At 47.1% G+C, this 115,343-nt stretch carries 97 protein-coding genes, 6 tRNA genes, 1 pseudogene and 1 CRISPR repeat array (2 of these 105 cut by a window edge); of the genes and pseudogenes, 38 read left to right on the forward strand and 66 right to left on the reverse strand.

The window, feature by feature from the left end:
- Positions 1-845: the 3' portion of a signal recognition particle protein gene (ffh, locus tag KRX19_00220; protein MBV7433444.1), read on the forward strand. Its footprint begins 532 nt before the window's first position; the window shows 845 of its 1,377 coding nt (coding positions 533-1,377); its start codon lies beyond the left edge, outside the window; the stop codon is at positions 843-845.
- Positions 846-995: 150 nt separating this feature from the next.
- Positions 996-1,687: a CRISPR direct-repeat array (repeat unit 32 nt; unit sequence GTTTCAATTCGCGCCCGTGTGTAACGGGCGAC).
- A gap of 185 nt (positions 1,688-1,872) precedes the next feature.
- On the opposite strand, the gene cas2 is transcribed toward ffh, so the two are convergent.
- The 9 genes from cas2 to KRX19_00265 all read right to left on the reverse strand — a co-directional run bounded on the left by cas2 (position 1,873) and on the right by KRX19_00265 (position 10,995).
- Positions 1,873-2,166: a CRISPR-associated endonuclease Cas2 gene (gene cas2, locus KRX19_00225; GenBank protein ID MBV7433445.1), complete on the reverse strand. Its 294-nt coding sequence runs from the start codon at positions 2,164-2,166 to the stop codon at positions 1,873-1,875.
- A 9-nt stretch (positions 2,167-2,175) separates the two neighbouring features.
- Positions 2,176-3,195 carry a type I-C CRISPR-associated endonuclease Cas1c gene (gene cas1c, locus KRX19_00230; protein MBV7433446.1) on the reverse strand — a complete coding sequence of 340 codons (1,020 nt, stop codon included), beginning with the start codon at positions 3,193-3,195 and terminating at the stop codon, positions 2,176-2,178.
- A 5-nt stretch (positions 3,196-3,200) separates the two neighbouring features.
- Positions 3,201-3,812 carry a CRISPR-associated protein Cas4 gene (gene cas4, locus KRX19_00235; protein ID MBV7433447.1) on the reverse strand — a complete coding sequence of 204 codons (612 nt, stop codon included), beginning with the start codon at positions 3,810-3,812 and terminating at the stop codon, positions 3,201-3,203.
- 6 nt (positions 3,813-3,818) lie between these two features.
- Positions 3,819-4,694 (reverse strand): type I-C CRISPR-associated protein Cas7/Csd2, encoded by an 876-nt coding sequence (gene cas7c, locus KRX19_00240; protein MBV7433448.1) that lies wholly within the window; start codon positions 4,692-4,694, stop codon positions 3,819-3,821.
- Entirely contained in the window at positions 4,688-6,565 is a 1,878-nt protein-coding gene (cas8c, locus tag KRX19_00245) for a type I-C CRISPR-associated protein Cas8c/Csd1 (protein ID MBV7433449.1), read from the reverse strand. Before cas8c ends, cas7c begins: the two co-directional genes overlap by 7 nt.
- The gene (gene cas5c, locus KRX19_00250; GenBank protein ID MBV7433450.1) at positions 6,562-7,242 is read right to left on the reverse strand and encodes a type I-C CRISPR-associated protein Cas5c; all 681 of its coding nucleotides are present in this window, start codon (positions 7,240-7,242) and stop codon (positions 6,562-6,564) included. The genes cas8c and cas5c overlap by 4 nt, the downstream gene beginning before the upstream one ends.
- Positions 7,243-7,580: 338 nt before the next feature.
- Positions 7,581-9,836, reverse strand: a complete 2,256-nt coding sequence (cas3, locus tag KRX19_00255) for a CRISPR-associated helicase Cas3' (GenBank protein MBV7433451.1) — start codon at positions 9,834-9,836, stop codon at positions 7,581-7,583.
- Positions 9,836-10,312 carry a hypothetical protein gene (locus KRX19_00260; GenBank protein ID MBV7433452.1) on the reverse strand — a complete coding sequence of 159 codons (477 nt, stop codon included), beginning with the start codon at positions 10,310-10,312 and terminating at the stop codon, positions 9,836-9,838. Before KRX19_00260 ends, cas3 begins: the two co-directional genes overlap by 1 nt.
- Positions 10,309-10,995, reverse strand: a complete 687-nt coding sequence (locus KRX19_00265; GenBank protein ID MBV7433453.1) for a hypothetical protein — start codon at positions 10,993-10,995, stop codon at positions 10,309-10,311. Before KRX19_00265 ends, KRX19_00260 begins: the two co-directional genes overlap by 4 nt.
- Positions 10,996-11,072: 77 nt before the next feature.
- On the opposite strand from KRX19_00265, the gene KRX19_00270 reads away from it, so the two are divergent.
- Positions 11,073-11,537: an S-ribosylhomocysteine lyase gene (locus tag KRX19_00270; protein ID MBV7433454.1), complete on the forward strand. Its 465-nt coding sequence runs from the start codon at positions 11,073-11,075 to the stop codon at positions 11,535-11,537.
- A gap of 114 nt (positions 11,538-11,651) precedes the next feature.
- On the opposite strand, the gene KRX19_00275 is transcribed toward KRX19_00270, so the two are convergent.
- The 6 genes from KRX19_00275 to KRX19_00300 form a co-directional block, all read right to left on the reverse strand.
- Positions 11,652-11,921 carry a 2Fe-2S iron-sulfur cluster binding domain-containing protein gene (locus KRX19_00275; protein ID MBV7433455.1) on the reverse strand — a complete coding sequence of 90 codons (270 nt, stop codon included), beginning with the start codon at positions 11,919-11,921 and terminating at the stop codon, positions 11,652-11,654.
- Position 11,922: 1 nt separating this feature from the next.
- Positions 11,923-13,074 (reverse strand): ribonucleotide-diphosphate reductase subunit beta, encoded by a 1,152-nt coding sequence (nrdB, locus tag KRX19_00280; protein ID MBV7433456.1) that lies wholly within the window; start codon positions 13,072-13,074, stop codon positions 11,923-11,925.
- 11 nt (positions 13,075-13,085) lie between these two features.
- Complete coding sequence (gene nrdA, locus KRX19_00285) at positions 13,086-15,362, reverse strand: ribonucleoside-diphosphate reductase subunit alpha (protein MBV7433457.1); 2,277 nt, start codon at positions 15,360-15,362, stop codon at positions 13,086-13,088.
- Positions 15,363-15,583: 221 nt separating this feature from the next.
- On the reverse strand, positions 15,584-16,045 hold the full coding sequence (locus tag KRX19_00290) for a peptidylprolyl isomerase (protein MBV7433458.1): 462 nt from the start codon (positions 16,043-16,045) through the stop codon (positions 15,584-15,586).
- A gap of 147 nt (positions 16,046-16,192) precedes the next feature.
- Positions 16,193-16,279, reverse strand: a tRNA-Leu gene (locus KRX19_00295).
- A 7-nt stretch (positions 16,280-16,286) separates the two neighbouring features.
- A tRNA-Thr gene (locus KRX19_00300) sits at positions 16,287-16,362 on the reverse strand.
- Between the two features lie 141 nt (positions 16,363-16,503).
- On the opposite strand from KRX19_00300, the gene ttcA reads away from it, so the two are divergent.
- A complete protein-coding gene (ttcA, locus tag KRX19_00305; GenBank protein ID MBV7433459.1) occupies positions 16,504-17,367 on the forward strand; it encodes a tRNA 2-thiocytidine(32) synthetase TtcA in 864 nt (287 codons plus the stop codon).
- 131 nt (positions 17,368-17,498) lie between these two features.
- Positions 17,499-17,575 (forward strand) — tRNA-Arg (locus tag KRX19_00310).
- A gap of 234 nt (positions 17,576-17,809) precedes the next feature.
- On the opposite strand, the gene lipB is transcribed toward KRX19_00310, so the two are convergent.
- The 9 genes from lipB to KRX19_00355 form a co-directional block, all read right to left on the reverse strand.
- Entirely contained in the window at positions 17,810-18,427 is a 618-nt protein-coding gene (gene lipB / locus KRX19_00315) for a lipoyl(octanoyl) transferase LipB (GenBank protein ID MBV7433460.1), read from the reverse strand.
- A 2-nt stretch (positions 18,428-18,429) separates the two neighbouring features.
- The gene (locus tag KRX19_00320; protein ID MBV7433461.1) at positions 18,430-18,726 is read right to left on the reverse strand and encodes a DUF493 domain-containing protein; all 297 of its coding nucleotides are present in this window, start codon (positions 18,724-18,726) and stop codon (positions 18,430-18,432) included.
- A 127-nt stretch (positions 18,727-18,853) separates the two neighbouring features.
- Positions 18,854-19,471 carry a septal ring lytic transglycosylase RlpA family protein gene (locus tag KRX19_00325; protein ID MBV7433462.1) on the reverse strand — a complete coding sequence of 206 codons (618 nt, stop codon included), beginning with the start codon at positions 19,469-19,471 and terminating at the stop codon, positions 18,854-18,856.
- 73 nt (positions 19,472-19,544) lie between these two features.
- Complete coding sequence (mltB, locus tag KRX19_00330; GenBank protein ID MBV7433463.1) at positions 19,545-20,534, reverse strand: lytic murein transglycosylase B; 990 nt, start codon at positions 20,532-20,534, stop codon at positions 19,545-19,547.
- Positions 20,535-20,557: 23 nt separating this feature from the next.
- Complete coding sequence (gene rodA / locus KRX19_00335) at positions 20,558-21,679, reverse strand: rod shape-determining protein RodA (GenBank protein ID MBV7433464.1); 1,122 nt, start codon at positions 21,677-21,679, stop codon at positions 20,558-20,560.
- Positions 21,666-23,558 (reverse strand): penicillin-binding protein 2, encoded by a 1,893-nt coding sequence (gene mrdA, locus KRX19_00340; protein MBV7433465.1) that lies wholly within the window; start codon positions 23,556-23,558, stop codon positions 21,666-21,668. The genes rodA and mrdA overlap by 14 nt, the downstream gene beginning before the upstream one ends.
- A complete protein-coding gene (locus KRX19_00345) occupies positions 23,545-24,033 on the reverse strand; it encodes a hypothetical protein (protein ID MBV7433466.1) in 489 nt (162 codons plus the stop codon). Before KRX19_00345 ends, mrdA begins: the two co-directional genes overlap by 14 nt.
- Complete coding sequence (gene mreC, locus KRX19_00350; protein ID MBV7433467.1) at positions 24,026-24,943, reverse strand: rod shape-determining protein MreC; 918 nt, start codon at positions 24,941-24,943, stop codon at positions 24,026-24,028. Before mreC ends, KRX19_00345 begins: the two co-directional genes overlap by 8 nt.
- 22 nt (positions 24,944-24,965) lie before the next feature.
- Complete coding sequence (locus KRX19_00355; protein MBV7433468.1) at positions 24,966-26,015, reverse strand: rod shape-determining protein; 1,050 nt, start codon at positions 26,013-26,015, stop codon at positions 24,966-24,968.
- Positions 26,016-26,173: 158 nt separating this feature from the next.
- Between KRX19_00355 and gatC the strand changes: the two genes are divergently transcribed.
- The 8 genes from gatC to KRX19_00395 all read left to right on the forward strand — a co-directional run bounded on the left by gatC (position 26,174) and on the right by KRX19_00395 (position 38,983).
- Positions 26,174-26,464, forward strand: coding sequence for an Asp-tRNA(Asn)/Glu-tRNA(Gln) amidotransferase subunit GatC (gene gatC / locus KRX19_00360; protein ID MBV7433469.1), 291 nt, complete (start codon positions 26,174-26,176; stop codon positions 26,462-26,464).
- Positions 26,465-26,473: 9 nt separating this feature from the next.
- Positions 26,474-27,934: an Asp-tRNA(Asn)/Glu-tRNA(Gln) amidotransferase subunit GatA gene (gatA, locus tag KRX19_00365; GenBank protein ID MBV7433470.1), complete on the forward strand. Its 1,461-nt coding sequence runs from the start codon at positions 26,474-26,476 to the stop codon at positions 27,932-27,934.
- Positions 27,935-28,195: 261 nt separating this feature from the next.
- Positions 28,196-29,689: a SulP family inorganic anion transporter gene (locus KRX19_00370; protein ID MBV7433471.1), complete on the forward strand. Its 1,494-nt coding sequence runs from the start codon at positions 28,196-28,198 to the stop codon at positions 29,687-29,689.
- Positions 29,690-29,947: 258 nt separating this feature from the next.
- Entirely contained in the window at positions 29,948-30,796 is an 849-nt protein-coding gene (locus KRX19_00375) for a universal stress protein (protein ID MBV7433472.1), read from the forward strand.
- A 169-nt stretch (positions 30,797-30,965) separates the two neighbouring features.
- On the forward strand, positions 30,966-31,481 hold the full coding sequence (gene gloA, locus KRX19_00380; GenBank protein MBV7433473.1) for a lactoylglutathione lyase: 516 nt from the start codon (positions 30,966-30,968) through the stop codon (positions 31,479-31,481).
- 103 nt (positions 31,482-31,584) lie between these two features.
- A complete protein-coding gene (locus KRX19_00385; GenBank protein MBV7433474.1) occupies positions 31,585-34,935 on the forward strand; it encodes an exodeoxyribonuclease V subunit gamma in 3,351 nt (1,116 codons plus the stop codon).
- Positions 34,932-38,627: a UvrD-helicase domain-containing protein gene (locus tag KRX19_00390; GenBank protein MBV7433475.1), complete on the forward strand. Its 3,696-nt coding sequence runs from the start codon at positions 34,932-34,934 to the stop codon at positions 38,625-38,627. Before KRX19_00385 ends, KRX19_00390 begins: the two co-directional genes overlap by 4 nt.
- Positions 38,624-38,983 carry a hypothetical protein gene (locus KRX19_00395; GenBank protein MBV7433476.1) on the forward strand — a complete coding sequence of 120 codons (360 nt, stop codon included), beginning with the start codon at positions 38,624-38,626 and terminating at the stop codon, positions 38,981-38,983. The genes KRX19_00390 and KRX19_00395 overlap by 4 nt, the downstream gene beginning before the upstream one ends.
- A 7-nt stretch (positions 38,984-38,990) precedes the next feature.
- Here the strand turns inward: KRX19_00395 and yccS are convergent, their stop codons facing one another.
- The 9 genes from yccS to ruvX form a co-directional block, all read right to left on the reverse strand.
- Positions 38,991-41,126, reverse strand: a complete 2,136-nt coding sequence (gene yccS, locus KRX19_00400) for a TIGR01666 family membrane protein (protein ID MBV7433477.1) — start codon at positions 41,124-41,126, stop codon at positions 38,991-38,993.
- A 208-nt stretch (positions 41,127-41,334) separates the two neighbouring features.
- Positions 41,335-42,291 carry an acetyl-CoA carboxylase carboxyltransferase subunit alpha gene (locus KRX19_00405; protein MBV7433478.1) on the reverse strand — a complete coding sequence of 319 codons (957 nt, stop codon included), beginning with the start codon at positions 42,289-42,291 and terminating at the stop codon, positions 41,335-41,337.
- A 3-nt stretch (positions 42,292-42,294) separates the two neighbouring features.
- Complete coding sequence (locus KRX19_00410) at positions 42,295-42,744, reverse strand: chemotaxis protein CheW (GenBank protein ID MBV7433479.1); 450 nt, start codon at positions 42,742-42,744, stop codon at positions 42,295-42,297.
- Complete coding sequence (locus KRX19_00415; protein MBV7433480.1) at positions 42,737-50,794, reverse strand: response regulator; 8,058 nt, start codon at positions 50,792-50,794, stop codon at positions 42,737-42,739. Before KRX19_00415 ends, KRX19_00410 begins: the two co-directional genes overlap by 8 nt.
- A gap of 55 nt (positions 50,795-50,849) precedes the next feature.
- The gene (locus tag KRX19_00420; GenBank protein ID MBV7433481.1) at positions 50,850-52,100 is read right to left on the reverse strand and encodes a methyl-accepting chemotaxis protein; all 1,251 of its coding nucleotides are present in this window, start codon (positions 52,098-52,100) and stop codon (positions 50,850-50,852) included.
- A gap of 74 nt (positions 52,101-52,174) precedes the next feature.
- A complete protein-coding gene (locus KRX19_00425) occupies positions 52,175-52,720 on the reverse strand; it encodes a chemotaxis protein CheW (protein ID MBV7433482.1) in 546 nt (181 codons plus the stop codon).
- Positions 52,717-53,079 (reverse strand): response regulator, encoded by a 363-nt coding sequence (locus tag KRX19_00430; protein ID MBV7433483.1) that lies wholly within the window; start codon positions 53,077-53,079, stop codon positions 52,717-52,719. The genes KRX19_00425 and KRX19_00430 overlap by 4 nt, the downstream gene beginning before the upstream one ends.
- A 9-nt stretch (positions 53,080-53,088) precedes the next feature.
- Positions 53,089-53,475, reverse strand: a complete 387-nt coding sequence (locus KRX19_00435) for a response regulator (GenBank protein MBV7433484.1) — start codon at positions 53,473-53,475, stop codon at positions 53,089-53,091.
- A 188-nt stretch (positions 53,476-53,663) separates the two neighbouring features.
- Positions 53,664-54,056: a Holliday junction resolvase RuvX gene (gene ruvX / locus KRX19_00440; protein ID MBV7433485.1), complete on the reverse strand. Its 393-nt coding sequence runs from the start codon at positions 54,054-54,056 to the stop codon at positions 53,664-53,666.
- A gap of 117 nt (positions 54,057-54,173) precedes the next feature.
- On the opposite strand from ruvX, the gene trxB reads away from it, so the two are divergent.
- Together trxB and lpdA are read left to right on the forward strand one after the other, a co-directional pair.
- Entirely contained in the window at positions 54,174-55,118 is a 945-nt protein-coding gene (gene trxB / locus KRX19_00445; protein ID MBV7433486.1) for a thioredoxin-disulfide reductase, read from the forward strand.
- A gap of 65 nt (positions 55,119-55,183) precedes the next feature.
- Positions 55,184-56,941, forward strand: coding sequence for a dihydrolipoyl dehydrogenase (gene lpdA, locus KRX19_00450; GenBank protein MBV7433487.1), 1,758 nt, complete (start codon positions 55,184-55,186; stop codon positions 56,939-56,941).
- Between the two features lie 338 nt (positions 56,942-57,279).
- Here the strand turns inward: lpdA and KRX19_00455 are convergent.
- From KRX19_00455 to ubiA, 13 genes are all read right to left on the reverse strand, one after another.
- Positions 57,280-57,372: transfer RNA gene (locus KRX19_00455), tRNA-Ser, on the reverse strand.
- A 77-nt stretch (positions 57,373-57,449) separates the two neighbouring features.
- Positions 57,450-57,638 (reverse strand): carbon storage regulator CsrA, encoded by a 189-nt coding sequence (gene csrA / locus KRX19_00460; protein MBV7433488.1) that lies wholly within the window; start codon positions 57,636-57,638, stop codon positions 57,450-57,452.
- Positions 57,639-58,140: 502 nt separating this feature from the next.
- Complete coding sequence (locus KRX19_00465; protein ID MBV7433489.1) at positions 58,141-59,385, reverse strand: aspartate kinase; 1,245 nt, start codon at positions 59,383-59,385, stop codon at positions 58,141-58,143.
- Positions 59,386-59,401: 16 nt separating this feature from the next.
- Positions 59,402-62,029, reverse strand: a complete 2,628-nt coding sequence (alaS, locus tag KRX19_00470; protein ID MBV7433490.1) for an alanine--tRNA ligase — start codon at positions 62,027-62,029, stop codon at positions 59,402-59,404.
- On the reverse strand, positions 62,022-62,465 hold the full coding sequence (locus KRX19_00475) for a recombination regulator RecX (protein ID MBV7433491.1): 444 nt from the start codon (positions 62,463-62,465) through the stop codon (positions 62,022-62,024). The genes alaS and KRX19_00475 overlap by 8 nt, the downstream gene beginning before the upstream one ends.
- Positions 62,458-63,510, reverse strand: a complete 1,053-nt coding sequence (recA, locus tag KRX19_00480; GenBank protein ID MBV7433492.1) for a recombinase RecA — start codon at positions 63,508-63,510, stop codon at positions 62,458-62,460. Before recA ends, KRX19_00475 begins: the two co-directional genes overlap by 8 nt.
- Positions 63,511-63,597: 87 nt before the next feature.
- Entirely contained in the window at positions 63,598-67,317 is a 3,720-nt protein-coding gene (gene putA, locus KRX19_00485; GenBank protein MBV7433493.1) for a bifunctional proline dehydrogenase/L-glutamate gamma-semialdehyde dehydrogenase PutA, read from the reverse strand.
- A 208-nt stretch (positions 67,318-67,525) separates the two neighbouring features.
- Positions 67,526-67,942, reverse strand: coding sequence for a DUF1801 domain-containing protein (locus KRX19_00490; protein MBV7433494.1), 417 nt, complete (start codon positions 67,940-67,942; stop codon positions 67,526-67,528).
- A gap of 192 nt (positions 67,943-68,134) precedes the next feature.
- Positions 68,135-68,917 (reverse strand): ABC transporter permease, encoded by a 783-nt coding sequence (locus tag KRX19_00495; protein MBV7433495.1) that lies wholly within the window; start codon positions 68,915-68,917, stop codon positions 68,135-68,137.
- Positions 68,918-68,985: 68 nt separating this feature from the next.
- A complete protein-coding gene (locus KRX19_00500; protein MBV7433496.1) occupies positions 68,986-69,747 on the reverse strand; it encodes an ABC transporter ATP-binding protein in 762 nt (253 codons plus the stop codon).
- Between the two features lie 6 nt (positions 69,748-69,753).
- Entirely contained in the window at positions 69,754-70,734 is a 981-nt protein-coding gene (locus KRX19_00505; protein MBV7433497.1) for an ABC transporter substrate-binding protein, read from the reverse strand.
- Positions 70,735-70,745: 11 nt separating this feature from the next.
- Positions 70,746-71,339, reverse strand: coding sequence for a YceI family protein (locus tag KRX19_00510; GenBank protein ID MBV7433498.1), 594 nt, complete (start codon positions 71,337-71,339; stop codon positions 70,746-70,748).
- Between the two features lie 28 nt (positions 71,340-71,367).
- A complete protein-coding gene (ubiA, locus tag KRX19_00515; GenBank protein MBV7433499.1) occupies positions 71,368-72,222 on the reverse strand; it encodes a 4-hydroxybenzoate octaprenyltransferase in 855 nt (284 codons plus the stop codon).
- A gap of 71 nt (positions 72,223-72,293) precedes the next feature.
- Between ubiA and ettA the strand changes: the two genes are divergently transcribed.
- Both ettA and rapZ read left to right on the forward strand, forming a co-directional pair.
- Positions 72,294-73,958 carry an energy-dependent translational throttle protein EttA gene (gene ettA, locus KRX19_00520; protein ID MBV7433500.1) on the forward strand — a complete coding sequence of 555 codons (1,665 nt, stop codon included), beginning with the start codon at positions 72,294-72,296 and terminating at the stop codon, positions 73,956-73,958.
- Between the two features lie 58 nt (positions 73,959-74,016).
- Entirely contained in the window at positions 74,017-74,871 is an 855-nt protein-coding gene (gene rapZ, locus KRX19_00525; GenBank protein MBV7433501.1) for an RNase adapter RapZ, read from the forward strand.
- Here rapZ and galE read toward each other — a convergent pair.
- From galE to KRX19_00560, 7 genes are all read right to left on the reverse strand, one after another.
- A complete protein-coding gene (gene galE / locus KRX19_00530; protein MBV7433502.1) occupies positions 74,868-75,881 on the reverse strand; it encodes a UDP-glucose 4-epimerase GalE in 1,014 nt (337 codons plus the stop codon). The two genes, rapZ and galE, sit on opposite strands and share 4 nt — an antisense overlap.
- 12 nt (positions 75,882-75,893) lie before the next feature.
- Entirely contained in the window at positions 75,894-77,126 is a 1,233-nt protein-coding gene (locus tag KRX19_00535) for a sugar transferase (GenBank protein MBV7433503.1), read from the reverse strand.
- Between the two features lies 1 nt (position 77,127).
- Positions 77,128-78,282 carry a glycosyltransferase family 4 protein gene (locus KRX19_00540; GenBank protein ID MBV7433504.1) on the reverse strand — a complete coding sequence of 385 codons (1,155 nt, stop codon included), beginning with the start codon at positions 78,280-78,282 and terminating at the stop codon, positions 77,128-77,130.
- On the reverse strand, positions 78,279-79,142 hold the full coding sequence (locus KRX19_00545; GenBank protein ID MBV7433505.1) for a glycosyltransferase family 2 protein: 864 nt from the start codon (positions 79,140-79,142) through the stop codon (positions 78,279-78,281). Before KRX19_00545 ends, KRX19_00540 begins: the two co-directional genes overlap by 4 nt.
- Positions 79,143-79,162: 20 nt before the next feature.
- The gene (locus KRX19_00550; GenBank protein ID MBV7433506.1) at positions 79,163-80,194 is read right to left on the reverse strand and encodes an EpsG family protein; all 1,032 of its coding nucleotides are present in this window, start codon (positions 80,192-80,194) and stop codon (positions 79,163-79,165) included.
- The gene (locus tag KRX19_00555) at positions 80,191-81,393 is read right to left on the reverse strand and encodes an oligosaccharide flippase family protein (protein MBV7433507.1); all 1,203 of its coding nucleotides are present in this window, start codon (positions 81,391-81,393) and stop codon (positions 80,191-80,193) included. Before KRX19_00555 ends, KRX19_00550 begins: the two co-directional genes overlap by 4 nt.
- A gap of 126 nt (positions 81,394-81,519) precedes the next feature.
- Positions 81,520-82,713 (reverse strand): hypothetical protein, encoded by a 1,194-nt coding sequence (locus KRX19_00560; GenBank protein MBV7433508.1) that lies wholly within the window; start codon positions 82,711-82,713, stop codon positions 81,520-81,522.
- 130 nt (positions 82,714-82,843) lie between these two features.
- Here KRX19_00560 and KRX19_00565 point away from each other — a divergent pair.
- From KRX19_00565 to hslU, 12 genes are all read left to right on the forward strand, one after another.
- Positions 82,844-82,928 (forward strand) — tRNA-Leu (locus KRX19_00565).
- Between the two features lie 69 nt (positions 82,929-82,997).
- A complete protein-coding gene (gene tig / locus KRX19_00570; GenBank protein ID MBV7433509.1) occupies positions 82,998-84,317 on the forward strand; it encodes a trigger factor in 1,320 nt (439 codons plus the stop codon).
- A 202-nt stretch (positions 84,318-84,519) separates the two neighbouring features.
- Positions 84,520-85,134: an ATP-dependent Clp endopeptidase proteolytic subunit ClpP gene (clpP, locus tag KRX19_00575; GenBank protein MBV7433510.1), complete on the forward strand. Its 615-nt coding sequence runs from the start codon at positions 84,520-84,522 to the stop codon at positions 85,132-85,134.
- A gap of 92 nt (positions 85,135-85,226) precedes the next feature.
- On the forward strand, positions 85,227-86,501 hold the full coding sequence (clpX, locus tag KRX19_00580) for an ATP-dependent Clp protease ATP-binding subunit ClpX (protein ID MBV7433511.1): 1,275 nt from the start codon (positions 85,227-85,229) through the stop codon (positions 86,499-86,501).
- Positions 86,498-88,894 (forward strand): endopeptidase La, encoded by a 2,397-nt coding sequence (gene lon / locus KRX19_00585; protein MBV7433512.1) that lies wholly within the window; start codon positions 86,498-86,500, stop codon positions 88,892-88,894. Before clpX ends, lon begins: the two co-directional genes overlap by 4 nt.
- Positions 88,895-89,115: 221 nt before the next feature.
- Positions 89,116-89,388, forward strand: coding sequence for an HU family DNA-binding protein (locus KRX19_00590; GenBank protein MBV7433513.1), 273 nt, complete (start codon positions 89,116-89,118; stop codon positions 89,386-89,388).
- A 220-nt stretch (positions 89,389-89,608) separates the two neighbouring features.
- Positions 89,609-89,695: transfer RNA gene (locus KRX19_00595), tRNA-Leu, on the forward strand.
- Between the two features lie 90 nt (positions 89,696-89,785).
- A complete protein-coding gene (locus tag KRX19_00600) occupies positions 89,786-90,406 on the forward strand; it encodes a hypothetical protein (GenBank protein MBV7433514.1) in 621 nt (206 codons plus the stop codon).
- Positions 90,407-90,495: 89 nt separating this feature from the next.
- Positions 90,496-91,287, forward strand: a complete 792-nt coding sequence (locus KRX19_00605; GenBank protein ID MBV7433515.1) for an enoyl-ACP reductase — start codon at positions 90,496-90,498, stop codon at positions 91,285-91,287.
- 12 nt (positions 91,288-91,299) lie between these two features.
- The gene (locus KRX19_00610) at positions 91,300-91,623 is read left to right on the forward strand and encodes a YegP family protein (protein ID MBV7433516.1); all 324 of its coding nucleotides are present in this window, start codon (positions 91,300-91,302) and stop codon (positions 91,621-91,623) included.
- A 105-nt stretch (positions 91,624-91,728) separates the two neighbouring features.
- Positions 91,729-92,274, forward strand: coding sequence for an ATP-dependent protease subunit HslV (hslV, locus tag KRX19_00615; protein ID MBV7433517.1), 546 nt, complete (start codon positions 91,729-91,731; stop codon positions 92,272-92,274).
- A gap of 75 nt (positions 92,275-92,349) precedes the next feature.
- Positions 92,350-93,720, forward strand: a complete 1,371-nt coding sequence (hslU, locus tag KRX19_00620) for an ATP-dependent protease ATPase subunit HslU (GenBank protein ID MBV7433518.1) — start codon at positions 92,350-92,352, stop codon at positions 93,718-93,720.
- A gap of 57 nt (positions 93,721-93,777) precedes the next feature.
- On the opposite strand, the gene gshB is transcribed toward hslU, so the two are convergent.
- Both gshB and KRX19_00630 read right to left on the reverse strand, forming a co-directional pair.
- Positions 93,778-94,716, reverse strand: a complete 939-nt coding sequence (gene gshB / locus KRX19_00625) for a glutathione synthase (protein ID MBV7433519.1) — start codon at positions 94,714-94,716, stop codon at positions 93,778-93,780.
- Between the two features lie 10 nt (positions 94,717-94,726).
- On the reverse strand, positions 94,727-95,161 hold the full coding sequence (locus KRX19_00630; GenBank protein MBV7433520.1) for an ABZJ_00895 family protein: 435 nt from the start codon (positions 95,159-95,161) through the stop codon (positions 94,727-94,729).
- Positions 95,162-95,213: 52 nt separating this feature from the next.
- On the opposite strand from KRX19_00630, the gene gshA reads away from it, so the two are divergent.
- Both gshA and KRX19_00640 read left to right on the forward strand, forming a co-directional pair.
- Positions 95,214-96,773 (forward strand): glutamate--cysteine ligase, encoded by a 1,560-nt coding sequence (gene gshA, locus KRX19_00635; GenBank protein MBV7433521.1) that lies wholly within the window; start codon positions 95,214-95,216, stop codon positions 96,771-96,773.
- A 117-nt stretch (positions 96,774-96,890) separates the two neighbouring features.
- Positions 96,891-97,601 (forward strand): M48 family metallopeptidase, encoded by a 711-nt coding sequence (locus tag KRX19_00640; GenBank protein ID MBV7433522.1) that lies wholly within the window; start codon positions 96,891-96,893, stop codon positions 97,599-97,601.
- 7 nt (positions 97,602-97,608) lie between these two features.
- Here KRX19_00640 and KRX19_00645 read toward each other — a convergent pair whose 3' ends face one another.
- The 4 genes from KRX19_00645 to KRX19_00660 all read right to left on the reverse strand — a co-directional run bounded on the left by KRX19_00645 (position 97,609) and on the right by KRX19_00660 (position 100,359).
- Entirely contained in the window at positions 97,609-98,340 is a 732-nt protein-coding gene (locus tag KRX19_00645; protein MBV7433523.1) for a hypothetical protein, read from the reverse strand.
- A 23-nt stretch (positions 98,341-98,363) separates the two neighbouring features.
- A complete protein-coding gene (locus tag KRX19_00650; GenBank protein ID MBV7433524.1) occupies positions 98,364-98,801 on the reverse strand; it encodes a prepilin-type N-terminal cleavage/methylation domain-containing protein in 438 nt (145 codons plus the stop codon).
- Positions 98,802-98,882: 81 nt separating this feature from the next.
- Positions 98,883-99,290 (reverse strand): pilin, encoded by a 408-nt coding sequence (locus KRX19_00655; protein ID MBV7433525.1) that lies wholly within the window; start codon positions 99,288-99,290, stop codon positions 98,883-98,885.
- 106 nt (positions 99,291-99,396) lie between these two features.
- Complete coding sequence (locus KRX19_00660; protein ID MBV7433526.1) at positions 99,397-100,359, reverse strand: IS110 family transposase; 963 nt, start codon at positions 100,357-100,359, stop codon at positions 99,397-99,399.
- A gap of 265 nt (positions 100,360-100,624) precedes the next feature.
- Between KRX19_00660 and KRX19_00665 the strand changes: the two genes are divergently transcribed.
- From KRX19_00665 to KRX19_00675, 3 genes are all read left to right on the forward strand, one after another.
- Positions 100,625-101,191 (forward strand): pilin, encoded by a 567-nt coding sequence (locus tag KRX19_00665; GenBank protein MBV7433527.1) that lies wholly within the window; start codon positions 100,625-100,627, stop codon positions 101,189-101,191.
- Between the two features lie 177 nt (positions 101,192-101,368).
- The gene (locus KRX19_00670; GenBank protein MBV7433528.1) at positions 101,369-102,178 is read left to right on the forward strand and encodes a hypothetical protein; all 810 of its coding nucleotides are present in this window, start codon (positions 101,369-101,371) and stop codon (positions 102,176-102,178) included.
- Between the two features lie 78 nt (positions 102,179-102,256).
- Positions 102,257-102,760: a DUF4442 domain-containing protein gene (locus tag KRX19_00675; protein MBV7433529.1), complete on the forward strand. Its 504-nt coding sequence runs from the start codon at positions 102,257-102,259 to the stop codon at positions 102,758-102,760.
- On the opposite strand, the gene KRX19_00680 is transcribed toward KRX19_00675, so the two are convergent.
- Positions 102,741-104,447, reverse strand: a complete 1,707-nt coding sequence (locus KRX19_00680) for a ComEC/Rec2 family competence protein (GenBank protein ID MBV7433530.1) — start codon at positions 104,445-104,447, stop codon at positions 102,741-102,743. The two genes, KRX19_00675 and KRX19_00680, sit on opposite strands and share 20 nt — an antisense overlap.
- Before the next feature lie 153 nt (positions 104,448-104,600).
- Complete coding sequence (locus tag KRX19_00685; GenBank protein ID MBV7433531.1) at positions 104,601-105,734, reverse strand: glycerate kinase; 1,134 nt, start codon at positions 105,732-105,734, stop codon at positions 104,601-104,603.
- A gap of 206 nt (positions 105,735-105,940) precedes the next feature.
- Between KRX19_00685 and rbsD the strand changes: the two genes are divergently transcribed.
- The 5 genes from rbsD to rbsK all read left to right on the forward strand — a co-directional run bounded on the left by rbsD (position 105,941) and on the right by rbsK (position 110,706).
- Positions 105,941-106,360 carry a D-ribose pyranase gene (gene rbsD, locus KRX19_00690; protein MBV7433532.1) on the forward strand — a complete coding sequence of 140 codons (420 nt, stop codon included), beginning with the start codon at positions 105,941-105,943 and terminating at the stop codon, positions 106,358-106,360.
- Positions 106,360-107,865, forward strand: a complete 1,506-nt coding sequence (rbsA, locus tag KRX19_00695; protein ID MBV7433533.1) for a ribose ABC transporter ATP-binding protein RbsA — start codon at positions 106,360-106,362, stop codon at positions 107,863-107,865. The genes rbsD and rbsA overlap by 1 nt, the downstream gene beginning before the upstream one ends.
- Positions 107,858-108,817: a ribose ABC transporter permease gene (gene rbsC / locus KRX19_00700; GenBank protein MBV7433534.1), complete on the forward strand. Its 960-nt coding sequence runs from the start codon at positions 107,858-107,860 to the stop codon at positions 108,815-108,817. The genes rbsA and rbsC overlap by 8 nt, the downstream gene beginning before the upstream one ends.
- A 24-nt stretch (positions 108,818-108,841) precedes the next feature.
- Complete coding sequence (rbsB, locus tag KRX19_00705; protein ID MBV7433535.1) at positions 108,842-109,720, forward strand: ribose ABC transporter substrate-binding protein RbsB; 879 nt, start codon at positions 108,842-108,844, stop codon at positions 109,718-109,720.
- A 62-nt stretch (positions 109,721-109,782) separates the two neighbouring features.
- A complete protein-coding gene (gene rbsK / locus KRX19_00710) occupies positions 109,783-110,706 on the forward strand; it encodes a ribokinase (protein MBV7433536.1) in 924 nt (307 codons plus the stop codon).
- Here rbsK and KRX19_00715 read toward each other — a convergent pair.
- From KRX19_00715 to KRX19_00735, 5 genes and pseudogenes are all read right to left on the reverse strand, one after another.
- Positions 110,703-111,725, reverse strand: coding sequence for an ABC transporter ATP-binding protein (locus KRX19_00715; GenBank protein MBV7433537.1), 1,023 nt, complete (start codon positions 111,723-111,725; stop codon positions 110,703-110,705). The two genes, rbsK and KRX19_00715, sit on opposite strands and share 4 nt — an antisense overlap.
- The gene (locus KRX19_00720) at positions 111,722-113,254 is read right to left on the reverse strand and encodes an iron ABC transporter permease (GenBank protein ID MBV7433538.1); all 1,533 of its coding nucleotides are present in this window, start codon (positions 113,252-113,254) and stop codon (positions 111,722-111,724) included. The genes KRX19_00715 and KRX19_00720 overlap by 4 nt, the downstream gene beginning before the upstream one ends.
- Before the next feature lie 97 nt (positions 113,255-113,351).
- A complete protein-coding gene (locus tag KRX19_00725; protein MBV7433539.1) occupies positions 113,352-114,359 on the reverse strand; it encodes a Fe(3+) ABC transporter substrate-binding protein in 1,008 nt (335 codons plus the stop codon).
- Between the two features lie 507 nt (positions 114,360-114,866).
- A pseudogene (locus KRX19_00730) lies at positions 114,867-114,980 on the reverse strand (prepilin-type N-terminal cleavage/methylation domain-containing protein).
- Positions 114,967-115,343, reverse strand: the 3' end of a protein-coding gene (locus KRX19_00735) for a hypothetical protein (GenBank protein MBV7433540.1). The gene runs 3,886 nt beyond the window's last position; 377 of the gene's 4,263 nt are visible here — the last part of the coding sequence; its start codon lies beyond the right edge, outside the window; its stop codon occupies positions 114,967-114,969. The pseudogene KRX19_00730 and the gene KRX19_00735 overlap by 14 nt, the downstream one beginning before the upstream one ends.

The following is a 115,343-nucleotide window of genomic DNA, read 5'->3' on the forward strand; positions in this document are numbered from 1 at the left end:
CAAAAAAGCAATTCTTTGACGTCCTGATCGTCGATACCGCCGGTCGCCTGCACATCGACGAAAACCTGATGGATGAAATCAAAACCATCCACAGCGCCGTCAACCCAATTGAAACCCTGTTTGTCGTCGACAGCATGACCGGCCAAGATGCCGCCAACACCGCCAAAGCCTTTAACGAAGCTCTGCCTTTAACCGGTATCGTGCTCACCAAAATTGATGGTGACGCGCGTGGCGGTGCGGCGCTCTCTATTCGCCAAATCACCGGTAAACCTGTCAAATTCCTCGGTGTCGGCGAAAAAACCGACGCACTGGAGCCCTTCCACCCCGAGCGTATCGCCTCGCGCATCCTCGGCATGGGTGACGTACTCGGTCTGATCGAAGACATCGAACAACAAGTCGATGCAAAAAAAGCCGAAAAGCTCGCCAAAAAATTCAAGCGCGGGAAAGGATTTGACCTCGAAGACTTCCGCGAACAACTCGCGCAAATGCGTGGCGTTGACCTCGATAAAATGCTCGAAAAAATCCCCGGCATGAAAAACATCCCGCAAGAACTCAAAAATCAGCATTTATCACCAAAGAAAATCGCACGCCAAGAAGCCATCATTCTCTCAATGACCCCAGCTGAACGCCGCAACCCCGACATCATCAAAGGCTCGCGCAAAAAGCGTATTGCGGCTGGCTGCGGATTGGATGTCCCAGAAGTCAACCGCCTGCTCAAGCAATTCAAGGAAATGCAAAAGCAAATGAAGAAACTCAAAGGCGGCAAAATGAAGCAACTCATGCGCGGCATGGGCGGCGGCATGCCACCAATGGGCGGCATGGGCGGCGGATTCCCGTTCAAATAATTTTCTGAATACAACTAACTAAATACAATTATTGAATAAACAAAACCGGTCAAGCAAAGCTTGATCGGTTTTATTTATATCAGATAATCTATTCACACCCATGTGTGGCGGGCGACGAGACGTCAGATCGATTGCTTTGATCACAGTCTGGTTTCAATTCGCGCCCGCGTGAACGGGCGACCCACGATTGAGCAGGCGCAACAGAGTCGAGCCTTTGTTTCAATTCGCGCCCGCGTGAACGGGCGACGTTGACGACGGACTGATTCTATTTCCAAATTAAGTTTCAATTCGCGCCCGCGTGAACGGGCGACTAAATTATAGGCGTAATTTTACAGTTTTACGCCAAGTTTCAATTCGCGCCCGTGTGTAACGGGCGACTCACCGCCAGTACGCCACGTTTGATGCCATTTCAGTTTCAATTCGCGCCCGTGTGTAACGGGCGACCTCTCGACGCGGCGAGTTACTAGCTAAAGCAAAAGTTTCAATTCGCGCCCGTGTGTAACGGGCGACTCGAGTATTATTTGTCTGGGGGCTGGTTATTTCCTGTTTCAATTCGCGCCCGTGTGTAACGGGCGACGAGCCAGGTGTGCTGTTGCGTTACCAGTTTCGTCGTTTCAATTCGCGCCCGTGTGTAACGGGCGACTGTTTTGCTCATGTCTGGTGATATATTTTCATCAACGTTTCAATTCGCGCCCGTGTGTAACGGGCGACCCACGACAATGATGCAGACAACCCACGTGAGTGGGTTTCAATTCGCGCCCGTGTGTAACGGGCGACATTTAACTTCCTCGACTTTCCAGTCGTCAGTACGTTTCAATTCGCGCCCGTGTGTAACGGGCGACTGCCATCGCTAAATGGCTTGCTGTATCAGGTCGTAAAGCGGTTTATTCGCTAACCGACGCTGATACGAAGCAAATATTATGTCCAGTTGTTAAAGATCATGCAAATTATTGAAAAATTTTGCGTTAGTGTTTCGCCAATCTACCGGTAAAACAATGAGAACCTACGGTTAGCGATTGCCCGCTAGCTATATAATCAATGGATCACGAAATAAATCAAATCCGGCTTTGGCACCGTGGTGTTCGACTTTCTTTTGCCATTTACTGCCCAGTTGATAGAAGCGTAAGCTATCGGTTTCGGGATTGTATTCGTCGAGTAAAGCTGCTTTAAGTTTTACCCATTGTGCCGGTGTGATCTCACATTCAAATACAGAATATTGCACCCGCTGACCGTAATCCTGACAGCATTTGGCAATACGGCGCAAGCGCTTGGCGCCCTCCGGGTCTTCAAATGAAACGTCATACGTAATCAGTACCATCATAAACGTTACCTATCGCATCAAAAACGGGGGATAACAGGCAAGATCACCACGAAGATGCCGCGCCAATAGTTGTGCCTGTATGTGGGGCAACAGGCCAATCTCAACTTCTTCTTCGAGATATGGGTGTTGTATTTTTTCTTGCTTGCGCATTTGCAACGCCTGAAACAAGGCTTTACGACTGTCGTCTTTAAGTTCAACCGCGCCACTGGCAGCGTAGATAAAGTCTTTGTCTGCAAATTGACCACGATTGAGCATACTGATCACCATACGGTCAATCCACCACGCGCGGAACTCTTCCAAAATATCCTGAGCGAGGCTGTCTCTGCCCGGACGGTCTGCATGTAGGAATCCGACTTGTGGATCCAATCCGACACCTTGCAACGCCCCACTGATTTCTTTGCCAACTATGCTATACAGCAATGACAACATGGCGTTAATCGGGTCACGCGGCGGGCGGCGATTACGCCCATTAAAATCAAATTGTTGGCGGGTTTTGTCGGTTAGCAGATAACGGAAGACGGCAAAGTATTGTGCAGCTGCATCACCTTCAATACCGCGAACCTGATCAATATGATCGGCACTTTGTAACTTTTTCAGTGATGCATTGAGCTGACGGATGGCGATAGTGACGTCTTCATGTGCACCATGATTACGCTGTCGCCGTTGTAAAACACGCCGCGCCGACTGAATTTTTGCGGCAATGATATTGCGCGCGATGTCCAGCGGTGCTTCTGCTGATATGCGATATTGCGCACGCCGCAAAAGCACATTACCACTTTGCCGCCCTTGTAACCTGCCGAGGAACTTGCCATATTCACTATAAAAAGCCAGATTAACCTGATTCTCTCCACAAAACCCGAGTAAATATGGCGAGACCAATACGTTGCCGAAGCAAAAGATGTTGGCGATCGCATGTACTGGCAACTGGATAAGCTTTTTGCGCTCGCATTCTACGACCAGCGTCTCACGCTCTTTGTGCAAATAGCAGCCTTGCCTAGTGATATAGAGCGTATTCTGTAATTTACGCATAACGGCTACTCGATATTAAACAGCGCAGCCACATAGGCTTGGCTGTGATCATTGGCGATTTCTTGTGGCTGGCAGGCGTCAATCAACGAGCAGGCTTTGCAATGTTTGCCATAAACCGGTGCGGGTGTGTGCCCCGATTCAAGCATGGTACGAACATCAGCAATAATCGCACGGGTTGTATCGCGCAAGCGCTGACTCAGCAACACGGATTCACGCCGCCGCGTTTGCCCATACCAAATCACACCTTCATCAATCTTCACGCCACACATTTCTTCAAGGCATAATGCCTGTGCGCAGAGTTGCACGCTGTCTGAGTCGTCTGCTTTCTTGCGTCCACGTTTGTATTCGACCGGTTTTAGCGCATCGCTTACCGTATTCACTTCAAGCAAATCGAGTTTACCAATCAAACCCAATGCTTGCGAGGATACCGCCACACCACGCTCATAGCGGATACCTTTGCGCGTTTCGGGTACGCCACTGTCGACCCTTTCATGCAGTATTCTGCCTTGTGCGGTTAAAAAGTTTTCTGCCCACAACTGCTCGTTGTGAATCAACGCACATTGTCGCGGGCAAAAAGCGTAGTGCCGCAAGGCTGATAATGCAATCGCATCCATCATGGATACTTACAGCTTTTCAATCACCTCAACACCTTGTGCCTGCAAATCAGCCTGACCTTCAATGCTAATCCGATAATCGTCAAATCCGCTTGCCGGTGTGTTGGCTTCACCGTTGACCCGCTCGACCTGTACCGCATCAAACAGCTTGTGCGCGGGTAAGTTCCCCAGTGCATCCTTGTGCTTGAAGACGATGAGCTTGCGCGCACTCATTTCACCACGCGCCGCAGAGTGATCGTGCTCGAACATCAGCTGTAATGCCTGCCACAACTTGTCCAGATCCGCTTCGGAAAAGCCGGTCTTTTCTGCCAGCTTGGCCGATACAAAGCCATGCGCGCGGTATAGACCATAAGGCACAATATGCTTGCGTCCCATGGTGCGCTCTTTTTCAAGGTCTTTTTCGTTGGTCACCGCCATACGTGTTATCGATATTTCCAGCGGAATAATTGGATCGATAGACTGGGCAAAGGCAAGCTGCACAGGTCCGCGCACTTGACCGCTATTTACTTCTGTCGTCATCACCGCACCAAAGGTACGTACGTCAAAAAAGTTCTGGCACATCCATGCAGTAACTTCGCGCGCCTTTTGTTCGTCTTTGGGCAATTTTTTCGCAACCGGCTCGATATCCAATGCCTCATAAGCGCGCTTATTCTGCAAATTGAGTACGCTTTTTTCCTTGACGTAGATTTCATAACCGGGCGTATTTTCTTCGCTCATTTCAATGAAATTGCGAATTTTGCGCTTGAGGCAAACGTCCGTAACCAGTCCCTTGCTGGACTCAGGATCAAGGCGTGGCATATTGCCCGCATCAGGATCGCCATTGGGATTGCCGTTCTTTACATCAAAGAAAAAGACAAATTCATAACGGTTTGCAATACTCATGATCCACTCTCCTCATCTAAATTATCCAAGTCCAATTCATCAATATTTTCAACCAGATTATCTGGTGCTTTCTTACTTCTACCAAAACGCTCAAGATAATAGCCAATCGCAAAACGCCCTTGCTCAGACAAATCCATTGTTTTAGGGAAGAAAAATTCAGCATCGCCCTCATTACCACAATTTACGATATCCCCAAATTCAGTTTCTAACCATCCTGCCATATTCTTAGGGTTCTCTATCCACTTTGCTTTTTTCCCTTTACATAAGTCAGCTATATGATGATGATAATTCTTTATTAATAATGGGAAAACAGACTCTGGTCGCGCAGAAGCGCTCCCATAAAAACGCGTTTTTATACCAGCATTAATATCCCCCAATGCCGAGTTTTGCGCCATTTCTAACACGGCAAACAGCCGCCCCAGCCGATAGGCAATATCCTTTGTTTCTCGATCCAAAGCCATAGAAATATTCTCCCCTTTATTGCGTACTAAAATCGCTTTAATCATTGCTACCCGCAACGGACTGACCTCTCCATCCGCGCGCAAGCGACTGACAATCTTGCTCAGTAACGACAGCGGATACGGCTTGCCACTGATCACGGCACGCATCAGTTCACCGGCCAAATGTGGCGATATATCCTTGCTGTCCGATTTTTTCAGCTGCCCATTGGCATCACGCCGCTTGGGCACCGTTTCAATCAACAAGCGCCATACCGAAGGCAGCGTTCGCCACGGTACAGGATCAAGCATTAAATCGTTATAGTGGGCGGCAAAATGGCGGGTAAGCTGAATCAAATCGGTTGCTAACCAGAAACGAATTGAAATCCGCGCTGCATTGGGCGCCAAGCCCAGCACATAGCATTGGGTATCGGGATCAAGATCAGGGCGCAGTTTGCTCAATGGTTGCCCTTCTGCCAAGCGTTGCAAAAATACCGATAGCTGCTGATTTTCAGCGTCATCATCCGGCGGGCTCATCACTTCGGCAAATAAATCTTCCGCGGCTTCGGCCTGCACAGCATCATCTGCAACCGCCCAAAACACCGTACTGGCATCACCAATACTGACGCACTGGCCATGATCGCGATTGAGCAAATAATTCAGTGCGGTTGTGTAGGCAAAAGCCGTTGAAGCTGAAACCGGTGCGTTTTCACCCTGTGATTTACCGTAAGACTCAAACGCATCCTGATTAAATGACACAATCGAGCCACCGGACGACTGCCCGCCCCATACGCCTTTAATCGCCGGATGAACCCTTGCTACCGCAGCAGATTGCCCATCCAAACACGGTACGGCTTCACCTTCACCACGATCGAGATATGCCGCCCAAATGGCTTGTGCTGCCGGGCGCTGATGCAAGTAGTCCATATCACCATCAAGTCGAAACACAACATTGGCATCGACCACCTCAAGCGGGCAAACCGATTCGGCAAATCGCCCCGGTTGCCAACGCTGCAAAAATGCCTTGAACGCCTGCAAACCTGCATCATCATTGTCTTCTAGCAATTCAAGGTGCCAGTCGCGGAAGGCTTCAAAGGTTTCACGGTAGGCAGTCACCCACGGCGTTTCCTTGGCTGCCTTTTTATCCTTGTTACCTTCAATACCCAGCGTATAGGCGGTTTTATCCCACAAAAAATTGGGCTTGATGCCAGAGGCACGTTTTTCCAAATGTTTCGGCACAGCCAGCTCTTTGGCTTTGGGCTTTTTATCTGCCGTCAGGTTGGGGATAACATCAACCACTTCACCATCTTGAGACAAAACCAGAACATAACCAATTTTTTCCTGACTGTAGCCAAATGGCGGTACTTTAGGCAAACCGGCACTCGTGGTTTGGCTTGCCAAGCGCTGATAATATTGCGCCAATGCCTGCACAATCATGACATCACCCCTTCCGCGTGTAGTGGCGGTACGTCAATCACACCATCTTTCATTTCAGCACGGAAAAAATGCGGCGTTTGCTCTTGCCCAAAGGTAATATCGTGCAGCATCCAACCCAAATCCTTATCCGCTGCACTACCCAGCTCATGTTTCGGGAATTGTGCCGACTGCTGTGGGTCAAGCCATGCGAAATGCGCCGGAAACTCACGCACACCAAGGCATGGTTGCTGGAAGCATTGCCCCTTTTGCGCGCGCCGGTTAAACATACTGATGTGTTTGGCGGCTGAATTGTCCGCACTTTCGGCACCGACCAAGCGAAAATGTGCTTCAATGATATAAGCCACATCGCGCAGCACCGTCGCCGCACGCTGCTGGCGGTCTTCTTCGATGAATGTGGACAAACCGGCCGTACTCTTGCGCTTCATCGCACCGCTAACCGTACTGGCTGACAGTTTGCTACCCAATTCATTGCGCCGTACCGACTCAAAGCGAATCGGCTTTAACACGTGAATACGGTCAATCACCCATTCAATTTGCGGCTTCCAATAGATCGCTGAAACGATGCCCCGTGCTGCAGACGGCGTCATCACATCATAACTCACACGCTCCACTTTCATCTCTGGTCGGGTAAAGCAGGCATAATCACCCCAAACATGCAACGCGATACCATAGGCCATGTTTTACTCCATATACTCACTTGAGCATCATCAAAATATACATTTCACGTGCCTCTTGCGAGGCACGACAATCATGAGTCAAAAATACTCTATTACAGTTTCAATCCACTTGAAGATACTGTCCTTCAAGACGAAAATCTGAAATAACAAAATTGATAGCAGCAGTTTGCCACTTCCCTCGATAGACAAGAGATAACTTTCATCGTCTCGCTTCTCCATACTAACGCGCCACTTCAAGCCACCAAGCCTCGTCTAACCTTCATGATCAGCCTATTTTATCAAGATTCTGTAGCAGAATCTATGATAATCTTCTGTAAAAGAGTATAAGGATATATTCTTTAAAGCACCAAATCAAACGAAGATATAAAATCAGGATTTTTCCAGCTTAAGCCAGCCCGATCATCGTAAAGCGCCAAGCCAATCAATACTGGAAACTGCTGTGCAAAGCGCTGTGGCTGGACAAATTCTACCCGCCCCGTTTCACACAAGGTCTGCAATGCTTGTTCGGGAATTTGTACCAGATACGGCTGCAAACGGCGCATTAATCCACCAATATGCTCGGCGTAATGCAGACGCTCGATTATTTTTTCTGCTTCGCCGTCAAACGGCACAATCAGCGGCAACATATAGCTATCAATCATCCGGAATTGCTTGGTAATATCCTGAAAAGGGAAATCCAGACTTTTTGCCGAACCGGTATGCAGTTCAACCAAGCGATGTTTGTCCAATTCATTACCCATTTGCGCATAGATGCGCTGGAAGTAGTAGGTCATCGCTGCTGTTGATAACGCATCATCGTGGTGACGCAAGGTTTCGCGCATGATCGCTGCCAAGAATTTGATGCTCGGCGGCGTCGGCCAGCCCACAGGGGCAAATACCCACACTTCACTGTCTTCTGCCGATCTCTTTCCTTCACGGTTACATCGCCCCGCCGCCTGTGCCACAGAATCCAGCCCCGCTTCAGCACGCATCACAAACGGGAAATCTACATCAACACCACACTCAATCAAAGACGTACTGACCAAGCGACATGGTAAACCGTCACACAAACGTTGCCTTACTTCGGCCAGCACTTGCTGGCGATGCGCCGCACACATCAGCGTAGTCAGGTGATAAACCCCATCCAGATCAGCCGCTGCTTCATACAACGCACGCGCATGGCGGCGATTATTGACGATCAGCAGCATTTGCTCGTGTTGTGCAAGGATATCGTGCAATGCGGTATCGTCTTTTTCGCCAACGTGATGCACCGTCACGCGCTTGAGCTCAGTAAAAAGCTTTTCCGGTTCAGGCGCAATTTCCCGTACCTGCTCAAAGCCATTATAAAAATCATTCTCTTGCTGAATAGCGGGCTGGGTCGCGGTACATAACACAACGCTACAGCGGTAATTCAACGCCAATTCATCAATAGCCGCCATAATTGGGCGCAATAAGGTCAGTGGGATCATTTGCGCTTCGTCGAGAATAATCACGCTACCGGCGATATTGTGTAATTTTCGACACTGTGAAGAACGGTCAGCAAATAACGATTCAAAAAATTGCACCGCCGTCGTGACAACCACTGGTATTGACCAGTTTTCCGATGCACGACGTAATTTATCGCGCGTTTCCTCATCTTTGATACTGCGGTCGTCAAACGCACTGTGGTGTTCCAATACGGCTTCTGTACCCAAAGCACCAAAAGCACGGCGAAAAACAGCCGCATTTTGCTCGATAATGCTGGTGTAAGGAATCACATAAATAATGCGCCGCATCTCTTGCTGCAAGGCATGGCGTAAAGCAAAAGCCATCGAGGTCAATGTCTTGCCGCCACCCGTGGGCACAGTCAAGGTGAATAATCCTGCCGCTAACCCCGATTGCGCTACGGCATGGTCGAGTATGTGGTTACGCAACGTATTAATCGAACCATATGTGGTGCTTTGTGTACGTAAACCATCCATATAACTTTGGAAGGCGTCATTCAGTGCGCCAAGTGATGGCGGCTCATTTAATTGAACCGTATTGCCCTCAAGTTTTTCGTAATAATGCTGCGTATCAAGATAGTCTGCATCAACCAAGCACGAATAAATCATACGGGTCAGCATGGCCATACTGAATCCGGCTATTTTTTTTCCTGGCTTAAGGGATGGTGCGGTAAGCGTAGCAGGCAAGGCAATTTCTTCTTGCCACAAATCGTCAAGCACTTCCAGATCAGATCCAAATTGCAAATCCAGACGTTGCTCTAACGTACGCCGCTTATCGCCCTTTTGTACCGCATTCGCCAATCCAGCATGATGACCGGCAATCACAAAAGCCAGTATTTTTGCCAAAGCCACTTCAAGCCGATTTGCTGCCCACTTTTCAACCGCTATTTTTGCACCCGCAGTAGCGTGATCGACACTGCTACCACCGCGCAAACGTTGCTGATAGCGTGCGCTGTATTTACCCAAATCGTGCAATTTACCGGCAACTTCAGCCAGCTCTTGGGCTCCGAACACACGGGCAAACTCACCCGCTACAAGCCCCACTGCAAGCAGGTGATCGTCTAGCCGTTGCCAATCTGACTCGTCACCTTCCGTGCCAGAATGGGCAAAATAGGTTTGCTTGCTATCCATCAACAGTTTTCCGGTATATCAAATGATTTGCCAAAGCCGAGGATGAGTTGTCCGCCTTCGGGGATTAAGCGGATAAGATGAAAGTCGCCGAGGCCGCGCAGCAGTTCGACGGTTTTGCCGTGACGGGTTTGCAGCGCGTCGAGTAAGGCTTGGTAATCAGTATGATTACGGGAAATGGTTTCGGCACGAACGGGTTGGGTCATGCGGCGGCGCGAATAGATGTTGCCGGTTGCGGATTCATCTTTAAGCAGCATAATTTGTCCGCGTCCGTCAGCCAGCAATGCTTTGGTACGCGCGGCAAGTGTCGAGATAAAGATGTAATAGCAACCATCTTGAAAGACAAACGGCGCATGGCTGAGCTGGTTGTCGCCACAGCTCAAAATCAGACCAAGGCAGCTGTCGCGCAGTTCGGCGACGTAATTGGCTTCTTGCTCGGTAAAGGGTTGACGCAGTTTTTGCGCTTCTGAATTACTCATGGCTTAACCTCTTTGACTTCTATTTTGCCTTCTTTGACTACTTCAAGTAGTTTTTGAGCGTCAAGATCATCAGGGTAATTTTTAATGTAGGCTTCAAGCATTCTTTGCCCTTTTGTGGTGTCCTGATTACCGAGATAAGCTATGGCAAGCGCTTTGGCCGCGCCTGTATTATCGCTTTCATACGCTGCTTTGAGTTGGGTAATGGCACGCTCGGTCTGCCCACTGTTGGCAAGGAATATACCGTATTCCTGTTGGATATCGGCCAGTTCTTTACCTTTAAATTGACCGAGTAACCATTGATAAATACGATCTGCCCCGGCAGCAGCATTTGGTATATCGAGGTTGTGTGCAATCACACCAAGGCGTGCTTGCTCACGAACAAAATAAGGATATTCCGGGCTGTCTTCGGGAATGATGGTTTTAATCAGGTAACCGAGCTGGCCATTAAATGCTTTGACATTTTCGACCATTTTGGCGTGATCCGCATCATTATCGAGTTTGGTTGGATACTCGCCAGCATAACGCGCCAAATGGTTGACCATCTCGTGAATTTTATCCAGATGCACATCCGCACCCTGCTCTTTTTCTTCAATAGCATTCATAAATTCGACCGGCTGATACGGTATCGTCCAGCCGTTTTGCGCAAGCAGTAATGCTGCCAATAACAGGCTTGTGCAACGCATGTTTTCTCCTTAAATATTCGTTATATTGAACTTCACTGGTAATCACTCTACCATGTGTTTCTTTTCAGGAGGTTATCATGAGCAAGAAAATGAATGTTGAGAGCTTTAATCTCGACCACACCAAGGTCAAGGCGCCCTATTTACGCCTTGCCGACAAGAAAACTGGTGATAACGGCGATGTAATTTATAAATACGATTTACGCATTTGCCAGCCAAATAAAGATCACATGGATATGCCTGCACTGCACTCTTTGGAGCACTTGATGGCTGAATTGTCGCGCAACCACAATGAGCACGTACTCGATATTTCCCCAATGGGCTGCCAGACTGGATTTTATGTATCGCTGATTAACGAGCCAGATTATCAGACCGCGCTGGACATGATCGAAGATACGTTAAAGGACGTGCTGGCGGCGACTGATGTACCAGCGTGTAACGAAGTACAATGCGGATGGGCTGCAAGCCACTCACTCAAGGGCGCTCAAGAATTGGCACAAGCGCTGCTCGATAAGCGTGATGAATGGGAAGAAGTATTTGCCTGATATAGCCAAACGCCTTTAACTGCATACAGTATTGTACGAAGTTTCGTTCAGCTATAGATAATGAGATACAAAAAGCCGCTACGGTAAAACGCAGCGGCTTTTTTGTATACGGATTTAGGCTGTACGTAATGCAGCGATAAAATCAATATCCAGAACAATATCGGTTTTTGGAATCGCACAGCAGGCGATGACTTCGCCGGGCATGGCAAATGCCAGCGGCGTACGTACATAGGTAAATTCGCCCTGCACGCGTACCCGACAACTGCCGCAATAACCTTCGCGACATTGGTACTCAACCGCATGGCCAGTACGCTGCAAGCCATCAAGCAGCGTTTCTCCCGGCCGGAGGGTAAAGCGATGATTGTTGGTCTTGATCTGGCTCATATTACAGCTCGAAATCATCCAAATCGTCCATATTGACTTCCGAGTCAATCTGACCAATCAAGTAAGAACTGATTTCCACTTCCTGTGGCGCAACTTGCACGTTGTCTGACGACAGCCATGCATTGATCCACGGAATTGGGTTTTGCCGTGAATTTGGGAATGCAGGCTCTAGCCCAACGGCTTGCATGCGTAGGTTGGTGATGTATTCAACGTACTGGCAAAGAATATCGCGATTAAGCCCGATCATCGAGCCATCCTTGAATAGATAGTCAGCCCAGTCTTTTTCCTGCTCGGCCGCGAGTCGGAAAATCTCAAACGCATCATGCTCACACTCTTTGGCAATTTCCGCCATTTCCGGGTCGTCTTGACCACTGCGCAAGATATTGATCATGTGCTGGGTACTGGTCAAGTGCAGGGCTTCATCACGCGCAATCAGTTTGATGATTTTGGCATTACCTTCCATCAATTCGCGCTCAGCGTAAGCAAATGAGCAGGCAAAGGACACGTAGAAACGAATCGCTTCCAGTACGTTAACGCACATTAAGCACAGATAAATCTTCTTCTTCAGCTCACGCTCATTAACCACACATTTTTTTCCATTCAGGGTGTGCGTGCCATAGCCAGCAAGCAAGTAGCGTTGGGTGTACTCAATCAGGTCATCGTAGTACTTAGCGATGTCTTGCGCACGTTTCTGAATGTATTCATTCTCGACAATGTCATCAAATACAAGGCTAGGATCATTGACGATATTACGAATGATGTGTGTATACGAACGCGAGTGGATGGTTTCTGAAAATGACCACGTTTCAATCCATGTTTCCAATTCAGGTATAGACACCAACGGCAACAAAGCCACATTCGGACTGCGCCCCTGAATTGAATCAAGCAAGGTCTGGTATTTCAAATTACTGATGAAAATATGCTTTTCGTGCTCGGGCAGGTTCTGGTAGTCGATACGATCTTGTGAGACGTCGATTTCCTCCGGTCGCCAAAAAAACGACAGCTGCTTTTCAATCAGTTTTTCAAATACTTCGTACTTTTGCTGGTCGTAACGTGCAACGTTAACCGGTTGACCAAGAAACATTGGCTCGAGTAACTGGTTATTTTTCTGTTTGGAAAACGTGCTGTAACGGTATTCACATGCTTCGGTCATCGTGTGGCTCCTTATATTTTGCAGGCGCCGCCGGCACAATCGTCGGCGATGTCGTCCTGGCTATCGGCTGCCCCATCACGCGTGTTGTGGTAATACAGGGTCTTAACGCCCAGTTTATAGGTCAACAATAAATCCTTAATCAGCTGGTTCATCGGTACTTTACCGCCCGGGAAGCGCTGTGGATCGTAACTGGTGTTGGCTGAAATGGTCTGATCGACGAACTTCTGCATCACGGCAACCAGCTGTAAATAGCCTTCGTTGCCCGGCATTTGCCATAACAGCTCATAGGCATTTTTCAGGTTAGCGAAGTCCGGCACGACCTGCTTCAAAATGCCGTCTTTCGAGGCTTTAACCGATACAAATCCACGTGGTGGCTCGATACCATTGGTCGCGTTGGCAATCTGGCTCGATGTCTCTGACGGCATCAGCGCACTCAAGGTTGAATTACGCAGGCCATGAGTGACAATTTCTTCGCGCAACGCTTCCCAATCAAGCTGTAAAGGTTCATTACAGACATTATCGAGTTCCTTTTTATAGGTATCGATTGGCAATTTACCTTGGCTGTAAGTCGTCTCGTTAAATGCCGGACAAGCACCCTTCTCTTTTGCCAACTGATTGGATGCCTTAAGCAAGTAATATTGAATGGCTTCAAACGCGCGATGAGTTAAGCCCAATGCCGAGCCATCGCTGTATTTAGCACCATTTTTGGCCAGATAATACGCGTAGTTGATGACGCCAACGCCAAGCGTACGGCGCTTGCGCGTCGCATTGTGCGCGGCTTCAACCGGATAATCCTGATAATCGAGTAGTGCATCCAAAGCACGGACGATCAAGTCAGCCACCGGCTCAATCTCGCTTAAATCTTCAAATGCGCCAAGGTTAATCGCTGACAACGTACACAAGGCAATCTCGCCTTCTTCATCGTGCAGATCATTAAGCGGTTTGGTTGGCAGTGCAATTTCCATACATAAGTTGGACTGGCGCACTGGTGCAACAGCTGGATCAAACGGGCTATGCGTATTGCAGTGGTCAACGTTCTGAATGTAGATACGCCCTGTTCCGGCGCGCTCTTGCAGCATCAGTGAGAATAAATCGACGGCGGGCACACTACGCTTACGGATACTGTCGTCTGCTTCATATTGCTCATACAAGCGCTCAAACTCTGCCTGATCCGCAAAAAATGCGTCATAAAGGCCTGGAACGTCTGACGGCGAGAACAAAGTAATATTCTGCTTTTTCAAGAGGCGCTGATAAAGCAAGCGGTTAATCTGTACACCATAATCCATGTGGCGGACGCGGTTCGCTTCGACACCACGGTTATTTTTCAATACCAACAAAGACTCAACTTCAAGATGCCACATTGGATAGAACAAAGTCGCAGCACCACCGCGTACCCCACCCTGCGAACAACACTTGACCGCAGTTTGGAAATGCTTGTAAAACGGGATACAACCAGTATGGCGCGCTTCACCGCCGCGAATCTCACTGCCCTCGGCGCGAATCCGGCCAGCATTAACGCCAATACCCGCGCGCTGTGAGACGTAGCGCACAATCGCACTTGAAGTAGCGTTAATCGAATCAAGGCTATCGCCACACTCAATCAACACACATGAACTGAACTGGCGCGATGGCGTGCGCACACCGCTCATGATTGGCGTTGGCAGAGATAGTTTGAACGTGGATGCTGCATCGTAGAAACGCTTGACGTAATCAAGGCGAGTTTCTTGAGGATAGCTGGCAAACAAGCACATCCCAACCAGCATATAAAGGAACTGTGGGCTTTCGTATACTTCACCAGTCACGCGGTTCTGCACCAAATATTTGCCCTCAAGCTGCTTCACCGCAGCATAGGCAAAGTTCATGTCGCGCCAGTGATCAATATAGTCATTCAGCTCGTTGAATTCAGCTTCGCTGTAATCACGCAAAATATGCTGATCGTATTTACCATGCTCAGTGAGCTTTTGGACATGCTGATAAAAGTGTGGCGGCTCGAACTCACCATAGGCGATCTTGCGCAGGTGAAAAATCGCCAAGCGTGCTGCGAGATACTGATAATCGGGTGTTTGCTCAGAAATCAGGTCAGCGGCTGCTTTAATGATCGTCTCATGGATATCATCGGTACGGATGCCATCGTAAAACTGGATATGCGAACGCAGCTCAACCTGCGATACGGAAACATTGTCCAGACCTTCAGCGGCCCAAGCAATGACGCGATGAATTTTGTCGAGATCAATCTTCTCTTTGCGCCCGTCGCGCTTAGTAACCTGTAAATGCTGAAAATCTACCATACCGCCCTCAAACACAATATATATGGATCAAAAATGACTTGGCACACTATATAGTGTGCCAAGATGAGAATCAATCTTTACTTTTCCTGTGTCATGGCAGTGGCCTGTTTCAACGACGAAAAAAATTTTTATCCACCAGATATCCACAGGATATATGTATCCGATAGACGCAAAAAGGCCGCACCTAAGCGCGGCCTTTTAACTAACAATATAAATATTAATTAGTTAGGCATAATGATCTGAGGACCATCCTGCTCACCCTCTTCAACCTTATCAACATCGACAGAGAAATTCAGGGTTACGCCAGCAAGTGGGTGATTACCATCAATCACGACCACTTCATCACCAACTTCCTGAACAAATACAGTGACAGGGCCTTGTGCTGTTTCAGCCTGTAACGGCATACCAGCTTGCAAATTTGGAATATCTTGCAACTGCTCACGAGGAACGCGCTGAACCGCTTCTTCGTGACGCGGGCCATAAGCATTCTCTGGCTCAATAGTGACATCAATATGATCACCAGCGGCTTTACCCATCAGTGCTTCTTCCAAGCCTGGGATGATTTCGCCAGCACCAGCTGTAAATACCAATGCTTCACGGCCTTCTGATGTATCCAGCACCTCACCTTCAGGGTTGGTCAAGGTATAGTGGATACTGACTTTCTTACCATTTTCAATCTTCATAAATTCCTCATTTATCGTGGTTTGAGTGTTTCGCTAATGCACCCTAACACAGCCTGACTCATCGACCAAATAAATCACCACGCTAAGCTACATTTTCTTTAGGCAATAAAAAACCCTTTGTAACGTTGTTACAAAGGGTTTTTGGAATGGTGCCCAGAAGAGGACTCGAACCTCCACGACCGTAAGGTCACTAGCACCTGAAGCTAGCGCGTCTACCAATTCCGCCATCTGGGCTAAAATTTGGAGCCGGAGACAGGAGTCGAACCCGCGACCTACTGATTACAAGTCAGTTGCTCTACCAGCTGAGCTACTCCGGCGTATGTCTTGCGACAAGGCGGCTATTCTATGCATTTAGATGCTGCTGTCAAGCACTTAATCAAGTTTTTTTACTCATAACTAGCCAACTTGTTAATATGTCGCGCATTCATCATCGTTATATAACCCGAGGCAATAGCAAAATGAGCGTTACATTGCGTAAATTACAAAAGCGCCTGCGCAAGCATACCGGCCAGGCAATCGAAGATTATCAAATGATCGAAGATGGCGACCGCATCATGGTCTGCCTGTCGGGAGGCAAAGACTCCTACACCATGCTCGACATGCTGATGTCCCTGCAACGCAGTGCACCAGTCAATTTTTCACTCACAGCTGTCAACCTCGATCAAAAGCAACCCGGCTTTCCCGAGCATATATTACCCGAATACCTCGAGTCCCTCGGTGTGGATTACCACATCATTGAGAGTGACACCTACTCTATCGTCAGCGACAAAATAGCCCCAGGCAATACGATGTGCTCGCTGTGCTCACGTCTGCGCCGTGGTCATCTATATACCTACGCCAAAGAGCACGGCATGACCAAGATAGCGCTCGGACATCACCGCTTCGACATCATGGAAACATTTTTCCTCAATATGTTCCACGGCGGTCAACTCAAAGCCATGCCACCAAAGCTACAGAGCGACGATGGCGAGCATATTGTGATTCGCCCGCTGGCCTATTGCGATGAACGCGATATTATCAAATACAGTGAGTGGAAAGACTTCCCTATCATCCCGTGCAACCTGTGTGGCTCTCAGGAAGGTTTACAGCGCCAAGCGGTGAAGGAAATGCTGCTTGCATGGGAAAAAGAGCACCCACAGCGTCTGGATAGTATTTTTGCAGCCATGACGCGGGTCAAACCTTCTCATTTACTTGACCGTGAATTGTTTGACTTCGCCACTCTCGGTAGCCGTACTGAAGGTGATACAGATAGCTGGCTCATCCCAAGTAAACCATCTGCACCGCCACCAACCAATGAACACCCGCTGATTTTCCATCCATGAATTTATAAAAACGGAGAGAAACACACAAAAGCAAAATAACTTTTCAATATAAATCAAGTGGTTGTAAAATTGTTTGAATATTTGCTTGACGCTTTCCGCTTAAATCAGCATAATGCGCACCTCACAACGACGCGCCCGTAGCTCAGCTGGATAGAGTACCTGGCTACGAACCAGGCGGTCGGAGGTTCGAATCCTTCCGGGCGCGCCATTCTGAATACCTAAAGCCCTGCTGATATCAGCAGGGCTTTTTTATTATCTGAGCACAATAATGATCGTGAACAACAATCAGCAAAGGTTTTCCAGTAAAGCATTTCGCTGCTTTCAGCTCAGCAATAAATCCCCAACCTATAGTCGGCAACAACCTTTATAAAGTTTTATTATTGATTAAAGTACCTACTCGGCATCTCTTTTCAGGAAAAAGCGTCGCAACCCTATAGAGGGACTACCCAGTATTGATCAATTCAGCCCAGCGCCGCTCAAGATGCTCTGCCAAGGCTTTTAATGCTTCTGCTGTACTCAGCTCAATACCTTGATCTTTAAGTTGCGTCATATGCATACCGACCAAGCCGCAGGGGTTAATCCCGAGAAACGGGCTGAGATCCATATCAACGTTGAGTGCGACACCGTGATAAGTACAGCCCTTGCGTACTTTCAAACCCAGTGAAGCAATCTTTTCTCCACCGACATAGACGCCGGGTGCATCGGCGCGTGCTTCAGCTTCAACACCGTAATCACTGAGTAGATCAATCACACTTTGCTCAATCATGGTGACCAATTTACGAATACCGACATTGGCACGCTTGATATCCAGCAGCAAATAAATAACTGCTTGCCCCGGGCCGTGATAGGTAATTTGCCCACCACGGTCAATTTGAACTACTTCAATATTGCCAGGGTTTAGCAGATGTTCGGCTTTACCTGCCAATCCTTGCGTATAGACTGGAGGGTGCTCAACCAGCCACAGCTGATCCTCACTATGCGCATTACGTTGCTCAGTGAAATCACGCATTGCTTGCCATACTTCACGATATGGACGCAGGCCCAAATACTGCAAATGCATCACTATAGCGCCATTAAAACCAATGGATCAGCTGTCAATGCAAGGTATACCTTATCTATGCTTTCTTGATCTTCAAAAATCGCCACGATGGTAAAAGAGAGATATTTTTCATTGCTGCTTAACTGCTCATCGACGCGCAGCAATTTCTCACTAGGAATCTGTTCATTGACGATCTTAAGCACCAATGCTCGAAACTCTGTACTGTTTTTTCCCATAACTTTGATCGGAAATTCAGCAGGGAATTCAATTAATGTTGTCAGGGACTCATCGTGTAGGGGTTGTTTGTGCTCGTCATTCATGATGCTTACTCTTTTTGCGGATTATTGCAGGCAATTATAGTTGAATCCATTTGAATGCCAACTGAGTACCTGCAAGTCAATAAAATAAAAAAGGCGCCGAATGGCGCCTTAATCGATCACACTGACATTACAGTGCGCGAATGGTCACATTAGCCGTACCTTTTTGAATCACGCCAAGCTGTCTAGCCGCTTCCCTTGAAAGGTCAAGCACTCTATTCCCGTGGAACGGACCGCGGTCATTAACAGTAACAACGACGCTTTTACCGTTGCTGTTGTTAATAACTTCGATTTTTGTACCAAGAGGGAGTTCTTTGTGCGCTGCTGTCAAAGCATTCATATCAAACCGTTCACCGCTTGCCGTCTTGCGACCATGAAAGCGTTTACCATACCAAGAGGCGCGCCCTGTCTGGACGAACCCATCACTATCAGCCAGTGTCGTATAGCGTTTGCCACGGACTGTATAGCTAACTGCCCGTTGAACAGCGCGACTTTTGCTTACCGCGCTTGGTCGAGCTGAACGAGCCTGTAATTGATCAAGGCGGTTAATGATATTGCTATGCCCTTCAGCCGTCTTCTCTACAGGCTTCGCTGCAATAGCCAACTTATCGTATTCTTTAAATAAAGATGCTTGTTTTTCTTCTGATGCTTTATCACTACCTGTTTCGTTGGCAGCTTCCTCGGCTTGAGGAGATGTTGATGCCACTACAGCTTCATCGCTGTTCACTGCAATATCAAAGCTGGGCATGACCACTTTTTCTGTTGTCTCGGCCTGCACATTGCTAAATGATATAAGGGCGCCAAGCACGATATAAGAAATACTATTTCTCATCATGAATGTGTCTCTTTCTACTGGATTGAATTTGTCTTGATAGCTGCGTTACAGCCATTGCATATAAAGGCGAGGTATTATAGCGGGTTATGACGTAAAAATTCGGATAAGTTAACCACCATTCATCTCCTTGCGCGCCTTTCAGGATGAGACTGCCCACCATCACTGGTGTTTCGGCAAGATCCATGTTTATTAAATTTTGTTCATCCTCTAGAATATTGCGGTCAAAATATGGTTCATGTGATTGACCAAAGTGATCGATCTGCGGATCTTCATCCAACTGCTCGGCAATTTCTCCACCGCGCACCCAGCCCCGATTCGCAAGATAGTTTGCAATGGAGCCGATGGCATCATCAGCGCTATGCCACAAATCTATTTTCCCATCGCCATCATAATCGACTGCGTCATTAAGATAACTGGTCGGCATGAATTGCGCCATACCCATCGCGCCAGCGTAAGAACCCTCTATCGCCAGTGGATTAAAATTCTGCTGCTGAGCCATGCGTAAAAAACCATCCCATTGTTCACAGAAAAATTCAGCACGCTCAGGATAGTCAAAACACAAGGTAGAAAGTGCGGCAAATACAGGCGTATTACCGGTAACTTTCCCATAGCGCGTTTCAACCCCCAAAATAGCTACAATTATTGCAGGATCAACGCCATACTCTTCTTCAGCTCGGGCAAGCGTATCGGCATGTGCTTGCCAAAATGCTACGCCATTTTCAATCCGTGATTGATCAAGGAAGATGGGGCGGTACTCCGCCCACGTTTTGGTCTTTTCAGCCGGGCGGCTAATCTTGCGCAATACAGACTCATCTTGCTTGGTAGCCAGCAGCAAAGACTGCAAATAAGCTTCATCAAACCCTTCTTTCTCAGCCAACTGATGCGCACGCATCAGCGCTTCATCACGATAGGCATAACTTTCTTGCTGATGCTCTTCCTGAGCCATCACAGCGGCGGTAAGCGGAAAAATCAACATGAATAATATAGATCGAAAACCTGTCATAAGTGTTCCTCTTCAGCCATTGGTTGATGGCTGCGTAATAAATTGAGGGCTATGCCTAATGCAGCCATAAATGCCAACAGTGCACTCCCTCCGTAGCTGATGAATAATAGTGGCAACCCTACAACGGGTAAAAACCCACTCACCATGCCGATATTAATAAATACATTAATAAATATGATGAAGAAAAAACTGGCACACAATATCCGCGCATAACGTTTTGTCAAGCTTGCAGAGAGGTATAACCCACGCAAAACAAGCAACAAATAAAGCAGCAGCAAGATTGATACACCAAACAATCCACGCTCTTCAGCCAAGACAGCAAAAACAAAATCTGTCGTCGATTCGGGCAAAAACTCAAGCTGAGACTGCGTCCCCTGCATATAGCCTTTACCGCTGATCCCACCCGAACCAATCGCTATTTTTGATTGGATAATATGGTAGCCAGAGCCCCACGGATCTGATTCCGGGTTAAAGAGCGTCAGTACGCGTTCGCGCTGATAATCCGCAATCCCGAACATCCAGAACAGCGGTACGCCAATCCCGACCAATACACCACCAATAATAATCAAATACCACGACAGCCCGGCAAGAAACAATGCAACCAGCCCTGAGACGCCGGTCAAAATGGCCGTACCGAGATCCGGCTCGGCACGTATCAGTAAAACAGGCACAGCAATCAGCACCACAGCGATAATCGTATCGAGCATATCCGGTGCACGGTATTGGCGCGTCAGCCACCATGCCACCATCATTGGCACGGTAATTTTAGCGAACTCCGAAGGCTGTAAGCGCAGTGGGCCAAGGTCAATCCAGCGCTGGGCACCACCAGCGCTAACCCCGACGAACAAGACCAGCACCAAGAGTGCAAGATTGCCAATATATGCTACAGGCGTCAGCCTTATTAGCCATGCTGACGGGATAATCAGCATGGTCAGCAAGACGGCCAGCGCCATGACAATCCGCACGCCTTGATTGATCATCAAAGCCATGCCACCAGCGCTGTAAAGCACATTCATGCTGCCAAACAGCAGAATGACGACTACAAATGCCAGCCACGGATCAATGCGCCAAAACCGTTGCCACCAATGCTCACGTGGATGGACATCATGTGCGAGCATTATTGCTCCCGTGAAGATAGTGATCAATGACTTGCGCCACCAGCGGTGCCGCAACGGAACTACCACCACCACCGCGCTCGACAACCATACTCACTGCAATCCGCGGCTTATCTACTGGTGCGAAAGCAATAAACATGGCGTTATCCTGATGTTCGTCAGCGAGATCTTTCGACAAGATACGACGGTTATCCTGAAACGAAATAACCTGTACCGTACCCGACTTGCCAGCCATGGTGAAATCCAATCCTTGCCCGACCCGGCGTGCCGTACCATAGCGGCTATTCATCACGCTGACCATCGCGTGCTTTGCTGCACGCCATGCAGCCGCATCATAAACCGGAATTTGCTGCCCTGGGATAGTCGGTGGTGCACGAAAAGATGCTACCTGTGGGTCATAGTACTGCTGCAGCAAATGCGGGGTATAGACAATACCGTCGTTAGCAACAATGCACGTCATCTGTGCGAGCTGTAGCGGCGTCGTGGTCAGAAAACCCTGACCAATACTGATATTGATCGTATCGCCGATATACCACTGACTGCCGTGCTGCTTCAGCTTCCATGCCCTACTAGGCAAAATGCCACTACTCTCATCAGGTAGATCCACACCTGTTTTCTCACCAAGGGAAAAGTGCTGCGCGTAGTCGTGAATACGATCTACGCCAAGTTTGTAACCCAGCGAGTAGAAATAGATATCACACGATTCAGCGATCGCGTGCTCCATATCAAGACTGCCGTGACCACTGCGCTGCCAGCAGTGAAAGCGGCGTTTTGTCGAGCTATCTGGAATACGGTAATAACCCGGACAGTTCACTCGCGACTGCTGCGAGTATAGACCGTAGTGCAAACCAGCCATTGCCATCATCGGCTTTATCACCGACCCGGGTGCATAGCGCCCTTTCACTGCACGGTGATACAGTGGGCTGTGTTCGTGATTGAGCAAGCGGTTATATTGGCGCTGAGTGATGCCACGAACAAACAGATTCGCATCGAAAGACGGCCGCGACACCATGGCCAATACTTCACCATTATTGGGATCAAGTGCAACACATGCACCGCGATGATCCCCCATCACATCACTGATGCGCTGCTGTAAATCCACATCCAGCGTCAGATAAATATCCTGACCACGAACCGCTGGCTTTTCACTGAGTAAGCGCACAAGATTGCCGCTGACATCGGCCTCAAGCTGGCGAAAACCAGGTTTTCCGCGCAGCGCTTCTTCATATTGTCGTTCAATCCCGGCACGCCCCATAGAATCCAGCCCGTGGTAGTCATCAGGGTTAAGCGTTTCAAGGTCTTTTTGGTTAATACGGTTGGTATAGCCAAGCACATGCGACAACAAGCTACCATAAGGATAATAGCGCTCATGAGTCGGTTCGATTGCCACGCCGGGAAAACGATACAACACCGCGGCCAGCCGGTAATGCTCGGCTTCATTAACCGAACCTTTCAGTACTACAAACTCATAGCGCCGACTACGCTTATAGCGGGTTCGAAAATCCGCTATTTCTTCTTCACTCAGCGGCAAAATACCACCGAGCTCGGTAATCAGCGCATCGAGATCATCAACCTGCCAAGGATTGACCACCACTTGATGGCGCAGGATATTTTCCGTCAATGCGCGCCCATGGCGATCATAAATCGTACCACGCTCAGGCACTAATGGCTTGATCCGAACCCGATTACTCTGCGAGCGGGTGCGGTAGTGCTCATGGCGATCAACTTGCAAATAAAACAAGCGGCCAAAAAGTCCGACCACTCCGGCAATCGTGATGCCAGCGAGCAACATCGCACGCCGAGCAAAGCTGCGCTGCAAATGTTCGCCGTGATCGGCATCCTGATTTCTGAGTGGATCGTCAGACCAGTCAGACTTGTTCATCACGAACCTCAGGTGGTGTTACCAGCGCCACCAGCCATAAAACCACCGGCCAGCAAACAACTTCACCAAGCACCGTCAGCCACCACCCACTGGCAGCTGGTTCACCGGTTAAAATATAAGTCATCAACCACTTAAACAATACAACGCCAGCCGCAATGACGACGACCAAAGAAAACTGCGCAGCAGTTGATACCAATTTCCAAATCATTCCTACCGGCACCAACAAAAACAACACCAGTGCATAATACATACCGTGAAAACCCAGCGGCACTGCAGCCGCCACATCCGCCAGCAAAGCAAAAGGCAACACGGCCAGCCAGTTTATTTGCGCTGGACGATACAGCTGAGTAGCCAGTAATACCAGCAACATGATATCCGGCAATAATAGCCAGCTCGCATAAAAAGAAAGCACCATCATCACCAGCCACGCCAGCAATAACAGTAAGAGAAACGGTCTTGCGCCTGATCTATTCACCAGTCACCTCACCATCTGCGACATTTACTTGCGGCACTGGAGGGCCACTGGGCAGGGTATTTTCAGCCGCACGCCCTTCAGCGCGGTCAAGTAATAGCACTTCAAGAATTGATGAAAGACGCGCAACGGGCTCAAGCTGTATATCCATAAACGACAAGCGCGGATCACGATTCACCGCAACCACTCTTGCCACCGGATAGCCTCGCGGGAATACTCCACCCAACCCCGAACTGATCAGCACATCGTCTTTGCGGATATCGCTCCCTACTGTCATCTCAGGTAAGGTCAAAACCCCGGTACTGGCGCCGCCGACCACAACAGTACGCTGCTGCGTACGCTCTACATACACCGGGACACGGCTACGTGCATCACTAATTAGCATCACCCGAGCTTCATCGGGAAAAACCTCGACCACCTGCCCCACCAAACCATAAGGATCAATCACTGCTTGATTCACATAGACACCGTCATCACTACCGCGACTGATGGTTATAATTTCACGATAGCCATCAATCGAAGTATCGCGTAGCTCAGCAACAGAAACCGGCACACGAACATCAAGCACCGAATCCATCAGCATCCGCAAACGGCGGTTTTCAGCCTGTAAATGGCCAAGCATTTGGGTTTGTGCATGCAGCAAGCGGTTTTCCGCTTCAAGCTGCGTGGTTCGCGCCTCAAGATCGCCACTTTCCTGAATATGGCGAATCCCCGATGCAGTCATACGCAAAGGGAAATACACCACATCACGCACTGGCTGATAAACATATTGATACAAGCCATTCTCGATCGGACGCAACAGCGCCGTACGCGATGACAACGCCAGCAATATCGCAGACAAGCAGAAAAACAGCGCCATGCGCTTACGACCGGTATTTGGGCGGTTAGGCCGCCCTCCTGCGGTCAATAACATATACGGCCGAACACACTATCCATCAGGACATCAGGAAAGAAGCAACACCGCGTTGGTCAAGCAACTCAAGCACTTTACCACCACCGCGCGCAACGCAAGTCAGTGGATCTTCGGCGATGATCACATTGAGGCGCGTTTCTTCCATCAGTAAGCGGTCAATATCACGTAGCAATGCCCCACCACCGGTCAGGACAATACCGCGATCAGCAACGTCAGCCGCCAGTTCCGGTGGCGTCAGTTCCAATGCCTGCTTAAGCGCACGCACGATACCACCAAGTGGCTCCTGCAATGCTTCCAGCACCTCGTTGGAATTGATTGTAAAGCTGCGTGGCGCGCCTTCTTGCTGATTGGTACCGCGCACTTCCAGCTCACGAATATCACTCGAAGGATACGCACAGCCAATTTCTTTTTTAATTCTCTCGGCAGTTGGCAACCCAATCACAATGCCGAAATTGCGTCGTACATAGTCAATAATTGCACTGTCAAACTTATCACCGCCAACGCGAACGGATGCAGAGTAAACGATACCGTTGAGTGAAATCACCGCCACTTCAGACGTACCACCGCCGATATCAATCACCATCGAACCGTAGGCCTCATCAACTGGAATCCCTGCACCAATCGCAGCGGCCATGGGCTCTTGAATCAAAAAAACATCACGCGCGCCGGCTGACTGCGCCGCATCTCGGATCGCGCGCTTTTCAACTTGCGTCGCGCCCGATGGTACGCACACCAAAATCCGCGGGCTCGGCTTGAATAGCCCTCGCCGACCAATCGCCTGCTTGATGAAGTGCGTCAGCATCATTGAGGTAATCTTATAATCAGCAATCACACCATCCTGAAGCGGACGAATCGTCGATAAGTTACCCGGCGTACGACCGAGCATCTGCTTGGCCTGTGTGCCGTAGGCAACAATTTTTTTACGCCCATCTTGTGGATCTTCAGCGATGGCCACAACAGACGGCTGATCCAATACCAGCCCCTGTCCACGCACATAGACAAGTGTATTGGCCGTACCCAAGTCAATTGATAAATCGCTCGAAAACATGCCACCAAACAAAGAAAAAGCCATAATTATGTCGTCCCGATCACAGATAAATTCTGCTTAACCATAAAAAATAAAGAAAAAAGCCGTTGTAAAAATACTGCGTCAGAAACGCAAAGCAGGTGCAAATACAAGCCGGATATGATACCTTTTCAGGCGTTTTTTTGAAGGGTTTTTTCTAAACTATGAGCAAACTTGACCGTGACATCGTCACCAAAACCGCTTTCCTCGCCCGTTTGCAGCTAAGTGAACAGGAAACCGAGCGCCTTGAACGCGAGCTCGGTGACATCTTCACACTGTGCGCCGCTATCGACCGCGACGACATCCGCAGTAAAGCACCACTCGCGCACCCGCTCGGTGATACCCAGCGCCTGCGTCCGGACGTCGCCATCAAGCGCGACATGCACGCCAGCATCGCGCAAAATGCACCGCTGGAAGAAGACGGCTTCATTACCGTCCCTAAAGTTATCGAATAAGGAAGCGACATGAACTACCACCAGCACAGCGTCGCCGAACTCTCACGCCTACTCGAAAATGGCGAAACCACCTCGGTCGAACTCACAGAATACTTTTTGCAGCGCATTGAGCAGCACAACCCCGAGCTCAATTGCTTCATCCGCATTGAGCGCGAACACGCACTTGCCACCGCTAAAGCAGCAGACGCACGCCGCAATGAAGGCAAAACGCTTTCACCACTTGACGGCATCCCAATGGCGCACAAAGATCTCTTCTGCACCAAGGACATCCCGACCACGGCCGCATCCAAAATGCTCGATGGTTTTGTGCCTTCCTATGACGCCACCATCGTCGAAAATCTTGCCAACGGCGGCGCAATCATGCTCGGCAAATTGTCGATGGATGAATTTGCGATGGGCTCATCAAACGAACGCAGCTACTTCGGCGCCGTGAAAAATCCATGGCAAACAGAGCACGTCCCCGGTGGCTCATCCGGCGGCTCAGCCGCAGCTGTTGCAGCGCGCCTCGTACCTTATGCCACTGGCTCAGACACCGGCGGATCAATCCGCCAGCCAGCTGCCTACTGCGGCATCACAGGCATCAAGCCAACTTATGGCACCCTGTCGCGCTACGGCATGATCGCTTTTGCCTCGAGCCTCGACCAGCCAGGTCCAATGGCCGCAACCGCGGAAGACCTCGCACTGATCCTCAATCAAATGGGCGGGCACGATCCCAAGGACTCTACATCGAGTGAAAAGACCCACACCGTTTTCGACACCGAACTCGGTAACTCACTCGAAGGGCTGACCATCGGCTTGCCAACAGCGTACTTCAACAACCTTGACCCAGTCATGGCTGAGCGCATTAAAGCCGTGGCCAAGCAATATGAAGCGCTTGGTGCGACAATCAAGGACGTTGAGCTGCAATACAGCGACGTCGCGATTGCCACCTACTACCTTATTGCCAGTGCCGAAGCCTCATCGAACCTATCACGCTACGACGGCGTACGTTATGGCTACCGCTGCACTGATCCCAAAGACTTACAAGACCTCTACTGCCGCAGCCGTGGCGAAGGCTTTGGCGAAGAAGTGAAGCGCCGCATCATGATCGGCACCCACGCACTCTCAGCTGGCTATTACGACGCCTACTACGAGCAGGCACGCCGCGCACGCCGTGCGATCCTCGACGACTTCAATGCTGCTTTCGAGCAAGTTGACGTGATTTTGGGCCCGACCACCCCGGCACCTGCATTCAAGCTCGGTAGCAAAACTGATGATCCGGTAGAAATGTTCCTCGGCGACCTCTATACCGTCTCGGTCAATCTCGCCGGCCTTCCTGCAATCAGCCACCCAGCTGGATTTATTGACGGGCTGCCAGTCGGTGCACAGCTCATCGGCCCACATTTCAGTGAACCGAAGCTGCTCAATGCGGTACATCAGTACCAGCAACACAACGACGATCACCGCAAAATCCCGGCTGACTATCAATAGTCAAGTCAGGCTTCAAGAAACGGCGCAATTTATGCGCCGTTTCTTTATAAAAAGAGGCATAATATTTAGTCAATCCAGGTAAAGAAAGACTAAATAGCTATACCCGCTTCTGGTGTCGCAACCTGCTCATCACAAAGGTTCAAGTCCTCTTCTGGGCACCATAGCAAACCATTACTATCATCAATTTTTCCCATCACAAAATTGGTTTCAAGTTCATATACCTGATATCCTTGTCCGCTTTTTGCCCATTACGAGATTTCCATGTTTGACTTTTCTCCTGCCACCCTCAAGCGCGAGTGGTTCGGCAATGTGCGCGGCGATATGCTCTCCGGCCTTGTCGTTGCCCTCGCCCTAATTCCAGAAGCCATCGCTTTTTCCATCATCGCAGGTGTTGATCCAAAAGTCGGGCTGTATGCCTCGTTCTGCATCGCATTCATCATTGCTTTTGTCGGTGGCCGTCCCGGCATGATCTCGGCCGCAACTGGCGCAATGGCGCTACTGATGGTTACCTTGGTCAAGGAACACGGGCTAGAATACCTCCTTGCGACCACCCTGCTTACGGGTGTCCTGCAAATCTTTGCCGGTGTACTACGCCTCGGTACGTTGATGCAGTTCGTCTCGCGCTCAGTCGTCACCGGCTTCGTCAACGCGCTCGCCATTCTCATTTTTATGGCGCAGTTACCCGAGCTGACCCACGTCACATGGCATGTTTACGCCATGACCGCAGCCGGGCTTGCCATCATCTATCTATTCCCATATCTGCCTAAAATCGGGCAAATGCTGCCTTCTCCATTGGTTTGTATTGTCGGGCTGACCATTGTCGCCATCCTGCTCGACTTACCAATCCGTCGTGTTGGTGACATGGGTGAACTGCCCGATACTCTGCCAATTTTCCTGTGGCCAAACGTACCACTCAACCTCGAAACTCTGTGGATTATTTTGCCTTATGCGCTCGGCCTGTCTGTGGTCGGCTTGCTTGAGTCATTGATGACCGCCACCATCGTTGACGACCTCACCGACACCCCAAGCAACCGTAACCGCGAATGTACCGGACAAGGCATTGCCAATATCGGTGCCGGGCTGTTCGGCGGCATGGCAGGCTGTGCAATGATTGGGCAGTCAATCATCAACATCAAATCCGGCGGCCGCGGTCGCCTTTCAACGCTGATTGCTGGCGTCGTACTCATCTTTATGGTCGTTTTTCTCGATGAATGGATTGGGCAAATCCCCATGGCTGCATTGGTTGCGGTGATGATTATGGTTTCCATCGGTACATTTTCATGGCAATCCATCCGCGATATGCCCAAATACCCACTGCGCACCAATATCGTCATGCTATCCACTGTCGCTGTAGTGGTATGGACGCACAACCTTGCTCTTGGCGTCCTTGCTGGTGTATTGCTAGCCTCCGTATTTTTTGCACATAAAATCGCACATTATCTCGATGTACTGCGCAAAGCCGATGCGGAGCACCCTGATCAGGTTACTTACACCGTTGTCGGGCAGGTATTCTTTGCGTCTGCAGAAAATTTCCTGCGATTTTTCGACTTTAAAGAAGCGGTGCGCAAAGTAACCATCGACGTCTCACAAGCACACTTTTGGGACGTTACCGCAGTCAGTGCACTGGACAAAGCCGCGGAGCGCTTCCGCCGTGATGGTGCTGAAGTTGAAGTCATTGGTATGAACGCAGCGACGCGTACTGTGGTTGATCAGTTCAGCAAGCAACACCCTGACTTGCCACAACATATCATTTGATCAGATATTCGTTGACTGACAACCAGCTAAAAATAACATTCGGCACATCGGGCATCTTTGAAAAAGACATGCATTTTATGCATGGCGCCCGATGGCGCTAACCATGGTTTGGCAAGCAGATAGACTGCTAAATAAATCATGCGCAATACAACAACCAGAGATACGGACTAGTGAATCGGTGTTCCCCCGACCTTTTGTAAAGCCCCGACACGCAGTACAATGCAGGCATACTCGAAAATCATGACTCAGGAGAACCGCGTGACCTACATTATTGCCGCCCTCGATAATTCTGACCAGCAGCATCATGTTATTGATGCAGCCATTTGGGCGGCTTCACGCCGTGGCGATGGCATCCGCTTTGTTCATGCACTGGAAAAACCCACTGACAGCAAAGCCGAACTCAGCGGCAATATCGGCCTTGGCACGCGTGAGCACTTACAAGCACAACTCGTCGAAATGGACGCACAACGCAGCCGCATGGCCTACGAACATGGCTTGCTTCTCCTCAAGGATGCGGCACAAATTGCCATTGATGCAGGCATCGAAGAACTCGATATGCAGCAGCGCCACGATGAGCTACTGCCCACCCTACTCAATTACAGCAAAGACGCTTCACTATTCGTCATGGGTCGTCGCGGCACCAAACACAGTGAAAAAGAAGCAATCGGCACCCACATCGAAACAGTAACGCGCCGTGTCGAGCAGCCAGTCCTGCTAACCACCGGTGAATTCACCGCACCCAAGGCAGTGATGATCGCTTACGATGGCCGTGAAACTGCTCTTGATCTGATCCGCAAAATTGCTGACGGCCCAATTTTGCACGGGCTCGACATCCACGTCGTCATGATCGGAGACGACAAGCTCGCCAACCATGAAGCGCTCGACAAAGCTGCACAGCTGCTCGCCCATACCGGTGGGAAAATCACACCAGCACTGGTAAAAAGTGATGACACCCTCACCGCCATCAATCAATACATCACCGATCACGACATCGGCCTGCTGGTCATGGGTGCCTTTGCCAATAATAGCGTCCGCCGCTTATTTCTCGGCAGTAAAACCCTAAAGATGATCGCAGCCAGCCAAGTTCCCTTACTGATCATGCGCTAAGCTCGGCCTCTTTGGTAAAGCAAATAACCGTATCGTTATTTTGGATTAAAAAAATTTCTGTATGATTTTGGGATCTGAGGGCATTAGCCTCTAGCAACATAGTGATCACCTGAAAACCTTTCGGTGCTCACATAACATCTATAGATTACTTTCCATACAAGGAGACATCATGAGCTTTAACGGTGAACAACACCCAGGCGTCACTCTTGACCGCCCCCAAGAAGCACAAGGCTTCACCTTTAACCACACCATGCTGCGCATCAAAGACCCAAAAGTCTCGCTCGATTTCTACACCCGAATCATGGGCATGACTGTTGTACGCCGCAGTGACTACGAAAACGGCAAATTCACCCTCTACTTTCTCGCACGCCTCAACCCCGACGAGCAACCACCACAAGACAAAGACGAGCGCAAAAATTGGGTTGCCAAACAGCGCGGCATTCTCGAACTGACCCACAACTGGGGTACAGAAAACGACCCCGACGCACACTACCACGATGGCAACAAACAACCACAAGGCTTTGGCCACATCTGCTTCAGCGTGCCAGACTTTGACGCCGCTATTGCGTGGTTCGACAAAAACAACGTCACCTACCAAAAGCGCCCCGAAGACGGCACCATGAAAGACATTGCGTTTATCAAAGACCCTGACGGCTACTGGATCGAAATCATCGGTTATCAATAACCCCAATCATGTGTACTTTCTTGGAGCATGGGCTTCAGGAAAGTACACCTTTTACCATATGCAAAACATGCTCAACGGGTTGATACCGTTTTGAACTAAAATAATGAGCATATTTTGCTCGCCTCTTACTTCTATGCTCTACATCAACCAATCTACCGACGCTGACACCCTATTTCACGCTTTTCAGCACGAATACCGTCGTCATATACACGACGTCTTCAGCGAGCACACCGTTATCGTGCCATCGATGACCATCCGCGATTGGTTGGAAAACCGCATTGCTGACACCCAAGGTATTTCGGCACTATTCAAAGCCCAGTTCTGGGGTATGTTCTCATGGCAGTTGGTTGAGCGAGTCACCGGTGACGTTGATTACGAAGGCCATGCACCACTATCCACCGCTGCGATGCAGTGGCGCATGTTTGCATGGTTTAGCACACGTATTGAGCATAATGGCGACACGCCCGCCGACACCCTTATAGAGCGTTTGACCGGCGACATCAGCCACGATAGCGATGCCGTCCAGCAACGCCTGTGGTTACTCGCCGGACAACTCGCGCGCATCTTCACTCGCTATCTTGCTATGCGCCCCGAATGGCTACGCAGCTGGGCAAATGGGCAAAGCACTGAACTCACCGACCTACTTGCCGACAGCATCCATCCCGACACCTGGCCAGACTGGCAACTAGATCACTACCAACACATCGCCGCCGCACAACAGCACATCTGGCACACCCTATTTGCCGACGTATTCCTCGCCCGTGAAGCGCGCCTCGAGCAATTTTGGCAATGCCTCACCGATGGCAATATTCCCCCCAATACCTTACCCAATCCGTTATTCGTCTACGGCTTTGAAAGCGTCAATGCAGACACCATCGACTTCTTGGCCAAGCTGGGCAAATTTACCAATATTTACGTCTACCACCACACCGTCAGCGATGGCTATTTCAGTGATATGGTCGACGATAAATGGCTGCGCAAACTCACTATTCTAAGCAGCGATGATACCGACCACTACGACAGTATCCATCCATTACTGTCACGCTTCGGCAAGCAACAGCGCAGCTTATTCCGCCTCATGCAGCCCTATCGCGACAATCCTGACTACCCGCACATTCAGTTCATCGACCTACCCGCAGCTGACAGCACACCAACCACGCTGCTCACCACCCTACAGCACGAAATACACAACCTTGATCCCGAACTGCTCGCCACAACCCCACTGGCAAGTGGCGACGACAGCCTGCGCGTCCACGCCTGCCACGGCCTGATGCGCCAGCTTGAAGCCCTGCGTGCTGACATCGTGCGCTGGCTCAATGCCGATGATACACGCCAACTCGCTGACATCCTTATCGTCCTGCCCGATCTCAGCAGTCAGCAAGCAGTGGTCAATGCAGTATTCCCTCCGGCTGGTGATTATGATGGTTACTACCTGCCAGCCCGCCTCACCGGTGTTACGCCACCAGCTGCACAAAATCTATGGGCTGCGCTTGCCGGCAGCTTTAATCTGATAGAAGATCGCTTCGACGCCGAAAGCGTCCTCTCCTGGCTACACAGCGACGACGTCTGCGCCATGCTCAATATCGCACCTGAAGCCATGACCCGCATCACCAGTGCCCTTATCGACGCTGGCTACCGCCGTGGCTTTGACCACGACCACATTCGCGCCACTCTAGACCCTAACGACCACGACGACCGCTTCACCTTCTGCTACGCGCTTGACCGTCTTGCAGCCGGGCTGATGATGCCCAGTGCGCCGCTGTATGCCGAGCGTATCGTTCCGCAACCAGGCATAACCATGCAGGACCTACCTGCTATCGAAGCCCTATGCCACCTCGCAAACTGCTGGCGCGAACAATGGCGCAGCCGCCATCAGCGTATGCCAGTCAGCAAGTGGCTTGAGCACATTAACCAACGCCTTGAGCAAGACTTTACTTTTGCAGCCAATAGCGCTGCTTATCAAACCATCAACCTCAGCCTACGCGAACTTGAAGGCCAGCTTAACGCACTCACCAACTACGACCACGCTGACACACCACCAACCGTACCATTGCGCTTTGTCCTCGACGACATCGCCGCCCGCCTCGGCAGCGAGCGCGTCAGCTCCGAGCCTTCCGGCGTCATGACCATCGGCTCAATTGGCGCCATGCGTGCTCTGCCGTACAAACTCATTGCCTTTGCCAATGCTAACATCAGCGACTTTCCGGCCAACCCACCTGATGACCGCTACGACCTCATCGGCGTCGACCGCGACCGCCCGGGTGACCATCGCCCTGAACATGATGATCTCGCCGCCTTTCTCGACATCCTGCTCAATGCCGAGCAATCCTGCTGGATTTACTACGATGCCGAGCAAAACGGCGAAGCGCAATTACCGGCCACGCCCGTACAAGAGCTCATTAACTATGTCGAAACCAGCCAGCCAACAGCGGCACCATTGACCATCAAGCACGGCAGTGACCCGTTCCATCCTGACGAAAATAACACCCACCCAGCACCACTGTGGCGCGACGTCCAACAAGCACTCAGCTCAGAAGTGCCCAGCACGCCATTCATGGCACTAACTGCTCCGGCACAACTGCCGACTCCCGACCCAGATGAACACTACAACCTTCCATTTAGGCAACTTACCCAGCAGTTGCTCAACCCTATCAATACTCTAGCCGCAGCGCTCGACCTTTATTTCAGCGGTGACGCTGATACTTTGCCAACGCTAGAACCGCTTACCCTTGATGGCCTGCAACAGTACGCCCTTGATGACACCCTAATTAACGCCGAACACCACAGCAATGCACTGGCTCGATTGCCACTTTTACCTGCCGGCGCTACCGCTGACATCCTGCATCAACAACGCCGCAATCTGTGGACGCAACGCAAAGCAGATCTGCTCGCTTACAGCCAAGCCAGCACGTTGACCAATACCCAAGAAACCGTCGTAACCATCGCCAACCACGATATCAGCATCGAACTGCCAGCCGTCGCAGAGCAATCACCTAAACAGTGGCTCATGCTCTCGCCACGCAGCAGCCGTCCCAAGCATATCCTTCGTCTGTGGCTACAGCACCTCTTGTGGCAAGCCCATAGCACCACTGGCGAAAGTATCATCGCCCTGCGCGACAGCATCATCCATTTCAGCCCCGTCACCGATGCGCGCGAACAACTCATCCGCTGGCTGCAAGTCCTGCACTACAGCCGTGAGCAATTGTGGCTGCTGCCAATTGACGTTGGCTATAACTACGCAGACCCCGGGCGCAGCGATAAAACCACAACTGAAAAACTCATCCGTGACTGGCGCAGTAGCACCTATCCGACCGACAACCTTGCTGCGCTGAACCTATTTACCCGCGGCTATAGCGATCAGGATATAGATGAGCTCATTAAAGCCACCGCTGAACAGTACGCAAATACACTCTACGCTCCTCTATTTGCGCATATGCAGGAAATCCAGTCATGAATAACCCCGCCATCACCATCCCCTTGCAAGGCAAAGCCCTCATCGAAGCCTCGGCCGGCACGGGTAAAACGTGGACGCTGACCGGTATTCTCTTGCGCTTAATCGTCGAAGCCGGATATGAAACCCGTGACATCGTTGCCACCACCTTTACCCGTGCTGCCGCTGCTGAAATGCAGCGCCGCGTACAGGCACGCCTTGAGGACTACCGCCTCCTGATGGTCGACCTCATCACCTGCTATCAGGAAGACGAAAGCTTCTTCGCGAAAGACGGGCTCAACGAACGCATCAACGCACAAATCGAGCAATGGGCTGCTGACAGCGAAGACGGCAAACGACAGCAGCGCAGCGCCGACCCCATCAATCGCCACCTTATTCACCACACACTCACGCAGAGCGACGACGCGATTGACGGCATCATCCGCGCCTACCGCCGTACCACACTTGCACTCACTGACATCGACAAACTGTTCATCGGCACGCTCGACAGCCTCTGCCAACGCTGGCTACGCGAACTCGCGCTCGAAAGCGGCATCGACCAAATCAACATCAATCAGAACAGCGACGCCGTCACCAACCTCGCGCACGACTACCTACGCGCCTACCAACAGCAGCGTGCCCGCGATAATCTCGAGTTATTCATCCGCTACTGCGCCGCCAAGCCTCCAACCCTCACTGACCACACCGACGCCGCCAACAGCGCACTCAACTTCGGCAATGCCCCGTTTGTGTCCGTTGAGCTGCCCAATCCCGATCCAACGCTACTCACACAAGCACAAGCCGCAATTAATGCCCTTGGCGAGGAGCAAATTCAGGCCTGCCTGCAACACCTTATTGCCGCAGCTGACGGCAAAAAACTCGACGGTAAAAAAGCGCTGAAAAAAAAGCACCTACTACTTCCCAACCTCGTGCACAACATTCGCCACGGCCAAGCGCTGAACAAAGACGAACAAGCACTCGGTGCAGCCATCATCGAAGCCGCCGAACCAGACAGCAGCCAATTCAACAAAGGTGCGAATGAAGATTATCGTGCACAACTCAATGCCGACCCTGTTCTCAGCGCCCTGCACCCCTACCTTGAAGCAGACAAAGCCATCGGAGAAGCCATTGAACGCATACGCGCACACAGCGCCACCACCAATGCAGAACACGTTCGCGAGCAACTGCCACAAACCTTACGCCACAGCCGCGAGACTACCTACGGTGAACTGCTTGCCACCCTCAACCGGACCCTTGCCAGCGAAAAAGACGCACGCCTCGCGCACTATCTCGCACACCGCTACCCCGTCATCCTCATCGACGAAGCACAAGACCTCAATGCCGAGCAAACCCGCCTCATCGAGCAAGTGTATTTCCGCAGCGACAGCCATGCCGATGGAAAACATTTCCTGCTCCTCGTCGGCGACCCCAAGCAGGCCATCTACCGCTTTCGTGGTAGCGACGTCGATAACTACCGTCATCTGCGCAGCCTAATCACCAACCACTACAACCTCGACACCAACTTCCGCTCCGCACACAACCTCGTCAGCGCGCTCAACTACAGCTACCCCACAGAGCAACCCAACCTACTCGGCACAGACATCACCTACCACCCGATGCAAAGCAATGCCACAGCCGATAGCCCGCGCCCAATCCGCCTACGCCACGGTGGCAATATTCCTGATCCACTCATTTGGTTCGACGTCGACAGTGCCGGTGAAGAACCTAAGCACATCCTGGAGCTGATTCAAAACCTTACCAGTAAAAACAGTGCATTCGTCTGCCACGACCCCGATCTCGGCGGCGCTCGCCCCATCCGTTGTAGCGACATTATGGTACTCGCACGCGGTAACAGCATCCTCGACGACATCGAACACATCCTCAACCAGCAGCACATCGCCACCGAGCGCCAAGCGGACAAAAACCTCTTTGCCCAGCCCATCGCCGCCGAACTATATACTTTGATGCTTGCCATCCTCGACCCACAACACAGCGGCAAGACCCGCCGCCTACTCGCAGGCCGCCTCTACAACCTCGACAAAAACGACCTAGACAATTTTGAATCTACTGACAGCGCATGGCGCATTGGCAACTACCGTGCCGACCTCGCCCATGCTGCGCAAGATTGGCAACAATACGGGCTGCTCAGCGCCCTGCAACGCCTATTGCAAATCCCCAACCACCGCGGCCACAGCGTATGGGAAACCCTCGCAGCCCAACCCAAGCCTGACTGCTACCGCGATCTTCTCGACCTACGCGCTTTGCAGCAAGTCATCACCGAGCACAGCCGCCATCGCCGCCCCCCACAATTTATTGACTGGTGGCAACGCCAACTCAACGATCCTCCGCAGGCCGAATGGGCACAATGCCTGCCCCTCCCCGGCAGCGACGCTGTACGCCTGATGACCATCCACAAATCCAAAGGCCTGCAAGCGCCTATCGTCATTCTCGCCGGGCTCGGCTCGGGCAGCTTTAGTGGCAACAGCAGCAAACTCGGCGTACAGGCCTACCACGACAACGGCGAACTCAAGCTCGCCATTGCCCCCCAAAATGACACCATCAGCGAACAAATCAAACAGGAAAATAACGCCGAGAACCGCCGCCTTATTTACGTCGCACTGACCCGCGCTGCAGACCTTTTGTTCGTCGCCAAACGCACTAGCCGCTTTGTCGATGCTGCTGCGATGCTCGCCAAACCGGATGCTGCACACAGCTTGCACCTCAGTCACGACAGCCTCATGCAGCACCTAAACGATGACAGCCCGATTCAGTGGAGAGCCATCAGCGAGTCCACGCCTCAAAAAAATGGCCTTGAACCTTTAGCACAACCAAACAGTAGCGGCTGGCGTAAGACCAGCTTTAGTGCCCTCGCGCGTACGACCTTAAGCAGCGCCGACGACCTCGCCGTACACAGCAGCCTCGATCTTGAGCTCATTCACGAAAGCGACACCAATCCCGAGAAAGAAACCACCGACATTGCCCCGTGTTTTACCTTTCCGCGCGGCACACAGGCCGGCAGCTTCCTGCACGAAGCACTGGAAAAGATCCACGCCAATAACAGCCGTCACTGGGATATTTTCCTCACTCAGTTGTGGCAAAAGCACCACCTCACCGCCACCCACAGCGAACCTGACTTGGTCGCGCTTAAAAGCTGGATGCAAAACATCGTGCATAGCCCACTTGCCTGTGGCCTGCCGCTTGTAGAACTACCCATAGCCGATCAACAGCGCGAACTCGGCTTCAGCATCGCGCTCAACAGTAATAAATCCTTCCCCGTCGGCGACATCAATCAATTGTTTAAAACCTGGGGCAAGCCGCTCATCCTCGGCAAGCATACAAGCCTTTACCGCTACCTACGCGGTGAAATCGACCTCGTCTATCGCCACAACGGGCGCTACTACATCGTCGACTACAAATCCAACCACCTCGGCAACCACCATCAGGATTACCATCGCGACGCCATGAACCGCACCATGGACGAACACCACTACTGGCTGCAAGCCGCGCTCTACCAAGTTGCACTACACCGCCTACTCCAAGCACGCCTACCCGGCTACCAGCCCGAGCAACACCTTGGTTCAGTCGAGTATTACTTCATCCGCGCTGCACTACCCGATGACGCTGAAACCGGGCATTTACACATCGATATTCCTACCCAACTGATACTTGATTTGGATAACATACTTCACCCAGATTTAAGCAAGAAGAGCATATGAACAGAACAATTTTGAAAAATATTTATTTCCTAATCGCCGGCTTATGGACGCTGATGTGCCTTTACGGCATCTACGACACCGCAATCAAGCCAAGTAATCCTGAAGCCTACGATTTAACCCCGACGCAAATGGGCTTTGGCTTTGCGCTCACTGCTCTGCTTGCTTGGATACCGTGGCTGATCCTTTATTTGCGGCGCAAGAATCCTAAGACCGCAACTCTTGAACAAACCTTCGACCGCGTCGGCCGCGAGTTCTACAAAGAAACCCACGACAAACCCAAGCCCCGCAGCCAGCGACCAGATGAAGAAGACGACGATGACGAAGCGCGCGACAGCGACCGCCGCCACCCTCATTAAACGTCGCTCAAGTCGCGCGCTGAAACAAGGCACTGTATTGCGCCAATAATATCGAAATAGCCTGTAACTGCTCAGCGAGAACATCGTCTTTCTGACTGCCATTCAGCGCTGCAAACTGCTTTTGCCACGCCGTATCGCCATCGCTGATAATCTGCTGACCGTTGGCAATGTCCATCATCGCTGTTTCCACCACCATGCAGGCTTCACGGTCAGTATCATAAGCTGGTGACAGCCAGTCAGTAATTTGCCCACGATATGCACCCAATGCAGACAGGTGCCCAAGCAGGCGGTAATGTAGCTGAACCAGCTCATCAGCCTGCGCAGCATCAATATGGCGGGCGTGCTTTGGTGGGTGCTGACGCTGCTCATTGACGAGATTGGTCAAGGCTGTGGCACTTTCATGGACACGCCGACGTGCACTGCGGTAAGTCACATCATCACGCTCTTTTCCTCCAAACTGCTGTGCCATAATCGCAAGATATGTTGCACAGCTCATCAAAGCTGCTTTGGCGCTACTGCGCAAGGATTGGTAGCGCCAATCCGGCCACACAAACATCACGCAAGCCCACGCTAAAGCCGCACCAATCAGCGTATCGATCACGCGAGGCACCATCGCTTCACCGGTATTGATGCCAATCAGGGCAAAGCCAACCAATACTTGTACAGTAATGAATAAGGTAGAAAAGCGGTAATTACAGGCGCGAAAATAGAAAAACAAAATATTGCTGAATACAATAATCACCAAAGAAGTATTGAGTGAAGGCTCCATCAGTGGAATCAATGAGCCGATCAGTACACCAAGTATTGTGCCAATGATGCGCTCAATCAAGCGGGACTGGGTCGCTGTATAGTTAGGCTGACAGACGAAAACAGCAGTAAGTAAAATCCAATACCCTAGATGCAAATTCAATGCTTCCACAAGGATCGAGGATATTGCTGTCAGCAGTGCCATTCGTACTGCATGGCGAAAAAATGACGAACGCCGGGAAAAATTACGCCGCAGAATGTGCCACGCCTCGCCAACATTCAATGAATGTTGTGCAGCAATGCGCCAGTCTTGACTATCGTGTGGGCCAGGCCGCCACTTTTTACCCAATCGCGCTAACTGACAGTTAATTTCCTCGATATTATCCAATAGGCGATCAATCAAGCGTACCGATTGCTGCTGTGGCAAATACCCTCGTGCCGACTTGATGCCATCCATGGCACGGCGTAAATGCTCGGGATAAACAAACAATACTTCTTCATCCAACGACGTGGCTCTCTGCGTGCATGCATCACCTTGCAAACGAATCAAGCGTGCAATGCGGAAAATCACATCGCTGTGGCATAGCTGTTTGCTCAATGCAGCATAGTCAATATGTACCGAGGTCAGGCGCTCATGAATGTCTTGTGCAATAAAATAGTCGCGTAACTGACGCTGGGTACGCAACGACAAGCTGCCACTACTACTGACACGCGAAAATAGTGCATCACGGCATTGATTAAACGCCGCAATCACCGTTTGGTTTTGCCGTGCCAGACGTTCATGAATAGCTGCGATATTGGCTGCTTCATCAGGCTGAAACAGGTCAGCTTTGATACGGCTATACTCTCCCAGTGCATGGTAAGCAGCGACTAATCGCATTTGTACAGGACGATGCGGTGCTACAGCGTATACCAACAATGCCATCACGTGGTAAAGTAACGCACCGACACAAATCATTAATGGATTGATATACCACGCAAGCCCCGCCCGCGCGGTCAGCAGTGTATACAACGCGACAACCAACACACCAAAAGCAACGGTTCGGTAGCGCGTATCAACTGCGCCGAGCATGGTCATGCAAAATGCCAGAATAGTCATCAGCAGCACAGTAAATACACTGTGAGCCATAGTGATTTGCACCATAATTGATACCAGTGCAAAAGCCGGCAGAATAACCAGCATTTGCCGCAGCCGGCCACTGATGTGGTTATCCATATCAACCAAACCACCAGCGATCACACCGAGGAACAGCGCCACACTCATGTCAGTACGGCCGCTGAGTGCAACCCATACCGCAGCTGTGGCAAAGCTCAAGATCACCGGCATCATAGCCAACCAAGCAGAAGGCAGGCTCAATACACGATACAGGTCATGACGAGAAGGCTTAGATATCATGGTGTGATGCTCGACAAGGAATTCCACGCAAAATGCGGTAATAAAAATAAACCCACCACCTACATTTACGTCAGTCAGCGGGTTCCATACATTAAGCTTTTCAATTCCAGAAAACGCTAATGGCAAATAAAAAACAATACCTTATTACATGTACCACAATTGTTTTCTGGAGGGTTTATATACAAGCAGTACTGCGTGCGACCTAAAATTAACTTTGTTCGCTAAATTTACCGTACGCACGAATTTTTTTGATCCGCTGCGCATAGCGCTCATCGTCACCCATATCAGCCAATGATGCGAGTTCTTCGAGCAATACTTTTTTAATTGATGCGGCCATTTCTTTAACATGGCGATGAGCACCACCCAGGGGCTCTTCGATCACCCGGTCAATCAACCCCAACTTGGTCAGCTTGGTTGAAGTGACCTGCATCGCTTCCGCTGCGTCAGCCGATTTTTCAGCACTGCGCCAAAGAATAGAAGCACAACCTTCAGGTGAAATCACAGAATACATACTGTTTTGTAGCATCAAGACGCGGTCAGCCACGCCAATCGCCAAAGCGCCTCCCGAACCACCTTCACCGATCACACAGGCAATGACGGGGATTTTAAGCTTGGCCATCTCAAACAGGTTACGGGCAATAGCCTCACTCTGCCCACGCTCTTCTGCACCAATCCCCGGATATGCGCCCGGAGTATCAATAAACGTCAGAAGTGGAATACCAAACCGCTCAGCAAGCTTCATCAGCCTTAATGCTTTGCGATACCCTTCCGGGCGTGGCATGCCGAAGTTACGAATTACTTTTGCTTTGGTATCACGGCCTTTTTCATGGCCAATGATCATCACTGGTTGCCCGTCAATACGCGCCAACCCACCAACAATGGCTTTATCATCACCAAATGCACGATCACCATGCAACTCGTGAAAATCAGTAAATATTTCGGAAAGATAATCCAATGTGTACGGACGCTGAGGATGTCGCGACAGTTGCGCAATTTGCCAATCTTCAAGGTCTGAAAAAATACTTTGCATCAAACTGCGCGATTTTTTCTCCAAACGCTCAATCTCATCACTGATATCAACATCAGACTGCCCACTAAACTGTCGCAGCTCGGCCAACTTGTACTCAAGTTCTGCAATTGGCTTTTCAAATTCCAAATAATCCATGTGCTATCTCGCTATTTCTTTTTCTAAATTAACCAGGTCGATAATGAAAACAGGATACTCATCCGGGTTGTTCAATCCTCGTACTTGTATGTAACGCGCAATAAGTGGATGATCGCCTGGTGCCTTGTCAATAAAATCATCAGCTCGACAAACCATAAATTGCGGCAAACCGACGGAACGTAAGATAAAACCGAAGGAAGACGCTTGCTTTTGCAGCGGCGCAAACCAAATCAGTTTTTCATCATCAGTTTCTAGTGGCTGGCCTTCTAGAAGTAGCCCTAAGTCAACAACGTCAAGTTTATCATTTTGTACAATGATAGACCCCAAAATATAATTAGCCTTATCTTCTGAGGGTATAAGAGGTGCATGGGGTAATATTTGTCGCACCATCGCCGCAGGTAAAACTGCAAAAGCATTTGCCAGAGGTACAATGACTATATCTAGCTTATCCATCAATAACCTCTTCACCTGAATTTCGTAACAACTCACCAAGTAACATAAGCAACTCTTCTTCTTGATACGGCTTACCTAGGTAACCATCAACACCAATTTCATCAGCTTTTGCCCGATGTTTTTCGCCTGTACGAGATGTGATCATAATAATGGGCGTATGTGCATAACGAGCTTGAGCACGTAACTGCTTGGCAAACTCATAACCATCCATCCGAGGCATTTCAATATCGAGCAAAATCAAGTCTGGCTCAAACTGAGGCAATAACTCCAATGCGTCTATACCGTCCTTGGCCGCCTGAGCCTCATAGCCATGTTTATCAAGCAAACGCAAACCGACTTTACGCATGGTCACAGAGTCATCCACAACCATAATTTTTACCCGTTTATCAGTATGGGATGACTGCTCTAATACTACTGGCTGCTTTTGATCAACATACGTAACCAGCTCACTGATGTCCAAAATTGGCAAAACATCACCATTTGCCATCACAGAAGCGCCCAGAATACCTGGAATAGCCAATGTCAATTGACGCGTATCCTTGACAACGACTTCCATACGATTCACGACTTTATCAATCTGCAATATCCGCCCAGAATGGTTATCTGTATACCGAACAACTAGACCTGGCGACTTTTGCTGATCCTTGCTCAAATCATATTGCTTGGCAAAATAACCACCTAAAGGCAATACTTGATAATGCTTACCATGGTAGTCATACGTCAAATCTGTCGATTTTGAAAGCAGCCAACTATGATCAAGCTGTACAATTGAGTCAATAGATGCCATCGGTACAGCATAAACTTCATGAGCTATTTCTATAACCAATATATCGACAACACTCATACCCAGCGGTACTGTGACATGAAATTCAGTTCCTTTTCCCGCAATACTGTGTATAGATAAACGACCACGACGTTTTTGAATCAGATCGTTAACAACATCCATTCCAATACCACGGCCAGCCAGCTGGCTAACTTTTTTACTTGAGCTGATCCCAGCTTTTAGTAATAAGGAATTCAAATAGGCATAGTCATCACTTTGTGCTTCATCAAGTAAGCCTTTTTCTCGTGCTGATTGACGGATAGCGTCGTAATTAATACCCGCACCATCATCAATAATCCTCACACTCAACTCATTGGCAACACTTTTAACATCTATCTTGATTGTGCCGATTTCAGACTTTGATGCTTGAATTCTCGTATCAGCATCTTCCAAACCATGAGCTACTGCATTACGAATAATATGCTCAAGTGGTGCAAGAAGGTCATCAAGTAAATTACGCTCAATTTCAATGTCTCCACCAACAATACGTAGTTCTACCTTTTTCCCAGTTCCTTGACTAACCTGACGGACTAAGCGTCGTAGGCGACCAGAATAGGCATTAAAGCTAATTAATTGCGTACTGACTAGCGCATCCTGAATATTATGCAGAATCAAGTGTTGCTGGATATTAAAGCCTTTAAAACTGCTGATATCCATTTCCATCGCTTGCTGGAGATTATTCAAATCCTCAACCGATTCTGCAAGCTGGCGTGATAATTGCTGTATTTCAGAAAAGCGATCCATTTCAAGCGGATCAAAATCTTTTCCATAGTCAGTATGCTCACGCCTAAATAATATTTGACTTTCAGTACGGCTATTCAGACGGCGTAACTGCTCATCAAGACGCTGGACCACCCGCTCTAACTCATTCAGACCATACTCCGAACTACGAGCACTTTCATCCATGGCTACTTGAAGGACACCAGCCTCACCGACCATAGAGCTCAGCCATTTCAAAAGATCTTCACTCACCCGAACATGCCTATTGGCCTTGTTTATAATCGAATGATCAACTAATGGTTCAGCGGGCAATTGATTCTGTATCTGTGGAGCATCTACAAGTGATAAATCTTTATTAATATCAGATTTATGCTCATCTTCTTGAGATACTGGTCTATAATCTGCTGCAATAGATTGGCCAGAGTCAATCAAATTAAGGAATGCTTTGATTTGCGCATTCACTTCATGCGCTGCTTCTGGTACTTGATGACGAATCACAGAGTCGATCATATCCGTTAGCGCTGTTTCAGCATTGATCAACAATCCACGGACATCAGCTAACTCATCTTCTTGCAGGTAAGGAATCTTCTCAACAACAGATTCCACAAGATGTGCTGTATCTCCAATCATCAACAAATCAACCATGCGCGCACCACCTTTCAGTGTATGCATACATCTTTGAATTTTCTGCTGAGTATTAGACTCAACCAAATTATTATTCAATGCAGAGCGAACTTCTTCTAAAAGCTCTTGTGCTTCTTCAGTAAAAATTTCAATCAGCTCTTCTGACCAGGAAATATCTTCATTTGTAATAGGCTCACTTGAATAATCAGTCGACAAAGAGAACTGCTTTTCGCCAGTACTCTGACCCGATACGTTATCGGCTTGTACTGATTCGCTACCCTCTTTATCTGATGTTCGATCAGAAAGATTTGTGCCTGAGTTATACAAACTAGACTTTGCCAATACCAGTTGATCTATGGTTTGATTAAGTACCCTTTTGTTGTCAAGATCATCTACATCTGATCCATTTTCATCAGAAATAAGCTCAATTAGTTCAGCAGCATAACAAAGAACATTTGCCAAATCAGGATCAAGTACTGTGTGTGTTGTCAATGCCTCGATTACTTGTTCTTTAACATCAAGTAATCGCCAGAATTCATCAGGAGTATTGTAGGCTGTCAGATTTTCTTCAATATCATATATAGCTTCTTTAGTCTCATTAACTAACGCCAAAGTAACACCTTGCTCAAGCTCGCGTATCAATGCCTCATAACCATCTATTGATTTCAATAGAGCAGATTTGAAATCACTTTGCAATGCATCCTTAAAGCTGTCATCTCCCGATGCCTCCTGAGCCTTAGCAGCACTAATATTCTGTAACGCTATACCAAGATTATCCAATTCCTCAAAGTCTTCACTTTTACCAGCTTCACTATGCTCTTCCCCTGTAGTTTTAAGCTGTAACATGGCCGAAGTAAATTTTTGTGCTGCAAGTGTCTTGGCATAATCTGTTAATGCATGTAATACTTCTTCGAAAGGTGCTAATGAGCTATGAGTGCTTGCCTGTTTTAATATTTCCGTCAACGCTTTTAAACTTGTTGTTGCTTGCTCATCCACTAAATGATACTCACCGCAGACAGAGAAAAGGTCTTTGTTAGCTTCCACACATTGAGCCAAATTTGTGAAAAATACACTTTGAGCAGCACCCGTCAAATTAGACAAATACTCTTCCAATAATTTTGTATCATTACCTTTTATATTTACATCATCTAAGGCATTTATAAGACGCTCAGCCCAGTCATTCAGGTCATACAAAAAGAAATCTACTGCCTCATGAGGAATATCTGCTTGCAGCGCATCAAGCTCTTGCTGATGAGCAGCTGTCACTTTATCATTAATTGGTACATTCCCAGCTGCAATACTTGCTACTAATCCATCATCAATGGGACCTTCAAATAAACTTGCATTATTCACATAAATATTGCTGATATTTGTCTTTTCCACCTCTTCCGCTGCAATTTCCTGTCTATCGATACTAATGAGAGAAGAAGTACCTTGCTCTTGATGGGTAGCGAGGGAATCATCAGTATAAGTTTTATCGTCTTTATCTTTCCCCCCTGAAATATCAGGATCTACATGTCTTTCAGTCGCAAGTTTAGCATCAGGATAATCTACTTCTTTGTCTGAGCCTGCACCTAAGGTCATACCAGTTTCAAGCGTATTTTTAGTATTGTCACCTAGCCGTGCATCAGTGTTATATTCTTGATTATCAATTTTATTTCCAGCCCCTTCTCCTTCCAATACAGAAGTTCTGTTACCTACTGTTTGATCTTCAGTATCAGGCGTCGTAACTGAACCACCTTGCTCTTCTAACCCCACCTCAATTGGCCGCATAGCTGGGGTGCTTTCTTCCACCTCTTGCTGAGTGGTCTGGATATTGGCCACAATAGACTTATTCTCATCTATCTTTTCACTTGAAATATGGTCGTTATCATCTGTAAACACAGGCTCTTTTTCTACTTTGCCATACTCTAAAGCTTCGCTTTCTTCAAGCTCAATATCCTTAGTGACTTCGCGAGTATATTCTTGATTTTCCAAACCATCTGTAACATTAGAAGCATTGTGAGAATATTCTTTTCCTCCTGTTAATATTGCAGAAGTTTGGCCTGCATCAGATATTTGTTTATCGCCTGATTTAGACAACTCATCATATGAAGTGACTTGACTAGGCGAAATTGTATTTACTGCAGATAATGATGCATTGTCTACATCTATCCCCTCATTACTATCTCTAGCAGTAGCATATATAGAAGTCGCCTGATCTTGTGTACTCGGTACACCATCATCCATTCTTGCACCCTGCAGATTTCTTTGGTGCATATTTTGTATGGCCTTATTCTGCTCTAATGAAGCAAAGATACTATCCAAGAAAGGCTGGAACTCTTTACTATTCCCTCCACTCTTAATTTCAAATGCCTCTTGCAATGCATAACGGATACCAGCGCTATAATCATCTTCATTTTTATAATACTCACGGTTCAATGCAAAATCATTTGCTAATGTATTAACAAATGCTTCAAAGAGTTCATCAGGTATTTTTTCTTTACGCTCAAGAGCTGGGACGACTGCACTAAGCAACTCTGCAAATGAAGTAGTATCTATGGAGAATTCTTCATCACTGTTAATATTGCTGGCAAGATGAGCACTTTCATCTGCAACTGTATTAATTTGTTGTGTTTCTAGTGGTAATTCACCATGAACTGCTATTTGATCAGACTGATCGCCTTCACTTAAAGATGATTCCTGCTCCTGCTCCAACTGTCTATGGGCAGCAACAAGGGTCTGTGAGACACTTTTAACTTGATCATCAGACATACTTGGCAATGTATGGTGTAGTTGATCTGTCAAGACTTGAGCATCAACTAAACCATTGTTATCAACATCTGGGTTACTACGTAATTTATGCACTAACATATTAATGCTTGCAGCCTCAGCCAGTATTGAATCATCTCCGTACTTATTCAACATCCGCTCAACCAGTGGCCCCAATGCTCGTGCAATTGTTACTTCCAAGGTATTGACAGAGTCGCTTTCACTTTGCATAGCAAGATCTTCTACACCCAATATAGTCGCAGGTGATACTACATCTTCTTCAGAAGATCCTTCTGCGGTCTGATCAAAATCAAAGAAGTTTTCGTTTTCTTCGCTTGAAGTCAAGTCATCAGCATTAGCAGATGCGCCTACAGCATCACTTCCACTGTCTATATTCCTTGCCGAAATAGTTTTGCTTGCACCATCGACAACATCAGCAGATGTAAAATCACTCCCTTCAAAATCAAACAGACTATCTTCACCCTGAGCCATTGACTCTGATGAACTTGGTGTTACAGAAACAACATCCCCTTCAGTAGCACTATCTGGCGCCAGATCAAAATCAAAGAAGTCTTCGTTTTCTTCGCTTGAAGTCAAGTCATCAGCATTAGCAGATACGCCTACAGCATCACTTCCACTGTCTATATTCCTTGCCGAAATAGTTTTGCTTGCACCATCGACAACATCAGCAGATGCAAAATCACTCCCTTCAAAATCAAACAGACTATCTTCATCCTGAGCTATTGACTCTGATGAACTTGGTGTTACAGAAACAATATCCCCTTCAGTAGTACTATCTGGCGCCAGATCAAAATCAAGAGTTTCTTCATGGTCTACAGTAGATAAAGGATTTTGATTCGCCGCATCTGCCCAACTTTTCCCTGAACTTCCTAAGCCTTCTAGATTATTATCATCTACATTACTAATCTTATACGCTTGATCTTTATCATGTTGAGTAGAAATATTTCCAGAGTCCTGATTTTCAACATATCCACTCTGATTATCATCAGAATTATCAGCCTTAGACACTTGTTTAAAGTGCCGGTCAGTATCAGATGGTTCATCTGCTTTATCTGTAACACTACTTACATCACTATCAGCATGCTCGGTTTTTTTAAAAAACTCATTTACCAGATCGCCAGAACCAGCAAAATCCACACCATCGGAGCCTTTATTGCCATTTAAAGATTGTGTTGCATCTAGTGCCAAGACAGTGGCACTAGAATCCATCAACTCTAGTGGTTTCTGAGTATCAACAATATGCCCAGTAAAAGAAGCGCCCTCCTCCAGTTCATCATCGTTAAGGCGATTTTCTATTCCCCCTTCACCACCTACCTTATTAAGCTCCTGTATCAACAATAACTCACTATACTGTGCAAGCTGCAATAAGGCACCCCGCATACTGTCCAAAATATTGTGTTCAGCTATCAAATTGAGAAGCAAAATTGCATCTTGAAGATACTGCTCAATTTCACTTGTACAATCAATATGTTCACTCAGCAAATTATTCAACAGTGCTTCATAGCGCCACGCAAACTCACCCAATGACTCATACTGAGCCATTCTGCCAGAGCCTTTTACGGTATGGAAAACACGCCGTAGGTCTGGCATCCAAGCATCTCCTCGACTCCATGCCTGCCTTATAAGCAAACATTGGCTGATCAAGTCAGCAAACTCTTCTTTAAAAACCTCTTGAATTTCATCATCTGGCACACGAGCTGCATCTAATTTGCTATAAGCCATTTTGGACTCAGGCACTTCTATTTTTTCCAATGCCTCAATATCTTTATCCACGATCAACCGTGCAATATAGCTATAACCAGCAACATCCCCATCACTATCTTTTTGGTCGTCTTCATCATCGACCTGACTCTCATCGAGAAACTCGTCATCAAACACTCCGCCCAGCTCTTGGTCACTAATGGTTATGGATGATTGCGGTATATGTTCAGCTTGTTCATCAAGGAGCCCCATTAGATAACTAATTCGCTCGGGATCATTAAAAACATCTAAGTGAGCTTCAAGTTTTTCATAAAGAAATGCTGTATTTGGCTGGTCAATCTCTTGATGAGATATTTCCTGAAACAAAAGTTCTGCTGCAACAAGAATTTCTATATATTTTTGGCGATCCACATCACCAGAGACAGGTTTTTTACTTAGATCTACACAATAGAATGCAAGTTGTCGTAGTAGCTGAGCAAGCTCTTTAGAACCCAGCATCAAATACAAGGCATATGACTCAAAGCATATCTTTGCAGCTTCTGAGCAATAATGAAGTTTCAAGTCTCCGTCTTGTTCTATAACATTACGTAGCTGTAGAAATGTATACACACCTTCCTGATTGTGCTGGCGAATATTCTGCTTTGCTCCCCCACCAAAAAAAACAATATTCGTCAAGTCGCCAGATCTATCCGAGGTATTAATATTCTGTATATCGTGCCGTAGCAACAAAATTTGCTCTGCAATTTGGGCAAGTTGCTTCTGGTCAGTAAAAGTAACGAACGCATGTGATATTTCAGATAGATGTTCTCTCGCATCCTTCAAATTCAACAGCTCAAGTGATTGAGTTAAGGCATATAATAATGAGGTATCAAACAAGCCTTCTACATCTTTTGCTGTATTCACATTGGTCTGATCCAAAATAGCAGCCAGTTCATCAAGCACTATCATGTATTGTTTTTTTATAACTTGCCAGGTTGCAGAACTAATCACTACTTCTTTATTAACATTGTGGATAGATATATCTCCTCCACGCTCTATGTCACCTAGCAGCTGTTCTGCATAAGGCAGGTTAGCCTCAACTAGAGCACTACCACACTCCCCTTCTTTAATAAAATTATCTAGTATTAATAATACAGTGGCCAGTGCATCCACATTCTGAATCTGAGAGGAATTATGATCCGGAACACGAAGAAACAAATTGCTCAGCCTAGCTGATAGTTCTGCTGCTTTCTCCCAACCAATAATAGCAAGTGCACCGTACATCTCGTGTAGCAGCTCTATAATAGATTGATGCAGCCCTGATTCTGGCCGCTGAAACCAATCCTCCGTCAAATGGCACACACCATCAATATCCTTAGTTAATTCTTGTTGGACTTGTTTCAATAATTCTTCTGTAAGGTGATGTGTCATAAAATTCCCTCTTAACTAGCTAGAAAGGCTATAAGCCCATCCAATTGAGACTCAATCAGTCTTCACTTTTTGGCAATGTAAAGTGTGAGACTGATCCCTCAAGATCACTAGCCAGTTCACTTAAATTATTTATCGCATCACTAGTTTTACTAACATTCTGCATATTTTCTTCTGCAATAATATTGACATTCTTCATTTCAGAAGCGATTTTTTTGGCTCGATCCGATACTTGCTGAGTAGATTGAGATATTCTGTCGATTAGCGATGCTAATGATGTTGACACACTCTCAATCTTGTTCAATGCATCACCAGCCTGCTCAGCAATATCAGCACCATTCACCACTTCCATCGTCGACTTTTCCATTGAGTGAATAGCCTCACCAGTATCTCCTTGAATAGTATTAACCAGTGATTCGATCCTACGAGTCGCTTTTGTAGAACGCTCTGCCAATTTTTGCACTTCATCTGCAACGACTGCAAATCCCTTTCCGGCCTCACCGGCAGCTGAAGCCTGAATTGTCGCATTTAATGCCAAAATACTAGTTTGATCAGCAATACCTTTAATCATTTCAACGATATTACCAATTTCTTGTGAACTTTCACCAAGGCGCTTGATGCGTTTTGAAGTATCTTGAATATGCTCACGGATCTTGTTCATCCCCTCGATCGTATTATGTACTTTTTCAGATCCGTTTCTTGCGATTTTTACAGACTCTCGAGCAATCTCAGCAGAATCAGTTGTACTCAATGATACCCGATCAAGAGAGTGTACCATTTCACCAATGGTAGTCGTCATATTGACGATCATTTGTTTCTGCTCAATAGAAGAACCTCGCATTTCTTCTGCAAGCTTTTTAGTCTTATGAGACGCCAAGCTCACCTGATTTGAGGTACTATTTATAGTGCCAACCAAATCTCTCATTGACTCTATCGCATAGTTAACCGAATCAGCGATCGCACCTGTAAAATCTTCCGTGACTTGTGCCTCTATCGTCAAATCTCCATTAGAAAACTCAGCAAGCTCATCCATCAAGCGTAAAATAGCATCCTGATCGCGACGAGCACGAATTTCAAGGGTCGCTATTTGCGAGGCAGTAGCCGCTTGCTCCTCAATTTTTTTACGTAAATAACGCCAACCAATAAAACCAGTCAAAATCGACAAAACCAGTGCAAGTGGTGCTATATAGTTAACCGTTAGCACATAAAAATCATAGCCCATAAAATCAAGGCTACTATCATGATCAAATACCACTAAGACGGCTAGTGAGATAACAACCAATATGATCGTTAGTATGGACAGTAACATTGGTACAGAGGCGCTTGGTAAATCTGATGATTTCTCTTGCACTTTCGCTTCTTCTTTCATCTTAAGTATCCTATTTAAAATTCCATTTCTTTATGTAACTTGGTAGCAAGTAATACATCAAGATTAATCCGTTGCCACCGCAACCCTTCTACAAGTGCATAACCGTCTATTATCGCACTACTGGAAAGTATTTTTTCAACATCTAAAGATCTTATTCCGATCAATTTATCCACTTCCAGCAAAAAGCCATTCATAACGCCATTCAAAAGGATGTAGTGCATGTCTTTTTGCTTACTATTCGATTTTCCCTTATGTAATTGCGAGAAAGATACAACAGAAACAATTTCATTACGTACGCTACTTAAACCTTGAAACCAACTTGGAGAAAAAGGTAAAGGCTTGATAACAGGCTTCTCTCGAATGACACTACTTATATTTTCTACTGGAATTAAAAATCCTTCACCTTCAGCCATGAACATCAAATAGCTCGGCAATGAGGCATAATCATTTTCCTTTAAAGCCCCTTTTAGCAAGGCTGTATCAGCATAATAGGATAGCAACTGAAAAGGTGTCATAGAGTCTATTGTTTGATCAATTTCTTGATCAAAGTGGGTTTTCACGGTATTAACTCCTTCACTTCAATGAGCAACTCATCCTTAGATGGAGGTTTGCACATATATTTGGTTGCCCCATTACGTAGCCCCCAAATTCGATCAGTCTCCTGATCTTTGGTCGTTAACATCAGAATTGGTATACCATTTGTTTCTGGTTTCCGGCGTAACTGCCTTGTTGCTTGGAAACCATTCATACCTGGCATAACCACATCCATTAAAATAAGGTCCGGCACATTCTTCACAGCCCACTCTATCCCCTCAGTCGCATTCTTAGCCCAAGTCACTTTATGGCCTGCTTTGATCAAAATTGCGCTGACAAACTCAAATTCTGTCGGTGAGTCATCAATAATCAGTATCCTAGCCATTCATATTCCTCACTTACCCACCAAATGTTCGTTGATTCCTTGCAAAAGTTCATCACGCGAAAATGGCTTAGTCATAAAGTATTCCGACCCAGCGATCCGTCCTTTTGCCTGGTCAAAGATACTGTCTTTACTAGTCAATAATAAAACGGGGATATGCTTGTATTCCGGATTACTTTTAACAATCGAACAAACCTGATAACCATCAAGCCGCGGCATCATAATATCTAAAAAGATAATATCTGGTTTAAACTCAACAATTTTGGCCAAAGCCTGAAAACCATCAGAAGCAGTTTCTACAACATATCCTTCTTTACCAAGCATGGATTCTGCCGTTCTGCGAATGGTTGTACTATCATCAACCACCAGCACTTTTTTATCTAGATTTTGAGCCGCCACGACTACTCCTTACTTATCTTTAACCTTATACTTTAGAATAACCGAACTATTCCCTAAAAGCGACCAAAGGCACGCCATAAACCAATAATTTAATACTTAAAGTAATTCTACTTTTTCTACGGTCTATTTGACAAATCTTGCCTCAGCAAAAGCTAGCAGCTACATCCGCTATTTAAACATTATCACCACTACGATTGAAACCACGATTCAAGAATAATCACCGCAGCCAGATCATCAATCTGACGTTGCTTGGGTTTTAACTGCTTCGCCTCATGGGAGGACAAAAATTCATCGAATGTCTCTACTGGAAGATCAAATGCCGCTGAAAGCATACTGATTAACTGCTGAATATCCTCAGCCATTGGGTGCGCATTGCCATCAGCCAACTTTGGCTCACCAACGATAATCATGCTGGGTCGCCACTGCTCTATATAATCAGAAAAATGATTGGCTTGTATCTTTTCTAGTGGCGCTTGAATAATACCTAACGGACGCGCAGTGCCTGTAAGGCTTTGACCAATCGCAACACCCGTTTTACGCCGACCGGGATCAATACCCAAAACCCATTTAACCGTACTCATTTAGATCTCTATATACCAATAATTAACGACAAGAATTATACGCAGCTGACTTGTACATTGCATGTTGCAGTAGTTTCTTTAATACTGCACGTTTTAAAAAACACAGGAATAACCACAATGACACATGCAACGCTTATTATCATTGGTTCAGGTCCGGCAGGTTACACTGCTGCTGTTTACGCTGCACGGGCGGGGCTAAAGCCACTCATGATCACAGGGCTGGAACAAGGTGGACAACTCATGACGACCACCGAGGTTGATAATTGGCCCGGAGAAGCGGAAGGCATCCAAGGCCCACAACTGATGCAAAACATGCGCGCCCATGCTGAGCGTTTCGACACCCAAATTATTAATGACTTTGTTACCAGTGTTGATTTCAGCGTACGTCCTTTTAAACTTCAGACCGAAAAGCAAACCTATACCGCTGATAGTGTAATTATTGCTACAGGTGCAAGCGCCAAATACCTCGGCTTACCATCAGAACAAAAATTCAAAGGTCGTGGTGTTTCAGCATGTGCAACATGTGACGGATTTTTCTATCGTAACAAACCTGTCGCCGTGATTGGTGGTGGTAATACGGCCGTCGAAGAAGCGCTCTACCTTGCCAACCTAGCCAGCAAAGTCACGCTCGTTCACCGTCGTGATGAATTCCGCGCTGAAAAAATCCTGATCAAACGCCTGATGGAACGTGTCGAAGAAGGAAAAATAGAGTTAAAACTAAATGCTGAGCTGGACGAAGTACTCGGCGATGTACAAGGTGTGACGGGAATGCGCATTCGTCATCAAAGCGGTGAACTTGAAGACATCACACTCGATGGTATTTTTATCGCCATAGGCCATAAACCAAATACTGATATATTCCTGGATCAACTCGAAATTGAAAATGGCTATATCCGCGTCCAAAGTGGGCTAAACGGCAATGCAACGCAAACCTCCATACCTGGTGTATTCGCAGCCGGAGATGTCATGGACCATATTTACCGCCAAGCCATCACCTCAGCCGGCACAGGCTGTATGGCAGCATTGGACGCTGAAAAGTTCATCGACAGCACCCACGCCTGACAGACCGACTTACGCAGTGGTAAAATACAATAAATTCCCAGAACCATACGTGAGGAGCAACCCACATGGCAGCTAACCAAAAAATCGTTATCCCTGATCTAGGTGATTTCGATCAAGTTGAAGTTATTGAAGTATTGGTATCGAAAGGTGATTCAATCGAAAAAGATGATTCTCTCGTCGTACTTGAAACGGACAAAGCTTCTATGGAAGTCCCTGCTGAATTTTCCGGCACGATTGAGTCACTCGATATCTCGGTTGGCGATAAAGTCAGTGCTGGGGATGTCATTGGCAGCATCAGTACTGCCGATAATGGCGAAAGCAACAAATCCGAGCAAAAGCAGAGCAACGATCAAAAACCCTCTGCGCCAACACAAAATACAGCGCAGAAAACACCTCAAACCAACAACGCACCAGAAGATGGCGTTGACTTGGTAGTTATCGGTGCCGGACCAGCAGGCTACTCCGCGGCATTTCGTGCCGCTGACCTTGGCCTATCCGTCACACTGGTCGAGCGCTACGCAACTTTAGGTGGAGTGTGCTTAAATGTTGGCTGTATTCCATCCAAGGCGCTACTACACGTTTGTGAAGTGATTGAAGAAGCCGAGTCTGTGGAGCATGCCGGAGTCACATTCAGCAAACCTGAAGTTAATTTGGACAAACTACGCAGCCACAAAGAGAGCATCATTGGCAAGCTGACCAACGGACTTGCTGGTATGGCCAAGGCACGCAAAGTCACCGTCATTCAGGGGAGCGCACAATTCAGCGGCGGTAATAGCCTGACCATCAACAGTGATAATGGTGAACAGCAACTGAACTTCAAGCAAGCGATAATTGCCGCAGGATCTCAAAGCGTTAAATTGCCATTCATGCCTCAAGACGACCGCATCATGGACTCTACAGGCGCGCTGGAACTAAAAGATATCCCTGAGCGTTTACTCGTTGTTGGCGGCGGTATTATCGGCCTTGAAATGGCCACAGTATACGCAACCCTTGGCAGTAAGATTGACGTCGTAGAGATGGCCGACGGATTAATGGCTGGTGCAGATAAAGATCTGGTCAAAGTGTGGGAAAAACGCAATAAAAAACGCTTTGCCAATATTATGCTCGAAACCAAGACAGTCTCTGCTGAAGCTAAGGATGATGGTATTTATGTGACTTTTGAAGGCAAAAATGCACCAGCAGAAGCACAGCGCTATGATCGTGTACTTGTCGCTGTCGGCCGTTCTCCAAACGGTAAAAAGCTCAACCTCGAAGCCTGTGGCCTCAATGCCGATGAACGTGGCTTTATCAAGGTTGATAAGCAAATGCGCACCGCACAATCACACATCTTTGCAATTGGTGATATCGTTGGTCAGCCTATGCTTGCACACAAAGGCGTACATGAAGGCCATGTAGCAGCTGAAGCAGCAGCAGGCGAGAAAGCCTATTTCGATGCACGCGTTATTCCGAGCGTTGCATATACATCCCCTGAGGTTGCATGGGTTGGCATCACAGAAGCACAGGCCAAGGCTGAAGGTAAGAACATCGGCAAAGCTGTATTCCCATGGGCTGCATCTGGTCGTGCGATTGCCAACGGCTGTGACGATGGCTTCACCAAACTACTCTACGACAAGGAAAGTGGTCAAATCTTAGGTGGTGCAATTGTTGGCCCCAATGCTGGCGACATGATTGGTGAAGTTGTACTGGCAATTGAAATGGATGCAGACATTGAAGACGTCGGCTTAACCATCCACCCGCACCCAACCCTTGGTGAAACCATAGGCTTGGCTGCTGAGGTAGCAAAAGGTGCTTGTACAGACCTTCCTCCACAAAAGAAAAAATAATTCCCTCTTTTGCTTGTATAATCCAACGACAGAAACCCGGCTTTTGCCGGGTTTTTTAACATGCGGCACGCAACACCTTCAAGCCTTCCTCCAGGCTCACTTACTGCTCAGAATAAGTATTCTATTTGAATGTTTATTTGCTGGTGCTATAGCCACATGGCACTCCACACCAATCATTACATATAGCCATTGATTAGCCATAAGCAAATATATCCGTAAGGAAGTCAAATCAGTGTCTCCGCGTCAATGAGTAGTAATTGTGGGAGATGCATCAAAAAGAGCGAAAGCGATACAGATATTACAGATACAAAAAAATCGCTTTTCAGCGATTTTTATGGTGGCGGAGAGAGAGGGATTCGAACCCTCGATAGGGCTATAAACCCTATACTCCCTTAGCAGGGGAGCGCCTTCAGCCACTCGGCCATCTCTCCTCAAGAAGCTGCGCATAATACGCAATTCGGCATGCAAGGTAAAGTATTTTTCCAAAAAATACACTTACCCAATGATTTTACGGATTTTTTGGTCCCTCATCATTTCCTCCAACCAAACGCTGATAAATTTCCTCACGATGAACAGCAATATCATCCGGCGCCTGAATACCCAAGCGTACTTGATTGCCTTTGACTGCAAGAACAGTTACCTCAATATGATCGTCAATAATGATGGTTTCGCCCACTCTGCGGGTTAAAATCAACATTGTTACTCCATCTCTAAATAAGATTTTTTTTGCGCTGAGCTGATTAATTATACACATGTTTAAAATCATATCAGATCTTATTTTTGAAACTATTCCAATAGACAGTACAACAATTCATTTAGTGAAGGCATATCTATCAGGCTATACCCAAGCAGAATACAGACCAAAGAAAAATTGATAATTTCTATCTATATAAAAACTCAAGAAAATAACAAAAAATATCTACAATTACTCAGCGTAAAACAGACTAAAAGAATTCTTCATTACACTTAGGACACAGAATTTCAAAAAGACATTAAGTTTAGAATCGAGATTACGATTAATTTAATTAAATACTAGAATAAAATTTTAGTTAATAAAGGGGAATATTTACAATTCTATTTAAAAATCATCAGAGATATAAGTTATTGATAACAATAAAAACAACCAAACCAACCAAATTAAAGAATGGGGTTTTATGGCCACTCAATTGAGCGGCCATAAAATTACGAGCACTACTGCTTCATTTATAAGCACTTTCTTCCTCAGGCGCTTTATCCAGCTCGAACGCCGCATGCAGTGCACGCACTGCCAACTCCAGGTATTTCTCATCAATACCGACTGAAATTTTGATTTCAGAAGTTGTGATCATGCGGATGTTAACGCCTTCTTTAGCAAGCGTCTTGAACATAGTACTCGCGACAGCGCTGTGCGAGCGCATACCAACACCAACCACAGATACCTTAGCAATTTCTGAACCTTCAATTTTGACGCCGTCAATTTCTGAAAGATTTTGCTGTAAGACTTCAATGGTCGAATCGAATTCACTACGTGGAACCGTGAAAGTAAAGTCAGTCTTACCATTTTCACCGATGTTCTGAATAATCATGTCAACGTTGATATTAGCATCACCAACCGGACCAAGAATCTTATAGGCGACACCCGGCTCATCGGGCACATCAACGACGTTGATTTGTGCTTCATCACGACTAAATGCAATACCGCGTACAATTGCTGCTTCCACGGGGTTCTCCTCTTCCAAACTGATTAATGTACCTTCACCACCATCTTCAAATGAAGATAAAACACGCAGTGGGACTTGATATTTTCCGGCAAACTCTACTGAGCGGATTTGCAAAACCTTTGAGCCCAGGCTTGCCATTTCAAGCATTTCTTCAAACGTAATACGATCAAGTTTTCGAGCTTTAGGTTCAACGCGAGGGTCAGTGGTATACACGCCGTCAACATCGGTATAAATTTGGCATTCATCGGCTTTTAGCGCGGCCGCTAGTGCCACCGCTGTGGTATCTGAGCCACCACGGCCTAATGTCGTGATATTGCCATCAGGATCAACTCCCTGAAAACCCGCGACAACGACCACACGCCCAAGTGCCAAATCATTGCGTATTTTCTCATCATCGATACTGGTGATGCGTGCTTTGGTATAGGCACGATCAGTATGGATAGCCACTTGTCCGCCGGTGTATGACACAGCTGGATAACCACGCTTGTTCAATGCAATTGACAACAATGCAATCGATACCTGCTCGCCACTTGAAAGCAGCATATCCAGCTCACGTGGCGTTGGTCGTTTCGTAATCCCATGTGCCAAGCCAAGTAAGCGGTTGGTCTCACCGCTCATGGCAGACACTGCAACAACCACATCATGCCCTGCTTTGCGTGCCCTGATGACACGCTCGGCGACGTTTTCGATGCGCTCAATCGAACCCATCGAAGTACCGCCGTATTTATGTACGATTAGTGCCATTAAGTTCCTCTCTTGTTTATCGAGCCGGTAAAGTATCAGAGATGGCTGCCAATGCCTGTGGCAATCCATCAGGATTTTTACCACCAGCTTGAGCGAAGTCCGGACGACCGCCGCCCTTGCCGTCAATATGTGCTGCCAACGCTTTGATGATATTACCTGCATGCAGACCTTCTGCACTTTTAGCAACACTGACTACCAGACGAGCAGTGCCATCATCAGCACTACCAATAACGACCAGATCAAGCTTGTGCTTATCGCGCAGCTGGTCTGCACTGTCACGTAACGTAGCATTGTCGAGCCCATCACGCTGGACGGCAACAAACTTCCAGCCATTGACTTCCTGTACATCAATTTCAGCCGCACTACCGCCAGAAGCGAGTTGGCGCTTAAGCTGCTGCACTTCTTTTTCAAGATTTTTCACTTGCTGTTGCACCGCCTGAATACGCTCCGGCAAATGCTTGGCATCGGTACGTAGTGTCGCTGCAGCTTCACCGAGCAGCTGGTTATGGTTCTGCCAGTGCGTCAAGGCGGTCATACCTGCGACTGCTTCAACGCGACGCACGCCTGCCGATACCGAACTTTGACTGACAATTTTCACCAGACCAATGTCACCGGTACGCGGCACATGCGTGCCACCACACAATTCCACCGAGTAATCATTGCTGCCCATCGACACCACGCGCACGATGTCGCCGTATTTCTCGCCAAACAGCGCCATCGCGCCTTTTGCCTTGGCTTCGTCAATCGGCATTTCTTCGATGGTGACGGGATAATTGCCCAACACCTCTTCGTTGATATTTTGCTCAATTTTGAGCAATTCTTCGGGGCTGATGATTGCGTCGTGCGCAAAGTCAAAGCGGGTCACGCCCTCGTTCACCAGTGAGCCTTTTTGCTGTACATGATCGCCGAGTACATCACGCAATGCCTGATGCAAGAGGTGAGTTGCCGAGTGGTGACGCATAATGTCACGGCGGCGTAGCTCGTTGATTTCAGCGCTAACAGTATCGCCGACACTCAATTCACCGCGCACCATTTCACCAATATGCAACCATGTATCGCCCTGCTTCTGCGTATCACGCACAGCAAACTGTGCTAAACCAGCATTATTAAAGAAGCCGATGTCGCCGACCTGACCGCCGGACTCGGCGTAGAACGGGGTTTTATCCAGCACAATCACTGCTTCCGTACCGGATTCGACGCTATCCACTTCTTGTCCATCGACAAAAATATGCAGCACATTGGCATCGTCAACACGAGTTTCTGAATAACCGACAAAATTGGTTTTACTTTGTACAGAGAAGCTGTCACCTGCTTTGAATTTACCTGCAGCCTGTGCAGTTTCACGCTGCACTTTCATCGCCGCTTCGTAGCCATCCATGTCCAGCGTCAATTCGCGTTCGCGCGCAATGTCTGCTGTGAGGTCGACGGGGAAACCGTAAGTATCATAAAGTTTGAACACGGTTTCGCCGTCGATTTCCGTACCCTGCATCTCGGCAAGGGCTTTTTCGAGCATGCTCATGCCATCGTCAAGCGTCTTGGCAAAGCGCTCTTCTTCTTTGAGAATCGCTTGCTCAATACGTTTTTCTGCCTTGACGATTTCAGGATAGGCTTCACCCATTTCTGCAACCAATGGCGCAACCAGTTTGTAGAAAAACGGCTGACTTTGCCCTAGCTTGTGACCGTGGCGAATTGCACGACGCATGATGCGGCGCAGGACGTAATCGCGCCCTTCCTTGCCCGGCAATACGCCGTCAACCATCAGGAAAACGGTCGAACGAATGTGGTCAGCAATCACTTTCAGCGAGTTGTTTTGCAAATCCGTACAGCCAGTCGCTTCTGCAGCGGCCTTAATCAAGTTGACGAAAATATCAATCTCGTAGTTCGAGTGAACGTGCTGCAACACCGCCGCCATGCGCTCCAAGCCCATGCCGGTATCAATTGACGGCTTGGGCAACGGCTTCATGTTGCCGCTGGCGTCGCGCTCGAACTGCATGAAAACGAGGTTCCAGATTTCGATGTAACGGTCGCCGTCTTCTTCCGGCGAGCCGGGAGGGCCGCCCCAAATGTCTGCGCCGTGGTCGTAGAAAATTTCCGAACACGGACCACAAGGGCCGGTTTCGCCCATCGCCCAGAAGTTGTCCGATTCATAGCGCCCTTTGCCCGGCTTGTCGCCAATGCGTACGATGCGCTCGGCCGGTACGCCAATCTCGTTTAGCCAGATGTTGTAGGCTTCGTCGTCTTCTTCATACACCGTGACCCACAATTTTTCTTTCGGCAGGCCATACACACCGGTGACCAAGCCCCAGGCATAGCGGATGGCATCTTCTTTGAAGTAGTCACCAAAGCTGAAGTTGCCCATCATTTCAAAGAAGGTGTGATGACGCGCGGTGTAGCCGACGTTTTCCAAGTCGTTGTGCTTACCGCCGGCGCGCACGCAACGCTGTGCACTTACAGCGCGATTGTAGTCGCGCTTCTCGTGACCGGTGAAGATATCCTTAAATGGCACCATACCTGCATTAGTGAACAACAGGGTCGGGTCGTTACCCGGCACCAATGACGCAGAATGCACAGCGTGATGACCACGCTCAACAAAATAGTCAATAAAAGCTTGCCGAATCTCGGCGGTAGAAAACGGTTTAGTCATGATGATTCAACACTTCGTTAATTTGATCAAAAGAAAAACCACGACTCACAAGAAAACGCTGGCGCTTAGCCTGCTCCTTGCGGTCGTGGACGCTTTGTTCGGGGTATTTTTTGGCGTAAACCTCAGCAACGAGTGCGTAGAAATCGTGCTCTGCGAGGGCGGCGTCAATCAATTCGTTATTGATTTGCTGCTGACGTAAATACTGGCGAATCAGCAGCTCGCCTTTGCCGCGAGAAACAGCGCTACGCGTATAGGAATGTGCATAGCGCTCGTCACTTTGCCAACCTTTTTCGACAAACTCATCAAGCACCGCTGCCAACACTTCTGCATCAAAGACCTCGCCATATTTATGCAACAGTTCCTGATAGCCATGCTCGCGGCGCGCAAGGGCTGCGAGTAGTTTGTGTTCGACAGCGCTGCGTTGGTCGTCAGTCATCGCTATCCGCGTCTGCATCTAGTGCTGCAGGTTTTGGTAACTCGGTCGCCTGATCTGAGCCGATAAACTTCTCACGCAGCTGCGCCTCAATGTGACCGGCAATTTCAGGATGTTCATTGAGGAAAGCGCGTACTTTTTCTTTGCCTTGGCCAATTTTTTCGCCATTGTAGCTGTACCATGCGCCTGATTTATCAATCAATCCTGCGTCCACACCCAGCTGAATAATCTCACCACTGCGAGAAATACCCTGCCCGTAGAGAATTTCAAATTCTGCCTGCTTAAATGGTGGCGATACTTTATTTTTCACGACTTTAACGCGGGTCTGGTTACCCAGCACTTCATCGCCATCTTTAATTGAGCCAATACGGCGAATATCCATACGCACAGAGGCGTAGAATTTCAGTGCGTTACCCCCGGTAGTGGTTTCCGGCGAGCCAAACATCACGCCGATCTTCATACGAATTTGGTTGATGAAGATGACCAGTGTATTGGCTTTTTGAATATTGGCTGTGAGCTTGCGCAGTGCCTGACTCATCAAGCGTGCCTGCAAGCCCATGTGCGAATCGCCCATTTCACCTTCAATTTCCGCTTTTGGCGTCAAAGCCGCCACTGAGTCAATGACGATGACCGAAAATGCACCTGAACGAACCAGTGCATCGGTAATTTCGAGTGCTTGCTCACCAGTGTCTGGCTGAGTCACATAGAGATTTTCGGTATCAACACCGAGTTTCTTGGCATAAATCGGGTCAAGCGCATGTTCTGCGTCAATAAATGCTGCCGTACCGCCCTGCTTCTGTGCTTCGGCGATGACTTGCAGGGTCAGGGTCGTCTTACCCGATGACTCCGGCCCGTATATCTCAACAATTCGCCCCAGCGGTAAGCCGCCAATGCCAAGGGCAATATCGAGCCCCAAAGAACCGGTCGACACCGCAGGAATATTGGTCTGCGCAGGCTTATCGCCCAAGCGCATTACCGACCCTTTGCCGTACTGCTTATCGAGCTGTTTGAGTACCGCATCAAGGGCTTTTTTCTGGTCATCATTCATCTTGTTGCCTCCACATGTGGACGACGCGCCCACCATCGCAAATCAAACGTGCAATCATAGCACCATCAGCGTTATTTGTTCATATATTTACAATGACAATAACTCGATATTGCCTCCAGCCGCTGCAGTATTAATGGATATACTCTGCTCGAACATCAAATACGACAATGCATCGGGATTCATCTGGATATGCCCCACCTGATCAGCCATTATTGGTGAAGCGCTAAACACAGGCACAATAGCACCTTTACGCATCAGCCACCGATCACGAAGCGGCGCGCACCACTGCTCACTACCCGATAGCATCAATCCGCACAAAGCCGACTGTTCGACTAGCTGCTCACTATCATCAGCCGAGCAAAGCACCTCTTTAGGAACCCCAGCAGCAATCAGCCAGTCATACCACGCTTGTGGCAAACCAACCGCAAGTACAGCGTTACCAGTCAATAACGCAACGACGATTTGTAGTAATGCACGACTATCCGCATGCTCGTGCATCTGTAGAATCACACCACGCGCATAGCAGCGCCACTGATTTTGCTCACCCGTCACACCCGGCATATTGATCACTTCCTGGCATTTGACCGCGGCCTCCGCTATTGCCGTTAATGCCTCGCCAAACCAAGCAGGTACGTCCACCCCAAGGTGAGACAAACTATTGCGCAGTGATGCCGTAATCTGCACGGCTTGCTGTGGCGCGAGCTGAGCCCAAGCATGTTGCGCTTTAAGCATATCAGCCAAAGCTGAAGACCTCTCCACCATCACCGCATTGCCTGAAAAGTCATGATGCAACAAGTAACGGTCATTAACAGTAACAAAACGAGGCAAGTATTGTGGCCCACCGGCTTTAGGGCCTGTACCAGACAAGCCATGCCCACCAAATGGTTGTGAGCCAACAATCGCACCAATCTGGTTACGGTTGATATAGACATTGCCCACATGCAACTGCTCGATAAACCATTGCTGACGCGTTTCAATACGTGAGTGCAGACAACCAGTCAATCCATAGCCAAGCCCATTGATGGCACTGATCAACGCATCCAACTCATCAGCCTGAAAGCGCACCACATGCAGAATGGGGCCAAACTGTTCATCACTCAGCTCACTGACATCGCTAATCTCGAGAATCGTTGGCGCAACAAAAAAGCCCAAATACGATGGCATACCGCCTTCATGGCGCACCAAAACACGCTTACTGTGCCCGGCCACATAGGCTTCAAGCTTATCGTAAGCCGCCTGATCGATGACCGGCCCAATATCGACAGATAGCGCCACAGTATCCCCTACACTGCGTGTTTTTAGCGCACCTTTGATCATATCCAGCGTTTCATCGTAAATATCTTCCTGCAAGCACAGCACACGCAGCGCTGAGCAACGCTGACCTGCACTTTGAAACGCAGAAGTCATCACAGCATCCACCACTTGCTCGGGCAATGCGGTCGAATCAACAATCATCGCATTCTGACCACCAGTCTCGGCAATCAAGGTTCGTTCTTTACCATCTGAAAGCAGAGTAGCCTGAATTTTGGCGGCTGTAGCCGTCGAGCCGGTAAATGCAACTCCAGCTATCGCTGGGTTTTCTGTCAGCGCTGCGCCAACCTCCGCACCGCCAAGCACCAATTGCACCACATCACGCGGAATACCGACCTCATACATCAGCTTAACTGCAAAATGCGCAATTAGCGGTGTCTGCTGCGCTGGTTTAGCGACGACTGTATTACCGGTGACGATTGCGGCAGCAATCTGCCCGGTAAAGATAGCCAACGGAAAATTCCACGGACTGATGCACCCCCAAACGCCACGCGCCTGCTGCAACTGCTCTAGCTCATTATTTTCAGCCTGCACAGCGTAATAGCGACAAAAATCAACTGCTTCACGCACCTCTGCAACAGCATCTGACCATATTTTGCCCGCTTCAAAGACACACAAGCACAGCCAGTCATCCATATGCGCTTCATAAGCATCGGCCAGCTTGCGCAACAACGCGGCCCTTTCACGGACTGATATTACAGACCAGCCTGAAAAAGCCGCTTCAGCGTGCTTAATTGCTTGTTTTACCACAGCTTCATCAGCAGGAAACACACGACCAATCTGTCGCTTACGATCAGCTGGCGCAAACACTACGTGGCCCTGCGCATCTTCAGCACTGTAATCTTTTACCAGTGAAGTTGCCTGCCAATCTCCAGGGCCCTCTGCAAGCAAATCACGCACGCTTTCAACAACTGGAATATGGGTTAGATCCATGCCTTTGGCATTGCGACGCTGAGGGAAAATATCCGCTGGAAGCGGTATATTGGGGTTAGCCACTTCATCGCCACTACGCGCCGCGACGATTGCTACCGGATCAGCCAATAAATCATCAATACTGATATCTTCGTCGCCCAAATGATGAACAAATGACGAATTCGCACCATTTTCTAATAGACGCCGCACCAAATAGGAAAGTAAGTCTTTGTGCGTCCCAACCGGTGCATAAATCCGCGACGGTATTTTGCGCTGACCATGCTCGACAAATTGCGCATGTAGCACCTCACCCATTCCATGCAAACGCTGCATTTCAAAATCGACGTCAAGGCCATCCGCCATCGCCAAAATTGCCGCCACCGTGTGCGCGTTGTGGGTGGCAAACTGCGGATAAATTGCGTCTGGCGCAGCGAGCATCTTGCGCGCGCAGGCAAGGTATGACACATCGGTATTTTCTTTGCGCGTGAATACAGGGTAGTTTTCCAGCCCTTGCTCTTGATACCATTTGATCTCGCTATCCCAGTACGCGCCTTTCACCAGCCGCACCATAAAGCGGCGCTTGTAGCGTGTACCCAGCTCTATCAACCAATCAAGCAATGCAGGGCAACGCTTTTGATAAGCTTGCACCGCAAGCCCCAGCCCTTGCCAATCCTTGATGCTATCGGCTTTACACAACGCTTCAATAACATCCATCGACAGCTCTAGTCGCCACGCTTCCTCTGCATCGATGGTCAAGCCAATGCGGTATTTTTTTGCTTTTTCACACAACACCAACATGCGCTCAGTAAGCTTTTTGACGCATGCTTCACGCTTGCCAACTTCATAACGTGGATAAATGGCCGACAGCTTGACCGACAGACCTGAATTTTCAATAGGACCACCATTGTGCTGCGCGAGCCCAATCGCCTCTAGCGCATCTACGTAGGATTGAAAATAACGCTCAGCATCGCGCTCAGTACGCGCCCCTTCACCAAGCATATCAAATGAATAACGGTAACCCTTTTCCTCTTGCTTCTCGCCACGCTTCATAGCGGACTCAATATCTTCACCGAGGATAAATTGCTGCCCCATAATTTTCACGCCATGGGTAACGGCTTTACGGATCAAGGGCTCGCTCATATTGCGCAGCATGCTTTCCAGCTTCTCTCCAAGGCGCTCTTCGTCCTTACGCCCCATCCGCATAACTTTGCCGGTAAACAACATGCCCCAAGTCGCGGCATTGACCCAAAATGAGTCACTTTGACCAAGATGCGATTTCCAGCGTGCACGGCCAAACTTGTCATAGATCAGCGCATCAAGCGTCTCAGCATCTGGTACGCGCATCAATGCCTCGGCAAGGCACATCAGGGCAATACCTTCTTCACTCGACAGCGAATACTCCTGCAAAAATGCATCGAGCAAACCCACGCCGTCCCCAGAACGAATGGCTTCAATCAGATGGCGGCCGGTCACATCAACTTTTGCCAGCTCTCCGGCTTGCCATTGAGCCATCGTCAACAAGCGCTCTACGGCTTGCGCTTCATCGGCCAAATACCATGCCCGTAATGCCTGACGTTCGATCATGCTTACCTCCTGAAAACCAGCTGGTTAATTGTAATTACAATTTCTATTTCACGCTCAAAGCTAATCTGACTCCACACAACCTAAATCAGAAAACGAATAGAGTAAATACCTTATAAAGGATTACATAGCGTTTTGATTTGTGCTTATGGACTGACAAGAAGCAATCCCTATTTCCATGTTCTGCTTTGTGGTCTCGTTGTGTTTTTCACTAACGCAACCGTCGTGCCGCTCGTTTATCGAGTTTGTAAGTAAGTGCCATCTCAAGACACGTCCTGATTTCATCGACTGGCAGCGGTTCATCGACGTTGAGAACAATAGCTCTGTTTTTCGAATAATTGAGTTCCGGTAGCCATTCACGGAATGTTTCAATCAGGGTTGTTTGACAGTGAAAGTAAATAGCAACCTCATTGTCTGTATGCCTGTCTATACGCACGGTGGTGCCAGAGCCGCTGACCTCTGTCAGAAAACTCGGTTGTGACCACTTAAGTGTTTCAGTCAGAGGACCAATCTCTTCACATTCATTCGCAACTTGATAAACAAGCTCTCTAATTTCCAATAATCGGGCACGAATTTTATCTGGATATGCTTCAATCACGCTCAAAACATCCGCACTTCCAGATTCCATATTTGCCATCCAAATTTATTAAACTTTTAGTTGCTACAAAAATAACGCCATCATATAGCACCAGCAATATTTTTTGTCATAGTGCCAATAAAGATAACCCTGTACAGCACAGCATTTGAATATGACAAAAAATATTGCTGAGACTGTAATAGCGAACCTGCAAGTGTTCTCTGCCACCACCTGACCAGCCAACTATCCTCGCCAACGCAACAAATAACGCTCCAGCAAACCAATCAGCCACGCCATCGTCACGCCGAGCAATGATAGTAACGCAACACCCGCCAGCAATTGATCTGTGCGGAATAATGCACCGGCAGTCAAAATATACGTACCAATTCCCTTTTGGGCACCTATCATTTCCGCCGCGACCAACAAAATGATCGCAATTGAAATGGAAATACGAAAGCCGGACAGAATCCCCGGCAATGCGCCCGGCAGAATGACCTTGCGCACTAAAGCACCACCGCGCACACCAAACGACTGCGCCATGCGGATCAATTGGCGATCCACGCCATCGACTGCGCTATAAGTTGCAATCACGGTCGGAAAGAATGCACCAAAGGCAATCGTCGCTACTTTCGAGCTTTCGCCAATCCCAAACCAAATGATAAACAGCGGTAACAGTGCAATTTTAGGCACGGGGAACAGCGCGGAAACTACCGGTAATAGCCCGGCACGCGCCAAGCTGAAAAGGCCAATAATCATCCCAAATGCAATACCTACCGCACTGCCCAGCGACCATCCAATCGCAAGGCGCTGCAAACTTGCGCCCATGTGGCGCCACAAATCACCACTACGCCAAAGATCTTGCAAGGCGGTGAAGATTTCAGCCGGGGACGGCAATACCAAAGGATTTATCCAACCAAGGCGAGACAAGCCTTCCCATAAGGCAATCAAAACCACGAATACCAATGGTGCAATCCACTTCGGCATTTTGCGCTGGAGCGGCTTGGCTCGAAGGGATACCGGCTGCATATCCGGAGTAATAGGAATGCGCTGATTGACGCTTTGTACAATACCAATCTGATCAACGGAATGCTGGCTCATTCGGTACTCCATGCTGCTTCACGTGCTTCATCGTACATCATCTGCCAGAGCGACTCCTCTATCGCACGCAGCTCAGGATCGTCACCCAAGCGCTCATCGAGTGGGTGCTCAATAGTGACGACTTGCCGAATCCGCCCCGGACAACGCGACATCACAATCACTTTATGCCCCAAGCGAACCGCCTCATGTAAATTATGCGTCACGTAACAAGCAGAAAATGGCTGCTCACACCACAGACGGACAAAATCTTCCAGCAATAGTGCTTTGGTTTGACTATCGAGCGCTGACAGTGGCTCATCCATAAGCAAGATTGCCGGAGACACTGCCAATGCACGGGCAATAGCCACACGCTGCTTCATACCACCGGAAAGCTGTCGGGGCCATGTGTGGCAAAAATTCGCCATGGCAGTGCGTGCCAAAACGTCGTCAATACGTGCCTGTTTTTCTGCACGATCAAGCTGATGGCCTTCCAAAGCCAAGGCAATGTTACCCGCCACATCACGCCACGGCAGCAACGCAAAATCCTGAAAGACGTAAGTCAACGGATTTAGGCAGCCAGCTGGCGGCTGACCACGACTGTACACACCACCATGATCTGGAGCTTCAAGTCCACCAAGCATACGCAGCAAGGTGGACTTACCACACCCCGATGGACCAATCAGGCAAACAATTTCACCTTCACCGATGGTAAACGAGACGTCCTCAAGAACAACTCGACCACCGTAGTAATGTGAAATGCCGTCAGCAATCAGTTCCACAGCAAGTTATTCAACGATGAGTGTGTTGGCATCCAAATTCTCTGGCACTAAGCCTTCCGCTTTGAACCAATCAATTTGGCGCACGACGTCTTCTCTTGACAGCGCTGCATCAGGCGCAATACGCATTGCCCCAGCTGCAATCGCTTTACGCGCATCTTCTGCACTGCGCTCAGTGTAAACGTACTGATGAATAATATCTGTAACCACCTGTTTTTCGGCATCATCGGTACTGCCATCAACCAATGCCGCATTGTAATCGGCTGCGCCACGAGCAAAGGCTTTTTTGAATGCGGCGACCTGCTCAGGATGCTGCTCAACATTCTCTTTAGACGTGAATAACACCGTGACTTGGTAGTCAGGCAGATAATCAGCCACCTTGCCAATTTCAACCGCAGCACCTTTTTTGACCAAACCATCGGCAATATTTGGCACAATCGACCAAGCATCTACTTGCCCACTTTGCAGCGCCGCAATAATTGCCGGCACACCATTCATCGGTACCATTTGCAAGGCATCGTCACCAAGCCCTTCTTTAGCTGCAATCTGCTTACCCATATAGTCAAAAGAAGAACCGGCATTGGTCACCGCAAAGCGCTTACCTTCAAGCTGATCAGGGCTAATCAGGCCAGTATCATAAGCCTGCTTCGAAGCAAGAATTTTCTGCCCTTCGACGCCCGGCTCCTCGCGCAAAGCGCCTCCAATAATACGTACTGCATCACCACGTGCCGCAAGGTTAAGCAAGCCACCCGTAATGGCGGTCACGCCGTAATCAATATCGCCGGAAGCAATCGCAACCGCCATTGGCTGCGCCGCCTGAAAGCGAATCAGCTCAGGATTCAATCCTTCTTCGGCGAAATAGCCGCGTTCTTTGGCAATCATGCTTGGTGCGTGCGACGTAAAAGCGATATAGCCAATCTTGATGTCTTGATCAGCCAGCGCTAGAGAACAACCAAACAAAGCCCCAACAGCGAGAAATAATTTATTCATCAAGCAACCTCTTACTTACCAATACGAGTGAATGTTGTGTGTAAAAAAGTCGGGACTTGCAATGCAATCGCATTCAGCCCAGCCAAACCGGTCAACTTGTTTACGCCTTGATCAACGCCAAATAGCGTCAGATCAAGAATAATTGGCTTAAGGCTGGTCACACTGAGTTGGTTATTAGCCTGACGCACAACCAACAAATCCGCCGTCACATCCACTTCCTGCCCCCCAAAAGTCAGGTGCAATGGCTGTTGCAAAACCAAGCTTTGCCCAACCTCAAGCTTATCTATATCTGAAAGATCAACTTTACCGCTGATCAACAGCTCTAAATGTTTTGCTGAGGCAAAAACGTGATCCTTTAAACGCTGGTCACGGATCTCGATCCCACTATTAACTGAGCCGAGATCTATAACCGCATCGAGTTTGCCATCAAAGTTTAGCGTCGCGCTCGCAGTATCGAACGTGTTTAACTCCGTTACAGTAGCATTCGTCGCTGTGACTTTGGTCGTCAAAAATGAAACATCAACCTCATCTGCCTGCCACTGCTCCGCAAAGACAGCCGTAGAAAGCCCCAAAGCCAATGCGCCAATTCCTAATCCCTTAAACATATTCCATATCCCCTCTTTCTATAATTTTCTAAGGCAAAAATGCCATCACCAAACCAAGCAATACGGCCGCTCCGACCCAATTATTATGTATAAATGCTTGAAAGCACAAATCTCGATCCAAACCACGCGTACACCACAGCTCATAAGCAAGCAACGCTGCCGCAGAAGCAACCCCCAAATAATACCAACCATTCAATCCTGCCAGTAGGCCGCAAATAACCAAGCACAGCAACATAATACCGGCCATCGTTGCAATAAATGGCAACTCACGACCCTGAGCAAAAATCGCCGCGGACTTTAGCCCCAGTGGAATATCGTCATCACGATCAACCAAAGCGTAGTAAGTATCGTAAACCAAGGCCCAAAATACGCTGGCAAGGAATAAAAAGAATGCTGCCCATGTCACATACCCTAAAATCGCTGTGTGAGCAATCAAAATCGAGCTGGCAAATGCAATGCCAAGCATTGCTTGCGGGGTCGGCAAAAAGCGTTTACAGAAAGGGTAGACAATAGCTGCAGCAGCGCAAAAAATTGATAAAACCACGCTTTGCCAGTTGAGCAGTAACACCAAGCAAAAGCTGAATATCAACAGAATAACACCCAACACCAAAGCCTCATTTACCCCAACTTCCCCACGTGCAAGCGGGCGGTGCTTCGTACGCTCAACACTACCGTCAAAATTTCGGTCAGCCAAATCATTAAATACGCATCCTGCCGAACGCATCGACCACGTACCCAACAAAATAATGAAAACAATTCGCGCTGGAGGCTCTCCATTTCCAGCCAAACACAAGCCCCATAAGCTACTCCACGCAAGCAAGAGTGTACCGACAGGTCTTTCAAGGCGCATCAAGCGGGCATAAGCGTGAAGTTTGGCTAACATGATTCTAGTGGTATTTACAAAAACGATTGACTAGAATAAACGCAACTTCACACTATTTAAAGACCAAACTTATGAGCCAATACGTTTTTACCATGAATCGGGTGAGCAAAGTCGTGCCACCCGGCAAATTTATTCTTAAAGATATCTCGCTATCCTTCTTCCCGGGGGCAAAAATCGGCATCCTCGGTTTGAATGGCGCGGGTAAATCAACCTTGCTACGCATCATGGCTGGCGTGGATACAGATATTCAGGGCGAAGCACGCCCACAGCCAAACCTAGATATTGGCTACCTGCCGCAAGAACCACAACTCGACCCTGAAAAGACTGTGCGTGAAGTCGTTGAAGAAGCGATGAGCAATCTCAAAGACGTGCAAGCTGAGCTCGACGCCGTTTACGCCGCTTATGCAGATCCAGATGCAGATTTTGACGCACTCGCAGCCAAGCAAGCCGAGCTGGAAAATAAACTCTCAGCTGGCGATGGGCACGACATGGAGCGCCGTATGGACATTGCCGCAGACGCCCTGCGCCTGCCTCCATGGGATCAAAAAACCGGTACGTTGTCTGGCGGTGAAAAACGCCGCGTCGCACTCTGTCGCCTCCTACTTTCAAACCCCGATATGCTGCTGCTCGATGAGCCAACCAACCACCTTGATGCTGAATCAGTCGCATGGCTGGAGCGCTATCTCGCAGAGTTTCCTGGCACCGTCGTCGCCGTTACGCACGACCGCTACTTCCTCGATAATGTTGCAGGCTGGATTCTTGAGCTCGACCGTGGCGAAGGCATCCCATGGCAAGGCAACTACTCTTCATGGCTGGAGCAAAAAGAGAAGCGCCTCGCTACCGAAGAAAAGCAGGAATCAGCTCACCGCCGCGCATTGAAGAAAGAGCTGGAATGGGTACGTAATAACCCTAAAGGCCGTCAAAGCAAGAGCAAGGCTCGCCTGCAACGCTTTGATGAGCTTTCAAGCAAAGAATTCCAGAAGCGCAGCGAAACACAAGAAATTTATATCCCACCAGGCGAGCGCCTTGGTGACAAAATTGCCATTGCAGAAAACGTCAGTAAGGGCTACGAGCACAAAATGCTCTACAGCGACCTTAATTTCAATCTACCACCGGGGGCAATCGTTGGCATTATCGGCCCAAATGGCGCCGGCAAATCAACCTTGTTCAACCTGCTTGCAGGCCGAGATACGCCAGACAGCGGCACCATTGAAATTGGGGAAACCGTCAATCTCGCATTTGTCGACCAATCACGTGACAACCTCGACCCTAAAAAAACCGTCTGGGAAGAAGTATCCGAAGGACTCGACAACATCACGGTTGGCACCTACACCATTCCATCACGAGCGTATCTTGGTCGCTTCAACTTCAAAGGCTCGGATCAACAAAAGCGCGTTGGTGACTTATCTGGAGGTGAGCGCAACCGCTTACATCTCGCTAAACTACTGAAGAGTGGCGGCAACGTATTGCTGCTTGATGAGCCAACTAACGATCTTGATATAGAGACCTTGCGTGCACTTGAAGAAGCTATTCTCGCTTTCCCGGGTAGCGCTCTGATCATCTCGCACGACCGCTGGTTTCTGGATCGCGTTGCCACCCACATTCTCGCGTTTGAAGGTGATTCACAAGTCAACTTCTTCCCCGGCACCTACTCCGAGTACGAAGCTGACCGTCGCAAGCGTCTTGGTGATGAGGCTGACCAGCCACACCGCATCAAATACAAACGCATTCAGTAAACCCAAACCAACAAAGCCCGCTTAACTGCGGGCTTTTACATAAATCACAGGAGAGATAATGCTTATCGTAACCGGACTGGCCGGCGCAGGAAAAACCGTCGCTATGAATACCCTTGAAGACCTCGGCTACTACTGTATCGACAACCTACCAGTCAACATGCTCGAAGCACTAGCCAACGACTTTGCAGCTGAACACCCTCAACCGGTTGCCGTAGCCATTGACTCTCGCAATCCACAAGGCATCGCATCGTTACCAGAAGTCTTTCACCGCCTCCACAAGCTTGTCGATCTACAAATACTATTTCTCACTGCAAACACTGAAACACTCGTACGCCGCTATAGCGAAACCAGACGGCCACATCCAGCACACATCATCAAAAGTAACAATCACTCACTGCCAGAGGCCATTGAAGAAGAACGCCGCCTACTTGGCAATATTTTTGACCTCGCCGAGCTCACTATCGATACCAGCCGTTACAACGTCTATAAACTTAAGGACAAAATTACCCAGCTGCTTACAGCCAACACAGCAGAACTAATGATTACACTACAATCTTTTGGCTTTAAGCATGGCACGCCAGTTAATGCAGACTATATGTTCGATGTCCGCTTCCTGCCAAATCCATACTGGGAGGCTGACCTGCGCGCTTATAGTGGCTGTGACCAACCTATTGTGGAATTCTTTAACAAATACGATGAACCACAAAACTTTATTAAACAAACAGAGCAATACTTACACTACTGTTTGCCTCAATTTGCCAATAACGGCAATAGAGCCTATCTCACCATCAGCATCGGCTGCACTGGCGGCCAACACCGAAGTGTGTATGTCACCGAGCAACTTGCCCACAAGCTAAAGCCCTACTTTAGCAATTTGGTTATTGAGCACCGCGATATGATTTCTAAAAGCTAACCACGATATCCATTAGGGTTCTGCGACTGCCAACGCCACGTATCTTCCATCATTTCAGGTAAAGTACGCTTTGCCTGCCAGCCCAGTTCCCTAGCCGCTTTTTCAGGATTAGCGAAGCAAGTGGCTATATCACCAGCTCTACGTGCGACAATTTTATAAGGTACTTTTCGACCACTTGCCCGTTCAAATGCAGAGACCATTTCTAGAACGGAATAACCATTACCTGTTCCAAGGTTCCAAACATGTAACCCTCTGTGCCGCTCAAGAAATCTAAGCGCATCCACGTGCCCCTGAGCCAAGTCGACCACATGGATGTAATCACGGACACCAGTACCATCCTCAGTATCGTAGTCATTTCCATATACAGACAACTTCTCTAACTTCCCTATCGCCACTTGGCTAATATAAGGCACTAAGTTATTAGGTATATCTGCTGGATCTTCACCGATTTTGCCGCTGACGTGTGCTCCTACCGGATTAAAATAACGAAGCGTTGCAATCTGCCAATCTGGATACGCAACGATCAAGTCTTCCAAGACTTGCTCAACCATCAACTTGGACATCCCATAAGGATTTGTCGGCCTCGACGTAGGGCAATCCTCACTAATCGGCATTTCTTGAGGCTCACCATAGACTGTTGCCGAAGAACTAAATACAAATCTGGACACACCAGCCTTCTTCATTGCCTCAAGTAAATACACACTACCACTGACGTTATTATCAAAATATTCAAGTGGCTTATGCACACTCTCGCCAACTGCTTTTAAACCTGCAAAGTGCATCACGGCGGATATATCGTGCTCTGTGAAAATCTGGTTGAGCAATTCCTTATTACGGACGTCACCCTCTATAAAAGTCACCTTTTTTCCACTAATTTCTTCTACTCGCCTAACAGCCTTTACAGAGCTATTAACCAAATTATCCAATACAAGAACCCGATACCCAGCTTCTAGCAAAGCCAAAACGGTATGCGAACCAATATAACCCGCTCCACCAGTAACTAAAATCATGACTTTTACTCCTTAACGCGCACCAAACCCCGTTAACATTGTCTGAATCGTTTTAAAGAAAATCAGCAAATCCAACGAAAAAGAGAAGTGCTTAATATAGAAAAAATCATATTCTATTTTAATCTTTGTCTCTTCTGTACCAGTAGCATATCCTTGGTTGACTTGCGCCCAACCTGATATGCCAGGTTTTACAATATGCCGATAATTGAAGAAAGGCACCGTTTTTTCCAAATCTCGAGCAAAGTTTAAAAACTCTGCACGTGGGCCTATTAAACTCATTTCTCCCTTAATAACATTATAAAACTGCGGCAGCTCATCAATACGAATCTTCCTAATAAACCGACCCACTCTTGTAATTCTCTCATCATTAGTGGTAGTGACTACCTCATCTGACAACTCTTTCATACTCCGAAATTTGATGACTTGAATAATTTTCCCACGATGACCTATTCTTGGTTGTACATAAAAAATACTCCCGCCATCATCAAGTTTAATAAGCAGCATAACAATCAAAAAAATAGGAAGTACAATAGGAAGAGACAACAAAATAAAAAAAACATCAAAACAATATTTGAATGCCGTATAACTCGGGGAAGGTAGTAATGAACCAAGCTCATTTTCATATATATGACGAATTCTAACTCTTCCTGTCAGAGACTCTCGAATATTACGGTAATGATACACGGGCATCCCTTGTAATGTCTGATCAGCAATAAAACGTTGCCATTCATCAGTCAAATCAAAACTATGTAAGTCAGTTACAATTGCACTAACTTGTGCATCAAGCTGAGGCTCACTCATTTTAACCCACTCTACCTCTGGAACCTGATCGGGCATGTCGATAGCACGCCCGACTGGTATATACGCAAACCGATAGTGCTCAAGATGTCTTCTGATTATGTGTAATATAAAACAATAAATCAAAAGCAAAAATGAAACCATTAAAATATAATAAAAAGAGTAAGGAACACTTGTCAGCTTTATAACAAGCACTATAAGCGCACTCCAAAAAAGTATCACTGGAAGTATATATACAGAAGAAATAATACCTGGAAATCGATAAAAATTTCTTAAAGTAAATAATACACAGATCAACAAACATAAACCTGCAATAGTACTTACAACAATATCAGTCAATATAAAATATGTCCCAAAACTATATTGCCAGAAAAATAGTGTTGGTATAAAAACTATTGTTAAAAAACCGACTAGTATCTGCACAAAAGTATTAGATAAAAAATACATCCTAAGAGACCTCTCCATTCAACAAAATATTTATTAGTCTCGCATTAACTTTTTGCACATCATACAGCTGTTCAGCTAACTTTCTACTCACTCTTCCCATATTATTAATGAGTTCGGGCGTTTCTATAAATTTAATCATCGCTTCTTCTAGAGCCACTACATCATGCGGAGGGATAAGAAATCCATTCTCGCCTTCATTCACTGTATCTCTGCATCCAGGTACATCAGTGGTAATTATAGGTCGTCCAATTGCCATCGCTTCTTGGATACTACGGGGAACCCCTTCACGGTAAAAGGAAGGTAGAACAAAAACAGAACTATCGGCAATCTCAGTTACAACATCATCGACAAAGCCTAAATACCTAACAATATCATTGTCTATATATTCTTCTAGTTCTGTTTTGCTAAGTGCAAAAGTATTATGCTCTTCAAAGCTCCCTAGAACGTTAAATTGAACAAATGGATATTTAGACTTAACCAGGGAGGCTGCTCGTAAAAACTCCATAACTCCCTTTTCACGCAGTAAACGAGCAATAAATAGGAAAGTAACTGGTCTAGACTCATCGTATGGAGAGTACTTAAAACGAGTTAAGTCTACTCCAATACCACCAAGCACTACTACTTTTTTGACACGAATTCCATAATGATCAATCAAGTCTTTTTTATCATCCCTATTAAGTAGTACTAAAACATCCAAAAATGGCAAGGATAAATTATAGAGAATTACTTGAATTTTTTTAATTATATGGCTCTTTATTCTAGTTCCAATATTTGACTTCATATTAGATACAAATGCATTCCCTAAACCCTCAATCATCCCAATACAACGTGAAGTACCAGAAATCTTAGCAGCAATAGAAGTAAAAATAACTGGTTTGACAAAATAAGGAAAAGCTATATCTATTTCTTTTTCCCGAAAAAAATTCCATAACCATATAATAGATGATAAATCCTTAAATGGATTAAGTCCTTTGCTATTAAGCTTATAATGATATACTTCCGCACCCATTGATTGTAATTTTTTTTCCTGCTCTGAAGTTGCTTTATTAACAACACAGAATACGGAGAACTGTTTGCCCAATAAATCTACTATCAAATCTCCTCGAAAATTTAACATCGTTCCAGCATCGTTCCCGATAATTGCAATTCGCTTCATAATAAACCACGATAAAAAGTTATCACTATCCTGCGTAGATATTTAACAAAGGAAAATAAAGAATAAAATATCCACTGAAAAAAATTAATATAACCCTTACTCCATATTCGATAATAATTAATTAACTCAAATTTTTCCATTTTCCAAAGTTTCGCACTAAGCCCCGAAATACCGTAAGCTTCTTTGAAACGAAAAGAAAGTGCATTAGACAATATTGCAACACGAGCTTCTCCATAACCAAATATCACTTCTAACCATAAAGCATAATCTTCAGAATATTTTTGAGCAGGGAAGCGATAAGGGACGTCTCTTCTTAACAAGACAGAAGAAGTCATAAAAAAATTAGAAATAAGGATCTCTTTTGGAGAGACAAAACGAACCGAACAGCCAGAAAGAGTCTCTCCAGCATTCGTATGTATACATTTTTTTGTATCCACATCATCAATATCACTCTCGCTGATTACTTTGGCATGGTTTGCAAGCAAAACTATTTCAGGATAACGTTTTAGCACATCACATTTTTGAGATAGATAATCAGAATCCCATGCGTCGTCTGCATCTAAAAAAGCTACGTATTTATATTTCGCTATCGACCAACCATGATTCCTTGCCTCACTAGGCCCTTTATTATTTGGCATTTGTGACAAAATTATGTTCTTAGCGCAATTAGACCTGATGAATTCTTGAACTACTGCCACTGTGTTGTCAGTACTACTGTCGTCAACAATAATAATTTCATTTGCTTGAATGGTTTGCTTTTGCAAAGATACTAATGCCCTGCAAATCGTCTGCTCAGAATTATATGCAGGAACTATAACTGAAAATGTAACCTCTTCCAATTCATCACCTTGGATATTCAAAAAATAGACTCTTTAAAAAACTAAAAAAAATGATACGGTAAAAAAGGAGATGGGCCCTGCCCCATTTCTAGCAAAATATTTCGATAAAAAAACAATATAGACAAAACACCAGCAATGAAAACCATTATTTTCCCTTCTTTCAGAAAGCTACCATCCTGAAGATAATAAATTACGATAAGTGGCGCAGAAAATAAAACCAGATCAAGTACGCGTAAAAAGGCATAACTAAAGCGTGACAAAATAAAAAATAATAATGAGAAAAACAGCAACCATAAGCAAACTGACCACTTTATATGGCGGTTAACATTAGAATAAATAAACCCTACGCACATAACCAGTAAAATAATAAGATTACTCAGCCCCGATAAACTACTGGGAGATTCAAAACTTGCATACAAATGCCATTTGTCCAAAAAATAATCTCCATTAAATGCCACAAATAACCCACAGAATAAGACACCCAATAAAATCAATCCAATACCTTTTAGACTTTTAGCTTCGAAGAAAACCAGGAAATAGAAAAGTGATAACACAAACAACAGTGAATAATGGATACTCACCCCTAAAATAATAAAAAATAATGATGTAACCCTATAATTTCGGATCCATAGCATAATAGCGGCTACTAAAAGTAGAAACCCTAATCCAATCCGAATTGTATTCATTGAAAAATCAAAGAAGATAAGAGGAAAGTAAAATACACCCAGAAAAAAAGACTCAAGCCTATCCGCTAGAGAATACAGGACAATAAATATTAAACAAACTAAAAAACTTATTAATCTTAAGACTATTTGAGCATCATCACTAATTAAACCCAAACCGCGTACAAGATATTGAAATCCGACTTCAATATCAAACCCTTTACCAGCATCAAGTAATGACTCTATTATTATAGTATAATTATATGTATCTGTCCCAACCATTCCGCGCATGGTAACAAACACGGTCGCAATCAGCATGGAAAAAATAATAAATATTTTACTTCTAAGAGCTATAATGTTTGTAATCGTTAGTGAAAAGACTTGGAAACCATAAAGCATTAAATAAATCAATATCTTTCTCCAGAAACCACCGAAAGAACATTGTCTTTAATAAAAATAAATGATAAAGATATAATTACTGCAGCAAGCAGTGCAATATCATACCCCAAAGCTGCGCCTACTACTCCATAGTTAGGAATCAGTACCTTGTACAATCCAAGTGCTGTAATCAGCACAAAAATCCATTTTAATAAAATTAATTTCCCAAGCCCCATTTTTACAAAAAATATATTCAGCCCACAATCTAAATAATACAAACAGCACCCTGGAAGCAAATAACTAAACACCTTAGAGCTCATTGCAAAACTTTCACCAAAGACTATTCTTACAATCATAGGCGAAAAATAAATCAATATTGGCAAACATAACAAAGAGAATCCAAAAATCGCTCCAGAAATGTAGAATACATTTCTTTTTATCAAACTAATATTTTTTTGTGAAAAAACCATCTTTGGTGCAAAGGTATTTACTAATAATGGTGCCACAGCGGCCACTGCCAAATTAAGTTGCATTGCAGACGCATAGATACCCAATGCAAAATCATCTGCCAACACTTCTAGCATAAGCATATCTGCACGTAGAAAAATTTGCATGATTAATAAAGCAAGAAAGAAAGGCAATCCTTTATAAAATAATTTTCTTATCAATTGAAATTTAAATCTAGGTCGACCTAGATATATATTTTTTTTATAATATATAGACAAACCAATTGCCAAAAATATGAACTCACTTACCCATGCAATAGCAAACCCAAGTATATTCCTATCGAATATATAATAAATAATTAACACAAAGCCTATCTTCACTAACATTGCTGTTATAGATATCAAAACTTTTGGCTTACTAAAGGTACGTGACTGCAGCCAAGCAGTTGTGACTGCAAATGGTTCATTACATAAAATCATCATCCCTAATATAGAAACTATTGGCAGTAACAGTGGAGATTTCTCTGTATACCACGCAGTCAACAATAAAAGAATATATGCACTTATTGCGGCAATAAGACGTAATAAAAAAGTATTACTTAATAAGTCATGCTGTTTTCTGCGAGATATATTACGTAACAATCTGGGTATAATTATTTCACTTCCACATATATAACTAAGCGACATAAATATCAAACTAAGCGATAAAGCATATTGAAATAATCCATAACTTGACACACCTAATGCTCGTGCAACTATGCCACTTACCAATAAGGTAACTAGCATTTTGGTTGCGTGCTCACAGAGCAGCCAAAATATATTTGAAAAAAAGACACGCACGAGATTTACTTTTTTTCCTTATTCGACAAAAGGCAGGATCTAATCATAATGTTATATTCACCAATATCACTTCTATTTTGGAGAGCATGGCACTGCTACTTTTCGCTGTACTATGGCATTGTTTAGCAGAACAAATACAACACCCAAAAACAAGCCCAAAATTGGCAACAATAATATTGTCACTTTTTTAGGCGAATCTGGTGTTAATGGAGCGCCGGGTGAGGCTAAGATACGATAGAACGGCACTTCTTTCTGAGCTTTTATTGCTGCAATCAGCTTTTCCAATTGTCCTTGCCTTACTTCAAGTAAATAAAATGAAGAGGGGTAGTTAATTTTCCCTTCAGTAAGCACATCAAGCTGAGCTTGTAAAAAACGTTCTCCAAGCAAGAACATCCACATCTGGCTGTCATTCTCTAAGTTAAAATCAACAATACTTGCAGAGGCAGTATTAAGCAAAGTATTTAGCCATATAACTCCTAAATCCAACGCATTATCTGCGTCAACCAGATTTGATTTTTTAGCAATACGCAAAGCTTCTGAAAGTTGTTCCAATTGATTATCTTTCTGGGATTTTAAAAGCGCCTCAATCTCACCTTTATCTGTAGATATTTGCTTTGCATATTGCTGCGCCAATATCAATAGTTCATTCTTATCTTGCATAAATGCATATTCATTTACTTTTTCAAGATAGTGATTGAGCACCCGTTGTGCCGACTTTGGATCGCTATCCGTAAAACTAAGTTTTACTACTGCACTTTGGTTATCACTCTGTTCTTCTATTTGAATCCGCAACCCCCTCAATAACTTAGCCAGTATTTTTTGCTTTTCTTCTTCACTTACTGGCTTATACTTGTCCAAAATTTGTTTATACCGTTCTGATTTCATAAAAAACTCACCACGAAAATCTTCAGAACGCAAGACTAACTGGAATACACCAAAGACCTGTTCAGCAATACTCTCATTGCTAAATTCCAAATTTTGATTCATGGAGTTATGGCTTGAGCTTTGACCTCTTCCCTCATCATCCAATGTAGACAAACGAAAAAAATCTTTTTTTTCAGAAAGGTAGTCACTAATATCTATAACTGTTGGAACAGTTACTACAGCATGTGATGACCACTTCTTAGGTGCAAAGACAACATAAAAAATAGCCAACAGGAAAAAAAGCACGCACCACAAAAGGATTGTTATCTTTTTTTTCCATAAAATCATTAACATATCAAGCATGTCTATATCATACTTTTTGCTATCCGCAGCTACAGACATTTCTATTCTCCCCAGCCAATGTAAAAATGCATTTTAATAGACTATAGCCATAAGCGTGAGGCTTTTCATGATCCCAGCACACAATCCTTGCCAAACAAAATTTTTTGTGCTTAAATACGCGGCTTATTTTGCGAGAGTGGCGGAATTGGTAGACGCGCTGGATTTAGGTTCCAGTGGGGTAACCCGTGAGAGTTCGAGTCTCTCCTTTCGCACCAGTTTACCGCGCCGCAAGGCGCTTTTTTTTTATAATTCAGGCAAATGGCCTACAACACACTGAGGAAATTATGCAGTCATCGGTAGAACAGTTGGAAGGTCTCGCGCACAAGCTGACAGTAGAAGTACCAGCTGAGCGCGTGGACGAAGCAGTTGAGAAACGTTTAAAGGAAATTCGCCCGCGTATCCGTTTGGACGGTTTTCGCCCAGGTAAAGTACCACCACAGGTCATTCGCCAAAAATATGGTGCCGGCATTCGCCAAGAAGTACTTTCAGACGTAATTGAATCTTCTTACCGTGAAGCGATGCAGAACAGTGAGTACGCTCCTGTTGCTCCTCCAAAGATTAATGTTATCTCTGGCTTTGCTGCTAACGAGCCGGTGAAATTTGAGGCAACGTTTGAAGTGATGCCAGAAGTCGAGGTTAATGGTCTTGATGGTATCGAGATTACTTTGCCAGAAAGTGAGCTGAAAGATTCAGACGTTGAAGAAATGCTCGAAACACTGCGTCGTCAGCAAGCCACTTTCAATGAGAAAGATGGCGCTGCTGAAGAAAGTGACCGTGTAACTGTCGATTTCGTTGGTAAGATTGATGGTGAAGCTTTTGATGGTGGCAGTGGTGAGGATATGAAAGTCACCATCGGCGGCGGTCAAATGCTTCCTGACTTCGAAAAAGGCCTTGAAGGTGCTAAAGCTGGAGAGGAAAAGACTTTCGATGTCACTTTCCCAGAAGATTATCAAGCTGAAGACCTTGCTGGTAAAACTGCACAATTTACCGCTCAAGTCAAAAAAGTCGAGTCCATGTCTTTGCCTGAGCTTAACGACGAGTTCATCAAGAATTTTGGCGTTGATGCTGGTAATGAAGAAGAGTTCAAAAAAGCCATTCGCGAGAATATGGCTCGCGAACTTGAGAATGCTTTACGTCGCATCAAGCGCGAGCGTATGTTTGATGCCATTCTGGACAAAAATGCAGAGCAAGTTGTTGCTGAAGGCCAAGTTGAGCAAGAAATTGATCGCATGGCGAAAGGCATGAATCTTGAGCAGCAAATTCCTGATCCAGAAACGCGCAACAAGCTTGCCAAGCAAGTTTTTGATGAGCAAGCGCGTCGTCGTGTTCGCTTAGGCTTATTGTTAGGTAAATTATTTGAAAGCCAAGAACTTGAGCTGGATCAAAAACGTGTCGATGAGCGTTTGGATGCTATTGCCTCTACTTATGAAGATCCACAAGAAGTCCGTGACTACTATCAGCAAAATCAGCAGGCAAAAACAAGCCTTGAATCAGCAATCCTCGAAGAGCAGCTGGTTGACAAGCTTTACGAACAGGCTAAGGTTGATCATGAAACCAAGACTTTCCAAGAAGTCATGGCGCTTAATGCTCAGCTACAACACTGATACACGTTAAAGCAGATCATGAGGGCGGCTTGACCGCCCTCTTTTGCGTTTTAAGATTAAGTGCAAAACTGATATGCATACTAAAGAGTTCTTCCTCCTACTTGCGACCTAAGCTCAAGCCTCGTACGATTTTGATCAGCAGCTAATGCTTGAAAAAACTGATCTAACCCCAATATATCTTTCATCTTTGCAGGAGTATTTCATGGAAATTTATAACAACATCCCTATTCCGATGGTTGTCGAGCAGACTGGACGCGGTGAGCGAGCTTTCGATATTTACTCACGTCTACTCAAAGAGCGCGTAGTCTTTTTGGTTGGCCCCGTCAATGACGCAACCGCCAATTTAGTGGTCGCACAGATGCTATTCTTAGAGGCTGAAAATCCTGAGCAGGATATTCATTTCTATATTAACTCTCCGGGTGGGTCCGTTACGGCCGGCATGTCCATCTACGATACGATGCAATTCATTAAGCCAGATGTTAGCACTATGGTTTTAGGGCAAGCAGCCAGCATGGGGGCTTTCTTGCTAACAGCAGGTACTGAAGGAAAACGCCATGCACTTCCCAACTCACGCGTAATGATTCACCAGCCTTTAGGTGGATTCCAAGGTCAAGCAACCGATATCGATATCCATGCTCGCGAAATTCTTTTCATTAAAGAACGCCTAAACCGCTTGTTAGCCAAGCATAGTGGTCAGGATTACGAAACAATCTGTCACGATACAGAGCGTGATAACTTTATGAGTGCCGAGCGTGCGAAAGAATATGGCTTGATTGACAACATCATTGATAAACGCGAAGACCTCACCAAGGCGTAAAGTTTTGCTGACTTTGTCTTGTATTATTTTGGCTTGATTTTTTCAAGCCATGGTGCCATTTATAGCAACATTATTGATTTCTGGAGATACGCATGAATTCACGCGAGCACACTTGTTCTTTTTGTAACAAATCCGAAGATGAGGTTAATCGCCTGATCACCGGCGCGGATGGTGTGACCATTTGTGATGAGTGCATCACCGTATGTATGAACCTCATCAACGATGAGCAAGAAGCGGATGATCAAGTTAAGAAGGCTGACCAAAGTAGCGTGTTAGATGACAAGCCTTTGCCAACCCCAAAAAAGATCAAACAATTTCTTGATGAATATGTCATTGGACAAGACAACGCTAAAAAAGCCTTGTCTGTTGCGGTTTACAACCATTACAAGCGCTTACGCATGAATGCGGAAGAAAGCGATGATGGCGTGGAAATCAATAAAAGTAATATTCTCATGATTGGCTCAACCGGCTCAGGTAAAACATTGCTGGCACAAACTTTGGCAAAATGCCTTGATGTGCCCTTTGCAATTGCAGATGCAACAGCTCTAACTGAGGCTGGCTATGTTGGTGAGGATGTCGAGACAATCGTACAAAAGCTACTGGTTAATTGTGATCACGATGTGGCTAAGGCTGAGCACGGCATTATTTACATTGATGAAATTGATAAGATTGCACGCAAAAGCGATAATCCTTCAATCACTCGAGACGTCTCGGGCGAAGGTGTCCAGCAAGCATTATTAAAGCTCGTTGAGGGTACTGTGGCCAGCGTTCCTCCTCAAGGCGGACGCAAACACCCACAACAAGAAATGACGCAGGTAAATACAGCAAATATTCTGTTTATTTGCGGCGGTGCTTTTGCCGGTTTGGAAAAAATTATTGCCCAACGCACGGACAAAGGCGGTATTGGTTTTGGTGCAACTGTACGCGCCAAGGCTGATAGTGGCATGGCACTTGGCGATGTTTTCAGTGAGCTGGAGCCGGAAGATTTGGTTAAATTTGGCTTAATTCCTGAGTTCGTCGGTCGTCTGCCGGTTACTGCACTTTTAGAAACACTTGATGAAGATGCGCTGATCCGTATCCTTACCGAACCTAAAAATGCGATTGTTCGCCAATTTTCCAAAATGTTTGGCTATGAAAATGTTGAATTAGTATTTGAGCCCGAAGCCCTTAAGGCTGTAGCAGCTAAAGCCATCAAGCGCAAAACTGGTGCTCGTGGCCTGCGCTCCATTGTCGAGCAAACCTTGTTGGATACAATGTTCGATCTGCCAGACCTGGAAGGCATCGAAAAAATTGTTGTCAGTAAAGAAACTATTGAAGAGGGTGGCACACCTAAATTAATCAAAAACGCCGCCCAAGAGGAAGCATGAATACAACCAGTTACCCTGTATTACCCTTACGTGATGTAGTCATCTACCCGCAAGTCATCATTCCCCTGTTTGTCGGGCGTGAAAAGTCCATACTTGCGTTGGATGAAGCAATGTCTGGAGAGCAGGAATTACTACTGATCCCACAGATTGATCCTAAGAAGCGCGAGCCAAGCTGTGATGACATGCACGATATTGGCACCGTTGGCCGAATCGTACAAATGGCCAAGCTGAGTGACGGCACGGTTAAGGTCCTGATTGAAGGCATCCAGCGGGTTAAAATTCGTCGTTATACAGCAGCAGAACCATTCATGCGTGCTGAGGTTATTGAAGTTGAAGACAGCAATAATACTGATCACAACGAATTACTCGCCATGATGAGTACAGCGATTGATCAGTTCAAGGCTTACCTGAAAGTAAACGATAAAAATGCTGATGAGCTGATCGAAACCCTACGAGACTTGGCTGATGCCGGGCGCGTCGCAGATACTATCGTCGCACATATGGATATCGACGTCTCTGACCGCGTAGATATTCTTGCACAACCAGATATTGGCGAAAGACTGCATAAAGTCTTGGTATTACTTGAGCAAGAGCACGAAAAATCTGAGCTAGATGCAACCATTCGCAAGCGTGTTAAGCAGCAAATGGAGCGCAACCAGCGCGAGTACTACCTCAATGAACAAATAAAAGCCATCCAAAAAGAACTTGGCGATATGGATGAGGCACAAAACGATATAGAGCTCCTAGAAAGCCAGATATTTGATGCCAACATGCCTGAAGAAGCCGAGAAAAAGGCACTTAATGAATTGAGCAAGCTCAAGCAGATGTCGCCAATGTCCTCAGAGGCTTCTGTGATACGGAACTACCTCGAATGGATCATCGACTACCCATGGTCAAAGAAAAAGCGTGCGCAATACAACATTGAGCGAGCTGAAAAGATTCTTGATCGTGATCACTACGGATTAGAAGACGTCAAAGAACGCATTATTGAATACCTTGCGGTGCAAAAGCGCAGCAAGGGTAACAATAAAGGCCCAATTATTTGCTTGGTTGGTCCTCCCGGTGTCGGCAAGACATCTTTAGGCAAATCTATTGCTGAAGCGACAGGACGTGCTTTTGACCGTATTTCACTCGGCGGCGTCCACGATGAAGCTGAAATTCGTGGTCACCGCCGTACATATATCGGCGCCTTACCCGGTAAAATCGTACAAAAACTGTGTAAGCTAGGCAGTAATAACCCGGTTATTTTGCTTGATGAAATCGACAAAATGGGCATGGATCACCGCGGTGACCCTGCTTCAGCATTACTGGAAGTACTTGACCCTGCGCAAAACAATACATTCAATGATCACTATCTGGAAATGGATATTGACCTCAGCAAAGTTTTGTTTATCGCAACAGCCAATACGCTCAATATTCCTGGGCCATTGCTTGATCGAATGGAAGTTATCCGCCTGCCTGGCTATACAACCAGTGAAAAGGCCGAAATTGCCGAACGCTATATTCTTCCACGCCAGATAAAAGAAAATGCGCTCAAAAAAGATGAATTCAGCGTTGAAGATGGCGTTATTTACAACGTCATTGAAGATTATACGCGTGAAGCCGGTGTGCGTAACTTGGAGCGTGAGCTCGGAAAGTTAGCACGCAAAAGTGTCCGTAAATTGCTTGATAAAGACACAGACAGCATCGTCGTCACTACAGATAATTTGGATGACTTTTTAGGCGTTCCTAAATATCAGCGTAGCCCTGAAGATCTGCAAAACAAAATTGGCTGTGTCACTGGTTTGGCGTGGACGTCAGTTGGAGGCGAGTTACTACAGATCGAAACTGCCGTTTTCACAGGCAAAGGTAAGCTTAACCTCACCGGGCAAATGGGCGATGTCATGAAAGAGTCTGTGCATGCCGCACTGTCTGTCGTACGATCAACAATTGATAAAGCAGACAGCAGCTTCCGCTTCAATGACTACGATATTCATATGCATATGCCAGAGGGTGCAACACCCAAAGATGGCCCCAGCGCCGGTATTGCTATGGCAACAGCATTGATGTCTTCACTGACTAAAATACCCGTACGTGGCGATATCGCCATGACAGGCGAAATAACCTTACACGGTCGTGTATTGGCGATTGGTGGCCTGAAAGAAAAGCTGCTCGCTGCTGTCCGCGGTAAAATCAGCACTGTACTTATTCCTGAGGAAAACGTTAAAGACTTGCGAGATATTCCTCAGGAGGTCAAAGATGCGCTGGAAATCATACCAGTTAAACATGTTGATCAAGTATTTGAACATGCATTAGAGTCTCATAAGCTTCCACTTCATGAGCGTATTGCAAGCCTACACTACTCAGCCGTTCATGCTGGAAAAGTTACTCAAAGTACTGATCGACCCTGCTAAAAAGGCATAATAATTTTATTGTAACTTTTATTATTTAATTCAAAATGATAAGCAAATGTGTTTTCTGTACTGCTTTTAAGGGGTTCTTGTTGCAAAATATTTGTTAACCCTTGAAACTAAAAAAATGTTTGACAGCGGTTTTTTTCACCTGTATAAATTTTAACTGTCGGTGCGCTGATGCGCCGCTTTCCAAACACACAACCTAGAAGGTAGACAGGAATATGAACAAGACGGAATTGGTCGAAGCCATCGCGGCAGCAGCAGGTATTACCAAAGCAGAAGCCAACAAAGCGCTTGATGCTTTTATTGATAATGTCACTGAAACCCTTAAAAAAGGCGACAAAGTCACTCTTATTGGTTTCGGTACCTTTGAAACTCGTGAGCGCTCAGCACGTACTGGTCGTAACCCACAGACTGGTGCTGAGATCCAAATCGCGGCCAGCACTACCCCAGCTTTCAAGGCTGGTAAGAAACTCAAAGATGCTCTCAACTAAGCAACAGACAGTTTCTTTAAAAGCGGCTCCTGTAGCCGCTTTTTTTATCTCTGAATCACCATGGCCAAACCATCAGCCTTATAGCCTAACAAATTGAATTTAATACATTTACAATTAAATAAATCTTGTTTATATAAATAAACATCACTTCAACACAAGAAAAACGATTTTTTTATTTGCGAAAAATAAAGTTATCCGTATAATAGCGCCTCTCACACAAGCCGAAGTGGCGGAACTGGTAGACGCAGCGGATTCAAAATCCGCCGGTGGTAACACCTTGAGAGTTCGAGTCTCTCCTTCGGCACCATACAATTTCTTGCATTCTCTTCCTTAGCATGTTTCTCCTAAACGACTACTAATTGGTCTACAATGATTATTTGTATTTTAGGAATCGATCATGCGCCATCCATTGCTTTCCAAACAAGCAGCTCTGTCTATTTTTTCTGCTCTTCTGATTACCGCATGCGGTGGTTCTGGTGCAGATATGCTAAAAAAAGACTATGACCCCACCACTGATGCACGTATCCGTGTATATGGACAAAACGGCAACCCAACCATTCTAAATGTTGGTATTGATTGCGCTACAAACCCTAAAGGCATCAAAATTAATGTTGGTGGTGGTTTTGGTGAAGCATTGGGTTCAATGGTCGGCAGTACCAGCAATGAAAGTATCGGTATTCCACAGACAGAAGTTTCAACCAAACTCAGTGCTAAAGATGGCATCCTTTCCAAGGCATTTTATCGAGAACTAATCATCCCCGCCAATAAGCCAGTAAATGTCCGCCCTGGCTTACAAAAAGTTGGCACGGAAGTCCATATCGGTAATATCCCTGTATTCGACAATACCTGCAAAACAACAACGATCTCTTTTACGCCTAAACCAGGTAAAGACTATGAAGCTGTTGGACTCCGTCAGGGTGGCGGCTGTAATTTCTTCGTCAGTGAGATCACTACGGAAGCGGGGCAGCTCAGCGAAATTCGCACACTTGAAACTCAAGCACCTTATAAATGTGACTGATTCCTGATTTGATCGGCGCGGGTGAATTGATTTATCTAGCGCCTATCTCTGCTAGAATAGCTGTCATATTATTTATGGAGTAATCATTCATGGGCTTTTTACAAGGCAAAAAAATTCTTATCACTGGCCTCGCAAGCAACCTTTCGATCGCTTACGGCATCGCACAGGCAATGCACCGTGAAGGAGCGGAACTCGCATTCACCTATCAAAATGAAAAGCTCAAATCCCGCGTAGAAAAGATGGGCGCAGAATTTGGCAGTAATATCTTTTTACCTTGCGATGTTGCAAATGATGAAGAGATGGAAGCTGTCTTTACTGAGCTTGGCAAGCAGTGGGATGGCCTTGATGGCCTCATCCATGCGATTGCTTATGCACCTCGCGAAGCTATTGAAGGCCGTTTTCTTGATGGGGTGAGCCGTGATAACTACACCACCGCACACGAAATCAGCGCCTATAGCTTTGCTGCATTGATGAAGCATGCTTATCCATTAATGAAAGATCGCAATGCTGCGGCATTGGCGCTGACTTACCTCGGTGCAGTCAAAGCAATACCTAACTACAACACCATGGGTCTTGCAAAAGCTTCTCTCGAAGCAGCTGTCCGCTACCTTGCTGCTGATTTGGGCCAAGACAATATTCGCGTCAACGGTATTTCCGCTGGCCCGATCCGTACTTTGGCTGCATCAGGCATCAAGGACTTCCGCAAAATGCTCAAAGGCTTTGAGAAAACAGCCCCACTCAAGCGTTGCGTCAGTATCGAAGAGGTCGGTAATGCTGCTGCATTTTTGTGCTCAGACCTCGCTTCCGGTATCACTGGTGAAATCACCTACGTCGATGGCGGCTACAATATCTATTCATCAGTTCAAATTGACGACGCTTAAGGAGTTATCTATATGAGTCTTATCTTTCAAACCAAAACAAGTAAAGACGGTCAATTTTATTTCAATCTCCTCTCACAGGGAAAAGTCTTATTAAAAAGTGAGATGTACGCCCAGAAACGTTCATGCGACAATGGAATTGAATCGGTCAAGAAAAATGCCAGTGAAACCAAACACTACGAACGCGCAGTAGCACAAAGTGGCAAGCATTATTTCAATCTCAAAGCCAGTAATGGGCAAGTTATTGGTACAAGTATGATGCATGATGACGAAGCATCACTTGAAGCAGCTATTTTGCAATGCCAGCAGGCATCTAACGCAGCAGTTGAAGAAGCCTAAGCTATTAATTCTATCCAAACCGTCACGCCCCGATTTATTTCGGGGCTTTTTTTTATGCCATTCATCCCCATATCTGAGAACATTGATATTTAGAGGAGCAACTTTATGTTTGACGCCCATTCGACAACGATACTCTCAGTACGCAGAGGACGCCACGTTGCCATCGCTGGAGATGGACAGGTTTCACTTGGCGATACCATCATGAAAGGCAATGCGCGCAAAGTACGCCGCCTGTACCACAACAAAATTCTTGCAGGCTTTGCAGGCGCCACTGCTGATGCATTTACATTGTTTGAGCGCTTTGAGGCACGCCTTGAGGAGCAAGATGGGCAGCTACTGCGTGCAGCAGTCGAACTGACCAAGGATTGGCGTACAGATCGTGCTCTGCGCCGCCTCGAAGCGATGCTGATCGTTGCTGACCCCGATATCACGCTAATTCTTTCAGGTAATGGGGACATCGTTGAACCAGAAGACAGCATTGCAGCAATTGGATCTGGTGGCATGTACGCCCTTTCCGCAGCCCGCGCGCTCTATCACAACACCGACATGAATGCGCTGGATATTGCCGAGAAAAGCCTGCACATAGCCAGCGATATTTGCGTCTATACCAACAGCAATATCATTACTGACGAATTAAAAGCAGAAGATTAATCCTGATTAGAACCGTTCGCCAATACAGACGAACTTAATCAGCCAATAGCTTCTACTCAATGAAAGGATAACATTATGACAGACAGTACTTACCGTGATCTCAATATGACGCCACGAGAAATCGTCGAAGAGCTTGACCGCCATATCATCGGCCAAAAAGAAGCCAAACGTGCTGTGGCAAATGCTTTACGCAGCCGCTGGCGCCGTCGTCAGATCGAAGAACCTCTGCGTAGCGAAATCACCCCAAAAAATATCCTGATGATCGGCCCAACTGGTGTTGGTAAAACGGAGATTGCTCGTCGCTTGGCTAAGCTTGCAGAAGCGCCTTTCGTCAAAGTCGAAGCAACCAAGTTTACAGAAGTTGGTTACGTTGGACGTGACGTTGACTCTATCATCCGCGACCTTGCGGAAACCTCGATTAAACTCGAGCGTGAGCGCGCCCGCAAAGCCATGCAAAGCAAGGCTCGTGAAGCGGCGCTTGAACGCGTGCTGGACGTACTCGTACCACCCAGTAAAAAACAAACCGCATGGACGGATGCTACCGAGCAAAAAGCAGACGACAACCCCGCGCGCAAAGCCTATCGCGAGCGCATTCTTCGCGAAGAACTCAATGACAAAGTAATCGAAATTGAAATAAGCGATAACGCAGGTGCTTCTTTCGAGATCATGACCCCTCCGGGTATGGAAGAAATGAGCAATCAGCTTAGCGATATGTTCAAGAACATCGGCAAACAGCAAAAAACCAAGCAAAAGATGACCATTGCCGAAGCATTGGTTGCCTTGGCTGAAGAAGAGGCGGACAAGCTCGTCTCAGAAGATGAAATCAAGCAGCAAGCAATCCGCAATGCCGAGCAGAATGGTATCGTCTTCATTGATGAGATCGACAAAGTTGCCAAGCGCTCAGATAGCGGAAACAGCGGCGAAGTCTCACGTGAAGGCGTACAACGCGACTTACTGCCACTCGTCGAAGGCTGCACCGTGTCGACCAAGTACGGCATGATCAAAACCGATCACATTCTGTTCATCGCATCTGGCGCCTTCCACCTTGCCAAGCCATCGGATCTCGTTCCTGAGCTACAGGGCCGTATGCCGGTTCGCGTCGAGCTGAAAGCACTGGGTATTGAAGAATTTAAGCGCATCCTGACCGAAACCGATGCATCTTTAATCAAGCAATACACCGCGCTATTCGCCACAGAAGACCTGCATCTGGAATTCACTGACGATGGCATTGCCAAACTTGCAGAAATTGCCTATCACGTCAATAAGACCACAGAAAACATCGGTGCAAGACGCCTGCATACACTGATGGAGCGCCTAACCGAAAGCCTGTCTTTCGAAGCTGCAGACCGCAGCAGTGGCGATACGGTCAATATTGATGCTGCATACGTCGAAAGTGCACTTGGTGACATTTCGGCCAACGAAGACTTAAGCCGCTTCGTTCTTTAAGCCTCGCCAGCACAAAAAAGGCGGCACTTTGCCGCCTTTTTTAGTTTTTGGCTTTAATCAGCCCAAATCCAACGCCGACCAAAAGCGCGTAGCAATATCCTGCCCTGTTTCATTGGCAATCTCGCGCATGCACGTCGGGCTGGTCACATTCATCTCAGTGATATAACCACCAATTACGTCCAAGCCAACCAAATGCAAGCGCTGCTCGGCAATAATCGGCTTCACCTGTTCGACCAGCCAATAATCACGAGCCGTCAGCGGCTGAACCACACCACGACCACCAGCGGCCAAATTAGCACGAAACTCCCCTTTTGCCGGCAAACGCGCCAAGCCATGATCGACCGGCTCACCGTCGATAATCAGAATTCGCTTGTCCCCAGCACTCACATCCGGCAAAAACTGCTGCACCATGAGGGACGTCATACCTTGCGGATTAATCGTATCCAGAATAGCGCTGGTATTCGTATCATCCTGACTCAAGCGGAAAATACCACTACCGCCCATCCCATCCAGCGGCTTCACCACAGCCACGCCGAACTCTCGCACAAAATCACGAATATCTTGTCGGGATTTAGTAATCAGCGTCGGAGGTGTTGCTTGCGGTAAGCGCGTAATCACAAATTTTTCATTGATATTTCGCAAAGCTTGAGGTGGGTTGACCACTTTAACACCGGAGCGCTCGACCATATCGAGCATATAACTGTCGTAAATATAATCGAGATTAAATGGCGGGTCTTTGCGCTGCAACACCACATCGACATCACCGAGCGCAATCATTTCTTCATTGATCACTCGGTAATAGTCTTCGTTGTCATCTTTTAGCTCGACCGTCTGAACGTAAGCAAACACCTCGCCATCGCGTACTTGCCAATCGCGCTGCGTAAAAATCATCACGCGGTGCCCTAAAGCTTGTGCAGCCAACATCAACGCAAAAGTCGTATCTTTATACGTCTTGACTTCGTCAATATCATCCATCAATACAGCAATATCAGCCATCACATACTCCTTAACGTTTGTTCGTATAGCACTTTCGGCTCAGCCAACCAAAAGTCAGCCGCAGCACACCGTAATAAATCAAGCCCATCACCACCATCACAGCAACGGCCATAAGTGGCGAAACTTCGCTCAGCTGCTCACGCAATACTTGCCATTCCGCAGGGCTCATCATCAGCCACACAACCAGCAAAAACAATACGATACTGACCGTATAAGCAACCAATGTACACAACAACGCCAAACTATGACGCTCACCCTTATCAGGTTGCCGCCCGGTCGCCTTAACGAACACACCTGCAGCGCCAATACCAGATGCGACCAATACCCCCATCGCTGCGCCGGAATTGAGATCAACCAACCACCAATTCACCGCCGCCACCAAAAGCGTTAACAAAGCATAAATGCCAGCAAACGCAAGCACCGTCTTCTTAATTATTGCCGACACAAGGCCTCCAAAAATCCAGTAAATCTGCTGCCATGATACCAATAATTACGCTATGATTGCCCAACGACTCATGACCCTACACCGCACAATGCAAACCTACAACAACCTGACCTTACACGGTGGACAAATCGGCATCGAGCGCGAAATGCTGCGCACCAATCCAGATGCCACACTCGCCACAACCCGTCACCCACTTTCGCTAGGCAGAACCTACACCCACCCAAACATCACCATCGACTTCGCCGAAGCATTACTTGAGCTCGTCACAGAGCCACACTCAAGCCCGCAGGCCGCATACGACGAGCTACTTGCACTGCACCGCTACACCCGTGCGCATACGCAAAATGAACAATTTTGGGCACCGAGCATGCCGTGTATTCTGCCCGACAATCTCGATAGCATCGACATCGGCCACTTCGGCAGCAGCAACGGTGGCAAGCTCAAGCGCCTATATCGCGTAGGCCTGCACCACCGCTACGGCATGGCCATGCAAATGATTGCCGGCGTGCACTTTAACTACTCCCCACCCGAAGCCTTATGGACAGAACTCGGCATAACCACGGCCAGCGAACGTAATGCCCGCTACATGGGCATGCTGCGCAACCTCCAGCGCCACGGCTGGCTGATCCCCTATTTATTCGGTGCATCGCCCGCCGTACATAGCAGCTTCCAACCCGCACAAGGCGTACTCAACCAATTCGATCCATCCACCCTCGGCTGGCAAAAAGCCACCAGCCTACGCATGAGCGACCTTGGCTATCAAAACAAAGCACAATTCACCGTTAGCTTTAATGACCTCAAAACCTATATTCATGATCTCGCTACCGCCGTCATGACTCCGGCACCAGCCTTTGAATACATGGGCATCAAGGATGAATACGGCAACTACCAGCAAATCTCGACCCATATCCTGCAAATTGCAAACGAATACTACACCGCAGCCCGCCCCAAGCAGCCGCTCAAAGCTGGCGAGCTGCCCGCCATTGCGCTGCACGAGCGCGGCATAGGGTATGTCGAGCTGCGCCTGCTCGACGTCAACCCATACGACCCCTGCGGCGTATCCATTGAGCAGCTACATTTTCTAGAAGTCTTTATGCTGCACAGTTTCCTAAGCGACAGCCCTCCATTCACCCACGCTGACTGGAACGAACTGAATAGCAACCGACTCCGCACTGCTTGCTGCGGCGTCAATGGCATAACCCTATACGATCAGCGCAACCCTCGCAGCAGCAGCGAATGGGCCACCGCCCTACTCGATGCCATGCAGCCTATCGCTGAGCAACTGGATCAACAAAACACTGGTAGCGCCTATAGCGACAGCATTGCAACCTTGCGCCAACAAATCGAACATAACCAGCGTATGCCACAGCGCGTCCAAGCAGAACTGGCACAAACACCGTTCATCGAATGGGCACAAGCACTCACCGAACAGCACAGCCAGTATCTCAGCCAACCATGCGATGCCTCAACAGCACACCACTTGGATCAGCTCGGAGAAGCCTCTCGTCAAGCATATGATCAACGCGAAGCCGCAGCAAAAAGTGAACCGACATTTGATGACTATCTGGACCACTACTTTGATCCACTCAAAAAACTACTTAAGCAGCGCTAAAATCCTATCGCCAATCATCTTGCCTAAAGATGATTGGCAATCACTACATTCTGCATACTGCCCTTTCTCGCCTAACCATTGCCCACGCCCTCACACAGGCATTTGAGCACAGCCACCATGAACTCCCAACTAACCCGCATCCACCACGGGCAAACCCTTAACATAGAATATCGGCGCGGTAACCGACGACAAAAGCACATGCGCCTCACCATCCGGCAAGATGGAAGCATTCTGCTCAGCACCCCACCGCGCACCAGTAGCGCTAAGGCAAACCGCTTTCTCGACAAGCACCTTGGCTGGCTGGCTGACAAACAGCAGCAACGCGCCGCCATTAACGCCAGACACCCAGCACCGCAATATAATCACGGCGCCCAGCATCAACTGCTTGGGCAAACAGTGACGCTACACGTCAAAGAAGCAAAAAAAATCGCCGTGGTACGTCACGACGATATCATAAAAATCCAATTACCCAACCCAACACCTGAGCGCATCGAAGCTGCTTATCAGCAATACTGCCGCAAAACGGCACTCGACTACTTCCAGCAGCGCCTCATAGAACTCCTACCAACAACCCCCTGGGTCAAAACCATACCCGAATTGCGCGTCCGCCGCATGAAGCAACAATGGGGCAACTGTGCCCGTAAAGGCCACATCACGCTCAACCAGCACCTCATTAAAGCCCCACCGGAATGCATCGACCTCGTCATCATCCACGAACTCTGCCACCTCAAGCACTTTAACCACAGCCCAGATTTCTATCAGCTGATGGGTGAAGCTTTACCCAATTGGCGGCAGTATGATCAGATACTAAAAGCACATATTAGATGAATTGATGCTATTGCCACGGCCGTAAATCGACAATTTTTTCAATTTTTTGCTCTTTGGTATTGATCAGTACAGTCATATCAACTTCAGGTGCCAATAGAGGGATATATCCATCTGCTTGAGGATATTTCTCCAATATCTGTGCCACAGCTAGTTTAGGATTCAACTGTTCTAATTTTGAAAGAGAGTGTGCTGTTTCTTTTATTGTTGGCCATGCATCGGCAAGTGGCTCATATAATGCTGGGCGTGTACTGGGAGGAAATCCTTCGCTGAGTTCGTAAAAAAGGCGATCAGACTTTTCCTGGTTGTTACCAGGAGGCTTGATAGCAACCCACTCAGGCTTCAGCCAAGGTGTACGCTGGTATTTTTCTGAAACTTTTACAGCAGAGTGATCTACGGCATTTGCTCTTACCACTTCAAATCGAAAAGTATCGAAAGCGATCCTAACAGGGCGACCTTCAGCAATATGGTACATACCATAGCAATAAGCGAAAGCTTGCAATATTGCGATAATCGCTAAATCCATTTTGAGTGACTTTTTGCCTTGTTTTGCCACCAAAAATGTCAGTACAGGCCCTAAGACCGCATCTATTACCAATAAGAGCAAAAAAATTTGCGTAACACCAACAGCTTTTGCTAAAGGAGAAGGATGCCATACTAAAAAGACAACAATTAGAGAAATAACAGCAATTGTAAAAGAAATGCCTAGGTGGATAAGGAAAGCACGTAAGCGGAAAGACATAACTACCCCTAAAATAACAAAACTTATTGGCAAGTAGATGGGAGGCGACTATTGCCTACACTTCCACTACAAGTCCATGTGATAAGTTGGCCTGTCCCTGGTAGTGCTGTCGGGGTCAGTATAACGTTTAGACCAGTATTAACTCCTCTGTTAAACGTAGTTGTAATTACCCCTGTACCGGGTGTAACTACAACAGCTCCCGGATTAAAATATTTGCCACCAAGATTTTGAGCAGAAGTCATGATATTGTGACCGGCTGGAGGCCATACTCTATTGGTCCAGTAGAAAATACCTATATCACTTTTTACCCCTTCAGTGACAGTCAAAGCTTCGCTGGCCTGAGTTCTACCTAGATAATTTTGGTAACTAGGTAATGCAATGGCTGCAAGAATACCAACAATGGCTATAACGATCATCAGCTCGATTAAGGTAAAACCTTTTTGTCGTATACGATGTAGCATAACGATCTCCTGAATATAAAAAAGCCCTACTAAACAGCAGGGCTTTAAGCAGTTAAGCTCTTCGAGCTAACCTACTACTAATTACTGGCAAGTAGAAGGCAAACGTTTTGCTTCGATAGGATTTCCGCTGGTATCAACTGTCGCAGCAGCATCTAATGTTGTACGCGCAGCAGTAACCTTACCACCGGCACAAGTCCAACCAGAAATTTGCCCTGTTGCAGTCGCACTCGGATAAAGCGTCATCTCTTTACCACTATTAGCACCAGCATCAAATACGATGTTAATTGCACCATTATCTACACCAACTGTGACACCCTCTGGTGCGAAATACTTGCCATCCAGTTCGGAAGCAAGTTTACCAATAGCGCCTTTTGTTTTATCTACTTCATCTGAATCCGGATATTTATTTTCGCTAGAAACATAGACTCCAATATCAGTCTGCAAACCTGAAGTCGCTTTGAATGCTTCAGATGCTTGAGTACGTGCCAAGTAATCCTGATATGCAGGAAGAGCGATTGCAGCGAGGATACTGTTAGAAGGAACAGTATTTGGATTTTGTTACTGGCTATCCAATAGCCTAATTTTTTAGCTGTACCTACAGTGCATGCAGTTCTTTCCTGTAGGGTTGCCCACTCCTCAGTACGCCATAAGCTACAGTGAGGATCTTCCTCATCATAGCAATAACCACTTCCTTACGCCGTTTCCCATTAGCCAGTAATCGTTGTACAAAAGGTTGAAATGCCTTATGCCGACCAAAGCTCACCACTAGAGCTGGCATAAATAAAGCAGAGCGCAGATCTGCCAAGCCACTTTTTCCAATCATGGATTTACCACGTACGCTCGTACCTGATTCATGTAATCTTGGAGCAAGCCCAGCAAAGCTCGCAACTTTTTTCGCACAAGAAAATTTCATGCCATCACCAAGATAAGTCAGTAACCATGGCAAAGTTTTCTTTCCCACCCCAGGAACTGTAAGCAGCAAATCAGCACGTGCTTTAAGTAAAGGCACTGTGTCGATAAACGTCATAATTATTTGTTCAATACTTTCAATCTCTTGTTGCCAGTAAGCGACATTTTTTTGCGATAACTGACGAATACAGTCAGGTGCACTTTCCAAGCGGGACTGCTCACGCTGCAATTGCAAGCGAGTGTGGCGAAGCTGACGCATTAGTGCACGTAACTCATATTCCTTATCATTAGGCGGCTGCCATAAAGTTGGCTTTTCATTGCGCGCAAAGCGTGCCAAAAGCAATGCATCAAGCTTATCTGTCTTACTACGCTGAGCAATACTCGTCGCATATGCTTTGATTTGCAAAGGATTAACCACGCTAACTTGCCAACCTTTCGATACAGACCAATACGCAAGCTTTTCCCAATAGACGCCGGTTGCTTCCATAGTGATTTTTACTGCACTCGAAAAGTGTGATAGCCATCCCGCTAATGCACGAAAGCCTTGCGTATTGTTTGCAAACGTTTGATGATGCGCTATGCCGTTAGCAATAAACGCGGCATCAAAAGATAATTTTGCAATATCAACTCCTACATATAAAGAACACATGCTCAACCTCGCAAATTACGGGCTTCAAAGCCCAGGATACCGTCCGAGCTAGGCTCGATATTGCAGAATAAATACTGCGCTAAGCATTATATCGATCATATAAAGCAACTCAAATCATCAAGAACTCTATGTGTATGTTGAATTATGGTTTGAACCAATTGATATTAATAAAATTAAATTAAAATGGCATACAAATAGCTTAGCCTGATGCCGATGACGCAAGTCGTCTTTAACTACGAAATTTAATTCTCTCAAGGAGAACACTATGAAAAAACAAATGCAAAAGGGTTTCACTCTTATCGAATTGATGATCGTTATCGCGATTATCGGTATCCTCGCTGCTTTCGCTATTCCAGCATATCAGGATTACATTATCCGCACTCGTGTTTCAGAAGGTTTGAATCTAGCCGAACCAGCTAAGTTAGCTCTTTCGACTGATATTGGATCAGCTGCTGACTTAGGTGGCGTTGCTGATACATGGAATGCTCAGGCTGGTAACGCTGGTGCAACGTCTAAGTATGTTGACAGTGTTCTAATTCAAACAGCTGGTGCTGGCAATGCTACAGCTGCAGGTGATGGCACAATCACTATCACTTATAATGCTGCTAACGTTGGTACTGCTGGAACTCTTACTTTGTCTCCATATGTACGTACAGGTACAGGCGCAGCTACTGCCTTGCAAGCGGCATTAACCGCTACCCCACGTGTTAGTGGCGTGTTGGATTGGGGCTGTTCTTCCGATTCAAATACAGTTGCAACTGCTCAGCAGATGCCAGCGACTGGTGTAGCAGCAACCTTGCCAGCTCGCTTTGCGCCAGCATCTTGCCGTTAATTGAGACGTATATTTAGCACTTGCTGAATATCAACTCATAGAGCTAAAAGCGCGCCCAATCTGGGCGCGCTTTTTTTATAGATATTTTTACGGTTTTATTGGATTCAATCAGTAATTACTTTCGTAACTATTTAATCTATTTATTCCAAACCTCACACATCGCCCAGGAGATCAGCAATGGAACGCCTAAAATTCGCCAGCAAAGTTGCAGGGACACACTTCGCTATTTCATTAGCAATTACCGCAATACTCGCGTATATCGTTTTCTATGTTTGGTATCCTTATCCACTCAGCGCAGTAACCGGTAGCTTTGGTTTATTTTGGCTATTGGTCAGTATCGATGTTGTCTGCGGACCACTTTTAACCCTGCTACTCTCCAGCCCAAAGAAGTCACGCCGTGAGATGATGGTTGATCTTGGCCTCGTCATCACTATCCAGCTTTCTGCTTTCATTTATGGCATGTACCATGTTTATGAAGCGCGTCCGGTTGCCGTCGTGTTTGAGGTTGACCGCTTGCGAGTACTCAATCCGGTTGATATTGCGACAGAAGAATTGCCTGATGCGCCTGAGGGTTACCGCAAGTTGCCATTATTCGATCACTTCACTCTCTCAACACGCCAAGCAAAAGATGGTGACGATAGACTCGATGCCATCGATAAGTCACTAAGTGGACTGGATATTGGTCAGCGGCCAAGCTGGTGGATACCTTACCAAGATGATTTGGAAGATATCAAGGCGCGAGCCAACTCTGTTGCAGATTTGAATAAAGCATTGGATGAACAGCAGCAGAAAATATTATCCAAAGCTGTTGCCAAAACCGGTCAATCAATAGATAAGCTTTACTATTTACCGCTAACCTCAGCGTTGACCAGTGATTGGATTGCTTTACTGGATTCAGATATGAACTTTATCGGTGCTGCAAAAATTAATGCTTTTGCATTGAATAAAAAAGGAATGGACACTTCAAAAGAAATCATCAAAGAATAGAAATACTTTCACGCGTGTATACAAGGTGATATAGGCCGCTGACGGTATAATACGCATTTTTTCGAAGTGGATATTTTTATGAAATCCTGGTTTATCCGTCATCCGAACGTTTTTCGCTGTTTTTTTAATCTCTGGCCACCTTTTTTGTTTACTGGTATTTGCGTTGAGCGTATTGGCGCAGACTGGATGTCTGCACGGGTACGCTTGCGCTCTTCTCCTTTGACCAAAAATATCAATGGCAGCCAATATGGCGGCAGTTTATTTTCTATGACTGATCCCGTATACACGACGCTGTTACTCGCAGCCTTGGGGCACGATAAATACTACGTTTGGGATAAGGCCGCGGAAATTGACTACCAAAAGCCTGGGCGTGGCACAGTATTTTTTGAGGCAACACTCACCCCCGATTTTTTGGAAGAAATACGCCAAGCGACCCAAGATGGTAGTAAGTATTTACCAACCATTAAAGACCGTATTTTTGACCGCAAAGGTGATACGGTCGCAGAAGTGACTCGTACGCTCTATATCCGTTTGCGCCCTGAATATCGCCCAAGTCATAACATTAGCGAGGCATCTCACTAATACCATTAGCCGTGACTACCCAACGGCCAAATATTTCAGCCGTGCAGCCGTATGTATCCTTTTTAAACACCACACCGCTCACGGCACTTTTTGGGCAGTAAGTGACGTAATACGGCAGGTCCGTGACTGGCTTAATGCTGTAGATGGGTAGCGTTGGATTGTCAGTAAGCCATGTTTTTAATGCCGTACTGGTACGAATATTGTTTTGCGTCAGGATGATCGCTCGCAGGCCTGCACCATGGTGACGCAGTTGCGGCATCAAGTAGCGCTTTGCGTCATCTGCGCCAGAACGGTGACGATATCCGGCATTGATAAGCACTGCCTGTCGCCCTTCCCGCAGTAACACAACTTTATCCTGGCTTGGTAAATAGTATATTTCGTGTTCGGGTGAATAGAAGTACTGCGCAATGATGCCCATCAGTGGCCCAACTGCCAGCAGCTTATACCTACCCTTGGCAAAAATGATCAGCATCATTACGGCAAAGCCACAGATACCACTGAATAGATTCGGCTGCCATTTTGGATAAACATACGCCCAATCCGCACTGGCAAAAAAGGCAATAATGCCAAGATAGTGCGCCACAGCCCAACTACCAATTGCAGCAAATGGTTGCCACAGTGCACCAAGCGCACAAACTACCCACAGTGGCGCAAGCCATGGGATGACCAGCAGATTAACAATAAAGCCAACGATACTAATGCCGCCGAATATTGCCCAAGTGACGGGTAGTAGTACGAGCGTGATGACGGTTTGCATCCGCACCCATAAACCCAATGCCGTACATGCTTTCCAGCGCTGCCATGCCAATATCACAATGGCGGTTGCCATAAACGACAACCACGCACCCGGTTGACGAAGTTGCACAGGATCAAAAAGCAAAATAATCACCGCTGCAATCACCAAGCCGGACATTGGGCTACGCACCATCGGCAAGAACCACCCCGAGCAAACGCATACCAACATCAACCATGCGCGCCAGACCGGCGCTTGACCACCACTCAAGAGTACAAACAGCAATCCTGATAGCATCATAACCAGTAACGCGGCGGTACGTGGCTCTGCGATATAGCGCAATCGCCACAGCAGCGCCCATAACACGGCGCTGATTCCATACACCATCAGCGCAAACAACCCAAGATGAAGGCCCGATATTGCGAGCAGATGAGAAGTGCCACTGCGGCGCAGCATATCGCGGTCTTGCTGGCTGAGCTCGGTACGATTACCTAACAAAAGCGCATTTAGCCATCTTGCACTGTCCCGACCATAATGCTGATCTATTCTTTGCGACAGTTTTGCCCGCCAGCGCATTGGCCAGCCTGCTTCATTCGTGGTTACAGATGCTTCCAGTAACGTTACCCTTCGCCCTGCATCAGGCTTAAGCTTGATTGATCCAGCATACGCAAACTGTGGCTCAAATGCCTGATTGCTGTAGCTGCGCATATCCAGTGATTGCCCCGTCAGGAACGGGCAATTATCTGATGACAATATAGCAGCTGGAAAGGCATGGGTTCGCGGTGGATAAAAGCGTGGAAAATCTTTGAGTGAGAATGTAACGGTACAAATTTGCGTCGTATGGCTGAGCGGTTTCCCCGCTATTTCATTACTGCGCCAATAGCTAAAGTATAAAAAGGCACACACCAGCCCAGCAAATAATACGGTACGGATAGGGAATGCCGACAGCTGCATTGTTCAGCCTGTGAATATGCCTAAGAGAGTCACGATCATCCAGCTGGTATCAAGTTCGGACATTCTGCTACACCAATAAAAACAATTGATGCAACATATTACCGTGCAATACGGAGTATGAATGATTATTTACGCTGCTGGCCGCCAGAATACCTAGTCTATAATCAATTTGAGGATTCCGGCCACTTGCTGAGCGGTACGCTCCAGATTGTGCCCACCTTGCTCTAATAACTCACTCAATGCTACGGAAGCAGGAATGATGGGCAGGACGGCTGTAAATCCAGCATCATCAAGTGCTGTAATGTCCTCACCCAAGCATCCAGCCAATGCGATCACCGGAACGTCATTTTTTTGCGCAATACGCAAGACGCCATGCGGCACTTTACCGGAAGCAGTTTGCCCGTCCATTCGCCCTTCACCGGTAATCACCAAATCCGCTTCTTTCAGCGCTTCGTCCAAGCCAATCGCTGTGGCAACCAAATTAACCCCTGTACGCATTTCTGCCTGTAGAAAAGCTGCCAAGGCAAACCCCAGACCACCAGCAGCACCAGCACCAGTTTCTTCACGCATATCTCGCTGCAAAAAGCCGGCACTGACCTCCGCAAAGTGACGTAATGCGCCATCAAGCTGCTCCACTATTTCTTTATCAGCACCTTTTTGTGCTGCAAAAACATGGCTGGCACCATACTTTCCACACAGCGGATTATTGACGTCACAAGCAATTGTGATGTGACAATTTTTGATCCTCTGGTCAACAGCCGACGCATCAATGGTATCTAAGTCGACTAATGCGGCACCACCTTCGGCCAGCTCCCTTCCTTGGCTATCATAAAATGCGTAGCCAAGCGCACGTAGCATACCGACACCAGCATCATTGGTGGCGCTACCGCCAATAGCCATGATGATTTCTGTCACACCCTGCTCAAGGGCATTGAGTAATAGTTCACCAACACCATAAGTACTGGCCACACGAGGATCACGCTCTTGCTCAGTGAGTAAATGCAGCCCGGCTGCTTCAGCCATTTCGATCACAGCCCGACCACCATCAAGCACCGCATAACGGGCTTCGATTGGCCGCATCAATGGATCGTGGACACAGACAGTCCGCCACTCCCCCCCACAAGCCGACAGCATGGCTGCGGCCGTTCCTTCCCCACCATCAGCCATCGGCAAGCACACACAATCTGCTTGTGGTAATACCTTCTGTACCCCACGACAAATGGCAGCAGCTGCATCAGCCGCCGTCATGCTCTCTTTAAATGAATCTGGTGCGATAATGATTTTCATAAGTACCTGAAAAAAGTGATCAATTATAGAAGGAGACCATAATAAACCAAAGGGGTTACGTTATAAATGCAAAGTTTTTCATATACTTAAAGTTTAAAAATAAATATTAACCATTATTTGTTTTACATCAAAACCATATTAATTCATAGCACAAGTGATAATTAACAGTGCTAGAATTAGCCTATAACTACCAGAGGAAGAATACATTGAAAACATCTTCTTTATTACACGGTGAAATATCACAGGTCATCGCCCGAACGGGGCATACGCAAAGCATCACCATTGCAGATGCTGGCTTACCTATTCCTTTAGACCAGCATTGCATTGATCTTGCACTTACCGCAGGTATTCCGAGCTTTATAGATGTCGTTACAGCCGTATGCAGTGAGTATAGTATTGAGCGCGCAGTTATTGCTGAGGAAATGCAGCATAAAAATCCACATATTTACACCGAATTAACCCAGCTACTCAAGCAGATTGGTGAGCAGCAATGCCGCGAAATTATCCTTGAAACTTGCCCCCATGAGGCATTCAAAGCCTCAAGCAACAAAAGCAATGCTGTGATCCGCAGCGGTGAATGTTCTCCTTATGCCAATATCATTCTCTATGCAGGTGTAACCTTCTAATGATGGGTAATGAACCTTTATTGCGCATGGTGGAGATTGACAAAAACTTCCCAGGCGTCAAAGCGCTCGAACAAGCAGGATTGAACGTCTATTCTGGTCGAATTATGGCCTTAATTGGTGAAAATGGTGCGGGCAAGTCCACACTGATGAAGGTACTTTCCGGCATTTACGCACCTGATGGAGGACATGTCACCTTCAACGGTCAGCCCGCTATTTTTTCTGGACCACGCGACGCACAACAAGCCGGAATCAGTATCATCCACCAAGAGCTTAACCTGATCAATGCACTGACGGTCGCTGAAAATATCTTTCTCGGTCGGTTTGATACCCGGTTTGGCAGTATCGACTGGTCCAGTATGCGGCAAAAAGCCAACCAACTACTGAACAGACTCAACGTTAGCTTCAGTGCTGATGATACAGTTGCCGACCTTTCTATGGGACAGCGGCAGATGGTCGAAATTGCCAAAGCATTGAGCTTTGACGCACAGATCATTATCTTTGACGAACCGACCGATGCACTGACCGACCAAGAAGCGCAGACATTATTCAGCGTCATGCGTGACCTCAAGGCCGAAGGCAAGGGGCTGGTCTTTATCTCCCACCGCCTGAAAGAAATTTTTCATATCTGCGACGATGTTACAGTACTGCGTGATGGCCTACTGATTGGCGAATACCCAATTAGCGAAATCACTGAGGCAGCACTTATTGAACGTATGGTTGGCCGTAGCTTAAGCGGGCAGTATCCCGATCCAAGCCCAAGACAGAATGACGTTCTACTCTCTACCAAAGACCTATGCGGCACGGGTATCGAGCATGCCAACCTGACTTTGCATAAAAGCGAGATTCTTGGTATTTCCGGTCTCATGGGCGCTGGCCGTACCGAGTTAGCCAAACTTTTATACGGGGCTGGGGAAATCACCAGTGGGCAAATTTACCTTAATGGCCAGGCAATCAAGCCAAAAAGCCCCGGCGACGCATTGCGGCTGGGTATTGCCTACGTCAGTGAAGACCGCAAAGAAGATGGCCTCATATTGGGCATGTCAGTCGCAGATAACATGACGCTCAGCGCACTGCCCAAATTTAGCCGCTATGGGCATATTCTTGAAAAAGAAACGAGCGCAGCAGTCGAGCGATTCACCCAAGCGTTCCGCATCAAAACACCAAACGCAGCGCAGCTTGTCGGGCTACTTTCTGGCGGCAACCAGCAAAAAGTGTCCATCAGTAAAGCATTAATGACCAATCCTGACGTCCTGATTCTCGATGAACCAACACGAGGCGTAGACGTCGGCGCACGCAAAGAAATTTACGATCTCATCAGTGAGCTCAAGCAAGCGGGCATGGGCATTATCCTGATTTCTTCTGATATGCCGGAAATTCTCGGCATGTCAGACCGTATCGTCACGCTTTGCCAAGGGCGCATCACCGCTGAGTTCGACCGCAGCCAAGCAACCCAAGAAGCACTCCTATCCGCATCCATGCCAACCAATCAAAGTAGCCATGAATAAAAAAAGCGTCACTAACTTACTCATTGAATACCGTTCTGTTCTTGCGTTGATTGTTCTGATCGTCATCGTCACGGCAATCAATCCAGACTTTCTCAGCGCAGGCAATATCACTAATACGCTGCGCCAAACTTCGGTCAATGCCATCATAGCGGTCGGCATGACCATGGTCATTCTCACAGCTGGCATCGATTTATCGGTTGGCTCTGTACTTGCCCTGACGGGTGCTATTGCCGCAACTATGATCGGCGCTGATATTTCCGTCTGGCTCACCGTACCATCCGTGCTGCTTTTCGGAGCCATACTCGGCGCGTTCAGTGCTTTACTGGTTGCCAAAGGCGGTATTCAGCCCTTTATTGCAACACTGGTCACCATGACGCTCTTGCGCGGAGTTACCCTCGTTTATAGTGATGGACGCCCTATCAGTACCGGCTTTTCTGAACAGGCCGATGCCTTTGCCTTTTTGGGCGCAGGCCAGCTTGGTGGCATTCCGGTACCAGTATGGATCATGGCGGTAGTATTTATCGTAGCCTGGTACATTCTGCGCCATACACCAATCGGACGCTATATCTACGCGGTCGGCGGCAATGCCGCAGCGACCCGCCTTTCCGGCATCAGTACCACTAAAGTGTATTTATTCGTCTATGCAGCCAGTGGCTTTTTCGCTGCGCTTGCTGGCATCATCGTCACTGCGCGGCTTTCTTCCGCACAGCCGACAGCGGGTACCATGTACGAGCTCGATGCAATCGCTGCAGTTGTGGTTGGCGGCACCAGCTTGATGGGCGGTAAAGGCAAGATATTCGGTACGTTGATCGGTGCACTGATCATCGGTTGCCTGAATAATGCACTAAACTTACTCGACGTTTCAGCCTATTATCAAACCATCGCCAAAGCATTGGTGATCCTCATTGCTGTACTGGCCGACCGCTTCCTCGACCGCAAACGCCCTACCTGATTTTTCAACAAGGAGACTAAAACCATGAAAAAAACCACCCTACGCACGATGATCGTTGCCGCTATTGCAGGCTGCAGTATTGCAGCCCATGCTGAAACCATCGCACTGGTCATTTCCACGCTGGATAACCCGTTCTTCGTCACCCTCAAAGAAGGTGCTGAAGCCAAAGCCAAAGAACTTGGCCATGAGCTGATCGTGCTCGACTCTCAAAATGACCCTGCCAAAGAGCTTGCCAACGTTGAAGACGTAACCGTTCGTGGTGCTGATGTTCTCCTGATCAACCCTGCTGATTCTGATGCTGTTGGCAACGCGATTGCCATTGCCAACCAGAAGAACTTGCCAGTCATCACGCTGGATCGCAACGCAAGCCGTGGTGAAGTTGTGAGCCACATTGCATCGGATAACGTTGCTGGTGGCCAAATGGCCGGCGAATTTATTGCCTCACTGGCAGGTGATGGTGCAAAAGTTATCCAGCTGGAAGGCATCCCTGGCACTTCGGCAGCCCGTGAGCGTGGTGAAGGCTTTGCAAAAGCAGCTGAAGCGGCAAACTTTGCGTTGCTCGCCAGCCAACCAGCTGATTTTGACCGCACCAAAGGGCTGAATGTCATGGAAAACCTGCTCACTGCACAGCCAGAAGTTCAGGCCGTCTTCGCCCAAAACGACGAAATGGCACTTGGTGCATTACGTGCCTTACAATCTGCTGGCCGTGATGACGTTGTTCTGGTTGGCTTTGATGGCACTGATGATGGTGTTGCTGCAGTAGAAGCAGATAAACTTGCCGCTACTGTTGCCCAGCAGCCTGATCTTATTGGCTCAATCGGCGTTGAAACCGCTGACAAAGTGATTAAAGGCGAGACTGTTCCAGCCTCTTTGCCTGTAGATTTGAAAATCATCAGTAAATAAATGGTTACAAGTATATATGGCGCCGTCGTGCGCCATATATGCGTTTGAATATTGGAGGAGCAATGTCTGGTCTACTCATTATTGGCAGCAGCAATCTTGATCATTGCTTGAATGTAGCGCGCTTCCCGACACCCGGTGAAACGCTTAACAGTAAGCAGTACTTCCAAGCATACGGCGGTAAAGGAGCAAATCAAGCGGTTGCAGCAGCACGTCTTGGCGCTAACACTACGTTTATCAGTACACTTGGGAATGATGCTGCGGGCAACGCCATGCGCCAATACTTTATTGAGCAGGGCATCAATGTTCAGCATATCCAACTAATTAATGGCAAAGCCACCGGGCTTGCGATGATCCTGATTGACCAACACGGAGAAAACCAAATTGTATTGCACGATGGTGCCAATGCTGCACTGGATAGCGCATTTATTGAGCAATACGCTACAGCAGCAATTAAAGAATGCGACGCTCTGCTTCTGCAACTCGAAACACCACTAGACGGTATTATTCAAGCAGCAACGATTGCTGCACAGCACGATCGCCGAACGTATCTCAATCCAGCACCTTATTGCGACTTGCCTGACACCCTGCTTTCCCTCATTGATACCATCACGCCAAATGAGACCGAAGCCACCGAACTCACCGGCATCAAGCCAGACACTGCTGAAAACATGCAAGCAGCTTGTGATTTCTTGCACGAAAAGGGTATTAGAGAGGTACTCATCACACTAGGCAGCAAAGGCATTTACCTCAGCAATGAGCAAACTCGACAGCACTATCCAGGATTTGACGTCAAAGCAGTGGACACCACCGCCGCTGGCGATACATTCAACGGCGCTTACTTCGCGGCACAATTAAATGGCTTATCTACACAAGCAGCGATTGCCTATGCTCAAGCTGCCGCTGCACTGGCTATTCAGCAAGCTGGCGCGCAATCATCTATCCCCAGCCAACAAGCCGTACAGGATTTCCTCGACGCACAAGCCTAAACGCGCAGCGTCAAGCGCGCACGATCCCCCGGTGCAAGGCGGTTTTTACACACAACTTGCACCGTCTGCTCCGGCAATGCCACATGATAAATTGAGAAATCGCCGAGGAATTGCGCGCGTTCAATCAGTGCATTACCCTTCTCGGTATCAGCCGCAAGCAACAGCTGATGAGGGCGAAGAAAGACATCTGCACTTCGCTCATCTTCGTACTGCACCATAATTTCTGCGAGCTTATTGGACGGCAAAATACCTGCGCCACACTGCCATTCATCACCATTTTTCCGAAAACGTACAACAGAACCATGCCCGAGAAAAGCGGCAATTTGCTCATCAGCCGGATGGTCATATAACTCACGTGGTGATGCAATTTGCGCAATAATGCCATCACCCATAACAGCGACCTGATCAGCCAAAGCAAATGCTTCTGCTTTATTATGCGTGACGAAAACGGCGCTCATACCATGGCGACGGAAAAGCTGCTTCATTTCACTCATCAGCTGCTCGCGCACTTCATTATCAAGGTTGGAAAAGGGCTCATCAAGCAACATTAAATGCGGCTCACGCGCCATTGCTCGCGCAATCGCGACACGCTGCTGTTGCCCGCCCGATAATGCATGCGGATAACGCGCAGCATAGTCGGCCAGCCGCACCATATCCAACATCGCAAGCACTCGCTCTTGGCGCTTGTGTTTATCTATATTATGTAAACCAAAAGCGACGTTCTCCGCGACAGTCATGTGTGGAAACAAGGCATAATCCTGAAAAATCATACCAACCTGACGTCCCTGTGGTGCAATCATGGTATCCGCACTACTCATCAGCTGTTCGTTGAGATAGATTTCTCCCTGAGTAACGGGCAACAGGCCTGCAATTGCTTTCAAAATTGTACTTTTGCCACAACCTGATGGGCCAAGCAATGAGAGGATTTCACCTTTTGGAATAATAAAACTGCAGCCTCGTACGACTTCACGCTGCGCATACGCAATACTGACGTTATCTAATTCAAGCCATTTCATCATCGTTTATCCATTGAATAGGTTAACAACAGCACGGCCGGCAAACCAGCAACCACCATCAGCAAAGCAGGCAATGCGGCGACTTCAAACATTTCCGAGGTCATATATTCATATATATAAGTAGAGAGCATCTGCACATTAAACGGTCGCAATAGTAGTGCTGCTGAAAGCTCCTTCATCGACTCAAGGAAGACCAATAGAAAGGCTGTCAGTAAGCTGTTGCGCAATAGCGGCAGCCAAATCAGGCGAGAAGTCTCACTGTACGAATACCCATTGAGGTAAGCACTTTCATCAAAACTTGTCGGCACTTTAGCCATACCTGTCTCAACCGCCCCAATCGCGACTGCCGAAAAACGGCACACAAATGCCAACGTCATAGCAAATAAAGTACCACTGAGTAACAACCCAACATTGCCATAGCCAATGCTGCGCGTCACAGCATTCAGGCTATGATCTACGCTGGTCGTCACAATCAGCACACCGATTGCCAAAACAGTCCCGGGAATAGCATAACCAAGGGAAGCAATACGCAACGTCCATTGCCCTTTTCTGCTGCGCACTCGCGCATAGCAATGCAGCAAAAAAGCAACCAAGGCCGCCATTAATGCCGCAGAGAAAGATACTGTAAGCGTTTGAATAGTCATTCGCCCAAATGCAGGCCAGTCTGTGTCAGTGAAATAACGTACTGCTCTACTCAAAAGCCAACCAGCCGGCAATAAAAAGCCAAAACCAAGAATCAACATACACCAGCCGGTAGCAAGCCACGCCTTGATACCCGATAGTGGCACACGCAGCATTGGCGTATGGCGGTCACTATAGAGGCGCATATTACGCCGCCCACGTCGCTCAAGAGTGATCAACACGACAATAAACAGCAAAAGCAAGCACGACAACTTAGCCGCAGCCGATAAATCGGACAGCTGCAGCCACGTATCATAAATGGCAGTCGTGATATGCCATACAGAAAAATACGCCACAGTGCCGTAGTCAGCCAAGGTTTCCATACCAACCAACGTGCAGCCCACAGCGATTGCCGGACGTGCCAGTGGTAATACCACTTTAATAAATATCTGCCATTCACTGCGACCAAGTAAGCGCGCCGCATGAATCAATGATTGGGACTGCTCAGAAAAATTCAGCGATACCAACCAATAAACATAAGGTGAAAATACCAGTGACAAAACAAAAATCGCACCGCCCATGGTTCGCATATCAACGAACCAATAATCTTGCTGACTTTGCCAGCCAAACCAATCACGTAAAGCAATCTGAACCGGCCCTGCATAGTCGAGTAAATCTGTGTAAACGAAAGCCACCAAATAAGCTGGCATAGCAATTGGCAGCAATAATGCCCAGCGGAAAATGCGCCGTGCAGGAAAATCATAGCGGGTCACTAACCACGCTGAAGGTACACCCCAAACCACAGCCATCGCGCACACGCCGACCAATAGCACCAAGCTATTGCGCACGTAATGCATCAGGACCGTATCGTAGAGATGACGAAAGTTATCAGAAGAATCAGAGATTGCCACCCAAAACAGGGCAACAATTGGCAGGAACAGAAAAATGGCCGACCCCCACGCTAATGGGGGCCAGCTCTTGGATAAGCCTACAAAAGGCTGAGATGTCTTAGAGGTCGAATTGAACTTCATCGACAAGCTTCAGCGCTTCCTGATAGTGGCTAGCAACTTTAGTGATGTCAACTTCGTCTTTCTTGAAATCACCCCATGAAGCGACCAGCTCAGAAGGCTGAACGTTAGGGTTGACTGGGTATTCAAAGTTATCTTCAGCGTACATGTGCTGAGCTTGATCACCTGTCAGGAAGTCGATCAGCTGCATTGCTTCTTCTTTGTTTGGCGCATATTTAGCCAACGCAACACCAGAAACGTTCATGTGCGTGCCATAGGTTTCCTGATCCGGGAAGTTGATTACAGCAGACTCAGCCCACTGCTTCTGCTCAGGCTCTTTTTCATTGGTCAACATCTTACCGTAGTAGTAAGAATTGCCGAGTGAATAGTCACAAACGCCTTCCATAATCGCTTTCACTTGAACACGGTCATTACCTTGTGGTTTACGTGCCAAATTGGCTTTGACGCCTTGCAACCATTCTTTAGCTGCTTCTGCACCTTCGTGCTCAATGATGGAGGCAACCAAAGATACGTTGTAAGGGTGCTTGCCAGAACGCGTACAAATCTTACCTTTGTACTCATCTTTGGCGAGATCAAGGTATGTGAAGCTGTCTGGCAACTTGCCAACGCGCTCTTTAGAAGAGTAAACAGCACGTGCACGCTGAGTCAAAGCGACCCACTCATTGCCACGCATGTTCGCAGGAATATTTGCATCAACTACTTCAGATTCGATTGGCTGAGTCAAGCCTTCATTAACCAGCTCTTCCAAGCGGCTGATATCTACAGTCAGGACGATATCCGCTGGGCTATGCTCACCTTCTTGTTTAATACGCTCAGCAAGACCGTCTTTAACGTAGATTGTATTTACTTTGATACCAGTTTCTTTGGTGAAAGCTTCAAGCATTGGCTTGATCAAGAACTCTTGACGATAAGAGTAAACATTTACATCAGCCAAAGCTGAACCAGTGGTCGCTGCGGCAAGTACTGCTGCTAAGATACGCATTTTCATACATTTTCCTTGTGTTGGTTAATTCGCACAGCGAATCTTATTCACTTTAAGAATCATTGTCAACACTATTAATTTCTATGCGTTTCACCTTATGCATTCAGAGGTTCTATCATCGCCTCCGAAAACCTTCTTTACTTCGGAGTCTTTGCTATAATCGGCTGCCACAGCAGGAAAACTTGGGGCTCCATAATTTCCACTAGATATATATTTAGCATATTGATCTCCAGATGAACTAAAGATAAATGCCCCACATTTAGATGACTTCTTTTGAGCTGATCCAGTTGGGTATGCAACTAAAATGTAGCGAGATAAATCATCTGCAGGGACACTTACATCAAACTCATAGTTATGCCCACAATCATCACAAAGTGTTTTGATGGGAAGGTCATTCTTGACAATTTTGTTCGCTGCATCACCACGGATTTTCGTATACCCCAAAAAACGCATGTTCATTCGTTCCATAAACAGCACATTTTCTCGTAGTGCGTTGGTTGCTCTATTCTCCCAACTACGGACAACATAGCGCTGATAACTCGGCATAGCTATCGCGGCTAAAATACCCATAATAGCAAGAACAATCATAAGCTCTATGAGCGTGAAACCACTATTATTTCTCGACATTAATATTTTCCTCTTGCAAAATCTGCTTCCACGAGCGTAAGTGATTTTCAAAACAACCACGTAACGCCAAAGTATTACCTTCTGCATCAGTTGCAGTTGGGAAAATTATCTGTTTCTCGACCTCACAGATGACATCCTTGGACTTAAATTGCTCATTATTCTGATTATCATAATTTACTTCTGTCTTTTTAAGTGTCGCAAGCCCCCCCCCTAAAGAAGCATACCCACCTTTTAACTGTACTGATGCTGCATTGACAGTGGCATTTTGCCCGCTAGGACCATTTTTTCCTACAGTAACTTGATCACTAGCGTCTGTCTGACCATCACCAGTTAAATCAAAAGGCGATTTAGTCAAGTATTTTC

Source organism: Cardiobacteriaceae bacterium TAE3-ERU3 (genome assembly GCA_019218315.1).
Taxonomy (GTDB): Bacteria; Pseudomonadota; Gammaproteobacteria; order Cardiobacteriales; family Cardiobacteriaceae; genus JAHUUI01.

What these genes read in the sequence shown, in the direction of transcription:
- KRX19_00505 (MBV7433497.1), bottom strand. Translation starts at nt 70,734, where the DNA reads ATGAATAAATTATTTCTCGCTGTTGGGGCTTTGTTTGGTTGTTCTCTA.
- KRX19_00590 (MBV7433513.1), top strand. Translation starts at nt 89,116, where the DNA reads ATGAACAAGACGGAATTGGTCGAAGCCATCGCGGCAGCAGCAGGTATT.
- cas5c (MBV7433450.1), bottom strand. Translation starts at nt 7,242, where the DNA reads ATGGCCTATGGTATCGCGTTGCATGTTTGGGGTGATTATGCCTGCTTT.
- KRX19_00600 (MBV7433514.1), top strand. Translation starts at nt 89,786, where the DNA reads ATGCGCCATCCATTGCTTTCCAAACAAGCAGCTCTGTCTATTTTTTCT.
- KRX19_00715 (MBV7433537.1), bottom strand. Translation starts at nt 111,725, where the DNA reads ATGATGAAATGGCTTGAATTAGATAACGTCAGTATTGCGTATGCGCAG.
- alaS (MBV7433490.1), bottom strand. Translation starts at nt 62,029, where the DNA reads ATGACTAAACCGTTTTCTACCGCCGAGATTCGGCAAGCTTTTATTGAC.
- nrdB (MBV7433456.1), bottom strand. Translation starts at nt 13,074, where the DNA reads ATGACCGAAGCATGTGAATACCGTTACAGCACGTTTTCCAAACAGAAA.
- KRX19_00645 (MBV7433523.1), bottom strand. Translation starts at nt 98,340, where the DNA reads ATGTCTTTCCGCTTACGTGCTTTCCTTATCCACCTAGGCATTTCTTTT.
- KRX19_00560 (MBV7433508.1), bottom strand. Translation starts at nt 82,713, where the DNA reads ATGTCTGTAGCTGCGGATAGCAAAAAGTATGATATAGACATGCTTGAT.
- KRX19_00270 (MBV7433454.1), top strand. Translation starts at nt 11,073, where the DNA reads ATGAGCAAGAAAATGAATGTTGAGAGCTTTAATCTCGACCACACCAAG.
- KRX19_00640 (MBV7433522.1), top strand. Translation starts at nt 96,891, where the DNA reads ATGAACTCCCAACTAACCCGCATCCACCACGGGCAAACCCTTAACATA.
- KRX19_00605 (MBV7433515.1), top strand. Translation starts at nt 90,496, where the DNA reads ATGGGCTTTTTACAAGGCAAAAAAATTCTTATCACTGGCCTCGCAAGC.
- KRX19_00650 (MBV7433524.1), bottom strand. Translation starts at nt 98,801, where the DNA reads ATGCTACATCGTATACGACAAAAAGGTTTTACCTTAATCGAGCTGATG.
- KRX19_00410 (MBV7433479.1), bottom strand. Translation starts at nt 42,744, where the DNA reads ATGGATAAGCTAGATATAGTCATTGTACCTCTGGCAAATGCTTTTGCA.
- KRX19_00355 (MBV7433468.1), bottom strand. Translation starts at nt 26,015, where the DNA reads ATGGCTTTTTCTTTGTTTGGTGGCATGTTTTCGAGCGATTTATCAATT.
- KRX19_00490 (MBV7433494.1), bottom strand. Translation starts at nt 67,942, where the DNA reads ATGGAATCTGGAAGTGCGGATGTTTTGAGCGTGATTGAAGCATATCCA.
- ettA (MBV7433500.1), top strand. Translation starts at nt 72,294, where the DNA reads ATGAGCCAATACGTTTTTACCATGAATCGGGTGAGCAAAGTCGTGCCA.
- KRX19_00265 (MBV7433453.1), bottom strand. Translation starts at nt 10,995, where the DNA reads ATGCGTTGCACAAGCCTGTTATTGGCAGCATTACTGCTTGCGCAAAAC.
- gshB (MBV7433519.1), bottom strand. Translation starts at nt 94,716, where the DNA reads ATGGCTGATATTGCTGTATTGATGGATGATATTGACGAAGTCAAGACG.
- clpX (MBV7433511.1), top strand. Translation starts at nt 85,227, where the DNA reads ATGAATTCACGCGAGCACACTTGTTCTTTTTGTAACAAATCCGAAGAT.
- KRX19_00420 (MBV7433481.1), bottom strand. Translation starts at nt 52,100, where the DNA reads ATGTTACTGTCCATACTAACGATCATATTGGTTGTTATCTCACTAGCC.
- KRX19_00680 (MBV7433530.1), bottom strand. Translation starts at nt 104,447, where the DNA reads ATGCAGCTGTCGGCATTCCCTATCCGTACCGTATTATTTGCTGGGCTG.
- KRX19_00475 (MBV7433491.1), bottom strand. Translation starts at nt 62,465, where the DNA reads ATGACTGACGACCAACGCAGCGCTGTCGAACACAAACTACTCGCAGCC.
- KRX19_00415 (MBV7433480.1), bottom strand. Translation starts at nt 50,794, where the DNA reads ATGACACATCACCTTACAGAAGAATTATTGAAACAAGTCCAACAAGAA.
- KRX19_00510 (MBV7433498.1), bottom strand. Translation starts at nt 71,339, where the DNA reads ATGTTTAAGGGATTAGGAATTGGCGCATTGGCTTTGGGGCTTTCTACG.
- gloA (MBV7433473.1), top strand. Translation starts at nt 30,966, where the DNA reads ATGAGCTTTAACGGTGAACAACACCCAGGCGTCACTCTTGACCGCCCC.
- KRX19_00390 (MBV7433475.1), top strand. Translation starts at nt 34,932, where the DNA reads ATGAATAACCCCGCCATCACCATCCCCTTGCAAGGCAAAGCCCTCATC.
- KRX19_00675 (MBV7433529.1), top strand. Translation starts at nt 102,257, where the DNA reads ATGAAATCCTGGTTTATCCGTCATCCGAACGTTTTTCGCTGTTTTTTT.
- KRX19_00555 (MBV7433507.1), bottom strand. Translation starts at nt 81,393, where the DNA reads ATGCTAGTTACCTTATTGGTAAGTGGCATAGTTGCACGAGCATTAGGT.
- lon (MBV7433512.1), top strand. Translation starts at nt 86,498, where the DNA reads ATGAATACAACCAGTTACCCTGTATTACCCTTACGTGATGTAGTCATC.
- KRX19_00290 (MBV7433458.1), bottom strand. Translation starts at nt 16,045, where the DNA reads ATGAAGATTGAAAATGGTAAGAAAGTCAGTATCCACTATACCTTGACC.
- cas3 (MBV7433451.1), bottom strand. Translation starts at nt 9,836, where the DNA reads ATGGATAGCAAGCAAACCTATTTTGCCCATTCTGGCACGGAAGGTGAC.
- galE (MBV7433502.1), bottom strand. Translation starts at nt 75,881, where the DNA reads ATGATTTTAGTTACTGGTGGAGCGGGTTATATTGGTTCGCATACCGTT.
- yccS (MBV7433477.1), bottom strand. Translation starts at nt 41,126, where the DNA reads ATGATATCTAAGCCTTCTCGTCATGACCTGTATCGTGTATTGAGCCTG.
- ruvX (MBV7433485.1), bottom strand. Translation starts at nt 54,056, where the DNA reads ATGAGTACGGTTAAATGGGTTTTGGGTATTGATCCCGGTCGGCGTAAA.
- rbsB (MBV7433535.1), top strand. Translation starts at nt 108,842, where the DNA reads ATGAAAAAAACCACCCTACGCACGATGATCGTTGCCGCTATTGCAGGC.
- KRX19_00260 (MBV7433452.1), bottom strand. Translation starts at nt 10,312, where the DNA reads ATGAGTAATTCAGAAGCGCAAAAACTGCGTCAACCCTTTACCGAGCAA.
- hslV (MBV7433517.1), top strand. Translation starts at nt 91,729, where the DNA reads ATGTTTGACGCCCATTCGACAACGATACTCTCAGTACGCAGAGGACGC.
- KRX19_00320 (MBV7433461.1), bottom strand. Translation starts at nt 18,726, where the DNA reads ATGAATGACGAGCACAAACAACCCCTACACGATGAGTCCCTGACAACA.
- KRX19_00325 (MBV7433462.1), bottom strand. Translation starts at nt 19,471, where the DNA reads ATGCCCAGCTTTGATATTGCAGTGAACAGCGATGAAGCTGTAGTGGCA.
- rodA (MBV7433464.1), bottom strand. Translation starts at nt 21,679, where the DNA reads ATGCTCGCACATGATGTCCATCCACGTGAGCATTGGTGGCAACGGTTT.
- KRX19_00535 (MBV7433503.1), bottom strand. Translation starts at nt 77,126, where the DNA reads ATGTATTTTTTATCTAATACTTTTGTGCAGATACTAGTCGGTTTTTTA.
- rbsA (MBV7433533.1), top strand. Translation starts at nt 106,360, where the DNA reads ATGATGGGTAATGAACCTTTATTGCGCATGGTGGAGATTGACAAAAAC.
- rbsC (MBV7433534.1), top strand. Translation starts at nt 107,858, where the DNA reads ATGAATAAAAAAAGCGTCACTAACTTACTCATTGAATACCGTTCTGTT.
- cas1c (MBV7433446.1), bottom strand. Translation starts at nt 3,195, where the DNA reads ATGCGTAAATTACAGAATACGCTCTATATCACTAGGCAAGGCTGCTAT.
- rapZ (MBV7433501.1), top strand. Translation starts at nt 74,017, where the DNA reads ATGCTTATCGTAACCGGACTGGCCGGCGCAGGAAAAACCGTCGCTATG.
- mreC (MBV7433467.1), bottom strand. Translation starts at nt 24,943, where the DNA reads ATGTTATTGACCGCAGGAGGGCGGCCTAACCGCCCAAATACCGGTCGT.
- mrdA (MBV7433465.1), bottom strand. Translation starts at nt 23,558, where the DNA reads ATGAACAAGTCTGACTGGTCTGACGATCCACTCAGAAATCAGGATGCC.
- KRX19_00405 (MBV7433478.1), bottom strand. Translation starts at nt 42,291, where the DNA reads ATGGATTATTTGGAATTTGAAAAGCCAATTGCAGAACTTGAGTACAAG.
- gatA (MBV7433470.1), top strand. Translation starts at nt 26,474, where the DNA reads ATGAACTACCACCAGCACAGCGTCGCCGAACTCTCACGCCTACTCGAA.
- KRX19_00495 (MBV7433495.1), bottom strand. Translation starts at nt 68,917, where the DNA reads ATGCAGCCGGTATCCCTTCGAGCCAAGCCGCTCCAGCGCAAAATGCCG.
- nrdA (MBV7433457.1), bottom strand. Translation starts at nt 15,362, where the DNA reads ATGGTAGATTTTCAGCATTTACAGGTTACTAAGCGCGACGGGCGCAAA.
- KRX19_00370 (MBV7433471.1), top strand. Translation starts at nt 28,196, where the DNA reads ATGTTTGACTTTTCTCCTGCCACCCTCAAGCGCGAGTGGTTCGGCAAT.
- gshA (MBV7433521.1), top strand. Translation starts at nt 95,214, where the DNA reads ATGATTGCCCAACGACTCATGACCCTACACCGCACAATGCAAACCTAC.
- csrA (MBV7433488.1), bottom strand. Translation starts at nt 57,638, where the DNA reads ATGTTGATTTTAACCCGCAGAGTGGGCGAAACCATCATTATTGACGAT.
- KRX19_00665 (MBV7433527.1), top strand. Translation starts at nt 100,625, where the DNA reads ATGAAAAAACAAATGCAAAAGGGTTTCACTCTTATCGAATTGATGATC.
- cas2 (MBV7433445.1), bottom strand. Translation starts at nt 2,166, where the DNA reads ATGATGGTACTGATTACGTATGACGTTTCATTTGAAGACCCGGAGGGC.
- KRX19_00385 (MBV7433474.1), top strand. Translation starts at nt 31,585, where the DNA reads ATGAGCATATTTTGCTCGCCTCTTACTTCTATGCTCTACATCAACCAA.
- KRX19_00540 (MBV7433504.1), bottom strand. Translation starts at nt 78,282, where the DNA reads ATGAAGCGAATTGCAATTATCGGGAACGATGCTGGAACGATGTTAAAT.
- tig (MBV7433509.1), top strand. Translation starts at nt 82,998, where the DNA reads ATGCAGTCATCGGTAGAACAGTTGGAAGGTCTCGCGCACAAGCTGACA.
- ttcA (MBV7433459.1), top strand. Translation starts at nt 16,504, where the DNA reads ATGAGCGTTACATTGCGTAAATTACAAAAGCGCCTGCGCAAGCATACC.
- KRX19_00465 (MBV7433489.1), bottom strand. Translation starts at nt 59,385, where the DNA reads ATGGCACTAATCGTACATAAATACGGCGGTACTTCGATGGGTTCGATT.
- KRX19_00430 (MBV7433483.1), bottom strand. Translation starts at nt 53,079, where the DNA reads ATGGCTAGGATACTGATTATTGATGACTCACCGACAGAATTTGAGTTT.
- lpdA (MBV7433487.1), top strand. Translation starts at nt 55,184, where the DNA reads ATGGCAGCTAACCAAAAAATCGTTATCCCTGATCTAGGTGATTTCGAT.
- trxB (MBV7433486.1), top strand. Translation starts at nt 54,174, where the DNA reads ATGACACATGCAACGCTTATTATCATTGGTTCAGGTCCGGCAGGTTAC.
- hslU (MBV7433518.1), top strand. Translation starts at nt 92,350, where the DNA reads ATGACAGACAGTACTTACCGTGATCTCAATATGACGCCACGAGAAATC.
- gatC (MBV7433469.1), top strand. Translation starts at nt 26,174, where the DNA reads ATGAGCAAACTTGACCGTGACATCGTCACCAAAACCGCTTTCCTCGCC.
- KRX19_00670 (MBV7433528.1), top strand. Translation starts at nt 101,369, where the DNA reads ATGGAACGCCTAAAATTCGCCAGCAAAGTTGCAGGGACACACTTCGCT.
- KRX19_00725 (MBV7433539.1), bottom strand. Translation starts at nt 114,359, where the DNA reads ATGAAAATGCGTATCTTAGCAGCAGTACTTGCCGCAGCGACCACTGGT.
- cas4 (MBV7433447.1), bottom strand. Translation starts at nt 3,812, where the DNA reads ATGATGGATGCGATTGCATTATCAGCCTTGCGGCACTACGCTTTTTGC.
- rbsK (MBV7433536.1), top strand. Translation starts at nt 109,783, where the DNA reads ATGTCTGGTCTACTCATTATTGGCAGCAGCAATCTTGATCATTGCTTG.
- mltB (MBV7433463.1), bottom strand. Translation starts at nt 20,534, where the DNA reads ATGTTGATTTTTCCGCTTACCGCCGCTGTGATGGCTCAGGAAGAGCAT.
- putA (MBV7433493.1), bottom strand. Translation starts at nt 67,317, where the DNA reads ATGATCGAACGTCAGGCATTACGGGCATGGTATTTGGCCGATGAAGCG.
- cas8c (MBV7433449.1), bottom strand. Translation starts at nt 6,565, where the DNA reads ATGATTGTGCAGGCATTGGCGCAATATTATCAGCGCTTGGCAAGCCAA.
- ubiA (MBV7433499.1), bottom strand. Translation starts at nt 72,222, where the DNA reads ATGTTAGCCAAACTTCACGCTTATGCCCGCTTGATGCGCCTTGAAAGA.
- KRX19_00660 (MBV7433526.1), bottom strand. Translation starts at nt 100,359, where the DNA reads ATGTGTTCTTTATATGTAGGAGTTGATATTGCAAAATTATCTTTTGAT.
- KRX19_00275 (MBV7433455.1), bottom strand. Translation starts at nt 11,921, where the DNA reads ATGAGCCAGATCAAGACCAACAATCATCGCTTTACCCTCCGGCCGGGA.
- KRX19_00395 (MBV7433476.1), top strand. Translation starts at nt 38,624, where the DNA reads ATGAACAGAACAATTTTGAAAAATATTTATTTCCTAATCGCCGGCTTA.
- recA (MBV7433492.1), bottom strand. Translation starts at nt 63,510, where the DNA reads ATGAATGATGACCAGAAAAAAGCCCTTGATGCGGTACTCAAACAGCTC.
- KRX19_00685 (MBV7433531.1), bottom strand. Translation starts at nt 105,734, where the DNA reads ATGAAAATCATTATCGCACCAGATTCATTTAAAGAGAGCATGACGGCG.
- KRX19_00610 (MBV7433516.1), top strand. Translation starts at nt 91,300, where the DNA reads ATGAGTCTTATCTTTCAAACCAAAACAAGTAAAGACGGTCAATTTTAT.
- lipB (MBV7433460.1), bottom strand. Translation starts at nt 18,427, where the DNA reads ATGCATTTGCAGTATTTGGGCCTGCGTCCATATCGTGAAGTATGGCAA.
- clpP (MBV7433510.1), top strand. Translation starts at nt 84,520, where the DNA reads ATGGAAATTTATAACAACATCCCTATTCCGATGGTTGTCGAGCAGACT.